89 protein-coding genes are annotated in these 108,629 nt (G+C 46.7%); 38 read left to right on the top strand and 51 right to left on the bottom strand.

The features are described 5' to 3' along the window. Positions 1-120 precede the first annotated feature (120 nt). Both QGP82_RS17180 and QGP82_RS17175 read right to left on the bottom strand, forming a co-directional pair. Positions 121-1,431 (bottom strand): DUF5691 domain-containing protein, encoded by a 1,311-nt coding sequence (locus QGP82_RS17180; protein WP_499060453.1) that lies wholly within the window; start codon positions 1,429-1,431, stop codon positions 121-123. A 2-nt stretch (positions 1,432-1,433) separates the two neighbouring features. Beyond that, positions 1,434-2,774: an SWIM zinc finger family protein gene (locus tag QGP82_RS17175; protein WP_499060451.1), complete on the bottom strand. Its 1,341-nt coding sequence runs from the start codon at positions 2,772-2,774 to the stop codon at positions 1,434-1,436. Between the two features lie 329 nt (positions 2,775-3,103). On the opposite strand from QGP82_RS17175, the gene QGP82_RS17170 reads away from it, so the two are divergent. Beyond that, on the top strand, positions 3,104-3,601 hold the full coding sequence (locus QGP82_RS17170) for a YHS domain-containing (seleno)protein (protein WP_499060449.1): 498 nt from the start codon (positions 3,104-3,106) through the stop codon (positions 3,599-3,601). Between the two features lie 159 nt (positions 3,602-3,760). Then, positions 3,761-5,374 (top strand): hypothetical protein, encoded by a 1,614-nt coding sequence (locus QGP82_RS17165; protein ID WP_499060447.1) that lies wholly within the window; start codon positions 3,761-3,763, stop codon positions 5,372-5,374. Between the two features lie 70 nt (positions 5,375-5,444). Here the strand turns inward: QGP82_RS17165 and QGP82_RS17160 are convergent, their stop codons facing one another. From QGP82_RS17160 to QGP82_RS17140, 5 genes are all read right to left on the bottom strand, one after another. Beyond that, positions 5,445-7,646 carry a phosphoketolase family protein gene (locus tag QGP82_RS17160; protein ID WP_499060445.1) on the bottom strand — a complete coding sequence of 734 codons (2,202 nt, stop codon included), beginning with the start codon at positions 7,644-7,646 and terminating at the stop codon, positions 5,445-5,447. Positions 7,647-7,994: 348 nt separating this feature from the next. Beyond that, on the bottom strand, positions 7,995-9,185 hold the full coding sequence (locus tag QGP82_RS17155) for an NAD(P)/FAD-dependent oxidoreductase (protein ID WP_163667005.1): 1,191 nt from the start codon (positions 9,183-9,185) through the stop codon (positions 7,995-7,997). A 498-nt stretch (positions 9,186-9,683) separates the two neighbouring features. Continuing rightward, the gene (locus tag QGP82_RS17150) at positions 9,684-9,899 is read right to left on the bottom strand and encodes a DUF2811 domain-containing protein (protein WP_163667003.1); all 216 of its coding nucleotides are present in this window, start codon (positions 9,897-9,899) and stop codon (positions 9,684-9,686) included. Positions 9,900-10,869: 970 nt separating this feature from the next. Further along, a complete protein-coding gene (locus QGP82_RS17145; protein ID WP_250565066.1) occupies positions 10,870-11,202 on the bottom strand; it encodes a hypothetical protein in 333 nt (110 codons plus the stop codon). Between the two features lie 433 nt (positions 11,203-11,635). After that, a complete protein-coding gene (locus tag QGP82_RS17140) occupies positions 11,636-12,391 on the bottom strand; it encodes an LmeA family phospholipid-binding protein (RefSeq protein WP_163667001.1) in 756 nt (251 codons plus the stop codon). Positions 12,392-12,716: 325 nt separating this feature from the next. Here QGP82_RS17140 and QGP82_RS17135 point away from each other — a divergent pair, with 325 nt between their 5' ends. Beyond that, on the top strand, positions 12,717-13,766 hold the full coding sequence (locus QGP82_RS17135; RefSeq protein WP_499060442.1) for a Rieske 2Fe-2S domain-containing protein: 1,050 nt from the start codon (positions 12,717-12,719) through the stop codon (positions 13,764-13,766). Between the two features lie 16 nt (positions 13,767-13,782). On the opposite strand, the gene QGP82_RS17130 is transcribed toward QGP82_RS17135, so the two are convergent. Further along, the gene (locus QGP82_RS17130) at positions 13,783-15,582 is read right to left on the bottom strand and encodes a tetratricopeptide repeat protein (RefSeq protein WP_163666997.1); all 1,800 of its coding nucleotides are present in this window, start codon (positions 15,580-15,582) and stop codon (positions 13,783-13,785) included. A 1,070-nt stretch (positions 15,583-16,652) separates the two neighbouring features. On the opposite strand from QGP82_RS17130, the gene QGP82_RS17125 reads away from it, so the two are divergent. Then, positions 16,653-17,456, top strand: a complete 804-nt coding sequence (locus QGP82_RS17125; RefSeq protein WP_499060440.1) for an SDR family NAD(P)-dependent oxidoreductase — start codon at positions 16,653-16,655, stop codon at positions 17,454-17,456. A gap of 887 nt (positions 17,457-18,343) precedes the next feature. Next, complete coding sequence (locus QGP82_RS17120; RefSeq protein WP_250565065.1) at positions 18,344-19,042, top strand: late competence development ComFB family protein; 699 nt, start codon at positions 18,344-18,346, stop codon at positions 19,040-19,042. Between the two features lie 50 nt (positions 19,043-19,092). Here QGP82_RS17120 and argH read toward each other — a convergent pair whose 3' ends face one another. The 5 genes from argH to QGP82_RS17095 all read right to left on the bottom strand — a co-directional run bounded on the left by argH (position 19,093) and on the right by QGP82_RS17095 (position 23,562). After that, complete coding sequence (gene argH, locus QGP82_RS17115; protein ID WP_163666993.1) at positions 19,093-20,484, bottom strand: argininosuccinate lyase; 1,392 nt, start codon at positions 20,482-20,484, stop codon at positions 19,093-19,095. A gap of 98 nt (positions 20,485-20,582) precedes the next feature. Further along, positions 20,583-20,813: a hypothetical protein gene (locus tag QGP82_RS17110; protein WP_163661785.1), complete on the bottom strand. Its 231-nt coding sequence runs from the start codon at positions 20,811-20,813 to the stop codon at positions 20,583-20,585. Positions 20,814-20,953: 140 nt separating this feature from the next. Then, positions 20,954-22,432: a PP2C family protein-serine/threonine phosphatase gene (locus QGP82_RS17105; protein ID WP_006517825.1), complete on the bottom strand. Its 1,479-nt coding sequence runs from the start codon at positions 22,430-22,432 to the stop codon at positions 20,954-20,956. A 217-nt stretch (positions 22,433-22,649) separates the two neighbouring features. Further along, positions 22,650-23,318, bottom strand: a complete 669-nt coding sequence (locus QGP82_RS17100) for a class I SAM-dependent methyltransferase (protein WP_490795940.1) — start codon at positions 23,316-23,318, stop codon at positions 22,650-22,652. Between the two features lie 61 nt (positions 23,319-23,379). After that, positions 23,380-23,562, bottom strand: coding sequence for a hypothetical protein (locus tag QGP82_RS17095; RefSeq protein WP_163666989.1), 183 nt, complete (start codon positions 23,560-23,562; stop codon positions 23,380-23,382). A 368-nt stretch (positions 23,563-23,930) separates the two neighbouring features. On the opposite strand from QGP82_RS17095, the gene QGP82_RS17090 reads away from it, so the two are divergent. Together QGP82_RS17090 and QGP82_RS17085 are read left to right on the top strand one after the other, a co-directional pair. Then, the gene (locus QGP82_RS17090) at positions 23,931-26,462 is read left to right on the top strand and encodes a sugar phosphate nucleotidyltransferase (protein ID WP_163666987.1); all 2,532 of its coding nucleotides are present in this window, start codon (positions 23,931-23,933) and stop codon (positions 26,460-26,462) included. Continuing rightward, positions 26,459-26,905, top strand: a complete 447-nt coding sequence (locus tag QGP82_RS17085; RefSeq protein ID WP_163666985.1) for a single-stranded DNA-binding protein — start codon at positions 26,459-26,461, stop codon at positions 26,903-26,905. Before QGP82_RS17090 ends, QGP82_RS17085 begins: the two co-directional genes overlap by 4 nt. Positions 26,906-27,006: 101 nt before the next feature. Here QGP82_RS17085 and QGP82_RS17080 read toward each other — a convergent pair whose 3' ends face one another. Both QGP82_RS17080 and lipB read right to left on the bottom strand, forming a co-directional pair. Further along, entirely contained in the window at positions 27,007-27,387 is a 381-nt protein-coding gene (locus QGP82_RS17080; RefSeq protein WP_250565064.1) for a hypothetical protein, read from the bottom strand. A 202-nt stretch (positions 27,388-27,589) separates the two neighbouring features. Next, the gene (gene lipB, locus QGP82_RS17075; RefSeq protein WP_348918135.1) at positions 27,590-28,288 is read right to left on the bottom strand and encodes a lipoyl(octanoyl) transferase LipB; all 699 of its coding nucleotides are present in this window, start codon (positions 28,286-28,288) and stop codon (positions 27,590-27,592) included. A 398-nt stretch (positions 28,289-28,686) separates the two neighbouring features. On the opposite strand from lipB, the gene hpf reads away from it, so the two are divergent. Beyond that, on the top strand, positions 28,687-29,379 hold the full coding sequence (hpf, locus tag QGP82_RS17070) for a ribosome hibernation-promoting factor, HPF/YfiA family (protein ID WP_163666983.1): 693 nt from the start codon (positions 28,687-28,689) through the stop codon (positions 29,377-29,379). A 112-nt stretch (positions 29,380-29,491) separates the two neighbouring features. Here hpf and QGP82_RS17065 read toward each other — a convergent pair whose 3' ends face one another. The 3 genes from QGP82_RS17065 to hmpF are packed head-to-tail and all read right to left on the bottom strand — an operon-like array spanning position 29,492 to position 31,742. After that, positions 29,492-29,716 carry an RNA-binding S4 domain-containing protein gene (locus tag QGP82_RS17065; RefSeq protein ID WP_163666981.1) on the bottom strand — a complete coding sequence of 75 codons (225 nt, stop codon included), beginning with the start codon at positions 29,714-29,716 and terminating at the stop codon, positions 29,492-29,494. Positions 29,717-29,760: 44 nt separating this feature from the next. Continuing rightward, positions 29,761-29,964 carry a hypothetical protein gene (locus QGP82_RS17060; RefSeq protein ID WP_006517816.1) on the bottom strand — a complete coding sequence of 68 codons (204 nt, stop codon included), beginning with the start codon at positions 29,962-29,964 and terminating at the stop codon, positions 29,761-29,763. A 26-nt stretch (positions 29,965-29,990) separates the two neighbouring features. Beyond that, the gene (hmpF, locus tag QGP82_RS17055; RefSeq protein ID WP_499060435.1) at positions 29,991-31,742 is read right to left on the bottom strand and encodes a pilus motility taxis protein HmpF; all 1,752 of its coding nucleotides are present in this window, start codon (positions 31,740-31,742) and stop codon (positions 29,991-29,993) included. A 517-nt stretch (positions 31,743-32,259) separates the two neighbouring features. Between hmpF and QGP82_RS17050 the strand changes: the two genes are divergently transcribed. The 8 genes from QGP82_RS17050 to QGP82_RS17015 all read left to right on the top strand — a co-directional run bounded on the left by QGP82_RS17050 (position 32,260) and on the right by QGP82_RS17015 (position 46,776). Beyond that, positions 32,260-33,453, top strand: a complete 1,194-nt coding sequence (locus QGP82_RS17050) for a response regulator (protein WP_163666977.1) — start codon at positions 32,260-32,262, stop codon at positions 33,451-33,453. Positions 33,454-33,774: 321 nt separating this feature from the next. Further along, on the top strand, positions 33,775-34,140 hold the full coding sequence (locus QGP82_RS17045; RefSeq protein ID WP_006517813.1) for a response regulator transcription factor: 366 nt from the start codon (positions 33,775-33,777) through the stop codon (positions 34,138-34,140). A 32-nt stretch (positions 34,141-34,172) separates the two neighbouring features. After that, positions 34,173-34,703 (top strand): chemotaxis protein CheW, encoded by a 531-nt coding sequence (locus tag QGP82_RS17040; RefSeq protein WP_163666975.1) that lies wholly within the window; start codon positions 34,173-34,175, stop codon positions 34,701-34,703. 50 nt (positions 34,704-34,753) lie between these two features. Continuing rightward, on the top strand, positions 34,754-37,651 hold the full coding sequence (locus QGP82_RS17035; protein WP_163666973.1) for a methyl-accepting chemotaxis protein: 2,898 nt from the start codon (positions 34,754-34,756) through the stop codon (positions 37,649-37,651). A 104-nt stretch (positions 37,652-37,755) separates the two neighbouring features. After that, positions 37,756-43,035 (top strand): hybrid sensor histidine kinase/response regulator, encoded by a 5,280-nt coding sequence (locus QGP82_RS17030; protein ID WP_499060457.1) that lies wholly within the window; start codon positions 37,756-37,758, stop codon positions 43,033-43,035. 115 nt (positions 43,036-43,150) lie between these two features. Further along, on the top strand, positions 43,151-44,635 hold the full coding sequence (gene glcD, locus QGP82_RS17025; RefSeq protein ID WP_499060432.1) for a glycolate oxidase subunit GlcD: 1,485 nt from the start codon (positions 43,151-43,153) through the stop codon (positions 44,633-44,635). 267 nt (positions 44,636-44,902) lie between these two features. Beyond that, positions 44,903-45,505: a type IV pilin-like G/H family protein gene (locus tag QGP82_RS17020; RefSeq protein ID WP_499060430.1), complete on the top strand. Its 603-nt coding sequence runs from the start codon at positions 44,903-44,905 to the stop codon at positions 45,503-45,505. Between the two features lie 449 nt (positions 45,506-45,954). Continuing rightward, entirely contained in the window at positions 45,955-46,776 is an 822-nt protein-coding gene (locus QGP82_RS17015) for a hypothetical protein (RefSeq protein ID WP_499060428.1), read from the top strand. Between the two features lie 36 nt (positions 46,777-46,812). Here QGP82_RS17015 and QGP82_RS17010 read toward each other — a convergent pair whose 3' ends face one another. The 4 genes from QGP82_RS17010 to QGP82_RS16995 all read right to left on the bottom strand — a co-directional run bounded on the left by QGP82_RS17010 (position 46,813) and on the right by QGP82_RS16995 (position 54,331). Continuing rightward, on the bottom strand, positions 46,813-49,386 hold the full coding sequence (locus tag QGP82_RS17010; RefSeq protein ID WP_499060426.1) for an O-antigen ligase family protein: 2,574 nt from the start codon (positions 49,384-49,386) through the stop codon (positions 46,813-46,815). 11 nt (positions 49,387-49,397) lie between these two features. Further along, positions 49,398-51,917, bottom strand: a complete 2,520-nt coding sequence (locus QGP82_RS17005; RefSeq protein WP_499060424.1) for an O-antigen ligase family protein — start codon at positions 51,915-51,917, stop codon at positions 49,398-49,400. Between the two features lie 106 nt (positions 51,918-52,023). Beyond that, complete coding sequence (locus tag QGP82_RS17000) at positions 52,024-53,493, bottom strand: sugar transferase (RefSeq protein ID WP_499060422.1); 1,470 nt, start codon at positions 53,491-53,493, stop codon at positions 52,024-52,026. 37 nt (positions 53,494-53,530) lie between these two features. After that, positions 53,531-54,331 (bottom strand): WecB/TagA/CpsF family glycosyltransferase, encoded by an 801-nt coding sequence (locus QGP82_RS16995; RefSeq protein ID WP_499060421.1) that lies wholly within the window; start codon positions 54,329-54,331, stop codon positions 53,531-53,533. Positions 54,332-54,459: 128 nt separating this feature from the next. Here QGP82_RS16995 and QGP82_RS16990 point away from each other — a divergent pair, with 128 nt between their 5' ends. Further along, a complete protein-coding gene (locus QGP82_RS16990; protein WP_499060419.1) occupies positions 54,460-55,434 on the top strand; it encodes a glycosyltransferase family 2 protein in 975 nt (324 codons plus the stop codon). Here QGP82_RS16990 and QGP82_RS16985 read toward each other — a convergent pair. The 12 genes from QGP82_RS16985 to QGP82_RS16930 form a co-directional block, all read right to left on the bottom strand. Then, entirely contained in the window at positions 55,403-56,284 is an 882-nt protein-coding gene (locus tag QGP82_RS16985; RefSeq protein ID WP_499060418.1) for a class I SAM-dependent methyltransferase, read from the bottom strand. The two genes, QGP82_RS16990 and QGP82_RS16985, sit on opposite strands and share 32 nt — an antisense overlap. Positions 56,285-56,302: 18 nt before the next feature. Next, complete coding sequence (locus QGP82_RS16980; RefSeq protein WP_499060416.1) at positions 56,303-57,232, bottom strand: class I SAM-dependent methyltransferase; 930 nt, start codon at positions 57,230-57,232, stop codon at positions 56,303-56,305. 18 nt (positions 57,233-57,250) lie between these two features. Continuing rightward, entirely contained in the window at positions 57,251-58,420 is a 1,170-nt protein-coding gene (locus tag QGP82_RS16975) for a glycosyltransferase family protein (protein WP_499060414.1), read from the bottom strand. A gap of 31 nt (positions 58,421-58,451) precedes the next feature. Beyond that, the gene (locus tag QGP82_RS16970) at positions 58,452-59,858 is read right to left on the bottom strand and encodes a polysaccharide deacetylase family protein (RefSeq protein ID WP_163668821.1); all 1,407 of its coding nucleotides are present in this window, start codon (positions 59,856-59,858) and stop codon (positions 58,452-58,454) included. 67 nt (positions 59,859-59,925) lie between these two features. Next, positions 59,926-60,942 carry a hypothetical protein gene (locus QGP82_RS16965; RefSeq protein WP_163668823.1) on the bottom strand — a complete coding sequence of 339 codons (1,017 nt, stop codon included), beginning with the start codon at positions 60,940-60,942 and terminating at the stop codon, positions 59,926-59,928. Further along, the gene (locus tag QGP82_RS16960) at positions 60,942-61,661 is read right to left on the bottom strand and encodes a methyltransferase domain-containing protein (RefSeq protein ID WP_163668825.1); all 720 of its coding nucleotides are present in this window, start codon (positions 61,659-61,661) and stop codon (positions 60,942-60,944) included. Before QGP82_RS16960 ends, QGP82_RS16965 begins: the two co-directional genes overlap by 1 nt. Before the next feature lie 8 nt (positions 61,662-61,669). Further along, positions 61,670-62,197 (bottom strand): DapH/DapD/GlmU-related protein, encoded by a 528-nt coding sequence (locus QGP82_RS16955; protein WP_163668827.1) that lies wholly within the window; start codon positions 62,195-62,197, stop codon positions 61,670-61,672. Further along, on the bottom strand, positions 62,172-63,407 hold the full coding sequence (locus QGP82_RS16950) for a lipopolysaccharide biosynthesis protein (RefSeq protein WP_163668829.1): 1,236 nt from the start codon (positions 63,405-63,407) through the stop codon (positions 62,172-62,174). Before QGP82_RS16950 ends, QGP82_RS16955 begins: the two co-directional genes overlap by 26 nt. A 77-nt stretch (positions 63,408-63,484) precedes the next feature. Next, the gene (locus QGP82_RS16945) at positions 63,485-64,078 is read right to left on the bottom strand and encodes an acyltransferase (protein ID WP_163668831.1); all 594 of its coding nucleotides are present in this window, start codon (positions 64,076-64,078) and stop codon (positions 63,485-63,487) included. Further along, the gene (locus tag QGP82_RS16940; RefSeq protein WP_499060412.1) at positions 64,071-65,015 is read right to left on the bottom strand and encodes a Gfo/Idh/MocA family protein; all 945 of its coding nucleotides are present in this window, start codon (positions 65,013-65,015) and stop codon (positions 64,071-64,073) included. Before QGP82_RS16940 ends, QGP82_RS16945 begins: the two co-directional genes overlap by 8 nt. Further along, positions 65,012-66,364 carry a nucleotide sugar dehydrogenase gene (locus QGP82_RS16935; protein ID WP_499060410.1) on the bottom strand — a complete coding sequence of 451 codons (1,353 nt, stop codon included), beginning with the start codon at positions 66,362-66,364 and terminating at the stop codon, positions 65,012-65,014. Before QGP82_RS16935 ends, QGP82_RS16940 begins: the two co-directional genes overlap by 4 nt. Before the next feature lie 195 nt (positions 66,365-66,559). Next, positions 66,560-68,584: a glycoside hydrolase family 10-like protein gene (locus QGP82_RS16930; protein ID WP_499060409.1), complete on the bottom strand. Its 2,025-nt coding sequence runs from the start codon at positions 68,582-68,584 to the stop codon at positions 66,560-66,562. Between the two features lie 615 nt (positions 68,585-69,199). Between QGP82_RS16930 and rpsO the strand changes: the two genes are divergently transcribed. Both rpsO and QGP82_RS16920 read left to right on the top strand, forming a co-directional pair. Then, on the top strand, positions 69,200-69,469 hold the full coding sequence (gene rpsO / locus QGP82_RS16925) for a 30S ribosomal protein S15 (protein WP_163668839.1): 270 nt from the start codon (positions 69,200-69,202) through the stop codon (positions 69,467-69,469). A gap of 57 nt (positions 69,470-69,526) precedes the next feature. Further along, a complete protein-coding gene (locus tag QGP82_RS16920) occupies positions 69,527-70,027 on the top strand; it encodes a PAM68 family protein (protein WP_163668841.1) in 501 nt (166 codons plus the stop codon). A gap of 31 nt (positions 70,028-70,058) precedes the next feature. Here QGP82_RS16920 and QGP82_RS16915 read toward each other — a convergent pair whose 3' ends face one another. From QGP82_RS16915 to QGP82_RS16870, 10 genes are all read right to left on the bottom strand, one after another. After that, positions 70,059-71,405, bottom strand: coding sequence for an ATPase, T2SS/T4P/T4SS family (locus QGP82_RS16915; protein ID WP_499060407.1), 1,347 nt, complete (start codon positions 71,403-71,405; stop codon positions 70,059-70,061). Between the two features lie 124 nt (positions 71,406-71,529). After that, positions 71,530-72,654 carry a HetZ-related protein 2 gene (locus tag QGP82_RS16910; RefSeq protein ID WP_163668845.1) on the bottom strand — a complete coding sequence of 375 codons (1,125 nt, stop codon included), beginning with the start codon at positions 72,652-72,654 and terminating at the stop codon, positions 71,530-71,532. Positions 72,655-72,935: 281 nt separating this feature from the next. Next, complete coding sequence (galE, locus tag QGP82_RS16905) at positions 72,936-73,943, bottom strand: UDP-glucose 4-epimerase GalE (RefSeq protein ID WP_499060406.1); 1,008 nt, start codon at positions 73,941-73,943, stop codon at positions 72,936-72,938. A 106-nt stretch (positions 73,944-74,049) separates the two neighbouring features. Next, positions 74,050-75,231, bottom strand: a complete 1,182-nt coding sequence (gene proB, locus QGP82_RS16900) for a glutamate 5-kinase (RefSeq protein ID WP_348918723.1) — start codon at positions 75,229-75,231, stop codon at positions 74,050-74,052. Positions 75,232-75,358: 127 nt separating this feature from the next. Then, positions 75,359-75,886, bottom strand: coding sequence for a YqeG family HAD IIIA-type phosphatase (locus QGP82_RS16895; protein ID WP_499060403.1), 528 nt, complete (start codon positions 75,884-75,886; stop codon positions 75,359-75,361). A 44-nt stretch (positions 75,887-75,930) separates the two neighbouring features. Then, entirely contained in the window at positions 75,931-76,989 is a 1,059-nt protein-coding gene (gene mltG, locus QGP82_RS16890) for an endolytic transglycosylase MltG (RefSeq protein ID WP_163668852.1), read from the bottom strand. A gap of 62 nt (positions 76,990-77,051) precedes the next feature. Then, complete coding sequence (locus QGP82_RS16885) at positions 77,052-77,636, bottom strand: DUF3727 domain-containing protein (protein ID WP_163668854.1); 585 nt, start codon at positions 77,634-77,636, stop codon at positions 77,052-77,054. 33 nt (positions 77,637-77,669) lie between these two features. Then, positions 77,670-78,098: a Holliday junction resolvase RuvX gene (gene ruvX / locus QGP82_RS16880; RefSeq protein ID WP_163668856.1), complete on the bottom strand. Its 429-nt coding sequence runs from the start codon at positions 78,096-78,098 to the stop codon at positions 77,670-77,672. Between the two features lie 3 nt (positions 78,099-78,101). Continuing rightward, complete coding sequence (locus QGP82_RS16875; RefSeq protein ID WP_499060401.1) at positions 78,102-79,274, bottom strand: N-acetyltransferase; 1,173 nt, start codon at positions 79,272-79,274, stop codon at positions 78,102-78,104. 24 nt (positions 79,275-79,298) lie between these two features. Then, complete coding sequence (locus QGP82_RS16870; RefSeq protein WP_490795021.1) at positions 79,299-80,462, bottom strand: F420-0:Gamma-glutamyl ligase; 1,164 nt, start codon at positions 80,460-80,462, stop codon at positions 79,299-79,301. Positions 80,463-80,656: 194 nt separating this feature from the next. On the opposite strand from QGP82_RS16870, the gene QGP82_RS16865 reads away from it, so the two are divergent. Beyond that, complete coding sequence (locus QGP82_RS16865; RefSeq protein ID WP_490795020.1) at positions 80,657-81,160, top strand: YxiG-like protein; 504 nt, start codon at positions 80,657-80,659, stop codon at positions 81,158-81,160. A gap of 24 nt (positions 81,161-81,184) precedes the next feature. After that, positions 81,185-81,349, top strand: a complete 165-nt coding sequence (locus QGP82_RS16860; protein WP_499060399.1) for an element excision factor XisH family protein — start codon at positions 81,185-81,187, stop codon at positions 81,347-81,349. Between the two features lie 82 nt (positions 81,350-81,431). Here the strand turns inward: QGP82_RS16860 and QGP82_RS16855 are convergent, their stop codons facing one another. Next, entirely contained in the window at positions 81,432-81,893 is a 462-nt protein-coding gene (locus QGP82_RS16855; protein WP_499060397.1) for a CRR6 family NdhI maturation factor, read from the bottom strand. 142 nt (positions 81,894-82,035) lie between these two features. Here QGP82_RS16855 and wecB point away from each other — a divergent pair, with 142 nt between their 5' ends. Further along, the gene (gene wecB, locus QGP82_RS16850; RefSeq protein ID WP_163701748.1) at positions 82,036-83,151 is read left to right on the top strand and encodes a non-hydrolyzing UDP-N-acetylglucosamine 2-epimerase; all 1,116 of its coding nucleotides are present in this window, start codon (positions 82,036-82,038) and stop codon (positions 83,149-83,151) included. A gap of 3 nt (positions 83,152-83,154) precedes the next feature. Here the strand turns inward: wecB and QGP82_RS16845 are convergent, their stop codons facing one another. Both QGP82_RS16845 and QGP82_RS16840 read right to left on the bottom strand, forming a co-directional pair. Continuing rightward, complete coding sequence (locus QGP82_RS16845; protein ID WP_163671792.1) at positions 83,155-83,379, bottom strand: DUF7219 family protein; 225 nt, start codon at positions 83,377-83,379, stop codon at positions 83,155-83,157. A gap of 129 nt (positions 83,380-83,508) precedes the next feature. Then, on the bottom strand, positions 83,509-85,122 hold the full coding sequence (locus QGP82_RS16840; RefSeq protein ID WP_163668867.1) for a phospholipid carrier-dependent glycosyltransferase: 1,614 nt from the start codon (positions 85,120-85,122) through the stop codon (positions 83,509-83,511). 101 nt (positions 85,123-85,223) lie between these two features. Here QGP82_RS16840 and QGP82_RS16835 point away from each other — a divergent pair, with 101 nt between their 5' ends. The 3 genes from QGP82_RS16835 (at position 85,224) to QGP82_RS16825 (ending at position 90,439) form a co-directional block, all read left to right on the top strand. Then, complete coding sequence (locus QGP82_RS16835; protein WP_163668869.1) at positions 85,224-86,882, top strand: ArnT family glycosyltransferase; 1,659 nt, start codon at positions 85,224-85,226, stop codon at positions 86,880-86,882. A gap of 217 nt (positions 86,883-87,099) precedes the next feature. After that, positions 87,100-88,962, top strand: a complete 1,863-nt coding sequence (locus tag QGP82_RS16830) for a hypothetical protein (protein ID WP_499060394.1) — start codon at positions 87,100-87,102, stop codon at positions 88,960-88,962. Then, positions 88,922-90,439 carry a hypothetical protein gene (locus tag QGP82_RS16825; protein ID WP_499060393.1) on the top strand — a complete coding sequence of 506 codons (1,518 nt, stop codon included), beginning with the start codon at positions 88,922-88,924 and terminating at the stop codon, positions 90,437-90,439. The genes QGP82_RS16830 and QGP82_RS16825 overlap by 41 nt, the downstream gene beginning before the upstream one ends. A 23-nt stretch (positions 90,440-90,462) precedes the next feature. On the opposite strand, the gene psb29 is transcribed toward QGP82_RS16825, so the two are convergent. The 3 genes from psb29 to hemF all read right to left on the bottom strand — a co-directional run bounded on the left by psb29 (position 90,463) and on the right by hemF (position 93,377). Next, entirely contained in the window at positions 90,463-91,212 is a 750-nt protein-coding gene (gene psb29, locus QGP82_RS16820) for a photosystem II biogenesis protein Psp29 (RefSeq protein WP_163668878.1), read from the bottom strand. A gap of 315 nt (positions 91,213-91,527) precedes the next feature. Then, positions 91,528-91,890: an STAS domain-containing protein gene (locus QGP82_RS16815; protein ID WP_163668880.1), complete on the bottom strand. Its 363-nt coding sequence runs from the start codon at positions 91,888-91,890 to the stop codon at positions 91,528-91,530. Between the two features lie 461 nt (positions 91,891-92,351). Beyond that, the gene (gene hemF / locus QGP82_RS16810; RefSeq protein ID WP_163668883.1) at positions 92,352-93,377 is read right to left on the bottom strand and encodes an oxygen-dependent coproporphyrinogen oxidase; all 1,026 of its coding nucleotides are present in this window, start codon (positions 93,375-93,377) and stop codon (positions 92,352-92,354) included. Positions 93,378-93,774: 397 nt separating this feature from the next. On the opposite strand from hemF, the gene QGP82_RS16805 reads away from it, so the two are divergent. The 5 genes from QGP82_RS16805 (at position 93,775) to QGP82_RS16785 (ending at position 98,168) form a co-directional block, all read left to right on the top strand. Continuing rightward, the gene (locus tag QGP82_RS16805; RefSeq protein ID WP_163668884.1) at positions 93,775-94,332 is read left to right on the top strand and encodes an SRPBCC family protein; all 558 of its coding nucleotides are present in this window, start codon (positions 93,775-93,777) and stop codon (positions 94,330-94,332) included. A 174-nt stretch (positions 94,333-94,506) separates the two neighbouring features. Continuing rightward, on the top strand, positions 94,507-95,574 hold the full coding sequence (locus tag QGP82_RS16800) for an Mrp/NBP35 family ATP-binding protein (RefSeq protein ID WP_163671793.1): 1,068 nt from the start codon (positions 94,507-94,509) through the stop codon (positions 95,572-95,574). A gap of 75 nt (positions 95,575-95,649) precedes the next feature. Continuing rightward, entirely contained in the window at positions 95,650-96,906 is a 1,257-nt protein-coding gene (gene rodA / locus QGP82_RS16795) for a rod shape-determining protein RodA (protein ID WP_163668886.1), read from the top strand. A gap of 200 nt (positions 96,907-97,106) precedes the next feature. Then, positions 97,107-97,301: an NAD(P)H dehydrogenase subunit NdhS gene (locus tag QGP82_RS16790; RefSeq protein ID WP_006517769.1), complete on the top strand. Its 195-nt coding sequence runs from the start codon at positions 97,107-97,109 to the stop codon at positions 97,299-97,301. Positions 97,302-97,529: 228 nt separating this feature from the next. Further along, positions 97,530-98,168: an HAS-barrel domain-containing protein gene (locus QGP82_RS16785; protein WP_163668888.1), complete on the top strand. Its 639-nt coding sequence runs from the start codon at positions 97,530-97,532 to the stop codon at positions 98,166-98,168. Between the two features lie 314 nt (positions 98,169-98,482). Here the strand turns inward: QGP82_RS16785 and atzF are convergent, their stop codons facing one another. After that, the gene (gene atzF / locus QGP82_RS16780; RefSeq protein WP_499060390.1) at positions 98,483-99,916 is read right to left on the bottom strand and encodes an allophanate hydrolase; all 1,434 of its coding nucleotides are present in this window, start codon (positions 99,914-99,916) and stop codon (positions 98,483-98,485) included. Between the two features lie 308 nt (positions 99,917-100,224). Between atzF and QGP82_RS16775 the strand changes: the two genes are divergently transcribed. From QGP82_RS16775 to QGP82_RS16740, 8 genes are all read left to right on the top strand, one after another. Next, positions 100,225-101,325: a taurine ABC transporter substrate-binding protein gene (locus QGP82_RS16775; RefSeq protein WP_499060388.1), complete on the top strand. Its 1,101-nt coding sequence runs from the start codon at positions 100,225-100,227 to the stop codon at positions 101,323-101,325. Positions 101,326-101,378: 53 nt separating this feature from the next. Beyond that, positions 101,379-102,200, top strand: coding sequence for an ABC transporter ATP-binding protein (locus tag QGP82_RS16770; RefSeq protein WP_163668894.1), 822 nt, complete (start codon positions 101,379-101,381; stop codon positions 102,198-102,200). Positions 102,201-102,217: 17 nt separating this feature from the next. Continuing rightward, positions 102,218-103,117 carry an ABC transporter permease gene (locus tag QGP82_RS16765; protein ID WP_499060386.1) on the top strand — a complete coding sequence of 300 codons (900 nt, stop codon included), beginning with the start codon at positions 102,218-102,220 and terminating at the stop codon, positions 103,115-103,117. 645 nt (positions 103,118-103,762) lie between these two features. Then, positions 103,763-105,067, top strand: coding sequence for a M20 family metallopeptidase (locus QGP82_RS16760; protein WP_499060384.1), 1,305 nt, complete (start codon positions 103,763-103,765; stop codon positions 105,065-105,067). A 91-nt stretch (positions 105,068-105,158) separates the two neighbouring features. After that, on the top strand, positions 105,159-105,839 hold the full coding sequence (locus QGP82_RS16755; protein ID WP_499060382.1) for a cysteine hydrolase family protein: 681 nt from the start codon (positions 105,159-105,161) through the stop codon (positions 105,837-105,839). A 173-nt stretch (positions 105,840-106,012) separates the two neighbouring features. Further along, on the top strand, positions 106,013-106,495 hold the full coding sequence (locus QGP82_RS16750; protein ID WP_499060380.1) for a LexA family protein: 483 nt from the start codon (positions 106,013-106,015) through the stop codon (positions 106,493-106,495). Positions 106,496-106,881: 386 nt separating this feature from the next. Further along, positions 106,882-108,192 (top strand): hypothetical protein, encoded by a 1,311-nt coding sequence (locus tag QGP82_RS16745; RefSeq protein ID WP_499060378.1) that lies wholly within the window; start codon positions 106,882-106,884, stop codon positions 108,190-108,192. A gap of 126 nt (positions 108,193-108,318) precedes the next feature. Beyond that, entirely contained in the window at positions 108,319-108,519 is a 201-nt protein-coding gene (locus QGP82_RS16740; protein ID WP_499060455.1) for a BrnT family toxin, read from the top strand. Positions 108,520-108,629 lie beyond the last annotated feature (110 nt).

Genomic DNA, 108,629 nt, shown 5'->3' with positions numbered 1-108,629 from the left:
ATCCATTGTGATGCACCTTAAAAACGATGGTTTGTTTTTCAAGGGTTCATCACCTTTCCTCTTTTGGCAATACGTTCAGCGATTCGGCATTGAGCATCGTGCCTTTTATTTGGCCTAAATTTAGGTAGCTAGCGTGAGAATTTTCTCTAACACCAGCTGACTGAACTCTAAACTCCACGTCTGAGAACATCTAGACACTTGATGTAGCCAATGGATGATGTCATCTTTTTGGCTGGGTATTTTCTCCCTTAAGGCTGTTTCCTGCTGCTCGATCGTTAATAATGTCAACAGGTCTGACAACAACCGTTCATCGATCTGTTGCAGGTCAAACTCCTTAACTAGGGCATTGGCCCAGGTCGTATTTTGTTGGCGTAGGGCGGCGACGCCCCATCCTTTGAGCAGCATGTCTTGCCATTGGTGTTCTTTAATGGCGTAGGCAATGGCGGCTGGTTTTCCATGCCAATGGTGCAGGGATACACTGGTGAGCATCTGATATAGCCAACTCGCTTTTTCTCCCAGCCCAGCTACTGTTTTAGATGTGATTCCATCCTCTTCCCACACCGGTTCAAATGTTTTCGGGAGAGTCACCTTGATAGTTAATTCTGAAGTACTGGCTTGAAGCGATATAAACTGACTGACTCGTTCGGCCATGCGCTGACATAGGTGAGACTCTGGCAGTTTTACCAGTAGCCCAACGGTCTGTTGGCGTACAGCTTGGGCGCGATCACAACGTGCTTTTTCTAAAAAAGGTTCATCGGCTATGGATAAATTGCAGGCCAGGGAAGAGATTAAGGCTGCTCGATCCTTGGCTAACTCTGAGGACCACACAGCTTCTAGCGCTTCTCTAGCTGCATCAGCATCTGTCTCGCGCCACTGTTGTAAAAATAAAGCCCGCTCACTACGGCTACCCTCATGCCAAACGGCTGAATCTGCATGGAAATCAGTCATTCTTTGGGTTGAGCCATATTCCCAGGCTGGGTTTTGTCTGGCCAACCATTGACCCCGCTTACCAATAACGGCTGTAATCTGCGGACGAAGTTCTGACCGTTGTCGCCCAAAATGGAGGAGTTTAGGCAACAACTGTTCTGGGACACGCTGTTGAGCCTGCGTGAGTAGCCTCAACAATTCCGGCATGATGGCTGGATGTTCGGTCAAGATAGTATTTAAATGTCTGGCGGTTTGAGCAGAACAGCAGGGTAAATCTTCATCAGCACAGGGGTCTAGTAATGCCCAATCTACCGTTATCGGTAGTTGCCCCACCTGTTGATAGAGAGCTATAGCACCAGCTGCTGACAAGATAGAGCGCTCAGGCTGTTGCCAATTGAGTTGACCCAGGGCCGTCGTCAGTGTATCTACCGTTTTAGGAGGATTAGGAGACTGACGATCGGTGCCGATTAAGGCGGTGTTTAAGAGGGTTTTCCAGTATTCCATTGTCAGTCTCCTAATGGGTGAAATTGCTGCCCAGACCAAAGACTGAGGGGCAGAAATGTGCTGCCATTCCACTCGCCAAAGACCGTTAGCGGATAGCCACCGCTTAAGGCCAATAACTCCCACCCGCGTTGAAACCCGGGTGCAATGGGGAGAACTTTCCTGGCTGCATCTCGTAACCACCAGCTATCTTCTCTGGGGAGAGGCCAAACCTGGGCCAGGGTTAGGGGAAATCTCTCTAGCCAGGGATTTTGACTGAGGCTGTGGGCATAGTGACCGATGGCAGCTGCAATGGTGTTTCCAGTGGGCGGTGGTACTTGGGCGGTGGTGTTTTCCCGCAGGTCTATAAAAGCACGCTGTAGCCCAGTTCCTGGATAAAAAATTAAGTTACCGCTGAAACTGCTGCCTGGTATCAGGCTGACATCCAGTGGCTGTCGCCCATGGGCAAAGTTCAGCACGAGGGCAGATTTTTGATTCTCAGAACCCCACAGCCAGGTACGCTGCATTTGCAACTTGTCTTCTTCAATCACAACTTTGCCCAGAATTTGCCAGGTGTCAGCAACACAGTCCACCAGCGGATCCGCTTTTTCCACCCGCAGCCGCAAGTCATCTTGGGTTTGGGGCCAGCCAATTTGCGATCGCACCTCCGCCTGCATTGCGGGTGTCAAACTATCTAATCTGCCATAACTCTCCACCAGCAGATGCAACTGCCCCAGTGCCTTTAACATGCGCTCGGGCCAACCTTGGCCTGAATGGGGAATGCTACCTAGACTGCGTACTCGTCGGGCTAATCCTGGTGCTTGAGCATCCACTAACCTAGCTGCCGCCTGATCCCAAAAGCTGTAGGGCTGGTTTGGCAAAGCCGCCAGACCCTGGCGAATAATATCCTCTAACCACTGAGTTAAGTCCTCTAGTCCAGCTTCAACTTTTGCCGCTCTTTTTTCGGCTCGCTTAGCCTGGGCTGCCGGATCCGCCGCCGCTTTCTTGTGCTTAATTTGCTGACGGTTTGCTGTTTGAGCGCGTTTTTCTAACCACTCAGTTACCCAATCGGGGGGAGGATCGTTGCCAAACGCTTCAAGCTGCTCTACCAGGAGCAGAAACAAACCCAATGCATGTTTACAAGGAAACTTGCGGCTAGGACAACTGCAGCGAAAGGCCGGTTCGCTCAGGTCAATCTGAGTGCGATAGGGCTTTTTACCACTGCCCTTGCACTCACCCCACACAGCCTGCTCCGCATGACCCAGCAATGACCACTTTGACACATTGGCCAAGGATTTCCCCCGCTTTGTGGAACCCGCATCTGGCGACAGTGCCAGCACTTGCTCAGATGTCCATGCTCCAGCCATACTGCCGCTACTGCCTCACCAGACTGCAATTATATTAGTTCAAATGTACTTAATGGGCCAATATTACTGAAAAAAAGTATGCCCATACGATTAACCACAGCAGTCGATAAAGAGTTAGCTGACAGCCTGCTAACTATGAAGGTTACTAATCCATTGCCTCAGTCAGGGACTGTCAGACCTTTTTACTCTCCAATGCCCACTGGCAAAATCGACAGACAACTAATAACCAATACCTAATAACCCAGAACTTCAGCCAATTAAGTTATATTTCTCAGTCGGTTTTCAGGTTGAGTGCGTATTAATTGAAGTGACCCTTAGTTCACTGTGCGATGAAACGCTCAATTCTGCTTCCTCTAGCCCTTGCTAGCACAATGCTGTTGGCTAGCTGTGCCACATCCACTACTACATCTACGACGGCTCCAGCGGGCACCGAACAGGCTGCAGCACCCACCTATGCCGTATTTGCTGAAGATAATGTTGCGATTCGTGGAGCCGATCCCGTGGCTTACTTTACTGAGGGTGACTATACGCCGGGTAGTGAAGAATTTACCCATGATTGGGAAGGTGCAACCTGGCAGTTTGCGTCAGCAGAGAACCGCGATCTGTTTGCCGCTAACCCTGAGGAATATGCTCCCCAGTATGGTGGTTTCTGCGCCTATGCTGTCAGCCAGGGTAACACGGCACCCATTGAACCCACAGCCTGGAAGATTGTCGATGGCAAACTATATCTGAACTACAATGACAAGATTCAACAGCGTTGGGCTAAGGATATTCCTGGTTACATTGCCAAAGCTGATACCAACTGGCCTGGTGTGCTAGCGAACTAAGGCTGCTTCGACTTCGCTCAGCAGTTACTGATACCCCGTTGGCTGAGCGAAGTCGAAGCCAACGGGGTAACGGCTAGCCAATGTATTCAGAGGGGAGTGTTACACTGACGCCGCCTGAGACTGTAGGATTTCAGGTGAGCTTGTTCAATTGAGATACCTGTGAATTCTTTGAGTCAAAAACAGTCTGCGATCCAAACCTGGGTACTGCCCGTTGCCACCATTACGCTGTTTCTGTGTCTCAAGTTTTTATTTATTCGCAATATGGGCTCGGTCAATGAGTTACATCATTTGCCCATGGCTCGTCATTTTGCAGACCCCACCTGGCTGGCAAACGATATTTACTACAGTGAGCCATCCGGTTATCGACTGCTGTTTCAGCTTTTATTTGGTCACCTCACAGCGACGGTTGGATTTTTAGCCACATCCATCATTGGACGGATTCTGGGCTATCTTGCCCTAGCGATTGGCCTTTGGACCCTAGCACGCGGTCTGGAGATTCGTTTGCTAACCCTGCTGGTGGCCATTGGTCTGTTTGTTTATGTGCGTAGACCTCAAGGGGTAATCGCTGGTGAGTGGTTAATGGGCAGCATTGAACCTAAGATTTTTGCCTATAGCGCTATTTTTATGGCACTGTCGGCCATGTTTTCCGGTCGATATTTGCGCATGGTGGCGTTGTTAGGGATTGCTGCATCATTCCATGCGTTGGTGGGTGGCTGGGCATCCATTGCTATTTTGTTGTGGCTGTTATGGCGTCAGCCCAAGGTTTTGCTGGATGGCCGCCGTTGGTTGGCGGCAGTTCCCATTTATCTGGTGACGGGGATCTTTGCCTGGATAGCTGTTTTCACCCAGTTGCTAAGACCGGTTGAAGGGGGGGGAGTCTCTCCGTCCTATATCTATTCTTTTTTGCGTAACCCCCATCATGTGAACCCCTTTGCCTGGCCCCAGGATGAGTGGTTATATTTGCTGGCTTATTTGCTGGTTTTTACAGGCTGTGTTGTTTATGTTTTGAGATCGCACCCCAAACAAACACCGCAAGACAAGACCATTGCCAAGCATCGTGCAGACTTTGTGTGCTTTATTCTGTGTACGCTCATCTTGTTTGGCGCGGGTCTATTAGTGGCTCCGTTTGATAGCAATGGCCAAATTCTGCAATATTACCCGTTTCGTGTTGGCGACTTGATGCTGGCGTTAGGCACGGGTTTCTTTTTGGCGTTGGCTCTAGAACAGCTGTTGTTTCGGTATCCCATGGGTGCGATCGCAATTACTTTGGTAATTCTCTTTGGCTTTGGTGTTGAGGCCACCCGGTTTTATGACAAGGGCATGGCTTTGCAAACCTTTCCTAGCAAAGCCCAAGGCGTAAATCCCGAAATGATTGCCACGGCTAACTGGCTTAAACAACATGTGCCTGATGGTGACGTTGTTGTCTCATCTCCGGTTGATCTGAGTGCTTTACCCTGGCTTTCTGATCATCCATCAGTGGCTAAGTTTCGATTTGTTCCCAGTGCTTCATCTGCAGATGTTGATGCCTGGTTTACCCGCATTACGGAGCTAGGTGGCGGTATCGATCTGCTGAGTTATGTCGACCTGCGTAAAGATACTCGCCGTCTTATCCGCAACGATCTGACTGTAGCCTACAACAACTTAGATGCCACCCAAATAAAGGCCCTGATGGACAAGTACGAAAGTCATTATGCTGTCACGAATGCTGAACATCTTGTCGATTTACCAGTGGCGTATGAAAATCCTCGCTATCGGGTATATGCGAGCAAGTAAACCGTAATCAATCCCTTTCAGGCCGGGGAGGAAGACCTTCCTCCCCGATCCATGTTTACTAATCCCTCCCTTAAGCCGTTAGGGATTTTGCCCGGTGTACCAATGCTTCTGCCGTTAACCCATTAAAGGCAAACAGCTGACCAGCGTTGGCTGTTGTTTCACCACGCTTCCATGCCATCACATCACGGGGTAGCGTGCTGCGTAGAATAACCGGCTCCAACATGGCGCTAGAGCCACCAGTGACACCCAACAGAGCATCGCCTGCAAATAGAGTGGCAAAGTCTTCATCACTTAAGAATGTGCCATCACCATTGCGGCAGGTTTCCCAAGCAACGTCGGTGGAACGATAGAGACGTCTAGGACTAACAAGGGCAACAACTTTAGAGCCAATGCCAGCTTGAGCTAAGGTTTCAGCCGCTTCCATGACCGGTAGCAGCATCATGTCGCCCACAACGGCAAAGACAACAGTTTTCTCCCCTGGTGTTTCTTGAAGAACAATGGCACCACTTTCTAAGGCTTCATGGGTCTGAGCCAGCGTGGTGCGAATGGGTAAAGGAGATTTACTGGCTGTAATGGTAATACCTTTATTGCTGGTGCCTACAGCCCACTCATAACAAGCTTGAATGCTGTTGGCATCAACAGGAAACAAGGGAAACACATTGCCGTTGCGCATCATAGCGGCAAAGTAGTTTTCAATTTCTGGACGTTGGTGGGTCCAGCCGTTGCGCCCTTGCTCTAGCGCCCCTGCAGTAAACAGACAGATGGTAGAGGGGGTATTTCTGCGCAACTCTGCCATGGCCTGGGTGACAGTTTGCCAAATGGGCAAGCCGTTAATGACAAAGGACTCATAGGAGCACCATAAACTACGGCCCCCGAATAGGGCCTGGGCAGCGGCCATGCCAGCACAGGCGTCTTCGCTTAGGGGCTCATAAACCTGACCATTGGGGCCTTGGAAGTACAGATCATCTGTGGTGGGGTGAACAATCTTCAGGGCCTGGTTAATATTGTTAATTCCCGAAGCCGCATTGCCATCTGCGTTGGTGACAACAAAGTTAGAGTCTTGCTGACCCACGTGTCCTACCAGTAAACCCATGGCAGTGGTGGCCACTTGTTTATCACCCCCCACTGGGAACTCGTTGAGGGGGAGCTGGCCTAAGTCTGCTAAAGCAAGTTCTGATTCTGTAACCGCCGTCTTAACGTTGGGGCCACCGTTGGACCGCTCAAAGTTGGTGCGCACCAAGTCCCACCCAACAGCAGGTAATGCCCGAGTTTGCAAAGCGCTGACAATATAGTCTTTGTCTAGGGTGTCTCCGGGATAGAGATTGTGGGACTTAGCGCCACGCTTGTGTACCCCTGCCCCTTTCAGCTGCTTAACGATGAGAACGGTGAGAGTGCCAGAAAGTGCTTGTTTTGCAGCTTTATCTGTCGCTTCTAGTAGTGCCTGGGTAAAGGCCATGCGCTGCTTTAGTGAGAAAGCCGTGCTGTCTACATAGGGACCTGGCTGATCGGCATCGTCATAATCCTTGGCATCAACCAAAATCACGTCTTTAAACCCATTGCCTTGCCAGTAGGCAATCATGGCTTCATTGGACTGGGTTGACACCATGCTGTGGTGCTCTTGGGAGAATCCGTTCCACACCAAGATGGGCAGGAAGTTGGTGGACTGGGGATAGGCCGTGTTGAAGTGGGCCATACTGCTCATGATGTAAGGCTCGCCCAAACCGCCATCACCAATGGTGACGGGGAAGAGGGTGCCTGGGTTGAGCTTGGCTCCAGCCATGGCAAAGTGTTGGCCTTGACCTAGAGGACCGGCAGGATTTAACAGGCCTGGGATCTGTCCCGATAAGTGGCCCAGTAAACCGTGGGTTTCGCGGAAGCGATCGCAAAGTTGAGTGACCGTCTTAATCTCCATGGCTTCTAACGAGCGGTCTAAAAAGACAGTGCTGTAGAAACCAGGGGCATGGTGGCCCACCTCTGTAATCAAGTTCTTGTAGCCGAGCATGATCAGGGCTGCAATCTCATCAGCAACACTGGCAAACCCACCGGGGTGACCCGACTGCTTGCTGGCGGTCATTTGTAGCGTTAAATAGCGCAGGGCATCCGCAGCCAGAACAGTCTGATATACGGCTTTAGGATCACTGGGGGATGCGATCGCAACATCCCCTTCACCAATGGCAGCCGTGTCTAAGTAGGCCGCCATTTCAGCAGGGGCCTCACCAAAATATTGAATACCGTCACAGAATGCCGGAGTGGCATAAGCAGTTACCGTCATGGACTCTTGAACCCCTGAACTAGATATGGGCAGCAAATGATCAATGCCAACAATGGAGCCTACAGCCCTGCTGACTTACATGAATCATAGCTTATTTTCTATAGTAAGCTCAGCGATCATAGATAAAAGCAGTGATTAATACAGACGATGATGACATGTCATGGGTTGTTGTTTTGATGCTGTCTAATTGATTTTGCTCTTAGAGGCACCACGGATCGAGTCCAGTATCGCTTTTATAACGGTGCCACCACCTACCAAGTAGTTCTCAATTGCTGGCCCAGACAGCATTAGATGGCAGGGTTGCCGACTAGGGCAACCCTATATTAATGAGCTGCTGTATCGATAGGGTTAGGAGTTTTCGAAACGGGTGACGAGCATTTTTTCTACTAAGCCATCTGGGGTCGTTTTTTGTCCACTATCGATCCATTGGGCAAATCGCTCGGCAATGGGCAGGAGCATAGCAAACGGGCTCGTAAAGCCAGAGAAAATATGTAATCCTGCAACGCCAGGCATGGGACCAATTAGCGGTAGTCCGTCGCGGCTAAAGGTGACTACACAGTGTCGCCAGCGGCCCGGGATGTCTCTCAAACAGGGCAACTGAGCAGTGATAGCTTGACGCATTTTAGCGTCACTTTGGGCCGCATCAATGGAGTTTGTTACCAAATCTGTGCGAAACCGACTGATTTGACCGATATAGGTTGACTTATCTAAAAATTGAATTACTCCTGTATCCAAAATCGGGGGGGCAATTTCATAGGGGGGGCCATCCCAGAGACCGTCAGTGACTGGGTCACTGGCTTTGGCTTCAGCCTCAAACCGATTGGCTACCGCAGGCATGATCAAGGTACGTAGGGGCTGCTCGACGGTGGGTAAAGCAACAATTTCTGCATGGGTGTGATATAGCGGAACGGCAAGCTGTGAGTTTTTGAGTAATCGTCGGCTGTAGCCTCCAGCGGCCACGGCAATGTTCCCTGCGGCATAGGCCTGGGTCGGTGTGGTTATGCCAGTGACTCGATCGTTGATCCGTACTAAGCCAGTGACTGATGCTATAAGTTGTTGTCCTCCCAGACAGCGAAAGGCCTGATTGAGGGCCTCTAAGGTGTTAATCGGGTTGACATGGCCATGCTTGACGGTGAAAGCTCCGCCAATGGCATCAATTTTGAGTTGGGGTTCAAGGGCTTGGGCCTCTTGAGGTGTGATTAAGTGGGGTGCGATCGCAAACCGACTATACTGCTCTTCCAACTCTGTGCTATCCACACCAGGTGCAAATGTAAGCAGTAGATCGAGTTCTCGAAACTCCGTTGCTCTACCCAGCTCATCTGATAGCTGACGATGGCGTTCAATGCCCGCTTTACAAAGCTGTTTAGTAGTGGCATCTGTGCCTGACCAATAGGCAATTCCCCCATAGCTACAGCGAGTGGCACTGTCTGGATTACCATCATCCACTAGTAATACCGATTGTCCTAACTTAGCTAACTCATAGCTGAGGGCTGCACCTGCTAGTCCATTGCCGATTACGATCCAATCAAACGTCTCCATTCAGCATCCCTCAGCTTGCTTGTTTCAACCACTCACTCAAAATCTAAAATCTGAAATCAAGCATTTACCTGTTGATCACCCATTCAAAATTTAACACTTGGTTTGAGCCACTGGTCTGAGTCATTAGGGTTCATCTTTAGGTCCCTCTTCAGCGCATCTACTCTAAGGAAGCATCTAAGTAAGCAAAATCAATTAACCTCCAAATTTTGGATGTACAGACGTTCCATGGACCGTCATATTCAGCATTTACTCTTGGAAGTTAGTTATGGCTTGATCCTAACCAGGACATAACCCATGCATAGCAGTAACAGTTTGCCAATGCTTTTATGTTAGTAGAGACTCTAAGACAACAAAATTTTGTTGGTTAGAGAACTCTTGACTTTCATGGTTAGCCCTCCCACCAAAGACATAAAAAGTCTCTGGCCAATTGGCCAGAGACTTTTTTACTAGAGTGAAACTCAACAGGTAAATAAGACTGCGATGGCTATCGCATCACTATTAGGCGGTATAGCCAAATAGGCTATCTAGGTAGAGTCGATTGATATGGGGGTGATTTACGCCATTCTGTAGCAGAAACAAGGATAGAGCAGCTTGCATCATCCGTTCCTGACTCCACATTTCATGGGTATCTAAATAGTCTTTGATCGATAGATGCAAATCTTCTGGAATCTCTACCATAAGGGTGACAGTAACAGGGGCTGTAACTGGGGGCATCAGATTTAAAGCTCCTTCAAGAAGATATAGGTATGACAAACTAGTACCTAGTATTCAAGGGACTGTCATGGCTAACGCAAATGCTAGCCGCACCCTGAAGACAGTGCTCAGAAGAAGAATCACTAGGTCACTTAGGTCAGTGGAGCTTTATTGTGCAGGAGCTCTCAGAAATTAGCAATGCTCCCCACTCTTTAGATTTTTCTAAGAAGATTTTGGCCTAACGAGATGATTAGGGTTGAGCTGTTCTTTTGTTTACATGCAGTTACTCAAACGAATTGATTCTGGTCAATTGGACGTTTTCCACAGATGTTTTGAATTTGCATGACTTTGGTTCCTATCTGGGGAGAACTTATCCCAACCTGTGGAAAACTTGTGGAGAAACCTGTGGAAAACATCCTTTTTTATTAAGAAATGTATATTTCTGAATTATTCCAATAACTTTTAATTTTTTTTAGAAATATAAAGCCTTAAAAAATGGATGTTATAAGAATTTTTGTGTGTTCGGATACCTATAGGGCTGTGTTGTATTGACGTCTATAGCGTAGACATCTATTAGCGCGTAACAGATTTAGTATTAGCGAAAACGGTTGGGTGGTCAGTTTCGACGAGTCGCTTTACCTGGCCAGGGCACTAGCTGCGAGTTATTCTGGCGATTATCTAAAAAAATCCCTGACATCGCTGCCAGGGGCAATGGACTTTGCTGTTTAAAGGATTAGGAGAGATAAGGAGAGCTCAGTGGTGCTCTGTATATATAAACAGGCTCCTTCAGCTATATTCCTAAAAGGTTTTTGTGATCTTTTTTGTTTTTCCTTGTGTGTTTGATCACATGAAAAAGCCTCTGTCGGTATGACAGAGGCTTGGGTTGGTGTGTGAAGGTTGTTGGGAGAGGAAAGAGTGCCCTGGGAATAAAGCTTCACCGATAAACGGAGTTTGCACCGGGCACCCAAACTTGATAAGGCAGTCGTATCCATTAGCGGACTACGGTTTTAGTGCTAGCGTCTAGGGCGTTTAGCCGTTCTGTTTGAATATTTTCAATGGCCTTGGTTCGATCATCTTGGGCGTCCAGACGAGCCACTTGGATGGCTTCGATGGTTTTTGTCTGATTGTTGAGATATTCAACCTGAATTTTGTGATGAACCGTGGTCTTGGTGCGGTGATCGAGTGCCTCAAGGCGTTGCTGTTGCAGATTGAAACTGGTGGGTTCAGCAGCGGCAGCAATGGGGGCGAGAGTGCTAGCGTTGACTGACCAGTGGGCAGCGGATGCAACCAGAACAGTCAAAGCGGAAAGACGTGTGCGTTTCATGGTTGATGCTCCCTGATAAATCAATGAATTATTTATTTGCTCCATTGATTACCAGGATGCCGGGCCTAGCTGAACCTTATCTGACGGGTAACTGAAGGTTTCGTAAGGGCTTTCTGAGCTTGGCTGAGGAAAAATAGTGATCATCGTCACAGATTCCAGAGGCTAGTCAACAAGCTTCTAAATCTGGTTAAAATCAGTGTATTGCAATGATTTTGCGGTTTTTCAGAAATACCTGAATCAAAGAAGGGTTAGATATTTAAGTTTAGTAGTAGAAATATGCTACAGATGTGATGTTGAAGAAATAGCTCGACTGATCGAGTGGATGCGACCTGTAAGGGTGTTCCTAATTCCAGGGTCTGCCAAAATCTGGCTCATATAAACAGACCAGAATGTAGTTTGAATTTCCTATGAGATAGTTTGGTTTCGGACTTAACTACTTGCAGCCTGGAAACTGGTTGATGTGTGCCACACCATAGAAAATCAGCTCTTTATTCCGCATACGGATTTTATCAATACGCAGCTGAGTACCACTGAGGCTGAAGGAATCCAGGTCTAACAAAGCATTGACGTGTTCAATAATCGCTTTACCCAACGCTATGTCCTTATCTGTGCCACCACAGGCCACATCGACAAATGCCAGCTTAGTACGGTCATAGACCTCAATACGAGCCGTTAAAGACACAAACTGAGGTGAATTCGAGATACTGCCTATGCGCACCTGACTCAATAAGCTGATGGTCTTATCATCATTCAGTAGCATTTCAGTACTGCTGAAATGAAGGGGTTGGCCCTCAAACTCCATCCGTTGCAGTTTCTCGACTACGAATGGGGTATTAAACGATGTGGTTAAATCTTCCTCAGTCAGCACAACGCGCATGGATGCCTGGGTGGGTTGCTTGATGCGCACCTGCCCTCTAAAAATAGCGCCAAAATCAATTGACACAGCCTGCACGAACAGCTCCATCGCCTTAATGCGAAGGCCGTTATACATCAACATACTGTGGCCAACGAAATCAAAGCCGTCAACGCTTCCCTGGAGCAGTTTAGCTACAGGCTCAGCTCGCACAGTGGCTTCTAGCTTGCCCGTACGTTTAAACAGAGCAGCAATGGCAGTACTCACCGCCTTGCTGACGACTTGGTCACCGCTCTGTCCTGGAAATGGTAAGTTGCCTAACACAAAGGATGTCATTCCTGATCAGTAAGCGATTTCAATGGCTGTGACGCCGAAACCAGATTTAAGGGGTCAGCTACATTATGTACCTTTTCTTAAGAAATGTAACCAGGCGTAACGATATTTTTCGCTTATATGTGCAATTGGAAGGCTAAAAGGATTTTAGTGCAGTTTTTGTCTATGGATACGGACAAATTAATGAAATGGCTCCTGGGCTATGGGAGGATACGCCACAATAGCAAGGAAAAATCGTTAAAACGGTGACAGAAAGAGGGGTTGCGGTTGACCACTATGGCAATCAAACGATGCTCCAAGCATAGAATTTTAACGGACCGGGATAGCTATGGTTTCAATCGAGATAAATAAATTATCGGGTCATTATCCTCGTGGATGTACTTTTTTGAATGATGATTGGGATGCGATCGCACCGTTCTGGTTCCCCATTGCGTTTAGTCACGACGTTACCGATAGCCCCATCGCTGCCACCCTATTGGACCAACGATTGGTTATCTGGCGCACCAGTCAGGGCGTTTCCGTCGCTAACGACCTCTGTCTCCACCGTGGTGTGCCCATGAGTCTGGGGCACATTGATAATGATCAGCTGATCTGCAAGTACCACGGCTTTCACTACAATGCCAGCGGAGCCTGTACGCTAATTCCGGCCAATCCCCAAGCAAGTATTCCGGCCCGGCTATGTCTTAAAACCTACCCCGTTCGCGAAGCGTTTGGGTTGGTGTGGACCACCCTAAGCGGAGATGGCAGCGACGCCAATATGCCCCAGTTGCCGGAGTGGGATAGCCCAGATTATCAGCCCATTTTGCCCGATAGCATTGATATTAGTGCTGCTGTGGGCCGCCAGATGGAAGGCTTTCTCGATGTGGCTCACTTTGCCTGGGTACACCATGAAGCCTTTGCCGATCGTGATAACCCAGAGGTGCCGCCCTACACAGTGACGCCAACGTCTCAGGGCTTACGAGCAGAATATCTCAGCACAGTTAGCAACTTCCCTAAAGAATTACAGCATCGAGCTCCGGCAGACTTTAAATGGCTACGGGTATTTGATGTGTTTCTACCCTTTGCCGCTATTCTGAGGGTTCATTTTCCTGAAGGCGGTCGACTCTGTATTTTGAATGCACCGTCTCCAATTTCGGCGCGCAAGACTCGGCTATTTTCGCCATTGTGCCGCAATTTTGACCAGGAGCAGCCCCTAGAGCCAGTCTACGAATTTAACCGTCAGATTTTTACCGAGGATCAAGAAGTCGTCGAATCCCAGTACCCAGAAGATCTGCCGTTAGATCTGCGTACCGAGTGTCACATTGAAGCCGACAAAACCTCTATTGCGTACCGCAAAGGGCTAGCAAAATTAGGTCTCAGCAAAGTGTATACAGCCTGAAACAACATGGGGACCCTCAATACTCTCCCAACAACGTTCTTAAATAATCAAACCCATCCACCCCAATCCACTGAATAATCCCCCGTCGCTGCCTCTGCAATACTTGCTCAAACGTCTCATCTCCCAACTCTCCCGATACCACTCGCAATAATCCTGCCCCCTGCCGCCACTCCGACGACCCAATTTGATGCAACAAATACATCCCTAACGCTCCATACAGCACTGACGCCTCTACATTCCCTAAGGCTCGCTGTGCCTCCGCCAAATACGTACAGGTTACCCCCTGCAAATATACATTTCCTGCCGCCTGGGTTAATGGCAACGCTTGCTCTAACGTTGCGATCGCCAACCCCGGCTGCCCTGCAATACTATAGGCAATCCCCATGCTGTTATAGGCCAACGCCTTACTCTGAAAATCCCCCAGGGTTTCTGCCAAGTCTCGCCCCCGCTCCAAATAGCCAATTGCCTGCTCATACACCGACAAATCCGGCGTATCGATTGCTCGCGCCGCAAACACCTCACTATAGCCATAGTTCACCAGCGCATTTGCTTCCCCCAAAACATCCCCCTGCTGCCGTGCCATAATTAGCGCCCGCTGGCTAAAGTTCTTTGCCTCCCCATAATTCTTCTGTAGCACATGCACCCTGGCCAGATGGTTAAAGCTGGCAATCACACAGCACTGATCCCCTGCAGCCGTTGAAATCTCTAAAGCCTCTTGATGAAACTCTAGCGCTGCCTCATACCGCCCCAATGTGCGCTGAGAATAGCCCAACAATGTCAGCAACCGCGCCTTCTCCTGTGTACCCGGCACCTGTTTTAGTGGTTCACTAAAATAATCCAAAGTATCTTGCAAATATCCCCCATCAAAGGCAGCAAACACACCTCCATACAAGGGGAAATCATCCCGCTGGGCAAAGCTCCGGAGACTTTGTTGCATCAGCTGAAATGAACTTCGACTCAGATGGGGCCGGCTAGCCTGAAAGCCTTGAGCCAAACTAGCTTCAATGTTGGCAAAAATCAAAAATGTAGAGTAGGAGAGTTTTTTGCCAAGTTTTACATTATAAGGTTGTTGATCAAACCACTTCACTAATCCCCGTTTGAGATAGTGCAACAAAATCGCTAGCTGCACCCAACTACTCTCATCTAGTCGGCTCCATCCCTCTGCTAGAGAAGTGACTGACTCTCCTTTTGCCAAAGCATCAAACAGCTGCTGAGCGACAGGAGACTCTAGCCGCTTTGCCCAATATTGCCAGGGACCACGGCGTTGCTCTGAGCCAAAACCAATATCTTTATCCCCCGCTTCATATAACCAACTAACCAGTTCTCCTTCCAATTGTCTAAAAGCCGCTAGTCCAGACTCGATCCCTTTTCCTAAAGTCCTATTGCTTTCAGCCTGTAAAGACTGGGCTAGCTGTTGCAGCTGATCACGAGTGGGTGGCTGATCTTGATTAGGATCCAACAGTTTAAGTAACGTATCGAGTTGGTCTTCCCCAACAGCTGACGAAAGCTGAGCCGTCACCGACGACACTTTTTCCTCAACCTGCCGTGTTTTTTGTAAATTCGCCCATTCCCCCTGCACCATTTTTAGGGCACGCACAATTCGAGGCCCTTTTAGCGATTTATCCTGCTCCGCCGTCTGCATCCGTTCCGCCAAACAGCGCTCAAATATTTCCCCGCTTCCCACAGGTAAACCATCTTTCAGTTGACGATACACTTGAGTCTTAGACCGAATTTTACCCTTTAGAGTAGCCTGAATCAGCCCTTCAATTAGATCAGAGCATTGAGCGACAACGGAATTACCAGAATTAAGGGACATAGGCTAACCGGGAGTATAACAACGGGAATCCCCCTTAGGATAACGATTGAACCCAAGTCATGTCATTGTTTGGGCATTAGTTACCCTTTATATAAAGATCGCCTGCAAAACATAAACCGTAGATTGGGTTACACCTACACCAATATCTCTCTCTGCCAACCCAAACGTCTTTAACTCAACATTGCCGCACGCCTATCGGAAATTATGGTAAATCGCCATATATAGTGTGGGATTGGATCAAACTATGCCAACCTCTCTCCTAAATTCTCCATAGCCAACATTGCTACTTAAATTTTGGTGATGTTGGGTTTCGTGCTCTCAACCCAATCTACGTTACTTACGAAAGGACACTCTTCCCTTTAGGAAAAATTGAGCATCAAAAAATTGAACAGCAATGATCATGATCACCCTATTGTGATGACACATCAAGGGCTGCACCCTGATAACAAGTCTTGTTCCCATATAATGCGCTATCGATAAATTCGATATATCCGCATATTTACTCAGGCTTCTAACACTAGGGGTTCCCCCTCTCAACTCATTAGTCAGAGAACTTCTCAAGTTTCTGGAAATTCGGCAATCCTTTATGTAGCAAGGAATTCAACTAAGATAACCTCTATACTTTTTCTGGAATGTCATGCTCTTGTTAAATAAATGTTGCAGCTATTGTTTCTAATTGCTAAGGTGTGACCCATGAATTGTTCGTGATGCAGTTTGAAATGATCACCCATGCATCATGACCAAACCACTCCCATGGGAAAAGCTATAGTTTACGCGGTCGTAAACCCTAGTTCTGGGCATGGCTCACGCTTAGTTTTCAATTCATCTGTGCAGTCGCTGATTTGGAGAATGATTGTAACTGCTGTTAGCACAGCTTATCTGACAACCAATTGACGCTCAAAATTGGTTTATGCCAAAGATCAGCAACGCTTTATACATGTAGAGGATTTCAGCATACATACATGAAATCCTCTATGTTTCCATCTCAATAATATTCAGATATCGGTACAGTCCTGGTTCACTTGCCTTGTTGAAGATATGAACCCAGGCCATTTTGGAGTTTTTTGATTATGGATATGCAAGGAAAGACGGCTCTGGTAACCGGAGCCTCACGTGGTATTGGCCGTGCAATTGCTATTGAACTCGCCAAACAAGGTTCTGGTTACATTTTACTTATCGCCCGTGATCTTCAGAAATTGAGAGAAGTGGCAGCAGAACTCCGTAAGTATGGGACTCAGGGTATCCCTCTCTCTGTTGATCTGACCGAGCCAACAGCAGTCAATATTGTTGTTGCCCAAGCATGGAAAGACTATGGGCCATTTGACCTACTGGTCAACTGTGCCGGTGTTGCCTACCAATCTAACTTTCTAAAAACCCCCCTCGGGCAAGCTCACACTGAACTATCGACCAACTTGATGGGACTATATACAGTTACCTGGCTTGTCGGACGACGGATGGCATCTCGTCGACAGGGCACCATTGTTAACGTCTCTAGCCTTATGGGTAAGGTGGCTGCACCGACGATGGCCACGTATTCAGCTACCAAGTTTGCCATTGTTGGCTTCACCCAAGCCCTTCGCCACGAATTAGCTGCCCATAACGTCCGTGTGGTCACACTGCTACCTTCTCTGACGGACACTGACATGGTGCAAGAGTTTAACTTGTTTCGTTGGGTACTTCCCCTCAGCACTGAAGAAGTTGCCCAAGGCCTCATAACTGGCCTAAAAAGCCGCAATTCAGAAATTGCTATTGGCTGGCAAAGCCATATGGCTTTATGGTTTCACCGATTTTTACCCCAAGCAATGGATGCCATCATCCGGCTGTCTAATCCGACTCAAGCTGCGCCGACATATCCCAGACCCAAAAGGGTATAAATCGCTGATATTTGCCTCAAACACGTTGCCCTTTTGCATGCGTATCTATACGTATTTTGTCCCATACCCCAGGTATTTTTTATGACCAACTGCCTGGGGCATTTTTCAAGTAAAGCAAGCTATAAAATTCTTATTTCAAGAAAGTTTGTTTATTTATTAAGTTTCTAAATTTTACCCATAGTTAAGTCAGGTACCTAAGCTTGGCTGAAGCTTACAGACCTTTGGCAGTTCTCATAGGCTGTTCATCATTACATCAGGGCTATTCAAAGGTTCCTCCAAATGCAGACGCTGTGAACAGGGCTAATAAAAAGCTATGGAGGGTGATCACCCCCAATACCATTCGGGATATTAGTGGCTAAGATGGTTAATATATTGACTTAATTGAATAAACAATGAGTTTCTAGAAGACTCAATTCTTCATATTTAAGTCAATAAGTTACGTCCAGTCCGTTGGACTATAAATAAGCGTTTTCCTGCTATTTTTGTAATCTTCACAGAAAATTAGTTGCTCGTTTCAAAAGGCACAATTTGGCAATTGGGTAGTTATACTAATAGGGTGTAACACCCCCCGTATAAGGCTTCGTAGTTACGAGCAGAAACGGATAACATCAACGATCTGAAGATCAGCAGTTATCCCGATTTGCGAACGAGGATCCGGAAAACCATGTTGTGGTTTGGGATCTATTTTCTGCGCATAAGGATTACCGGTTTATACACAAGCCTATGTTCTTTTATGCCTGTAGCGTTTCCTGTGTGTCACTCCCTTGTGTGTCACCAAAGTAGATGTCGAAGTTTATTTAAATTGACTTCAACATTACATAGGTCCAAGTGACCTAACTGAGAAAGAGGCTTATGCCGGGATTGTTGTTAAGTAGGTGACGAATGCCATGGTTGATGTGAAAGCACCTCCCTTACGGGAATACATTAACGTCATGGAACTGTTAGTAGCAGAAGAGGTTGAGCAACAGCTACGCCAGCTACCAACTCGTGTTCTTAAATATGTCAAACCGATTGAGGTTGAGACCTATGCCTTAAATCGGTTGCCTCCTCTATATGCAGTCAGTGAGAAAGGTTGGCAATCTCAATATCACAAGGCCAAATATGAACTGCGAAAAGAGATTAACAATGCTGTTAGGCAAGCCATTGCGGCAGTTCAGGTAGATCCTCTACGAGCCTCTCGTCCTTTGGTACGTCGCTCTGCGATTGCTGGAGCCAATGCAGCTTTGTTAGAGCAGTTTCGAGCTGCACTGGGGCAACCCAATTTAACTTGGGAGTCTCTGTTGCGTAAGTGCAAGCGGGCTGGTGCTGCCAGACGTGGAGCAGTGACTGGAGAAGCAGAACCACCTCTACCTACCAAGCCCTATGCAGCAGCGGCTGCCCACGATGTGGATGCTGCCCCCGATGCGGATGAGTATGCAGCAGCCTATGCATCTGAACATGCAGACCATATGGATCACCATGGAACCGTTTGGCGGCCAGGTACCTATGGTGAAACATCCTGGCATCCTAAGCGGAACTATGGCTATCAGACGCCAAAGCCTCCTTCCACCTCAACCTACGATTGGAATGATTCTCGATATCGGTGAAAATTTAATCTTGTAGAGGCGTTCCATGGAACGCCTCTACATCTTGTTAATTAGCGGGTTTCAACCATTTTCTGGGCGATCGCCAAGGCTTGTTTAACCTGCTCAAACCCGGTTCCGCCCAGGCTATTCCGAGCTGCGACAACTTGCTGCGGTGCGATCGCATCATAAATATCCTCTGCAAACGCGGGATGAATTGCCTGCCATTCTTCTAACGTCAGATCCTTAAGCAATTTGCCAGCCGCCAACGAGGTTTTGACCACTGTACCCACAAGGTTGTAAGCATCCCGAAAGGGTACTCCCTTAGCGGCTAAATAATCAGCCACATCGGTGGCATTGGAAAAGTCGTTAGCCACAGCTTCTGCCAATCGCTGCGGTCGAAACTCCAGTCCCTGATGCAGAAGAATCGTCATAGACTGCAGACAGGCCTGCACCGTACCCACGGTATCGAACAGCGCTTCTTTATCTTCTTGCAAGTCTTTGTTGTAGGCCAGAGGCAATCCCTTCATCATGGTCAACAAGCCCTGCAAATGGCCAAACACCCGCCCTGTCTTGCCTCGCACCAGCTCCGGCACATCGGGGTTTTTCTTTTGAGGCATAATACTCGACCCGGTGGAACAGCTGTCCGTGAGGGTGACAAATCGAAATTCTTCTGATGCCCAAAAAATCACCTCCTCGGCCAGACGTGATAAATGCACCATGATCAGGCTAGCGGCATTGACAAACTCAATGGCAAAGTCCCGATCGCTGACGGCATCCAGACTGTTGGCATAGATGCGTTCAAATCCTAGCTGATCGGCGGTGTACTGGCGATCGATGGGGAAGGTGGTCCCGGCCAAGGCTCCAGCTCCCAACGGAGAGGTATTAACACGTTTAGCTACATCGCCTAAACGCTCGTAGTCACGTTGGGCCATCTCTACGTAGGCAAGCAGGTGATGGGCCAGACTCAGGGGCTGAGCTCGCTGTAGATGGGTATAGCCAGGGATTAGGGTGTCTACGTGGACTGAGGCATGGGCTAGCAAGGCTTTTTGAAAGTCTCGGATCAAGGTGCGGATGGTTTTGATGTGCGATCGCAAATACAACCGAATATCCGTCCCCACCTGATCATTCCGCGAGCGTCCTGTATGCAACTTTTTGCCCAATGGCCCCAGCAGTTCAGTTAACCGACGTTCTACCGCAAAATGGACATCTTCTTCGTCCACACCAGGGGTAAACGTCCCTTGACGATATTCTTGGCGAATCGCCTCTAAACCATCCACCAACTGCTGACCTTCAACTTCAGAAATGATGCCAACCTTCGCCAACATCTTGGCATGGGCCTGGGACCCGGTCAGATCATAGTCAACCAGGGCAATATCAAACCCAATGCTGGCATTAAATTCTGCAATAACCGGATGTAATCCCGTCTCAAATCGCTGACTCCAGGGGGTAGGTGATGTACTCAAATCGTGAAAACTCCTGCCAATAATGAAGATGCCGACGCGCACCGCCTAAACTTACCCTAAAGCGCACTAGAAGACTATCCAATTACCTGTGCCTAACCTTAATAAGTAGTGATACCTCGAATTACATAGCCCACTACCATGCCAATGAGTAATGCCCACAGCTGACCTGAGTCCACAAAATTACCTAGAATATCCCCAGAGCGGTCAAAGAGATTATCCTCAAACTGCTGAGCGATCACAGGCATAGTAACGGCAGCAACTGGCTGATCCACAATTGGCGTAACAGGTGTGAAATCACCAAAAGCACTAGAGGATGTCTCGATTTTCATGGGGCTTACTAAAAATTTGGTAGATAAATAATCGGGCAAATCGATCATTGCACTACACCTAGATAACATCAAGCCATTTCCGGAATTATAGGGATTTTGCACAGAAAACCCTTACAATTCCAGAAATAATCGGCCACCCCCTACTCTTCAATTGCAGATAATTGCCGAAACTCAGCAGGTTGGGTCACCTTCATGACCACTAGCGTCGTATCGTCATCCTTAGAACGATCAGGACCAATAAAGTGACGCAATAAATTGAACAGATAGTCCAAAATCTCTTGGGAGCTTTCTAAGTTACGACAGGCCCAGCATACAGCCTTGATCAAATTGTCTTCATCAAAGCGCTCACCACGAATATTAGCTGCATCGGTAAAGCCGTCCGTATAAAAAATCACCACGTCACCTGGATACAGCTGCATTTGTCCCTCATGGTAACGGGTATCAATATCCAACCCCAGCAGCATACCGTCAGCATCTAACCGACTGATGGTATTGTTAGCCGCCTGCCAAAGCAGTGGTGGATTATGGGCTGCATTACCATAGGAAAATAGCTGGGTCCTGGGGTCATATTCTGCATAAAACAACGTCACAAACCGATTTGAACTCTCCAAATCGGTGTGCATAACGCAGTTGAGATTCTGCAGAATTTGCCCAGGGGAATGATCGTTGAGCACCTCTGCCCGCAACATGCCCCGCAACATGGTCATAATCAAACCTGCGGGCACACCCTTTCCCATCACATCACCAATGGCAATACTCCATGGTTGGGCGGATGATAATTGAGTCGCCGGATTACGTAACTGGTCGTAGGTAGTTGGAATGAAATCGTAGTAGTCTCCACCAACTTTTTGAGCCGTTTGACAGCGAGCGGCCAGATCCACACCCTCAATGATTGGGCACTGGCGAGGTAGCAATTTTTCTTGGATCTCCGCCCCTAGCTCTAGTTCTCTATCCAGCCGCTCTTTTTTACGTAGAGCCAAGGTCAACTCATCATTTTCAATCGCTACAGCTGTCTGGTCAGCCACCAATCGAACCAGCTTTTGCCGGGTCTCTGTCCAAGCATAGTCGCCATCATCACTAAATACATAGAGACGCCCACGCTCAACATTTTGAACAATGATGGATGTGCCAAATAGCTTCAGTTCTGGAGCCAGAAAGTGATTTAGCTGCTGATCCAAAGTCACCATGGCATTACGAGCTGCCTGATGGGTCAGAGCCACGGATTCGCCATCCGATCCTTTACCCCCTGACGAAACTGCCAGAGAAGACGTAATCTGACGTGTAGCCGACTCCAAGGCATAACGCACAGTCTGACAGGTGTCGTTAGTCGGACAATAAAGGCGCTCTAGGCGTAGCTGACCATTGGGACGAAACAATACCAGAGCACCGCCAGTCGCATCGGTTACCCGATTGGCAATCATTGGGATCAGCTCTAAAAACTGACTAATGTTGTTCAGGCTTCGCAGGGCAAACCCTAAAGAACTCAGCAAATCCTGGATTTTGTACTGCTCACGCTGTAGTCGAGCCACCAGTTCTTTGAGTGCAAAAACAGGTGTGCCGCCCGGTAGGGTGCTGCCCTCGGGAAGGGAATTAAAGGGTAGCGAGGGACTAGGCGACATAAGCACAATCGACAACACCGTCGATAGTTAGGAGCAGTAGGACAAAAAAACACCAGTGAATGCAAGGCAATATAGCGGTCAAAGTCACGCTTGGCAACTAGATATTTAAGGTTAACTATAAGTCTTCAAACAAACTTGCTAACGCAAAATTTTAGACACCAAGATAGCATCTCCGCCACAACCGTCAAGGGTATTTTGCTCATCCTGATGACTTTCCCTAGGGCCACTGCACTCGGTAGGTGTGGAAAACCTCACCTGCAACCTGCTTCGTGACCTTAGCTCCCATACGTTTAATCAACGCTCGCCAATGGGGTAAATCCACTAGTTCAACATCAGCGCCCAAATAGGTTTCTAAAATAGCCCAATTTTCTGCTAATTCTTCTTCTGGGTTAATGACATCAAAAATAAAATGCCCCCCTGGCTTTAAGCAGGGCTTTACAGCGGTCATTACCCGTTCCCAGTAGTCCAATGGATAATAGCAACTAAATCCAGTCGCGATTACCAAATCAAATGTCGCTGGTTCATAGTCGAGCTTATGGGCTGGGGCTAATTGAACACCCTTAAATAATTTTGAGTCCAGCTGAGGCCCCCGTTGATTGAGGGCCGCCTGGGCAACCTTGCTGATTTCTTGACCAACGAATACCGCTTTCCACTCTTTCCAGGGATAAATCAAAAAACTGAGGCCACAGCCAAGGTCTAAGCAGCGTTGACCTTTCTTAGGGCGGGCGACTTCCCAAAACTTAGTGGTAATACGCGGGGTTAAACTACCCGCCACCCACTCCCGAAATACCGCCATCTCTTCGACCTCATCCGGTAGCTCAAATGATTTACCTCCATACTCTTGGTCAAACCTTTGAGCTACTGCCTGTAGCTGGGAAACTACCATCCTTGGGTATCCTTCTCACTAAATAATCGAATTAATCGAATTAATTACAGGCGGTCAATCGCTAACGCCCCTTCAGTGCCTTGGTAAAGTTCTGACGATAGGAGGCACTAATAATAAACACAGGCCAAAGCAGTGTTAAATACAGCTTGCCGCTACTGAAGTTGGTGCGATTAAAGCCGGTCCAAAATTTCCAAGCGCCATAGCCATAACCGCCTAACAACAATAGTCCTAACAAAGTGGGCATAGATTTATCCTCGCAATGGTCAATAAAGTAATCAGTGCACTCAAGCTTATAGTTATAGCCGTTGGAAATTTTGTCTGCAGGATATTAATGCTGATAGTCATAGACCGTCAATGGCAATAGGTCATGGAACACAATACGCGTCACCTTATAGCAGTAGACTAGGTACTTTGAAGGCTTGCTTAATGAATATAAAGTTGAGCTTAACAAAGCAAGTACAATTGACACTGCATACATCTAGCACGGCAAAAGAAATGTAATCACTCAAAGCACATATTGCCTGAGTGTATTTCAAAGGTTAGCGTCGTTGTCTATTCACAGCTAACCTTCAATCAAAATTGTTTGAATTCTCATAACCCACAGGAGGAATTATGCGCGCAGTACTCATGGCTGGTGGTTCTGGAACCCGACTTCGACCGCTAACTTGTGACCTGCCAAAGCCCATGGTTCCTGTGCTCAATCGTCCAATTGCAGAACATATTGTCAATCTGCTAAAGCGACACGATATCAATGAAGTCATCGCTACGTTACACTACTTGCCCGATGTGATGCGTGACTATTTCCAGGATGGGCGCGACTTTGGTGTACAGATGACTTACGCGGTGGAGGAAGATCAGCCTTTGGGCACCGCAGGATGTGTGAAGAATATTGCTGAACTCCTGGATGACACATTTCTAGTCATTAGCGGCGACAGTATTACGGATTTTGACCTTAAAGAAGCGATTCGATTTCATAAGGAAAAAGGCTCTAAAGCAACCCTGGTCTTAACCCGCGTGCCAAACCCCATTGAATTTGGCGTAGTCATTACAGATGAAGACGGACGTATCAAGCGTTTTTTAGAAAAGCCCTCCACCAGTGAAATTTTCTCAGATACAGTCAACACTGGCACCTATATTCTTGAGCCTGAAGTCTTAGATTACCTACCTGAAAATCAAGAAAAGGACTTCTCTAAGGATCTGTTCCCTTTATTACTGGAAAAGGGGGAGCCGATGTACGGCTACGTGGCCGAAGGCTACTGGTGTGATGTGGGCCACCTCGAAGCCTACCGGGAAGCTCAGTATGATGCCCTTGAAGGCAAAGTATTGGTGGATTTTGCCTATCCTGCATCTTCCCCCGGTATCCATGTAGGTCAAAATACCCACATTGATCCAACCGCTGTGATCAAACCACCGGTTTTGATTGGCCGAAACTGTCGCATTGGGGCTCGGGTTACCTTAGAACCAGGCACAGTCATTGGTGACAATGTCACCGTTGGCAGTGATGCTGACCTTAAACGCCCCATCATTTGGAATGGAGCCATCATCGGTGATGAGACCCATTTACGAGCCTGTGTAATTGCCCGGGGTACTCGGGCCGATCGACGAGCTCACGTGTTAGAAGGTGCAGTGGTCGGTGCTCTCTCCACCGTCGGGGAGGAGGCACAAATTAGTCCAGGGGTCAGGGTATGGCCTAGTAAGCGGATTGAGTCTGGAGCCACACTCAATATCAACTTAATTTGGGGCAATACGGCCCAGCGCAATCTTTTTGGTCAGCGCGGTGTGACGGGGCTGGCCAATATTGATATTACCCCTGAGTTTGCAGTCAAATTGGGGGCAGCCTATGGGTCTACCCTGAAACCGGGGTCCTATGTCACCGTTTCCAGGGACCAGCGCAGTATTGCCCGCATGGTCTCCCGATCTTTGATTGCCGGGCTGATGTCTGTGGGTATCAATGTCCAAAATCTAGAAGCAACGGCCATTCCTGTGGCTCGCGTCATCCTCCCAACATTAGATGTTGCTGGTGGCATTCATGTCCGTCTGCATCCTGATCGGGCCGATCAAATCTTGATTGAGTTCTTTGACAAGAAGGGTATTGACATTCCCAAAGGCAAGGAAAAGAAAATTGAAGGAGCTTACTTCAAGGAAAATCTGCGGCGATCGCAAATCCATGAGATTGGCGAAGTCTCCTATCCAGCCAACCTAATAGACATCTACACCAGGGAATTCGAGAAACGACTGAATGTAGGCTCTATTCGCCACAGCAATTCTAAAGTCGTCATCGACTATGCCTATGCGGTTTCCGGTGCCGTCCTACCGAGATTGCTAGGAAAATTTGGTTGTGATGCCGTTGTGCTAAACGCTAGTCTGAGCCAAACTGCTCCCTCCATGGCCGAGCGAGAACACATGTTAGGCCAGTTGGGGCAGGTAGTTCAGGCTCTACAAGCTACAGTTGGGGTACAGGTAGCGGCCAATGGCGAACAGCTAGTGCTGATGGATGAGGTGGGCTCACCGATTCGCGGAGAAATGTTAACGGCTCTGATGACCCACATGATTCTGACGGCCCATCCCCAGGGAACAGTAGTTGTACCGGTTCATACCTCTGGAGCCATTGAGCAAATTGCTCGTCGCCATGGTGGCCATGTCGTTCGCACCAAAGCTAACCCAACTGCCCTCATGGAAGCTTGTCAGGCCAGCAGCAATGTTGTTCTAGGTGGCAGCGGTGACATGGGCTTTATCTTCCCTCAACTCCACCCTGGTTTTGATGCCATGTTCTGCATCGCCAAGTTAATCGAAATGTTAACTATCCAGGAACAGTCCTTGGGCCGTATCTGGGGTGACTTACCCAGAATTTCCCATCGAGTACAAACTCTACGTTGCCCATGGACTATCAAAGGTGCACTGATGCGTTATCTTGTGGAGAGTCATCCCGCTGATACTCTTGAACTGGTGGATGGTGTCAAAATAGTTGACCGTACTCGCGATAACTGGGTGTTGATTTTACCTGACGCTGGCGATCCGCTGGTCCATATCTTTGCCAATAGCGCCGACCGTGATTGGGTAGATACCCATCTACAGGACTATCGCCAACGGGTTCAAAGTTTCATTGAAAAAGAGCAAGGTATTCGAGAGGAACAAGTCGTATGAATCATTGCATCCTCATGGGCGAGATTGTCGAGAGCCCACAGCTGCGCTACACCTCCGACAACCAAACCCCCATTGCCGAATTTAAGATCAAAATAGCTGGGCTGCGCCCAGATGATAGCCCATCGCAGTTTAAGGCCGTTGGTTGGGGCAACCTGGCACAGACAATTCAAGACGCTAGCTACGGTCCTGGTGATCGAGTCGTGGTTGAAGGTCGATTAACCATGAAAACCGTTGATCGACCTGAAGGGTTTCGTGAAAAGCAAGCGGAAATCACCGTCCAACGTCTGCACCGCATTGCCGAGATGCAATCTATGCTGATGGCAGCGGCACCTCCCATCGCTGAAGGTAGTCATAGCGGCAGTCGTCCAGCTGCCTCGACTCCTCAGCCAAGCAGCCCACCGACTAATACCACGACGCCTGATTACGACGAAATTCCGTTCTAGTCATAGCCTTATAGAGGTAGTCTGCGATTATGAAGTTGTCAATTAATGGCCCACCTAAGTTTATTCGGCGCGGGTGGGTCATTAATTATTGATAGTTAGACTTACAGATATCCCTGCAAAAAATCAAACGGCTCGTCTTCCCAACAAGGCTCTGGATAGAGCTGCCTTAAACGAATACAGACATCGATCAAAATTTCTTCGACTTGCAGGTCATCAAATATATCCTCCAAAGCCTGTTCATCACGATGCCGCAAAGCGGTCAACGGTTCTGCATGGAACGTCAGTGGCTTTAGGAATGGATGAATTTGAGATTGCTGTCGCGCATGACGAACGTCCTGCCAAGAACATGTCCAAGAGTCTTGGGTAGAAGTTTTATCAGTGAACGAGGAAAAACGAGATTTTGGCTCAACTCCTATTACAGTCTGAGCAACCGAATAAAAACCATTAGAGGGCTTGGCTTCAGGAAAATTAGTGTCGGGCATAGGCTGAATGTCCGTTATCAAACCATTGTATTGGTCCATAAGACAGTTCGCTATTCTAGACAACAAACATCAAGCTCTAGACAACAAACATCAAGCACCCGTGAGGCTATTTCTAACGCCCGACCTGTTGAAATAATTGAACTCAATCCCGACTCTGTAGGCCTATGCATAATGATTAGATGCCAGTCCTACGTAGTAATGCCTAAACTTTTATATCTTCAGCATGGCGACGCCAGCTGGTTGGTGATTCTTCCAGATACTGAGCTGATAGTCGAAATACCTCAGTAAAATGCTGGACAAGTATGGGTTTCACCTCGGCTAACGTAATGCCATGCACAAACTGAGCCATAGAGCCAACCGGTCGATCAGCTATACCACAAGGGGTAATGCGCTCAAAGCCTGATAAATCTGGACAAATATTCAGAGCAAACCCATGCATGGTGATCCACCGGCTGACCTTAATGCCAATTGCAGCCACTTTATAATCATCAACCCATACACCAGTCAAACCTTGAATGCGCTTGGCTAAAAGGTTGTAGTGAGCAAGCGTACGAATCACAACCTCTTCTAACTGGCGCAGATACCAATGCAAATCTTTGCGATGGTAATGCAAATTCAAAATGGGATACCCCACTAATTGGCCAGGGCAATGATAAGTGACTTCACCGCCACGTTCTACTCGATGCACTTTATAACTGGGATTAGTTAAATCAAAATGCACAAACTGCTCTTGCGAGCCAGCGCCCAGGGTATATACCGGAGGGTGCTCAGTCAACACCAGAACATCGTCTGCGTTAGAGTCCTGTTTACGTGTAGACACCAATTCTTTCTGATATTCCCAAGCCAATTTATAGGCGATTAAGCCAATATCTTGAACAATAAGCTTTCTATCTTCAGTCACTATAAGAATGTTGATTCTGTATCAGCTTTTCGTCACTTTATACCTGCTTTAACTGACTTTATATATGCAAAAAAATGAATGTAGTAGAGTCAGAAAAATACTGAGATATCGAGTAATTCAGAACTATCTATACATCACAAGAGAAAGATTAAAAAAGTATTAAGGGTCGCAAAAATCAACCCCCCTTCCCAAGGAGGGGATCAATGTTCACAAGTGCTAGAACCCCTATTGTACAAGAAATTTTGTGATCTTGAGGGAACACATAAGACTCAAATCATCCCGCGCTAATCCTAAAGATTTATCAACGGATAAAAATGTTTCTAAACAGAAAAAATCTCTCAGAATTAAAGTGCTAGGGTGAAACTAATCGCTTATCTTCTATCAGTGGAGGCAGCTTTATGAAGCTTGTTATCCAAGGAAAAAATCTTGAAATTACAGAGGCTATTCGCCAACATGTTTCACAAAAAATTGAGAAGTCAGTTAGCCATTTTCAACGAATGATCAATAAGGTTGATGTTTGTTTGTCTGTGGCTGGTGGTACAAAAATGCCCAATCGGCAGTATGCAGAAGTTACAGTTCATGTAAACCGCGCTGTAGTAAGGGCCGAAGAAAGCAGCGAAAGCCTATATGCCAGTATTGATTTAGTAGCGGATAAGATTTGTCGGCAGCTTCGCAAATACAAGGAAAAACGTCGCAGTTCTGATCATGTATCAGTGCGTTCCATGGAGATTGATACTACTTCTCAGGATGCGAATTTGCACGTCACTGAGCTGTTAGAGCAGGGCCGGCCCCAACTGCCAGCAGAGGTAGTTAGAACAAAATATTTTGCAATGGCTCCCATGTCAGTGCAAGAAGCCCTGGAAAATCTACAGCTTATTGATCACGATTTTTATGTGTTTTACAACTTGGAGACTGACCAAATCAACGTGATATATGAAAGGAATCACGGTGGGTATGGACTGATTCAGCCTCGTCCTGCGGGTGCCAATAATGGCCATGGCAACGGCCATAGTGCCCATGTGTCTGTTAGCAATAACGGACATCTTCAGACCGATAAACATCACCTGCAATCCGCACCTCTGCGCAATTAGATGTCAGTAGGTAAGGCATCTATTGTGCACCTTTAACCTTCAAAGCCGTTGACATGCCTGACAGTGCATACCAACGGCTTTATTTTTAGGTTGAGAGTGCCAACGCCCCAGTCTATTGATTCAGATTATCGATGCTATCTACATCAGAGATAACATCGTAGGTTTGATTAGCAAAGGTTACCCGGTCTCCTGCCCATAGTTTGCGACCGCGTCGTAACTCTACCTCATCGTTCACTCGTACATGGCCAGCCTGAATCAGATGTTTGGCTTCACCGCCGGATTGAACTAAGTCATTGAGCTTTAGGAACTGGCTTAGTTTTATAACGTGTTCGGACATGATGGATATTCAAAGGCAATAGTTAGTTCTCTAAGACAACGACGTTAGGATAACTTCAAAGCACTGACGGGTACATCATCCCAAGAGTCTACAGTGCGCAATCGAGCGACCCAACCAGCTTCTTTTTGCTCATCTGTTAATGATGCTTGAAACGTTGCATGGCATTCTTCAGCAGCATTTTGATCACAACAAGCGATGGCAGAGTAGACAATCCCAGAGGGATCTATATGCTCATTTACCCAAATCATAAAAGTCAAACTAGTGTGGGTAGAGGTTATGCAGCTGCTGGCTCACCTGATAAGCTCTGGATTGTTTGCTGCATCTCAGCAATGGCTTGCAACTGGTAGTCATTGACCTCTTGGAACCGTTCTAGCGTAACAAATACTCCATCCAGCATGTGTTGGATAGTATCCATTTTTTCAGCCGCAGGACCCATATACTCGTTACGGGTTGCGATCGCACGCTCCAAACCAGCCCAATCCTTAATCGCCTGCTCAAACGTGTCTCGTTCCTTCTCCAGATTAGACCGCTGATTGTCCAACTCAGACTGCTTAGTATCTACCTGCTGCTGTAATGAGTTACAGCGATTTTCCAACTCAGCAATTAACTTCTCTAACTCCACAGCCTGGGTCGCTAGCTCCTGACGGACCTGATCGATATGTTCCAGCACTGGCTCCAAATCAGCTGCATTTTCCACAGGGCTATCAACAGTTGCCTGACCCTGACGCCGCAATAAAACAGCTCGATGCTGGCTTAGTACCTCTTCCCGTTCCAGCAAATTACGGCGCTGACCAACCAAGGTTTTATTGAGCATATCGTAACGATCTTGCTCGTCACTGATATCAGCTTCAATCTGCATCCTGTCATACTCGCTAGCAGCTTCCGCTTTCTGCTTCAGCTCATCAATCGCCTGCTGCTGGTATGTCAGCTCTTCCTCTTGGTCACTAACAAAGCGAGACATCTTTTCCAAATCTGTTTCCATACCCATCAGCAAAGCCTCAAGGTCTTCGATAGACATCTCCTCAAGTTTGGTGAGGTCAATTTTCTTGCCCAAACGTACCTGATCACCAGTATTCAGCAGCTCATAGACCTTTTGATATACTCCACTCTGCTGATTAATCTGCTCTGATACCAGTTGGTTTTGCTGCTTTTTCTGAGCAAGCTTTACCTTTGATTCCCGCAATTCTATACATAGTGCATTGAAAGCGCTGCGATCAGCATCAACAGTCTGGTAAAGCTGCTGCACCGACTGCTTGAATCGCTCTACATCATGGCTCTTAGATTGCAGCTGATCCTGTTGTTCAGAGCCAGTCTGCTGCAAACCTTGTAAAATGATTTGATACTGCCCCAGGGAATCACGAGTGCTACCAAGTTGCTGACGCAGGTCCTCCATTGGCACTACGTTAACCATCAACTGCTCAACGGCATCTCTTAGCTTTTGCGTCTGGCTCGAATCTAAACCTGTCTGAGACGATAACGTTTCACGATGCTCTTCAAGCCTTTGTTTCTCTCCGTTTAAGTGCGCCCATGCGCCCTCCAGCTCAGAGTTTTTGCGTTCGTAGTCTTGGCGCTGTTCATCTAGCTCAGCGCGAAATGTCTCTAACTCTTGCTTTTGCGTATCTAACTCAGAGAGTTCAGTCGCCGCCTGCTTGATTTCATCTTCGCGGGTATCTAACTCCAGCTCACGTTGATTAAGCGCCTGACTTTGATAGGTTAGGGACTCTTTCCACTGTTCAATCTCGTCTTCTTGAGTTTTAAATTTTTTGTTGAGACTAGAAAAATTTTGCAGGATGCTGACCAACTGACGTCCCGCCTCATAATGACGCTGAACCTGACGACCATTGGACAGCTCAATTAAAATCAGCGCGCCAGAGCTATAACCTGCATCATCTGGAGCTGGGACTAGTTCGTCTCCAGAGACAGCACTCCAATTTTGCTCCGAGCGCTCACAAGCTAAGAGTTTAAACTCAGCTCGGCTGCTGCCCATAAATCCACTTTTTTTCTGAACCTCGGCCAAATAACGCACGCTGGCATCCCCTTCGTCTATACAAATAGCTACCGGAAACAGCTACTCAGTTACACAATATCCACGTCTCGTTTAGTTAGTAATATAGAAGCTTAAGGCACTGTATTTATCAAAATATTGAAGCAAAATCAATAGCCAAACGATATTTATCTGAGCGACTCTAGACCTAATAATCCCAAGCTATTCGCTAGTGTATACGTGTCCGATGGAAACCTCTAACCTATAAAAAACAATTCTCCCAAAAGCGCTAAACCATGGAGGTTAACTATCACTTCAATGAATTAATTCCTCTCTAATATGTACATTCCTACGTGCGCATACGGCTAATCAATAGACACCACCACATACCATTCACATAAAAAATGTCACTTTATAAACAGCAGCTAAACTGCTTAGAGCACATAGCCACCTCATATAAAGACAGTGTAACTGTAGTTAAGTGCTAATAATTGTAGCTAATGCCGTATATCAATGTAGCCAACCTAGTTACCAAGTGCCAATTCCTTAGGACAAATCTATGCAGGGCCAGTTAAGCGAGCTGGATATTCGCAGTATTTTTCAACTGATTGATATTGGTCAGCAAACCGGAGAACTTTATATTGAATCTTTCGATGGGCCAGCTAACTCATGGCTAGTGTTTTTTGCCAATGGCGGCATTCTTTACGCTGGACGCACCAATGAACAGCTAAATCGGCTGCGCGATATTTTGTATCCCCTCAAGTTAGAGGTTCAGTGGGAAAGTGTTGACCTGTCTAATCTAACTCCCCTCCGTCCACCAGAGTACGGAGCTCTATGGTGGTTGCTAGAAAATGGCCATCTCACCACTCAACAAGCACGTTCCGTACTTTACCGTTTGATCGAAGAAACGCTTTTTGAAGTCATCAGCTTACATCAAGGACGATTTTTGTTTCGCTTTCACGCCTCCCTGAGCCCTCAACTCACCGAGTTTGACACCAAACCCCTGGTAAAGCGAGTGATTCGACAGTTACAAGGATGGTTGCGACTACAGCCTCGGTTAAATTCTTTTTACGATTGCCCCTTCCTAGCCGACACTTACCGTACAGACTCAGCATCTCTACCGCCACTTTTGGCCATGTCTGATGGCAAAACATCTGTGATTCAAATCTCGCGCCACCTAAGTCGAAATATTTTTAGTGTTGCTAACGGGCTATATCCTTACGTCCAGAAAGGGCACATCCAAATGGTGCATAGTCTACAGGCATCTCATCGCATCCAGACTAAAGCCCCTATTAATAATGCTGTTCCTCGCATCGTATGTATTGACGACACCCTAGCTGTCAGACAGGCCATAGAAATGATGCTGGATGCCTATGGCTACGAAGTCACATCCATTGGGAATCCAGTAAAGGCCTTGAGTTTACTGTTCAGTCTTAAGCCCGATCTCATTCTCTGTGATGTAGCTATGCCTGAACTAGAAGGGCATCAACTATGTGCCATGTTGAGACAGGCTCCATATTTCCAATCAGTTCCTATCATCATGCTGACAGGTAAAGACAGCTTTGTAGATCGTGTCAAAGCCAACATGGTTGGAGCCACAGACTATCTAACTAAACCCTTTGGCGAACCAGAGCTGTTAGCCTTAGTAGAAAGATACGTAGGTAGGGGCAATCCTAAGCGTCTTGCCCCTGAAATGCTACTTGAGCAGGAAATATCAGCTACCCTAAACCCTGAGAACTGGAGTAATCCATAATGATGGAAGATATTGAGTGGAAATCATTCTCTTTTCGAATTTATTAATGATTTTTACGTAACTTGTAGAACCATTACGCTCTATCCAACCAAAAGAATTTTGATGAAAGTTTAATAAATTAGATACGTACGGGTATTTTATTAGGCACAAGCGGTAGGGTGTGCATACCATCATGCACCAAATAGCCAACCAATCGCTGCTTTCCCAGGTGAATCCCAATTAACTGGGCATATTAGTCAACTTAAATAGTTATTTCCCCCTAGGGGGGCATAATGGGTTGAATCAAGATATGAACCGGTCTTAAACGGCGAAATTCAGGTTATGAGTACGGTTTTAGTAGTGGAAGACAGTGTTGCCCAACGAGAAATGATTATTGACTTATTAAAGGGTAATGGTCTACAAGTGACTGTCGCTAGCGATGGTGTTGAAGCATTGGCTCATATCCAGGGAGATCTACCTGACTTAGTCGTTTTAGACATCGTCATGCCCCGCATGAATGGGTACGAAGTCTGTAGGCGTATTAAGTCTGACCCTGCCACACAAAATCTGCCTGTTGTACTGTGTTCTTCTAAAGGTGAAGAATTTGACCGTTATTGGGGAATGAAACAAGGAGCTGATGCTTATATTGCCAAGCCATTTCAGCCAACTGAGCTAGTGGGCACAGTCAAACAACTGCTACGTGATTGAAATGCCAAAGATTTTTGAGGTAATAGGGGCCGATGGTAGGTAATCCAGACTTTCAAACCGGAGTAGGGCAAGATCAAGACCCTGAACTACAAAAGCTTGAAACGCCTGATGGCGAACTTCATCTGCGCTTCTATGTCGGAGCCGATGATGAATTTGCTTTACCTGCCATTGGTATTCGCCGAATCATTGAAAATCCCCCTGACCGTATCACCCCTGTTCCCAATGTGTCTCCTTTATTACTTGGAACTTTGAACGAACAAGGGCGTGTCATATGGGTTGCCGATCTAGGGCAGTTTTTAGGTTATTCTCAACCGATGAATACTGACAGGGCAGAAATTCCAGTGATTGCTGTCGAACATCAGGGGACTATGTTAGGCTTAGCCGTTAATCAGATAGTGGGTACAGATTGGCTAGATGCGGAACGCATGAAGATGTCCCGCGACTACTCCGATACAATGGCACCTTTTCTAAAGGGGGAATGGGTACTAGATGCCAATACGGATCGCTCATTACGCCTATTAGACCATGTTGCCATACTGCGCTCGGCGCGTTGGGTAGCTTAGGGTCGATGGGTTGAAAATATGGAGAAGTTTAGACTGGCAGGAGAATACAGATGGCATCGGGCATAGATTACGCTCAAACTTATCAAGCAGCAGAACGTGCATATATGCAGGGCAGTTATGAACAAGCTGCTGACATTATTGAGCAACTGGCAGAAAATTACCCGAGCGATCCCAATGTGCTCCTGCTCAAGGGTCACATCTATTGCTATGGGCTAAGTGCGTACGATGTAGCCCGCACTCAATATAAATCCGTCTTAAATTTAACGTCCGATCCTGAGTTCGTTAATTACGCCAACAATGGCCTTACCTATGCAGAACAGATGGATGTTAGCCAGGTACAGGCTGATGAGAATGGCATAGAGGATATTACTGCAGATGGTCTGTTTGACTCCATAGAGCTCTATGGCGATATGGGAGAAGAGGGTGATGACTTGAGTGCCGGGCTCGATTTGTCCTTTGAAGAAGCAGATGGGGCAAGTTTTCAAACCGAGCCAACAGTAGACTCACCCACTGACCTAAGTGCACCCGAACCAAATGCACTAGAAAATGAAGATAGCTATGATCTTGCCACTGAAGCTACAGGCGATCCCTTCAATGCTACTGCTGATTATGAGAGCACCTCTGGTGATCAAGGTTTAGAGTTGGACGACGAGGACGATCCATTCTCCATTAGCGATTTGTCCATAGGTGGAGATCTAGGTAATGCTGAACTTTTAGATCCATTTGCGGACAGCAGCTTGGAAGGTCTTATTGAATCCTCAGAGGAAGAAGAGATTACCCTCGATAGCGTCGTCCGTGATGGGTCTTCAGCACCCATTCAAGATGTATCACAATTTGATCAAGATGATTTCGACGAAGCTTTTCCATCTGCACCGTCTTCATCGGGTGAGCTGGAAGACTTTCCAGATGTGGATGACTTTTTAGAGACAGGTAGTAGTTCTCTGGAGATTGATCGCCCTGAACTTGAAGTGGGTTTGGATGCTGGTTCAGACTTATTAGAAGAGCCAGATGATAAAACCCTCTTCATGATGGAACCGGATGATGCTCAACCCGACACTATGCCTATCGGAGATTTTCAAGAATTTGATGAGGCATCTACCTTGCCAGGTATTGAGACCACCGACAATGGGCTAATGGATGATGACATTGACGAACAGACTTTTCCAGGCGTTGATACGATGGAAGGCTTGGAAAGTCAGCAAGGCGGCGATATCGATTTCCTCGATGAGTTTGATGAATTTGATGATTTAGGCAGCCTGCCAGAATTTGATCTATCCGAAGGTGGTTCTACCGAATTTACGGAGGCTTCAGAAACATCAGAGGGAGGGTTTGCTGAAGCTCCAGTTACCCGTGGCGGTTCTGGCTTTAGTCTAGTAGAGGAGGATGACCAGGCAATCATTGGAGACGATGACATCTTTAGCATCGAAACTGCCGATCAGCTGCCATCCTTTACCCAAGGGGAAGAGTCGCCCGTTGTTGTTCCTGAAGTAGAAAGCGAGGGGATTTTTAATACCCTGAACAATGCGCCGCTTGCCACTAAACGCTTAATCATGGCAGGGGCTGCAGGACTAACATCTGTGATTGCAGTTGCAGGGGTTAATCTAGCTACCTTAGGACGGCTACCTGCTGATAGCACATCTCCAGGCAATCGAAACCTAATTGCCCGAGTGTATCCTGCTGCCATGGGAGGTGCTGCAGGTATCGTTAGCTTTGTGACGGTATTTGGATTAGGATTTTTATTAGATCGCCAATCGAAACGCTCAATTGATAATCTTCAACAGCAGTTTGACTTGGTTTCCCAAGGAGATCTAAATGCGCGAGCAACTGTTCACTCTAGTGATGAGTTAGGTCAACTGGCCACAGGGTTTAACAAGATGGCTCGGGTCATTCTCACGACGACTAGTGAGGCCCAGCGAAAAGCGCAGGAACAAGAACAGGCTAAAGAGGATCTACAGCGCCAGGTAATTCGTCTATTGGACGATGTAGAAGGAGCTGCCCGGGGTGATTTAACGGTTCAGGCAGAGGTCACAGCCGATGTTTTAGGAGCGGTCGCTGATTCGTTCAACTTAACGATTCAAAATCTGCGAGAAATTGTACAGCAGGTGAGTGCAGCAGCACTACAGGTGACTAAGAGTTCGTCTGATAATGAGATGTTCGCCCGCAGCCTATCAGCAGATGCCTTGCGACAAGCTGAGGAGCTGGCAGTCACCTTGAATTCTGTACAGGTCATGACTGAATCTATTCAGCGTGTAGCAGACAGTGCGCGGGAGGCCGAAGAGGTCGCTCGTTCAGCATCAGCCACTGCCCTCCGGGGGGGGGAAGCTGTGGAGCGCACTGTGGCTGGTATTTTAGAAATTCGCGAAACGGTAGCTGAGACTACCCGTAAGGTTAAGCGATTAGCGGAATCCTCTCAAGAAATTTCCAAAATCGTGGCCTTGATTTCTCAGATTGCATCTCGAACTAACTTACTAGCTTTGAACGCCAGTATTGAGGCAGCTCGTGCCGGGGAAGCTGGTAGAGGCTTTGCCATCGTAGCTGATGAGGTTCGTCAGCTTGCTGACCGAGCGGCCAAGGCATCTAAGGAGATTGAGCAAATCGTTCTGCAAATCCAGGGAGAAACCAGTGGCGTAATGACTGCCATGGAGGAGGGAACTCAACAGGTGATTGAGGGGACACGACTTGCAGAGCAGGCGAAACGATCGTTGGAAGATATTATCCAGGTATCGAATCGCATTGATGTATTAGTACGTTCTATTACGGCTGATACCGTCGAACAGACGGAAACCTCACGAGCTGTTGCTCAGGTAATGCAATCGGTTGAACTTTCTGCCCAAGAGACGTCTCAAGAGTCTCAGCGGGTGTCAACCTCTCTGCAAAATCTGGTGGGCGTTGCTCGGGATCTGCTGACATCGGTGGAGCGGTTTAAGGTAGAAAGTGATAAAAAGTAGGCTATTCGCATCCATTTTTAAACATGTCAAGGGACGACTGCCATCGCTATCAAGTATTTGAAGGACTGGCCTAATTTCCGATTTTATTTAGGGAGACGAGGGTGATGCTGCCTGAACAACAACAGCGTATATTGGGCTACTTCATTGAAGAAGCCAAAGATCATCTCAATACCATTGAGCAGGGTCTATTAAATCTTCAGGCAACCATTGTCAATCCGGAGATGGCCAATGAGGTATTTCGGGCCGCTCACTCTGTCAAGGGCGGTGCTGCCATGCTGGGCATTGAGAGCATGCAGCGTACAGCTCACCGCATGGAAGATTACTTCAAGCTTCTCAAAGAGGCCCCCATCAAGATAGATCGTTCCCTGGAGTCTATGTTTTTGCGGGTATTTGATGCCCTGCAAGAACTGCTTGAGCAACTACAGGGTCCCTTTGGCCTCACTGAGGACAAAGAGCAGAGTATCATGACGAGTGTAGAGCCCGTCTTTCAGCAGCTACAGGAACATTTAGATCAGCTTGTAGCTGAGGCAGACGCCAATGAGGCTGTTGTCGCAGAGGCTCAGCCTGTCGTCTTTACAGCACGCTCACCGCAGCCGGTTGAAGAAAGTGCATTGAAGCTTGTATTCAGCAGTGATGTATCAGCTGCACTTCGAGAAATGCTGGCTCGTTTCAAGCAGGCTGATACAGACGAAAGTAGATTAGCCCTGGAGGCTTGCTGTCAGTTATTAGAAAGATTTGGTGAGCAGTTTAACTTGCCAACTTGGATGAACTTGGTGAAGCATGCCCGTTGGGCAGTATGCGATCGCAATAATGACTATCGCACCCTCGCCCCTGCTTTAATCAAAGAAATCAAAAAATCTCAGGATTTAGTGCTGGCCGGTAGAGAGCCGGAAATAAACATCTCCGAAAAACTTCAAACGTTGGCCGCCCAAGGAGATATAACAGATACCACTGGAGATTTAGAGAGTCTGTTTGCAGATAGCACACCAGATACCTCTTCTACAGCAGGTGTCGAAGAACTATCCGTAGAATCAGACTTGACCTTGAATAATGTGGGCGAGCCATCCTCTGCAAATGAGGAAAGCATTTCCTTGGATGATCTGCTTAATAGTGCAGCAGTCACCCCTTCTGGTCCAGAAGTGGGAGATGCTGAGCTCACTAGTTTGGCCGATCTATTTGAAGCGGGAGGAGATGATCTCGACAGTGACTGGCAAGAAGAAGAGCTTCCTCTAAATGAGGGCAATCCGCCTGTTGAGTCTCTGGATATTGATATTGCTCCCGATTTTGAGGATCTTCTCAATGAAGATGCCACGGAGCTAGAAACCAACCAAAATGATTTTGAATCAGGTAGTGAACTTGCAGATCTATTTGGTGATACTGACTCTACGGAATCAGCTGATTCCGTAGATACTCTGGATAACAGTGGCCTAGAAAATTTAACCGAGCAGATAAATACCTCTAGCACTGATATTGAATCTCCGTTATCAGAAGATCTTGACACCTCTTCTATCGATAGCTTATTTGATGACATAGATACTGCAAACGATTCATCTGGTGTTGATGAGCTATTTGGCGATCTTGATAGTTCAACACCAGATGATGTAGCCACTACTGCTGATAATTCACCTGATATTGATGAGCTATTTGGCGATCTTGATAGTTCAGAAGAAGCCGCCGATCAAGACCCCTCACTAGAACTCTCGGATAGTTTGGATGATTTTGACGAGCTCGCATTGAGTGAAACCAACCAAGGTGAAGAGCTTGTCGATAGTGATTTAGACCTCGATTTTGAAAGCCCTAGTAGTAGCGATGAGCTTGCTAGTCTTGAGCTAAATTTGGAGGAAGCCACTGGTGAGACCAATACTGACGAATTGTTCACTAACGATTTAGAAGATGTTGCCGTAGTTTCAGGAACAGATAGCTTCTTTTCTGAGGCAGCAGTACCTGATTTAGATTTATCAGAAACGGTCGAGATTTCAGAAACAGAAACCACAAAGTCCGAGTTCGAAGATTTCTTTACTGTTAATGACTCTGCAGCTGTAGCTCTAGCAGCAACGGGCTCGGATCCATTTAGTGATGATGACCTGTGGGAAACAGACAAGGGCTCTTCCAACACAGATACATCAGAGTTGTCAGACGAGCTTTCTCAAGATATTTGGGATGAGCCCGGTCAACAGACAGATACGCCCAATGAGTCAGCAAGCTTAGGACTTTCTGACGACCTGAGTGAGCTTTCCCTCAATCTAGACAGCGATATCGTAGCTGCAACACAAGATTCAAACGATTTAGAGCTAGATGATGTGTGGGCCTCTGTAGAAGATGTGACCTCTGAAATAGATGAAAAGACTGCAGCTGATACTGATGCAGTTGGATTAGATGATCTATTTAATGAAGGTGATCTCCCTGGTGACGACAACACTGCCTTAGAACAGGTTACACTCGATGATGCGCTAGATACTGGCTTAGGCGATCTAGACGATCTATTTGACAGTGGTGGTGATGTCACGAGTGCTGATGCACCTGTAGGCGATCTCCTGGGTGACAACACTGCCTTAGAACAGGTTACACCCGATGATGCGCTAGATACTGGCTTAGGCGATCTAGACGATCTATTTGACAATGGTAGTGATGTCACGAGTGCTGATGCAACTACATCAGATAATGCTTTAGATAATCTCTTGGGTGATGCAGATATCGCCTTAGACTCCACTGTTGAAAACAACGCTGATGAGTTGTTAACCGATCTGGATCTAGACAACCTGGAACTAGATGAGCCAGAGACAAATCTGTCAGACGTTGATCTATCCCTGGAATTAGGCAGTAACCTAAACGACGTCAGTAGCACAGCATCAGAATTGCTGAACGAGGAACTGGATGAGCCAGAGACAAATCTGTCAGACGTTGATCTATCCCTGGAATTAGGCAGTGACCTAAACGACGCCAGCAGCACAGAATCAGAATTGCTGAACGAGCCTCCTGTCAGCACGTTTGACTTTGACTTACTCGATATCGAGGACGATGGTATCGTTACCGGTTTTGTCAATGAGGATGAAAAGCCTGAGAGTCTTGAAAAACCCATTGAAACTGACACAATCGATAACCTCGAAATATTTGAGCCCTCATCAGATGAGCCAGGACTCGAATCCTTAGATTCCTTACTATCAGAACTGCCTGAAGAAATTGATGAATTTTCTGCATCCACAGCCACAACAGACAGCAGTAATGAGTTTGGTGAGCTTGAAGCGCTACTCGAAAGCCCAGATAACTTGCCTGAACCCAGCTCTGAATCACCATCAACCACAGACTTAGACGATGAATTTGGCGATTTAGAAGCATTATTACAAGATACGGATAAAACACTAGCTCCCGCAGCAGCTAGTGGCACAAGTACTTACAGACCCAGACCCACATCTAATCGGCTATCGGCACGGCGCATGGTGACGGATCAAACCATGCGGGTATCGGTTAGCCACCTAGATAATCTCAGTAACCTGGTAGGTGAACTTGTCGTTAATCGCAATACCTTAGAGCAAGACCAAGACCGCCTTCGTCAGTTTTTGGACAACTTATTATTCCAGGTGCAACAGTTAAATGACGTTGGACAACGCATGCGTGATCTCTATGAGCGCTCACTGCTAGAAAGCTCTCTGATATCTAGCCGTCAGTCATACCATATGACCTCTGCTAGTTTTTCTGTAGAAAATTCAGATATCGAGGATCATGCCACTGGCGAATCCTTTGATGCCTTAGAGATGGACCGTTTTACTGGTTTTCACACGTTATCTCAAGAAATGATTGAGCTGATCGTGCGGGTCCGTGAGTCTGCATCAGATATTGCCTATACCGTTGAATCATCGGATCAAGTGACTCGTCAATTTAGACAGGTCACCAATCAACTCCAGGAAGGGTTAAATAAGGCCCGGATGGTGCCCTTTGCTCAAACAGCTTCTCGATTACCTCGGGCTGTGCGTGATATCTCTCTCAAGTGTGGAAAAGAGGCACGTCTTGTCGTAGAAGGCCGGGATATTCTCATTGACAAGATGATTCTGGAGCAGCTCTATGATCCCATGACTCACTTGGTGAACAATGCCATCACACATGGGATAGAAACACCTGAGGAGCGCCACCAAGCAGGAAAATCATCGGAAGGCCTGATTACCGTTCGTGCGTTTTATCAAGGTAACCAGACTGTTATCTCGGTCGGTGACGACGGTGCTGGCATTGATCCCGATATTGTCAAACAAAAAGCACTACAGAAAGGATTAATTTCTCAGTCAGATGCCCACACAATGACTGTGTTAGACGTCTACGATCTACTGTTCCACCCCGGATTTAGTACACGGGACCAGGCTGATGATTTTGCTGGGCGAGGGTTTGGGATGGATGTGGTACGTACCTCGTTGGCAGACATTCGCGGTAATATCACCATTGATTCTGAACCAGGGCACGGCACAAATTTCACCATTCGTTTACCCCTAACCCTCAGTATTTCTAAAGCTCTCAGCTGTATTAGCAATCAAGCACGGATAGCCTTCCCCATGGACGGTGTCGAAGACATGTTTGATGTGTCTCGAGAGCGTATTCAGAAAAATGATCAAGGGGAAGATTGCATACTTTGGCGTGACACACTGCTACCGTTCCAGAATCTATCAGATTTACTGTCATTTAATCGCACCCTGGGTCGAGGGCGAGTATACGGCGGTAATCAAGATGAGAATATGATTTCCATCGTGGTATTGCGCAGTGCCAATAGCTTTATTGCCTTGGAAGTTGACCAGGTAATGGGCGAGCAAGAAATTGTCATTAAACAGCTAGAAGGTCCGGTCCCCAAACCTACTGGCATTGCTGGTGCCACCGTTTTAGGGGATGGTCGAGTGATGCCCATTGCCGATGTGTTAGAGCTAATTGATTTAGCCATGGGGCGCGTACGCCGTGAACCCAATGCAGCGTTATGGGCTCAATCAGAGGACACTCCGCCTGAAGAGCCTGCAAAAGTCAAGTCTGAACCCACGGTGTTGATTGTGGATGACTCGATTACGGTTCGTGAGCTGTTATCCATGAGCTTTAACAAGGTTGGCTACCGGGTTGAACAGGCTCGCGATGGCCAAGAAGCTTGGGAAAAACTGCGTTCTGGCTTGCCCTGTGACCTTGTATTCTGCGATATCGAAATGCCAAGAATGGATGGTTTAGAACTACTATCTCGTCTACAAAAAGACGATGGCTTACAGCAAATTCCCATTGCCATGCTCACATCTCGTGGAGCCGATCGTCATCGACAGATGGCGGTCGATCTAGGTGCCAGTGGTTACTTTACAAAGCCCTACTTAGAGGAGGCACTACTGGATGCCGCCAATAAGATGCTCCATGGGGAAAAGCTTGTCTAAGTTGGCTTTTTTATTGTCGGGATTTTCCCATGGTCCCTATTAGAAATAGGCCACTCTACTAGTCAGCTTGCTGCGTTAGGATCAATACACAGACCTAACTTATTGGCAGTAATCAATGACTTCTGAGGTAGCACTACAAGACTCAGCAGCTGAACAACGCGATTGGACGCCCATTGTTCAGGAATTTGTTAACGTCCTCAGCGATGATCAGGTTGTGCGTCGCAAGGAGGAGCTGCTGGTGTATGAGTGTGATGGGCTAACCAGCTACCGTCAACGGCCTGCCGTTGTGGTGCTGCCCAAAACCACCGAAGAAGTGGCAGCAGCCGTTAAGGTGTGCGATCGCAACAATATCCCCTTCGTCACCCGTGGTGCTGGCACGGGGCTATCCGGTGGGGCCCTCCCTCTGTCAGACAGCGTCCTGATTGTCACCGCCTGCATGCGGCAAATTTTAGATATTGACTACGATAACCAGCGCATTGTTGTGCAACCGGGTGTCATCAATAATTGGGTCACCCAAGCCGTCAGCGGTGCTGGCTTCTATTATGCGCCAGACCCATCTAGTCAGTCCGTCTGTTCCATTGGTGGCAACATCGCCGAGAATTCCGGCGGGGTTCACTGCCTCAAATATGGCGTGACCACGAACCATGTGTTAGGGCTCAAGCTGGTCTTACCCAACGGCGACATTGTTGATGTGGGTGATATGCCAGAACCCCCAGGGTATGACCTGACCGGTATTTTTGTAGGGTCTGAAGGCACCCTGGGGATCGCCACCGAGATCACCCTCCGTATCCTGAAATCACCAGAAAGCGCTCAAACTCTGCTAGCTGATTTTAATAATGTGGAAGCAGCCGGTAAGAGTGTCTCTGAAATTATCAGCGCAGGCATCATTCCAGCTGGCATGGAAATGATGGATAACTTCAGCATCAACGCTGTGGAAGAAGTGGTCGCTCTAGATTGCTATCCCCGTGACGCTACGGCCATTTTGATTGTCGAAGTCGATGGCTCGCCTGCGGATGTGGCCGCCAGTGCCCAAAAGGTTAGCGAAATTGTTAAAGAAAATGGAGCCAGGAATGTTGCGATCGCAACCACCCCAGACGAACGTCTGCGGCTATGGAAAGGGCGTAAAGCCGCCTTTGCAGCCATGGGCAAACTTAGCCCTGATTACTATGTCCAAGACGGTGTTATCCCCAGGGCTCAGCTCCCCCATGTGCTCAATGAAATCGAAGCCCTTAGCCAAAAATATGGTTACCGCATCGCCAATGTTTTCCATGCCGGCGACGGCAATCTACATCCCTTAATTTTATATAACAATGCTGTACCCGGTCAGCTAGAAACCGTTGAAACCTTAGGTGGCGAAATCCTTAAGCTCTGCGTCGAAGCTGGCGGTAGCATTTCGGGTGAGCACGGCATTGGTGCTGATAAACGCTGCTACATGCCCCAAATGTTTGCCACTGCTGACCTGGAAACAATGCAATGGGTTCGGCAAGCCATTAACACTCGGGGGTTAGCCAATCCCACCAAGCTCTTTCCGACACCCAAAACCTGCGGAGAAGCAGCCATGGCCCAGACAGCTAAATTCGATAATATCGAACGGTTTTAGGCCTGGGGACCCATGAAATCAAACATTCACTGGCCAAGCACCCCAGTAATTTTACGTAGAGCGCCTTAATACCATTAAGGCAAATTCTGTACATTGGCTGATAGGTCTACTTCAATGGGCGGGTAGGTTATAAAGGTAGCGCTAATCAAGTTACCTCAGGGCTTTTCAGCTTTTCAACCAAAGTGATAAGAGATCTGAACGCCATGGGTAGCTTTAAATCTGTGAGCGAGAAGCTACATCCCAAACCTCAAGGAGACATATTTCATAATGAAGACCACTTTACGTGCAAAGCTACTACAGCACCTAGTCAGCAAGAAAAAAGCCAGCGAAGGGTTTACCCTGATTGAGCTTTTAGTAGTCATCATCATCATCGGTATTCTGGCAGCCATTGCTCTACCCTCATTCCTTAACCAGGCCAACCGCGCCCGCCAAACTGAAGCCGTCACTAACGTCGGTGCCATTAACCGTGGTCAGCAGGCCTATGTCCTTGAAGAAGCTGAGTTCTCAGAGAACATAGGTGGTCTGGGTCTCGGCGTCAAACTTGCTTCTGAGAACTATTTGTTAGGGCAAGGAACTGAGGCTACGATTGGTGATCTATGGGGTATTGATAATGCCGGTGCCATTGCTAATACTGACTACTCTAGTGGTGGAATTGTTATTGCAAACCCTGCTGTTGGTAAAGAACTTAACTTAAAATCTTACATCGGCATCACTTACCTATTGCAAGATTCAGCAAGTGAGGAGGTTACCTCGACCACCCAGCTATGTGAGAGTATCAAGACTGATATAGCAGCCGATAACACTACCGTTACTGTTACTGACATAGCAACAAATACAGCTATCATTGATTGTGGTGCTGACTATAAGTAGGAGGTTACCTCGACCACCCAGCTATGTGAGAGTATCAAGACTGATACAGCAGCTGATGATGGTACCGTTACTGTTGCTGACATAGCAACAAGTACAGCTATCATTGATTGTGGTGCTGACTATGACACTCAATAGAGCTTTTCTAAATTGACTGATTTTTAAGACGTTAATTGGAGTTCACACTCTAAGTTAATTGATTCTTGCAATTTCAGAAGATTTTAGCTAACTAACCGAGGGCAGTACTATCTGCCCCCGGTTTTATATTGTAAAATTGACAACCTCAACAATCATTCACGAACTTTAGCTCACATAATGTTGACTTTTTAAGTCTTGGTTTAGCCCCTCTCCTTAAGATAGATATTCTCGAAAGATAGATATCCTCGAATTATGCGTGATGGTCTGACTATTCTTTCAGAAAAATTTTTCTGAAAAAATTAGGATAGACGTCGTTGATCACACAAATGTCGACATATACAGCTGAAACAAGTATGAGAGTATCCATATACTTATTGTTAAGAATACTGCTGACCTTGAGCCTGATCGCAACTATTGGTCTGTTGCAGAGACAACGTTTACATGTTTTGTCAATGACAGATAATAGTACTTTGGACACAGCCATTCAACAAAACCGATTGGCTGAAACAAACCTGCAACTCATATCCGAGGCACCGGCCTTTGGATTTGATAATCTTTTAAGTAGCTGGGTTTTTTTGAGATTTTTACAATACTTTGGTGATTTTGATACAAGAGGGTTTATTGGCTATGGTCTTAGTCCTGATTTTTTTGAGGTTATAGTTGAACGTGATCCATACTTTATGGCTACCTATCTATATTTAACAAATGCAGTTTCTGTATATGCTGGCCAGCCACAAACGGCCATTTCTCTGATGGATCAAGGACTGAGGGTGATGTCGCCTGATTTACCCGCTCGGTCGTATTTTATCTGGCGATATAAGGGGACTGATCAGCTCTTGTTTATTGGTGACAATCAAGCAGCGCAAGCTTCATTTCAAACTGCTGCAGATTGGGCAACACAATCTTCTGATCCAGAAGCGCCATTAGTCGCGAGATTATCTCAGCGGACAGCTGATTTCTTGACAACTGACCCCAATAGTAAACCTGCTGTTATCAATGGTTGGATGAATGTTTTATCTAGAGCAATTGATGATAATATCCGTCAAGAAGCAATTGCTCAAATTGAGGCATTGGGAGGAAAGGTCTTAGTCGCAGAGGATGGTCAGGTGACCGTTCGCTATAACCCAAACGAGTAGGCTTTGAGAAAGATTGACATTTATCAGACCTCTAAACTAAGAAGATATGTTTTCTAGTAATTCCTCTCTATAGGGCTCAAGACTGACATCCAACTCTTTGAACCAAGATGGAGATGGAAACATTGCGCCAAAAAATTGAGATACAGGTCGATTGATGAGACGAGTATAGTAGTCTGAGGGAAAAGGACCATCAATGTGACGATTGAGCGTACCAAACCCAAGGCGTTGACTACGTGGCTGTGATATTAAAGTACTGTTCTTAAGCCAATCTTCAAAGCTTGTAGCCTGTGCCATAGTTGCAACAAACTGTTCAATCACCTCCGATGAAGGTAATGCTGAATTGTATTGTGGTAACTGATTTTTCGATTTGATTGAGCCACTTTCTAATAAAGAAGTTCGTTGTTCAGGTGAAAGCCAGGCAAGTATCGCCTTTTGCCCGATAAGTTCTGCTGGCAACGTTTTAGTTGTTAAGGTACTTGACTGAGATGACAGTTCTAAGAGAATTTGCCCTGTGGGAAACTCTTGCCAGTCATTGGCAGCGGCCTTGTAGTTGCCTTGCCACCAGTACAATACACCACGCATTTGCTGCCAATGTCTACCCAGCTGCATATCGTCGGTTGTTGTCAGAAAATGAGAATAATATTGTTCTAACTGACTAAATACGTCCTCTCGCAACGTAGCTAGCTCACTAATCTGCCAAATAGGGCTGGTTATCACCATGGGGAATCTTAGACTTTCTAGAACAAATGCATCTATGGCTAGTTGTGGTTGCCCATTTGCTAACAGGGCACGCCCCAATCCAAAGAAAACTCCCTGTTTAGCAGACATTAGTTTAGCTGCATTAGTAAATGCGACAACGGCTTTTTCTGGCTGAGTTTGCAACAATAACCAACCCAGGTTAGATTGACCAAATTCTTGATAGGGTGCAGCAACATTGGCTCGCTCAAACCATTCAATTGCAGCAGCCCTAAGCGTTTGACTAGATTCTCCGGTGGTTTGATAACTTACCTCTCCTAGCATCCAAGCAAGCATGAATGGATAATAAGGTTCCCAGGGAGCTAATCGATGCGCCTGGATTAAAGCATTTTTAAAACCGTCAAAGTTGCCGCGATTAAGCTGGTCAAAGCCCTGCTTAGACCATGCCCAGGCTCTATGAACAGGAATTAACCAAAGATTAACCGTTAGCAGTAAACCGATGCCTAACGCCATCCAGAAACGTGATGATAACCATTGGGCTTGTGCATTAGTTGGATCGCGTTGTTGGGTCGATCGATACACCTTGGCTAAAATAGCTAGATCAACTACGATTACACCACTAATGGGAAGGGTATCCAATTGATAATCGGTTAGTCCCATGAGACCGTAGGCAAAAAGACTACCAACTAAGCTCCAGACAAGAATATGGCTTATAAAAGGCTGAGCATGTGAACAATTAGCCCAACGCCAGGTTAAGTAACCTAAAAGAGCTACTAAACTGACTAAGGCTGTCACACCCCAAATTCCCAGCTCAGCCCATAGCTGGGCTGGAGTACTATGCAGCTGAAAATGTAACTCAGCTTCACGACCTGCCCAGTAGGGGCGGTATTTTTGGTAAAGCTGTAGGATACTGCCAGGACCAGCACCAGTGAAAGGATGATCCTGCCCGATGCGCCAACCAATCACATTGGTAATCATGCGATAACCTAGCTCGCTATTGTCAGGTTTGCCCTGTAGCAAAGCTAATAATGGTTTACGAACACGGCTATTTCCTAAAGTTGTTGCAATTAAAATACATAGCAACACTATACCGACAGGTAGAACAATCCTCCGGGGTAGCTGACTGCGAAATAGGGTGATAACTAGGGCGATCGCAACCGTCAACACCAGAGCCAACAACCCACCCCGAGAGCTGGCCGTATATAGATCTGCTAACCCCAAACAACAGCCAATGCCCCATAGCCAACGCTGCCAACCACGATCATGAATAGCTAAGCCAAACAACAAGGGCAAAATCAAAACCAGGTACCCGGCCACATAGTTTTGATGCCCCAAGGGATACCAGTTACGTAAGCTAGTCACACCAAAATTAAACTGCTGGGCAACACCATAGGGTTCTAACGCAGCCAACCTTTCAAGTTCTGGAAAGTAAGTCTGAAATAACCAAAGATAGAGACTGACTAAGATAAACGCAATCCCTAGACCTGCCTGAAACTTAAGCAGTCGGATTGCCTGTTGAGGTGTCTTTAGCCAACCAGATAACGCATAGAGTGCCGCAATTCCGCCTAGTGCCGCCCATGCGTACCAGCGGGCCGGGTTTGGAAATTCAGCAAAGATTGTAGAAACCCCTAACCCGACAACTAGCAGCGCTACAGGCCAATCCAACCCTGACCCCAACTTAAACTGATCTATGGGCTTAAACCACAGTTGCCACAACAACCAGACAATAGGCAACAATAGTGCCACCTGCCACACAGCGACCCAAGGCCAGGACACCATCAAAGAATGACTGCTGGGTAATAAGGTAAATAAGATATAAAGACTGACTGTTAGTAACCCAATCAGGCTGCCATCTTCTGTCCGCAGTGAGACAATTTTAGATGGGGTATGGGATTCTGGTGGTGAAGTAGACATGCACAACGGGGTTAAGAAACGTCAGAGTTTTGGAAGTGGGAAAACTTAAAGTTATTGCGAGTGGGGTGGGGTAATCCAAAAGCCTCAGTTCGCAGAGATTCAACCAGGTGATCTAAGGGGGGAAATTCTCGAGGCCATGATAGGGAAAAGAGATTGAGTGAGACAGGTATGGAAAACTGACGCAGGTTTTCAGGCAACAAAATAGATGAAACACGTTTGGCATAGTAACTGCGGTACAGCAAAGCCAGACCTATCCGTTGATTATTAAAAACGGGTTGTGTAGTAGACCAGAGCCAATCTTTCAGGGTGCGTTCAGTGAGGATATGGGATCGCACTTTCTCTTTTTCTAGGGAATTGAGAGCAACAGCCTCCAAATAATCTGGCAGATAACTGGTCTGTAGCCACGCTTTGAGTAAACGACATCCTGATACATCATCGGTTGCTTCAACAATACAGCGATCTAGCAAGATAGCCGCTTGTTCAGGATTTTTCTCTATGGTGAACAAGGCCTGATGGAGAAGGCGACCATCTTCAGACTTTTGAACCTGAAACGTGGAATTAGCCCACCACTTTAGAGTCGTAATGTGGGCTGCTAAAGGACTATACAAGGGATGCTTGGGATCTAGTGCTGATAGAACTGTTTGATAGTGTTGCAATACCCGAGTAAACACAGCTGCTCGTAAGGGAGATAACTCCTGTTGCCAGCTTTGGAAGGTGAGTACCTGGGGATTAATTAAACATTCCAGCGCGAGTGCTGAGATCGCAGACTCCGTATTACCCATTGCCTGGTAGGTTAGCCCTAGCAAATAATAGCTGTGGTTTTTACTTCTGGGACTGAGTTGCACAACCTTAGTAATCGCCTGGTGGGCTTGTTCAACATGACCCAATTGCCATGCTAAAACCGCTAAATTTTGATTAAACCAAATATCATTGGGAGCAACACGCAGCGTTTGCTGATATAGCTGACTAGCTTCTTCTCGCAATATTTTTTGGTTCTCGTCGCTAGCCGTTTCAGCTAGGCTACTGAGTTGCTGCGCCCCTAGGGCGGCAGGTATGGGGTCCCATGGAGCTAGGGTAGACGCTTTGTAAAATTTCGCGTTGGCTTGACTCAAGTTGCCCTGACCAGTCAGTGATACGCCTTGATGCGTCATCCACAAAGCAAGATCCGCCCGCAGCCAGACTTGTACTATCAGTACGACCGTGATCAGAAGAAGCAAGCTCCCTAACCGCCCAGTGGACTTAGAAAAGGTAGAAAACGTCAACTCTTGCCCTAGTTTAAGGAGAGACACCAACAACACACTCAAAGTAACGGCAATGGGAATATTTTCTAGTTGATAATCAGTCAAACTAGAAACGCCATACCCCAAAAAACCTAGGGTCGCCATTAAACCCAGCTGCCGATGCTGGGGTGAGGCCAGATGTTTGAACTGTCGGTGTAATCGGACCAGGCAAATTACGGTTCCCCCATACAGCGCGAGGCCACCTACCCCCAACTCAGCTGCTATTTGCAGAGGCAAATTGTGTAACTGTTGCACCTGGTTGAGTCCAGTGCCGACTTCTAAGGGGCGATAGCGCTCATAAACTCGCCCTAAATTACCCGGACCTAAACCTAATGGCCGATCTTGCAAGATGTTAATGGCAGCTTGAGCCATAAAGAACCGATCTGACGTAGGGCCATCAGTCACCGGCCTTAACGTTGTTGCCTGTGGAGCAGAGCCGATATCAATGGGGACTAACGAGCGAATGCGTGGATTACTCATCAGCACTCCCATGACTAGACAAATCGTCAGTAGTGCTAGCAGCAGCACACTCAAACGAGTCTTACCTCGACTGCGAACAATGCCCATCGTCAGGGTAAGGAGCAGCAGCAACACTCCCCCCAGCCATGCGCCCCGTGATCCAGAGGCATAGAGGGCAATCGTAATTACTGCCGCCAATAGGCCATATACCCAACGTTTCCAGCCCAATTGCAACCACGCTATCCCCACTGCTGTTGGCAATAGCAACACAAAATAACCACCCGTAAAATTGTGATGACCTAGGGGAAAACGGTTACGAATTGCGTCATAGAAATTACTCGATAACCACATTGCTGGCGTGGGTCGCCATAATGCCAGACTGATAATAGCTGCGATCGCACCTACCCAAACCACACCCTGGCATAGCTGTAGAGCGCTAAATCGACTGTTACATAATCCATAGAGCAAAATCACATAGCAGCTCACCAATAGGCTATTTTGCAGAGCTAGCAACGGAAAAGGCGCAATCACACTGCTAACAATAAGACATAGAAATAGACCTAAGATCAGCCAGTCAAACCCAAATCCTAAAAGATAAAAGGGTTGCTGCAAGCGTCGCAAACGCCCAACACAAATACCAAATACTAGTAAAAAAGCGCCTTGCCAAACCAACATCCAGGGCCAACTCACCATACGAAAGTAGCTGTCAGGCAACCATGCAAACGTCGCAAACCCTAACAGGCTTACCCCTAACAAACTGTCATAGGTGGTTAATCGCTTAAATAATTCCATTACCGTACAAGCAGGCAAAAAATTAAGGTACTGCCCATGGTCATATTGTGATCAGCATGCTTTTAATGGCACCCCTTATGTTCCCTACTATGTTTATAGGCACCGTTTAATAGGCACCCAGGCCTGTTAGCACAATGCGTAGTGTGGCTACCATAATCTCTAAGTCCAGATTGAGAGACCAGTTATCGATGTAGTGCAAATCTAACCGGGCAGCATCGTCAAACGTTTCAATGTCAGACCGACCTGATACTTGCCATAGGCCAGTAATCCCAGGTAATACCTGATGACGAATATGGTGCCAAGGCTCAAAGTGAGCCACATCGCGGAGCGGTAGGGGGCGTGGCCCCACTAAACTCATCTGCCCCAGCAACACATTAAACAGCTGGGGCAGCTCATCCAAACTTGTGCGGCGTAGAAACTTACCAACGGGGGTAATGCGTGGATCCTGCTGGAGCTTAAACATAATGCCATCCGCCGTTTGGTTTTGGTGCTCTAGCTGAGCCTGGTGCAGGGGCGCATCCACCACCATGGTGCGAAATTTCCACACCTTAAAGATTTTGCCTTTTAAACCCATGCGATCTTGTCGAAAAAAGACAGGTCCGGGAGATGTGCAGCGAATAGCGATCGCAATCCCAATAAACACCGGGCTCAGCACTAAAACAGCTAAAACGGCTAACCCATAATCCAACCAACGCTTCAGGCGATAGTCAACACTTTGAAAAATAGACGTTTCAATCATTAACGTGGGCAACCCAGCTACAATTTCAGGGATTCCACGTCGATACAGCATTTCTCGACTTGATGGTAGCAGTCGCAAGGGAATTTTAGCACTGCGCAATCGCCAATACAGGCCTGAGGCAAGCTCCACATCAGGAACATCTTCAGCCAGCACCTCATCCGGTTGGGCCGCTAAAATCTGCCGAAATGTTATGTCTGTATTGGCCGTTGCCACCATGGCAGCCCCAACAACGCGATAGTTCGAGCGCTGTTCTAAGGTTTTTGACAAGCGATGCATACGGCTTGGCTTAGTAATTAGAAATACCCGTAAGGGTGATCGAGCCCCTTGAAGATGTGTCAGTAACCCAGTCGTAAATAAACGGCTAATCATAACCAATACAATGCTACTCACCCAAGCACTAAAAAAAAGTGACCGGGGAGCATCCAGTTTTGGATCATAAAAATAAGCCAGTACCAACGATAAAAAGTAAACACAACTCACTAGCTGCGCGGCTCGCAAATAATCCCTTGCCCTGACCGTAGCACCATACAAACCAAAGTGAGTAAATAGTAGTAAGGTCACCCCTGCAAACAACCAAAACAAACTGGGCAGCCCCAACCACACCCACCACACCAAGGGCTCAGGAATTGGAGAATAAAATTGATTCAAAAAACGTGCTAGCTGCCATGCCAGCCCCAGGGCCAAAATATCACTCAGAACCAAAGTCAAAACCCTGGCGTTACTCCAATCTAAACGCCGGAGAGGATGACTCCCGTGAGCATCACGAATATCATCTGTACCAATACCAATACCAAAATTTTGCTTGCGGCTTGGCTTGAGAAAAGATGGCTCTTTCATTAAACAGCTTGGGAAACTAGCGCCCTTTGAGCAAATGTCAACTTGACGAATGCTCTGGCCTTAGGATAGACCGCATTGCACGATTCATTAACTGCAGTCCAAATAATAGTAGAAATGCCGTATTGTTTAGCACGTATCGCCGCCATAAACGGCGGGGTTCTTGGCAAAAGCGATAGACCCACTCCAACCCCCAGGCCATCATCCACCGGGGTGCCTGGGAAACTTCGCCGCTATGAAAACTAAAGGCGGCCCCAACACCCATCATCACGGCGTTTAGTTTACCTTGCTGACGTGCCATCCATTCTTCTTGCTTCGGGCAGCCTAGCCCGACAAACACGACAGCGGCTCCAGATTCATGAATGTGTTTAATATCGGCTGCTTCTTCCGCCGAGGTCAGGGGGCGAAAAGGTGGGGCGTGGGTACCTGCAATTATCAGATCTGGAAACTGTTGCTGTAGATTTTGCACCAGACACTGCAACATCGCATCGGTGCCGCCATAGAGGTAAATAGGTAGTTGTTCTTGGGTGGCGCGATCACACCAGGCCAGCATCAAATCGGGACCATACACCCGTGGCTGGTGAGCAATGCCCAAACGTCGTAGCCCCCATACCAACGGCATACCATCGGGGGTGACCAGGGCCGCATGGTTGAGCACCCGACGATAGGCTCGGTTCCAATAGGCAGTCATGACCACATGGACATTGGCCGCAATGATGTAGCAGGATCGTTTGGTGTGGACCCAGAGGGAGATGCGATCGCAAGCATCTTGGTAAGTAGTGCTATCTACCCGGGTGCTTAAAATATAGCGACTTTCTGAACTCCCTAACCCCATACTCATCAAGATTTATATCTATTATCTGCACTGATACAAGTAAGCGTCTAGTAATGAGAAAGTTATACTCAAACTTCAATCAAATTGCATATCCAGGCAACACTAAATAACTAGACAATACCAAGCCAATAGCCATGCCTTTACTGAGCATATGCATTCCAGCCTATAACCGACCAGAATGGCTTAAACGAGCAATTCTATCCATTCTGACCACACCCATAGAACAACAACCTCAAGTAGAACTTATTGTCTCAGATGATTCGACCATACCTGCTTGTAAACAGATCGTAGATGAACTGATTGTTAATTGGCATGGCAAGCATCACTATTGTCAAAACACCCCTAGCCTTGGTATGGCAGGCAACTGGAATCATTGCATTCAAATTGCATCGGGAGAATATGTATTAATACTGCATGACGACGATTATTTGGAAGCAGAGGCTCCTGGCAAAATTCTTGAGACTTTACAGCAACACCCAAACGAATCCGCCCTATTATTTGGCGTTAATGTCGTGACATCAAAACAAAACATTCAAAAACAGCAAATTTTTCAATCACAAAAAAGACTCACTTCAGAAGAAGCATTAGAAAAGCTATTAACCAACTCTTCATTCATCCGTTTTCCAGGAATTGTATTAAATCGACAAGTTTTCCAAAGGACGGGCTACTTCAAAGAAACAATCGGAGGGATTGCCGACATCGATTTATGGATAAGGATTTGCCAGCAATATGGGCTACTCTGCATACCCATCACCACAGCTAACTATACAGTCCATGGCAATGCATTAACTATGCAAATGTTTAACACTCAAGTTTTGAACGGTATAGAAAATTTATTTAAAAATGTAGAAGCCCAGCAATGGTTACCAAAAAGCACTTTGAAAAAATGCAAAACAAATTACTTTCATCAGTTCATTTTAGCTGGAACAGTTCGTCACTTAAAAAGATGGGATGCTAAGAGTGCCAGCAACACATTTAAGCTTCTAAATCAACTTAATGTCGAAAACAAGCACTTAAAACTGAAATGGAAAATACTAAAAATTACTTTGAAAATAATCCTAAATCCCCCAAAAATATTTATTTTTGGGCAGCAATCCAATGAGGTTTAATTAAAAAATGCATATGATTTTTCAAAACAATTTGCTTTTGAAATCCAAGATCTCTTAACGTGCCCAATATTTCAGCTCGGCTCATTCCAATTTCATGGGTGTTCGACAATCTAGCAACTCGGTATGAAATCAACGTGTGTAATAAATTAGGTTCACGACAAATTAAAAACCACCCTCCAGACTTCAAACTGTTATAAACTGCACTAAATGTTTTTCGCCAGTCATAAGCATGGTGTAACGCTTCAAATACAAATATGGCATCTACTAGAGGATCTCCCTCTCGTTGCAGAGAAATATCAATCGACTCCATAGGTGATCGAAATCCCTTTAGATTATTTCCTAATCCTTTCGCCTGCAGACTTTTGATTCTTTGCTGTATTTGGTCAACGCTACTTTGACCAATCGTGGTTGCAATTGCCTTAAAGCCCATAGAAGCTAGAAACTCTGACATCCATCCAGAACCAGCTCCAAGTTCTAGAATTGTTTGGGGTGGTTTAATATTACAGACTTTGAGAGAATAAGAAAGCTCCAGGAAATATCTTATGTATCGTTCATTTTGAAACCAAAACGGCTTACGCATATCACTTTCTAATGCTTGCTTCGGATCAACGCCTGGCAATGAAAAGAAAAAACTTTCTTCTGCTTCATACGCTAAAGCTTGGTCAGCAAAAGTTGGTGGAAAATCACCTTTAGCATAATCTTTCAATATGATGTAACTTCCTAAATATACTTTCTCTAACTTACTCAAAGGAAGCCAATAATTCTCTTGGTTTTCTTGCCATAGCCTTTCTGCTTTCGCATAAAAAGGTGATTTAGCAAAAACTTCGGAAAGATATTGAAGGAAACTCATAGCCAAATACCTAGGATATTATAGTTTTGAATGCTTAAAGATATAATAGTTTTGTAAGCCTAAAATATTACGATAAATAGGCATGATTAGATTTCTTAGTGCTCGTTTGGGAGTATCCCAAACATTAGTGTATTGATATTGGATACGCATAGGGATTTTGACTTCTAATAAATTCACTTTTCGCGTCAACTCAAGCATAGACTTTCGGTAAAAACAATTAATATGTTCAAGCGGTGCAACTGGATTTAGAGATTTGAGAGAACCTTTTGGCGCACTCCAGTCCATACGATTGAGACGATAACGTATGCCAAAAGAGTTAGGAACACAAATTTTGATTACTCCATCAGGCTTTAATGACTGCTTGAGATAATTTAAAACCTTAAGAGGCTCCGCCAAATGCTCAAATACCTGGTCTGTATGAATCAAGTCAAATTTGTAACTAGAAATATCCTCCCAAGAGATGACTTTGATTCCATTCCTTTCAGCATATTGAATACATTGACTAGAGATTTCTACACCATATACGTCACATCCAAATGCTTTAGCCATTAGTGCCCATCGTCCCCACCCCATACCAAAGTCAAGTACTTTTACAGATGTAGGTAATTTATCAAGGTAAGCCAATATCTGTAAAATATCTTGACTATAAATCGAGTAGTAAGAAATTCCATAGTTTTGAAATTTTTCCTCAGTATTAGTCCAAGTTCCATATATTTGAGACATCAATTCTGATGTGGGTACATACTCTTGGAAAATAAGTTCACAATCTTGACATTTCAACAACGAATACTCGATTTTTGCTATCAGCTGTTGATTAGGTTGTCCATACGCTTTTACTAGATAATCCTTTAAATCCTTCTCTGAAAAGCTGGCAGAATAAATAGATTCATTTTTCTCAGAACCGCATGTAGGGCAGCTTAGGCGTTTATCAAATAGATTCTTATGCATAGTTTATTAATGGGATAATCAAATCAACTGCTTATCAATATAATTTTGAACTGTTTTTAATTTAACTGACCAATCAAGGACTGAGAATGCATGGTTTCGCATGCTGACATTGATATTTTCTTCGTTTCTCAACTGTTCAACGAAGCTAATCAAATCACTAATATCAACCGCATCTTCACTAGAATCTAACTGTAAACAGTACTTAAAACTGTCTGGAAAATCTGGATCAATGTGACTGAATATAAAGGGTATTCCCCGTACGCAATACTCTCTATTTTTGAGAGGAGACATAATGTGCAATCCTTTTCGATGACCTCCCAAAACTCCTACAGCAAGATGACATTCTAGAAAAATTTTATCTAGCTCTTTACCTTGAGTCGGCTTATGAAAGATAACAAGATGAGATACATTCTCCTGCTCTGCTAAGGTGAGAAGTTCTGTTAAATAAGGTTCTCTGGCACCAACAACGTGAAATACTATTTGATATTTAGGGTGAGGAGATGTTCGATAATATTCACCAAGACCTCTAATCAAACGGTCATAGCCATGCCATAAGCTAACATTTGCAACACCAATAATATTTATATGATCTGATGAAACAGGTGAATAGTTAATGGAATGGTAGCTGGAAATATCAATACCATTATCTATAGAGATTGTATCTATGCCAAAAATGGGATGGGCGTAGTTTATAGCAACAACTCTATCAATGAAATATTTTAGATGATTACGTGTGATCTTATCTAATAGAAAAACTAGTTTATCCTTTTTGCTACAACCTCCCTCGTACTCTTGATCATAAGGATATGTGGGAAATTCACTCAAAATTAGCAGATTTGGCCTTTTTTGTCGGACCTTAGCAAGGAAATACAGATATAAGGGTTCTGAACGAGGGTACCTGAGATATATAAAATCAGGGTTTCTTTCCAAAATATATTGCTCAGCTAATCTCAGCAAACTCAACCTGCGAGTAATTAAGTTCGTATTATTCTGAGCTAGGACTTTAGATTTTAGATAATACTCACTATCTTGGGAAAAACTTGTCAATACAACATGTGAGCTCTGATTAAAGCAGAGCAGGTTCATCTCATATCCCAATTGCTTAAAGCCTTTGAGCTGTCCCAAAATCTTCGGCATGTATCCTATAGACTGAGTGGGATCAATATTTGATACATATAAGCCTTTCATAAAGAAGTAGTGGAGAGTATTCTATACGGATCTAGGCAGCCAATATTTGCTTATATAGATCACGATATTCCGAACGTTCGAAACTGCTATTGTGCCATAGCAACGTAAAGGTTCCATTGAATTTTCGACATAACGTTTTTAACCCTGCAATATAATCAAAAGCCTCTGACAAATCTTTTTGAAGTCCCATATACCTTTCATCTAAAACACTACATTCCATCACAATAAGAGGTCGTTCCACAAGCTTTAGAGCTTTACGTGTCAGCAAATTATAAACTGGAAATTCATGGCAAGTGCCACATCGAAAACCAGCCATATCAGCAAAGGTTAATGTTGAGTCATAGTTTAATCCGGCATCTTCCCAATTCTGCCAAGTAGTTGGATTATGCCAACGCAGATAATGTTGTCGCCCTCCCCAACATGACTGCTGAATGCCCTCTTGCTGGCATACCGTTTTAAGCACCTTGAATTCCTTACACGTTTGTTTGGAGTCTAAATAAGTATTGAAGCTAGGATGCAATCCAATCTCATGTCCCCTTTGATGAATCGTGCATAAAAGCTGGCGGATTAATGGATTTTCAAGATTATAGTTACCATCTCTCTTCGAATCTGTACGGGCAGTAATAAAATAAAAAGCACTAGTTAGATTATGAACTTCACTTAAGTCCATGATCCAATTAAATGTGTTAAATGGGTCAGTCTTTAGACTTCCGTGTTTTACCTGACTCCATTTATTTATGCGTGATAATCCTTGTTTTAGATTTCGACGTTTAATTACATCACCACCTATATTAGTCACTAATTTAGAGAAAGACTTAAACCTGTATTGATAGGGATAATCAACGTCATGACTGGCCAACACTTTAAACTGTTTAGGTTTACGCTCTAGATTGGGCCAAAGCTTTTTCAGTAATACCCAAAGAATTTCAATATATTCGTCAACTATCGGCCTATTCAACAAATTTTCCTGAAAATTTAAGGACGCTGATGCAGGAAATCTATCAAATTTATCACGCTCTTTTTTGACTGTTTCCTCATAACGGGTAAGCATAAAAAAAATTGATCCAAAAATATCTAAACCCAAATAAATTTTCTGATCGGAAACCTGAAAAAAATCATCATTATTTTGATTTTGACCATAGATAATTGGAACATTCGAATGATTAGTAAATATTAAGTCATTTATATAACTAAAATTCCATTTTAGAAGAGGTTGACTGGGTAAAGAAACAGGTTTTAGCCAATTATCACTAGAAGTAGAGAACAACCTGTCTGAAAGTAATAAGCACTGATTTCTATCTTCCGAATAAATTTCTATATTATTTCTCTTTGTAAAATTAATTGAAATTTTCACACCTAAAAATCTATTGAAGATGGTCTCAGCAATATAAGTTCGTTCTTTTTGATAAGTTTGAGGGAAATCAATGAAAAGATGCATTTTTAGATTTTTGATATGTCTGAATATATTTGAATGAGTAATCTATATTTCGAATTTTAATTTAATATTACTGAGTAGTATTTTTAATAATCTGAAGAAATCTATGAGGAATTAAGCCTGAAACAAGAGCCTTTAAAGATATTGGGTAACTACTAATTTTCACATCTCCCCAAAAACAGTAAAAATGCCTTAAAAAAAATATAAAGCTACGAGATAAGGCTCGATGGGGGAAAAAAATTTTTTTTTCAGCTTTTTCTCTTGAATCGATGTTAAAAAGTAGCTTTAGGAATAATGGCTCATTGGTAAAAGCTAATTCGCAGGACGACCAAAATTTCGCATTGATTTCCATAAATACATAATCCTCTCGGCAAGGACAATATTTGAACTCTGCTAACCCCCAGCCAGAGTAATTTAAATGCTTAACTAGTTGTGTGGTGTAACGTAATAAGCGTTCGTCCTTGAAGCACTCAATATAAATAGCCGAGCCACCTACCTTAGGAATACTCTCTCTCTCAAAGTGAGTATGGGTGATTAATAATTCTCCTTTATCAGCTAAGAAGCTAACTCCATAGGTGCCACTACTATTGACCAACTCTTGAAAGAGTAAGCTCTCTCGTCTATTCTTTGGAATATTGTTTTCCTTAAAGGCAACTCCACGTACTCCACCCCCTTGTTCATAGCGCTGTTTGTAGAATAAGGGATACCTAGAAATTTCTTCCAGTGTATACCAGGTTTCAGGAATAACAATTCCAGCTTGTATTGCTTTAGACAGCATCCAAGATTTGCTAAACACTTTCAGCATTGGTTGCTTGAGTATGATTGAGCCTAGGGTAACATCCCCTTTTTCTAACAAATACTTCGTTGCCAAAGCTCCTGAAGGAATCTTAATCCCATCAATTTTGGCAGACTCTACTTCTTCAATGTCTATTATTTCGTCATAATATCTCTTGCCAATTAGCTTCGTATTATCTTGTAAAAAAACACCGATAATATAGCTAGTAGGAAAATACTTCCGTAAAAAAGCTACAATTACTAGCGATTGGTCGTTTACTGGTGAGTAAATAAGATAGGTAGAACGATTCACTACAACTCGATTACACAGGCAATGCGTTCAGTAACAGTCCATGGCTGATAGTCATATACATGCGGCACAATTTTTTTCGTAATAGTTTGAATCGGATTTTTAATTCCTTTTATTTTTGGAGTGAGTAACTTATCGATAGGACCACCAAATTTTCTCATGACTATAGATTTATACTTTAAGCCTGACTCATTAATGATTTCAAGTAATTCTTCCCTATGGAAAAATCTTATGTCATACAGTGAGTCGAGTTTTGTACACTCCTTAAATTGATTCACTAGTTTAATATTTTCAATATTATGGACTAGCGAAATCATATATTTTTCTGTTATGCGTGCTTGCTCATGAATTAATGAATAAATTTGCTGATTATTTTCAAACAAAACCCAAAAACCATTGGAAAATGAAAGGCCAATCGACTTATTAGCAAAGGATAGAGAAAAAGCATCTTCCTTCTGCATGAGTAATGGTGACTCTGGATAACGTTTGGCAAGATAATCTAAAGTTTTTTGATCGAAATCGGAACCTATTACATCAAGATCTTGAGAAACAAGATATCGACTATCTCTACAACTGCCTCCTGCAATTTCTAGAATGCTTAGTGAAACTGGAAAATGTGATGTAATCCAGTAACCGGCTCGTGGCGGCACGGCTAAATATGACTCAATATGCTTAATCCAAGTATCGGACCAATAAGTATCATGATTAAATTCATTATTCATAGCTGTTCTCAACGCTGCTTTATTATTTTGGCAGGATTACCAACAGCAATAACATTTGCTGGCAATGATTTTGTTACAACAGCTCCTGCACCTACTACGGTATCGTGACCAATAGTAACTCCAGGCAATAAAATTACATTAGCTCCCAACCATACATTATTTCCAATTTTCATTCTTGGTGCAGACAAATGCCTTTCATAGTTTTCAAGGTCATGGTTGGCTGAAATAATTTTAATACCAGGTCCCATCCAGACATTATCGCCAAAATCAACACCGTTTAAGCCGTTTATATAAGTACTTGGGGCATAGCCAGGTGAGGTCATACACCCTACTGTTATATCGCCGCCTATCCTAGATGTGAAATGAACTGGCCATGCAATATGACGGGCATCATTAATGTTGATTATCTTCTGCCAAAAAATATATCCTTGTATGCCTAATGGATTCCACGTAATAATCCAGGGGCATTCGGGATAAAAGATTTTTGCCAAAATTGTATAGTAGGCTAACTTAAGTTGCTTCAGGACGGTTTTCATTATTCAAACATAATAAATTCAGATAAAAGATCAGCCCATACATCCCAAGATTTATGATCGATAATGTAAGAACTAAGGACTCAATTTTTATACCCATACGGCCAAAAAGTGTGGCAATGGAAATAATCATTATTAATCGGCATACATCCCAGATAAATTGCCAATGTTGTTTACGGTGGACAACTAAATGAGAAAGTGGTGATACAATAACTTGTCCTAACAACATCGGTGCAAGTGCAGCAAGAACAAGACCTGCAGGCTGCCAATCTTCCGAACCAAACAGTCGGCCTACAAAAAAAGGGCCTAACAAACAGACAATTGTGATTGGTATCGCCAAAAGGCTCAATGTTTTAGTTGATTTTAGATAGAGATACCGAAGAGATAACCGATCTTGTTTTACTAAAATAGCTGCTTCAGACCAAAAGCTTTGACCAATAGCCGTCGTAAATAAACTCACAGGAGTTAATGCTAGTCTATTCATTAGTGCATACCAACCAATTTCAGTCGCACTATAGTACTGTGCAAGTAGTACAGGTACAGCTGTTAAACTAGCTGCATTTGCGATCGCCACCCCCGTCGAAAGCGTTGATTCTTGCCAGAATCGCAAAAAGCTAATTTGGATACGTTTATAGGATAAGTTGAGTAGGCTTTCCTTTAAACCTTTTGCCTGTTGCAAAAGCACACCAATACCTAACCATACTGATGCTATAGCACCACTAATCAGACCAAGGGCACCCAGATTAGCCAAACCACCTGCTAGATTAATAACAGTGGCCCCTAGGCGCTGAGTCACTTTTGAACGTGCCACTGCAGTCAGCTGAGTTTCTCGAATATACCAAGCATGCATCAGTTGATGAAAACCGCCTCCAATGAGTGCAAACGGCAACAGTATGATGAATGCTCCAAGGGCTTCAAACCCTTCCCAAAGAGTCAACTTGCTGTCAAAGAACATCAGCAGCATCAATAGAGTTGTACTGATTCCTGACAACACTAAGAATCCTAAAAATATAAGAGAAGCCGCCTGTCCTTTAGATTTCGTATTGGGTATTGACCACTCAAATCGCCAGGTTGAGAAAGCCAACAGCAAATTTAGAGAAGATGAGAATAAAGCTACTACGCCAAAATCAGCAGGAGAGTAAAGCCTGGTCAACATAGGCGTGGTTGCTAAAACTAAGCCTTGTACTAGGGCATTGGCTTTAGCAACTACCATAAAGTTTCGACGAAACCGTGAGGCTTTCGTGGGGCGCAGCCAATTTCTACATATTGAAATAAATCGGCTTATTAGTTTCAATTTTCTGTTGTCTTATTTAGAAGACATCTGCCATCACGAAGACTATAATGTTCCTCTGTTGCAGGACAGAGCGCTTCGCCTTCTCCCACAAGGGGCAATTTTAGACGTTCACCATAGCAGCTCATCCAGCCAATCTGTTTTGCAGGTACGCCTACCATCAGAGCATAGGATTTAACATCATGCTTAATCACAGCACCAGCGCCAACAAATGCATATTGGCCCACAGTCACTCCACAAACAATTGTACAGTTGGCCCCCAATGTAGCCCCTTGATAAACATGGGTAGGACGATATTCAGTCTTGCGAGACACATAGGCACGAGGATTATAAACATTAGTAAAAACTACGCTGGGACCACAGAAAACATAGTCTTCTAAAATCACGCCTTCATAGAGAGAGACATTGTTTTGAATTTTACAGCCGTCTCCAATAACAACATTATTAGCAACAAAAACGTTTTGGCCTAGGGAACAGTTTTTACCTATTTTTGCTTTGGGCATCACATGGCTAAAGTGCCAGATTTTCGTGCCTTCGCCAATTTGTGCGCCCTCATCAATACAGGCTGTCTCATGGGCAAAATAATCAGCCATTCAATACCTCCTGTACTTTCTCTAAAATGTTAACCACTGCCACTCCATTCCACCCATCGGAGTGGGGCTGTTGACGTGTTTTCAAACAATCCAAAAAGTGTTGGCACTCCAGCTTAAGCGGCTGTTCATCAGCAATATCAACGATAGTGATACCGTCATCAATGGCCTCTAGCTGTGAATTGATCTGTTTATTGTGGATAGTGACCACCTGCTGGATTTCGTCATAGACCACCATTTGTTTATCAGCGATCGCAACTAACCCCCGCTGCTTTAGCGGCCACTGCCAGGAACAGTGCAGATGAGCCGTTTGCCCCGACTCGAAGGTCAAATCAACATGGACCTCATCAGCAATATTAGTTTGCAACCGTGAAACCCCTGATGCTTGAACGGTTTGAATGGGCGGGTTGTCAAGCAAATCTAAAATAATGGACACATCATGGGGGGCAAATGACCACCAAACATTTTCCATCGTACGCACTTTACCCAGATTTAGACGATGGGTAGCAACATGGTTTACCTGGCCAGCTTTACCTGACTTAAGATAGTTTCGTATCCAGTCAATGGCAGGCTGATAGAGCAGTAAATGGCCCACCATTAAAATTTGATCATGGTCATCGGCGTAAGTAGCTAACTTGCGGGCATCTTCAGCCCGTAGGGTCATGGGTTTTTCCACAAACACATCTTTCCCTGCTTTCAACGCTGCCAATGCCAGGGAATAGTGGGTTGGCGCAGGTGTAGCTAGAACAATGGCTGATACATTAGTCGCCAATGCCTCTTGAAAGTTGGTGAACAGAGGCACATCGGGATATTTGGTCTGTACGCGCTGCTGCAATGGGGGTGACACTTCAACTACCCCTGCAAGGCTACCCAGTTCATAAAAATTGCGGATCAGATTTTTACCCCAGTGTCCGCTGCCGACAACAATAACCTGGGTCATAGCAAGGTCACCTTAGTGCGATCGCATGTTAATTGTCGAGTGGCTCCTCGAGTATCTAGCACAGCCTTAGCGTGTGCCACCAGATTTCCATAGTCAATGCAACTATGGTCCGTGGCGATCACCACCAAGTCAGCCCTGGCAACTTCAGCATCAGTGAGCGAGACACTACTAAAACACTGACCTGCTACGGATATATCAGCAATATAGGGATCGTGATAGCGCAGGGTGACCTGATCCTTCAGTAAAAATTTCATGATGTCAATGGCAGGGGATTCTCGCCAATCAGCTAAATCTTTTTTGTAGGTTATACCAACCATTAGAATGTTGGCCTTCGACGGAGCAATACCCAGCCAATTCAGAACCCGGAACGCTTTACTTCTAACAAAAGAAGGCATTCTCCGATTGATTTCTCCAGCCAGGGCAATAAAGCGAGTATTAAAATTTACTTCTTTAGCTTTCCATTCCAGGTAATGCGGGTCGATCGGAATACAGTGGCCACCAACACCAGGACCTGGATAAAAAGGCATAATTCCAAAGGGTTTAGTATTAGCCGCATCCAAAACTTCCCAAACATCCAGTTCGAGTCGATCACAGAGCAACGCTAACTCATTCACCAAAGCAATATTGACGGCACGAAATGTATTTTCAAATACCTTGACCAGTTCGGCAGCTTTAGCACTGCTTACGGGTACCACATGAGAGATCGTTTGCTGATAAAAAAGTTCAGCAGCTCTGAGTGAAAATTCATCCGAGGCACCCACAATTTTGTTTGTGTTTTGGGTTGTATAGCGCTGATTGCCTGGATCAACTCGCTCAGGCGAATGTGCCAGAAAAAAGTCTCGTCCCTGTCTAAGTTCGCTATTTTGTTCCAATATAGGGCGAATAACCTCATCGGTTGTCCCTGGGTAGGTGGTGGACTCCAATGCAATCAGTTGACCAGGGCGCAATCTCGCTCCAATTTCTTGAGCCACACTTTCTACGTAGCTTAGATTTGGGGTCAAATTTTTAGTTAACGGTGTGGGGACGCAAATAACAATGACGTCCATATCAGTAACTGCATCGAAATGGGTTACAGCCTTTAGTTTGCCATTGGCAACAGCCTGATTGAGGACATCTGAAGGAACATCGTCAATGTAGCTATCCGAGCGATTTACTCGTTCAGCTCGCTTAGGATTTTGTTCAATGCCAATCACGTTAAACCCTACCTTTGCTTTTTCTAAGGCAAAGGGCAAACCCACGTATCCTAATCCCACTACGCCAACCGTTGCGTTGCGTGAAAGAATTAACTGCTCTAAGGATGACAGTTGTGGAGGAGTTGGATCTGTTGGTAGATTGGGGGCCAAGGTCATTAGTTCTTATGGATAAGGCCAATGACTCTATTCTGCCCGACGGGAAAATTTACGTATCAGTTTTTCTTGATTCCCTATTGTCCAATTGAGCTTTTATCTATCTATGACTGGCAGGTTAACAGGGCACTTATGATGCGTAACCATTACTCATACCATCTATCTCTATCGCCCCACATAGTCTGTCGGCTAATACCACTAGGGAATAAATCGGTTTTCACCGTAGGCTAACAGGTGTTCGATGGTTGCCAACCGGTATTCCCAAGTTTGCAGTCGATAGCGATTTTGCTGGGACTTTACTGTCAGCTCAGAATCGATCACTTGATTGAGCTGATGCAGGTGCGATCGCACCTCCTCTAATTTCCGATGAGACGGATCCTCTGCTAAATCCGCAAGCTGGTCACCCAACTTATTGACATCATCAACCCACTGCGCCATTCGCTGTTCGCGCATTAATAGCTGACCATTACTCAACAACCATCCCCACTCTCGCTGTAACGACTGATAGCGTTCAGCTGCCGTATTAAATGGTTGTCTTTGCGGTAAGGAATGCGGCATAGACGTATCGCCCTGAGTGTTATTCAGCAGCGTCTGAATCCCTTGTTGAAGATTGTCAGCTGCAAACAGCGCATAGCCACTCACCGGTAGATCCCGTAGTGTTTGGATTTGGTCTAATGCTGCCATTTCAGGCAAATTCAGTAATCGAATACCTGGAATAATTAGCGTCGAGCCATAATTACCGTCTAAAACCCAGGGATGAATCAGCTCTTCAAACCGATTGGTATCCATGGCATAGCTCATCAATACGATCCAATCTACATCTCCACGTTCTGCCCAAGTTTCCCAGTCTTGCTGAATTTTTTGGACACGCTCATGGGTCGGTTTAGCAAACACCGCCGCCGACACAGTGATGCCCGGACGTCGCTGGCGCAGCATCTGAGAAGCCTCAGCCACAAACGAACTCACTTGTTGCACACGAAACTCAGTCCATTGCTGCCAGAGCCTGCGCTGGCGTCGCTGCTCATGGGCAGTAAGGGCTGGATTATCACGGGGAGAGAGCGCCGCTGGATCCACCCCAGTCATATCTCGAAATCGTAACCGTGCCGCTGTTCCATATCCATAGGTGCGATTAGCACCAGGATCTTGGAAGGGATAACGGACATAATCAAACTGCACACCGTCGATATCATAGTTCTCGACCAGCTCCTGCAGTATACGCATCAGATAGCTACGCACTTCCGGATTCGCAGGATCCAGAAACGGCTTGTCCTGGCCCAAAGGCACCATACGGCCCTGGCGGTCATAGCCAGTCCAGCCAGGATTAGCGTTAATGAGGGGACCTGGGTAACTGGCTGGTAAATTTAACAGCGCATTGTGGCGACGATTCCCAGCTGCGAATAACCAAATCCAGGCATGAACTTCTATGCCTCGCTCTTTGCCCAGTTTTATAGCTGAGGCCAACGGATCCCAATGACGGGTTAGGGGATTCTGCTGAGGAGCAATGCGACTAGGGTAAATAGGATAGCCGGCATTCATGGACTCAAAGAAGACCGTATTGATACCGGCAGCAGCAAGACGGTCAAAAACATCTGCTAACTTTGCTTCCGATCCAGCACGCACAATCGTGCCGCGGTCTAACCACATGGCACGAACTTCCGCGTGGGCCAAAGATTGCTCAACGGGAAACGCATTCCAGAGAGCCTGACGAGACTCAAGCCATCGCTGGCGAGCAGTGCCATAGTCTCTTTGAGCGATCAGATTTTGCCAATCATCCAGAGTTTGCTGTGCCGTTTCCAACGCAGGATGGGACAGGGGAGTCGGCAAACTCGCGCCGCCCAAACTCGCGCTGAGGCTACCGTCAGTGCGCATGGAGGTCAATGCTAACTCTGCTGGTTGACCACTAGCATAGCCATGCAGCAAAGCACCTTCAAAGCGCCCCATCAAGTTATGAAGCTCTTGCTGCATGGCCAGTTCTAAGAACGGGCTAATCACGCCATTGCCAGGCCGCACATCTAAACCAGGAGGTTCAATACTATCGGCTGGATCCATGGCATTTAGGGCCAGTTGACCATGCTCCGCCTCTACCAAAGACGACTCTAACTCCACAGCCTCGTTATCGGTCTTTGGTAAAGGCGATGATTGAGCAAATCCTGGGGTCGCCAGAGCAATACCTCCTAGCAAAACGGCCAATGCATAGGACGTAGAAAATAGAGAATGGAACATGAGCAGGCTTATCAGACGAAGCAAGAATACTGACGCAACAAAACAAAGACAATGCCGAACACTGTATGGAACTCAGGTTTCAAAAAAGTTTTAAACCGTTTCTCAAAGAATTAAACCCAAAGAGGTCATTATTATCGGGGATGATTTGGCCGTTTTAAACAGCAAAATCGAGTAACCTCAACTAAAACATTGAGAAAGTAATCTATGTCTTTAAAACCGCGACCACAAGGCTAATAAACCCCAGTAGCGGGCAATTTATTGAAGTAGTGACAAAGATACGTTCTTAGGGCAGTACGCATAAAAATGAACCCTATTTCTCCTTACATCTGCTAGAAGATTTCCCAGAAAATAAGGTCTAGTTTTCCTACCTTGTTCTGTAAAGTTTCTGCCTACGATGTAGATATGACCATGCTGCTTTGCTAGAAGATAGCCACGCTTGCATGATATACCGTGCCGTACCTACATAGCGGTATGGAAAAACTTAGGACGGAACAAGTTCTAGAGTTATGGCATCTGACCAGCATTGCTGTAGTACAATACAAAATCCTGCGTTGAATTGTGCATGCTCACAGGTTCAACTTTATTCGTTTCCACAGACTGTAATCGGTAAGCTCTATGGCGCTCCTGCAAGAACAAAAGCAATCAATTATTTCTGACTATCAGGTACATGAAACAGACACTGGCTCTGTAGATGTGCAGGTAGCCATGCTCACTGAAAAGATCAATCGGCTGAGTAAGCATCTGCAGGCTAATAAAAAAGATCATTCCTCTAGACGAGGTCTATTGCGTATGATCGGTCGTCGTAAGCGCTTGCTAGCCTACTTGGTCAAGCAGGATTCTAGTCGGTATCAGGAGTTGATTAAAAAGCTGGGTATCCGCGGCTAAGATACAAGGTGGTGATATTCATCACCTTCAAACACGCAGTCTAGGATCAACTGGTTTATGCCTTCTGAATCTCAGCGTGAGTCGCTGCCCTTTGAGCCTAAGTCAAATAGGCGGCAAAGTGATAAAGCTGCTCCATCTAGCCAAGCATCACAGCCTCAAAAATCAGGCTCAGGCATTAAGAAGTCAGACAAGCAAGCGAGCAAACGAAGTAAGCAGACCCAAAAGGAAGAAATGGGTATCCCAGAAGTGGTCAGTCGTCGTATGATTCGACGAATGGCAGTATTTGCTGGGGTGCCTACCGCTTTAGGTATGTCTTCGTTTGTGATTGCCTATGTTCTGCTGACTCAGCACATTGTTGAATTTCCCAATGTCGTTGTCCTCATCGTTTCCCTGGGCTTTTTTGGATTAGGAACCATTGGCCTCAGCTATGGTGTGTTGTCTGCATCCTGGCAAGAGGATGAAGCAGGCAGTCTACTGGGAATTGCTGAATTTTCTATCAACTTTCGCCGCTTAATTCAAGGTTGGCGGAAGTCGAAGCAACCCTCGGCTTCTGAATAATAATCTGGCCATAGCGCAGTCATGCTGACATTTAATCCGATGCCTCAAGGATGTCGTGAAGCTGTTGCTCCATTTGTTTGAGCATTGTCATAATCGCTGGTAGCGTTTTTTGTTTTGTGTCGTCTTGAACCTCAAGATTTCGCTGTGCTTGAGCTCGCAGATCGTCGATGCGTTGTTGCAAATCTTGAGCTATGCCTAGCGCATCACGGCCCAAGTTATCCATTTGCTGCTGCTGATAAAACTTCAGAGCTGCTCCCCGTAGTATTTGTAGGGTGGCCTCTTCTCCATGGTCACCGGGCATGACTCGGAAGCGTAGCAAAATTCGCTTCTGGTTATGGATGCGTTCGATTTCGATTTGCTTAGGTTTACGGACGGGAATCAAGGAAAGACTCATCATACGTTTGAGTTCATTGATGATACCTTGGAAAAGTTGAGGGGAAATATCGCTGACAACTGATTGCACAACACCATCTTTACTCCAAAGAATTCGACAGGTGGTGCTTTGACGTTCTAGATAAAGTCGTCCAATCCCTTCTTGAGTAATCAGCCGTTTCAATAAGATCTGGGTAAGTTCTTTGGGATTCAATCGGTTGGGATCAAAGGTTACCTCCGGGCTAGGTTCTGCTGTGGGTTCTTTAACGGAGGTCGCCGACGGCTCATCGGTGGGTGGTGACAAGGGCTCTTCAGCCGCTGGTACTGATGGCTCGTTGGCAGGTTCTGGTGGCTCGAGTACGAGCGACTCGTGCTCAGATAGCGCTGGTTCTGCCGCAGATAATGATTCCTCAGATGGCAATTCTTCTAGGTCAGTTACCGACTCTTCTAACTCAATACTCAAGGGAGCTGGTGGCATATCTGCACTATTTGTTTTATCCTCCTTCCCTGCTCTCACGGGCGGCGGCGAGGCAGACTGCTGAGGCGCTGTCGTTTGCTCAGCAATAACCCCATGGGGGTGTTCAATAATCTCAGTTGGAGCTCCTACCACCAGCGTAGGCTGATCCTGAAATGGACTGGACGTAGCGTTAGCCTTAGATTGTGAGGGTTGAGAAGCCTGGCGGTTTTTGGCTGAGTGGCTCAAAAACTTTGATAGAATTTCCCGATGCCAGTCAGACGATATGGGCCTTGAGACAATGGAGCAATTAATATAAGAGACCTGACGTCTGACATAGTCAGCAGCTTTAGTATCGTCAGGGTTTACCATGCCCAGGTTTAGGCTACTACCCTCAATTGAAAGCGGCAGAACCTGATAATAGAGACAGGCTTCAAAGGGCAAAATTCCTTCGATTAACAGGAACATTTGCTCTAGGTTTGTCTTTACATTAGGCTGATGAATATGGCTTGAGGGCGGTGACAACGCATGGTTTTCAGGGAAAGTTGACATGATGGCTGCCAAAAAGGAAATAACGAAGACAAGGGTACAGGTGTAATCATGTGAATGAGATAACCTGCCCATGAGACACCCACGCCTGTTGCCCAAAGACAACCTTCAAAGAGCCTGGGATTGGCTAGGTTCGTAAATCTTGGGCAGCTAGGTAAAGCTTAGCCCATTCACTCATGACTTGTTTAGGTCTGCACCCTAGCTTTTGTGCGATCGCATCGATATCACTGCCCTGCTTCAGTTCGGCCAGTAGCTGCTGCTGAGAAGGTTCTAACGTTTGCCAATAGGTTTGCCATTGACTAGAGGTTAAACCTAAGTCATGCTCAGACAATGTGGTTTTTAACCATCCCAGCACCAATTCTGGCTGTTCTTTCAGGGTAAAAATACGGATCGCGTGATAACTAATTTTTTCCCGTAGTCGATACACCTGATTGATCGACATTTTTAGCTGCTTAGCAATGTTGTCTTGGGTATACCCCTGCAAATGCAGCTCTAGCCATTGGGTCGCCGTATCTCCCAAGGTTTCTTGCAGATAGTCTGTAAAGCTATCTTTAACTGACTGGCGTGCCCGCTGGGTTGCTTCAAAGTCCTGTTGCTGCTCATAGGTACTCACAGCTTGCACATCAAACAGGCTGATAGTACTTTCAGTATCATCTGTCCCAATTTCCTCTGAAATTAGCTGAATTAGCTGCGCTCCAGGAACTTGGGTCATTCCCCCGCGCTGGGAACGTCTCAGATAGTTAACAAAGCGATAAACAATTAGAGGCTGGTTACGAATTGGCCGCAGACAATACTCCTCAATCGTTGCCATGGTCAGCAAATTACGAAGCTGAGGCCGCTTTGTACACTCACCGATCCACCTCATCTGCTGTTGAAGATGACGATCGCTTTGCAACATCTCCTGAATAATTTCTTGCAGAACGTCCTTAACCTGACGCTGTCGATCACGACTGAGGGCAATCCAGGTACGGATTTTGCTACGGACTAAAAACAAGCCACCCAGCTTCCGCATCAGGGTTTGATAAGCCCGATCAGGGGGTAATCCCCAGTAGGTTTTATAAAAAATACGATAGCGATAATCCATGGCCTGAGTGGCAATGGATAGATCCTTGTGAGAAAGCGCCTCAAATCGATCAGTGTCTTCACCGCAGAGCCACTGGGTAATTGCTATATGGGTATCGTGGCTTTGATCGGGCAAATCGGACTGAATCCGTTGCTGCCATTGATTTACGATTGTAGTTGCCACTGCCATGCGTGCGCCTGCTGCTGATTAGAGAAACCCCAAGCAAAATGCCACGGGAAAGGATTGATGAATGATTTGCTCATTCTAGTGCACTCAATCCCTCGATTTATCCGGATACAATCACTTTTCCCTATTAGTGTATTTTCCTTTAAGGCTGCTACCCGGTAAAGCATCCTGATCAAGTCTAGAACTGTCAGCCCAACTACCGATCAGAATACTTTTTATCAGTACAGCCTGTGTAAATTTATTCCGGAAAGGTTAAAGAGACAACCCAGGTTAGCATTTCATAGTTAACCATGGCGCTTCTGATGCCATTGCCAAGCATGGCCAATAATTATTTCTAGATCAGCGTACTGGGGTACCCAACCCAGGCGTTCACGGGCATGATCACTACTACCAATCAGGCTGGGAGGGTCCCCAGGGCGGCGCTCACATTCCACAGCAGGAATCGGATGCCCAGTCACCTGGCGAGCTGCTTCAATCACTTCTCTGACGGTAAACCCACTGCCGTTACCCAAATTAATAAAGGTTGTTTCGCCGCCATCTATAAGATACTGCACCCCTTTCACATGGGCATTCGCCAGATCAGCAACGTGGATATAATCGCGAATACAGGTACCGTCACGGGTCGGATAGTCGGTGCCATAAATCGAAATATGATCACGTTTACCCAAAGCCGTTTGCAGTACCAACGGGATTAAATGGGTTTCAGGATTATGATCTTCGCCCAGACGACCTTGGGGATCTGCGCCAGCAGCATTGAAATAGCGAAAACATACGGATTGTAAGCCATAGGCCTTTTGGAAATCCTTTAGCATCATCTCCACCATGAGCTTGCTACTGGCATAGGGGCTAATGGGATTTTTCGGATGGTCTTCTGGAATAGGCACCGTCTTAGGAGGACCGTAAATGGCACAGGTGGACGAAAAGACAAATCGTTTCACCCCAGCCGCTTCCATAGCCTGTAGCAGATTTAGGGTGCCATAGACATTGTTGCAATAGTAGTCGGCTGGCGCTGTCACCGATTCACCCACTGCGATATAAGCAGCAAAGTGCATGACAGCCGCAAACTTGTATTGCGTAAATACCTGATCCAGTAATGCTCGATCGGTTGTATTACCTTTTATTAGCTTGGCATTGAGATGCTGCTCAACTAGCTCTTGGTGACCATATTCAAGGCTATCTAAAATAACAACCTGATAACCAGCCTGCTCTAGGGCAAGCACGGCGTGGGAGCCAATATAACCGGCACCACCGGTTACCAATATCGTTGGAGTTGAGGTGTTTGTGCTACTCATATGAGGAATTCGTAAAGTTAGATAGGTATAACCATGAAAATAGCCAAACGACCTGGAGAGAGAGAGCTCCTCCAGCTGCCCCTAGAGTTAATAGATAGAGCCCAATTTAATGGGAATATTCACCTTCTACCATAGGTTTCATATCAGATCCCACAGCATCAGGATTGAGCACTAAGTTATCCCGATGCACAACTGTCTCAGCACCGTCATAGCCCAAGATCATAGAAATTTCACTAGAACGACGTCCGCGAATCTGCTGAAGGTCATGGTGATTATAGTTCACAAGACCACGGGCAATCTCTTGACCGTTGCGATCGCAAAGCACGACCGCATCCTGGGCCTGAAAATCACCTTCAATTTCGACAATTCCGGCAGAAAGCAATGATTTTCCATCTTTACTAATCGCCCGAACTGCCCCAGCGTCTAAATAAAGCAGACCGCTGGGACGTAGTCCATTGGCAATCCAACGTTTGCGAGCATTTGAAGGATTCGGCTTAGGGGCAAACTGAGTTCCCAGGGGAGCACCGGCCAAAATTTTGAGAATATTTTCCGGGGTCTGACCATTGGTGATGGCCATGCGAATACCGGCACTGGTGGCGATGCGAGCCGCTTCCAATTTAGTAATCATGCCCCCAGTTCCCCACGCAGAGCCACGATCACCGACGTCAATATCTAAATCCCCTAAATGCTGTACCCAGGTAATCGGTTCAGCATCAGGATTGGCCCGGGGGTCAGCAGAATATAGCCGGTCCACATCCGTTAGTAAAAATAACCACTGGGCTCCCACCAAACTCGCCACTAGAGCTGACAGCGTATCATTATCGCCAAATTTTAGTTCGTCCACGGCCACCGTGTCGTTTTCATTCACAATGGGAATGACATTTAAGTTAAACAGCTGCTGAAAGGTGTGATAACTATTCACATAGCGCGCCCGCTGCATTAAATCACTGCGGGTTAGCAACACCTGGGCAATGGGCTGATCTAACACGGTAAATAGGTCGTCATACACTCGCATCAACCGCCCCTGACCCACGGCAGCCACCGCCTGCTTCTGCTCAATGGATTTAGGTCGCTCTGTCAGCCCCAGTCGCGCACACCCTACACCCACAGCTCCAGAAGAAACCAGAATGACTCGATGACCTTGGCGATTTAGTTGACAAAGTGTTTCTACTAAACGAGCAAGCACCGATAGGGCTAGCTGACCATTAGCCGAAGTGAGGCTAGACGTACCAATCTTGACCACAATGGTTTGAGAAGTCTGAGCGTTAGCAGAAGGCGATATAGTCACAGAAATCGATGAAGGTGGGAACTAGTAACAGAGCCTATTGTCATACAAAATTCCAATGCAAGGCCGTCACAATCAACCTCTGACAAGCTGGCTGACCTAATATTTTTTTTAGATCTCAAACGAGAAATTAAGTGTGGTCAGCCAGCACCACACCAAGACGCTTAGATAGCCAAATCTCAGCATTACGCAGACATTGTTTTGGGGAATTTGCCGCCATGGGGTCCACCATGGGTTCTACCAAAACCGTAAACAAACCTAGGCGATTGCCCCCTAAGACATCGGTGAATAACCGATCGCCCACCATGGCAATTTCATGGTGAGGCAGTTTCATTAGCTCTGCGGCTTGACGCAGCTTACGTCGGGACGGCTTACCTGCACTCGTATAAAATGGCACTTCCAAGGTTTCCGCAATCCGTCTAATGCGGCTATGGCTCAAATTATTACTGACCAGCACCACTGGCACTAACGTTTGCATCTGTTGCAGCCACTGACGTACCTCTTCTAGAGGCTGACTTTGCTGAAACGGCACCAAGGTTTCATCTACATCAAGAATCAGTCCTTTGAGTTGATGCTGCTGAATCAGCTCAGGAGTAAGGCCCAGGACAGAAGCATCAAGGGCAAGGTCAGGTTGTAGGAGGCGACCCCAAGGCGTCATGGTTAGGTAGGGGCAGGTCTTGTGCCTGCCCTGGTTAATAGTGCTTAAAGATCATCCCCTAACTGGGCATCAACGCGATCGCGAATCTCACCCTGGGCCCGCTCATGTTCTGCTAAAGAACGGCTAAACACATGGGTACCGTCATAGCGAGCAACAAAGTAGAGAAACTCCGTATCCGGCGGATTTAAGGCAGCTTCTAAACTGGCAATGCCAGGGCTGGCGATCGGAGTTGGAGGAAGTCCTAAGTTACGATAGGTATTGTAAGGGTTGGGGGTATTGACTTGGGTCAAGGTTAGTGGTCTTTCTGGTGTTTGAGTCACCCCCAGACCATATTCCACCGTTGGATCAGATCCCAGACTGATACCTTCCCGCAGCCGTCGAGCAAATACTCCGGCAATCGTATCCCGTTCCTCAGGCACCACAGATTCTTTTTCAACGATGCTAGCTAAGTTTACCCACTCATCCAGAGAATAGGGGCTGGTTCCTTGCTGATACACAGGCAGAGCGACCTGTTCAAAGCGCAGCAGCATCACATCAACAATGCTATCAGCATCCATTTGCTCGCTGGGTAGCTGATAGGTATCTGGATAGAGATACCCTTCCAGATGGGGCAACCCCTGAGGCAGCCAGGGAAACTGGGCATAGGGAATTTCTTCAGTAGACCGCAAAAAGTCATCAGCACTGACCAGACCTTGTGCCTCTAAAGCTTGCGCCATCTGAGTACGATTCCAGCCTTCCGGAATTGTAAAGCTGGTTTGTACCACATCACCAGTCCAGATTTGGTCGGCAATCTCCGACATGGATTGGGTGGGAGATAGCGAATAGGTCCCCGCCTGTAGACCTCCTTCGCGATTTTGAAATTCCTGAAGACGATTCCAGACTTTCCAGGCAGTAGTAGAGCGGATTAAGCCAGCTGCTTCTAAGTCTTGGCCAATTTGCTGAGCGGCAGTGCCCGATGGAATCTGCAACTGTATTGGCTGTTCATCGTCTCTCGCCAATACAGGGCTATTGGCCCAGCTCCACCATGACCACCCTTGCCAAGCGGCCACACCTAAGGCAACCGGGAAAATGCCAACATAAAATAGTCGTTTTAAACAACCCATAATTCGTTTAGACAGGCCATGGACCAGGTTCAGAATTGTTTGGTACGTTCAACTGTAGATGCCTAATCTAAGCCCTCAAAAAGCTGATCTTCAATTTGGGGTTGCAACCGCTGAAACTCTTCAGGGGATAGCAACATCACCGTATCAGCATCAGTGCGGTAGGCAAAGAAAAGTAAGGGCTCTAGAGGTGTACAGGTCACATAACGCTGATCGCGATGATAAAACTGCGCCAGCATTTGAAAATTGTCCGTTGCCCCCCCATCATCGACCTCTAATGCGAAACAACTTTCGTCTTCTGCATCAGGGATATTACCTACGGCTGTCAGCGTATAAGCACTACGCTGCAAGGTCAAGTCTAACTCAGCTAAAACTGCACGGGCACTGGGAAAGAGCGGATCAATCTCCTCATCCTCAATATCCGCCAAGGTATCATCGTTATCCTGCCAGCTAAAAATCTCGATCGGGGCAGAAACAGGGAGCAGTAGTAAATACTCTTGGCCAGAATTACTGAGGGTAATGGATTTTTCAACGTAACAAGCGAGGGTATGACCGCCCTCATCAGTGAGGGTCACAATGGGCTGGCCTCCCTGTTGGAAATCAGGAGACGGGTCAGAATTTTGATTGGAGTTGTGATTCAAATTTGCCATGCGTGGTTGTGGATCATTGGGCAGAGGCCCTAACTAAGAAGGGCGATCAGCCCGAGAGCTGTCTAGCCACTGCTGCAAAATAATAGCAGCCGCTCGACGGTCTATTAGGCCCTTATTTTTTTCAATGGGGCGGCGCTCTGCTTGCAGCTGCTGCTCTGCTTCCACTGATGTAAGCCGCTCATCTACATAAGCCACGGGCAAACTCAAAGCCTTAGCTAAACGCTTAGTGAATTTTTGTACCCGCTTAGCCTGGGCTCCCTTTGTCCCATCCAAGGTGTAGGGCAATCCCACCACTAGCAGGGTGGCCTCACGCTGACGAACAAGTTGCCTGAGTTGTTCAGTCACATAGACAAAAGACTTGTTTTCAATGGTGGTTAACCCCGTAGCAATTAGGCCTGTGCGATCGCAACCAGCTACACCAATCCGCCTGCTACCAATATCTAATCCCAAGACAGAAATCATGCGTTAACCCGCTGTCCCACCCGAAGAGTCATCCCTGGCTGGGCGTCTCAAACCAGAATTAGCGGCATCCCAAAAAAAGCGACTTGGAATCGCTTTACCAGAGGGCTGTAATCCCTGCAAAACATCCTGTAAACCCTCAATGGAAACAGCCTTTGACTCACGTACCTTATGCCATACAGAACGGGACATCATCACTGTGTGACCTACTTCTGTGGCCTCAATTTCCCGCAAATAACTTTCGCGCTCAGGCTGATAGTCCAAAGAGGCCAGCTGTAGGGTTTGGTTGGATGCCCCTTGCAACACTTGAGCCATTTGAGCCATGAGCTCTGGATATAGCCAAGTGTAGGCAGGATGGACGGTGAGTTTTGCCCGATTCGGTTGCTCAGTATCCTGGGAGAGACGCAGACTAAAGTAGCCAATGGCCGCCTTCCGCTGGGGTTCAAATACGTAGGCTGAAACTGACTCAGACTGACCTAGCCAACGCTGCACTTGGGCTCTCACACCAGCAATGGAGCGCGTCCGAAAGTCCTGAATCTGGTGATCAAACACCTGACGCAACTGAGGTGGCATCGACGCTGTTTCCAGGTGGTAAATCAGCTGGGCATCAGCGTTGCTGACCGGCAATAGATTGGGTAAATCTGGCTCATTTTCCGCCAGACTGGTAATTTGCTCTGCGTCTATGGACCAGTAGGTGACATAGGCCAGGGGCTGGAACCCATTTTGGCGATAGAGGGCTAGCCCGAACTTATCTTGGATACTGGTTTCACTGATCCAGGTGTGGGCCTCAACAATGGTTTCAAAGCAGTGGCGCAGCAGCAAACTGGCCAAGTCTAAGTTCAGGGTTAGTACCTCATCAGAGGACGCTTTCACCATCACCTGGTCAATCCGCCAGGTGCTGCGTGTAGAGTTAAATGGCGAAACCTGAATCACACCCTGGGTAGTATGTTTACAGCCAGCAGCAAAGGTAATGGTCTTGGGCTGTAGAGGATTTACCAGACGAGATAAACGCTGCCAAGCCTCTTTGCCAAATACATGTCCCGAGTCGAGTACAGGCTGATTTTTGGTAAATGCGCCACAGGTAACCACCTCTGAGCCGCCATTGGGCATCAGCTTTTCTGAGTCACGAAAATGTACGGGACGAACCGCAATGGAGTCAGAGGAGTTAACGGGTGTCATAGGACCAAAATATGGACAAAATCCCTAGGATTTGGGATGAATTAAGACTACAGGAGTCTGTTCATCAGCGTTACCAGCCGGATTATCGAGCAGAGCACTCGTTATCAAGTCTACGTCAGTGCCAGGTGTTGCTGCTAATATCTTAACCGCTTTCAAATCATTGACATCGACAATGGCCGCTTTCAGGCCAGTTACGTCATAAATATCTTGAACAATTTTTTCAGGGTTGTCTGGACCCAGCACAATGAACTGGTCATAGGGGGGTAAGGTGCCGGTGACATCATCAATCAAGCGGGCCTGCTCACCTGCAAGTACGTAAAACATGCCAGCACGACCTAAGAACTTCTTTGCGATCGCACCCACCACAAAGGCATACACCACTCGCCATGGTCCCACCAGATCTACCAGGGTTTGCATACCACAGGCCGTCGCCAGACTCGATGTGGGCATAAAGAAATAGCAAATCCGCTTCGCTACCCAGCCCGGTTTGATGTCACTGGGATGCCGCCAACGCCCTTGCATAATCGCCACAGGTGTTTCACCGATGGTGACAATGTCCCCAGGCTTAGCAAAGGGCTCCACATAGCGCTTAACCGTATCAATCGGGCTGTCCAGGGGACCCAGCAAATGGGTGGGAATCGGCAACACGTCTGCTTTTGGTGTAGACCGCCAGTTTTGAGGAGCATCGGGGTCAGGGTACTTCAGGGGCACCACCACATTGCCCATTTTGGGAATCCGACCTTCGGGTCCATAGGTGAGATAGTGCACCTTGATCCACAGGGCCTTAAGTTTAGACAAATCAGGCCCCTGGATATCTATTTTAATCTTCAACCCTGTGGATTTAGCGGTTTTGACAATATAGGCAAACCAATAGTTATCGGGCCTAGCAGGAGCATCTTCGTGATCCGATACCAGCTTTGCTTTGACCGTGATGCCATCCAAGCTGGCTCCTGACAGTAGCTCTGTCTCGATGGAAATCTCCGGCACCATAATTTCTAAGGTGCGCGTCAGATTAATCAGCGAAGGTTCACCCTCAATGACATAGTGCTGAGGCTCTCGCGTAGTAATTGTCCACTTGCCAGATTCCAGCTCTAACTGATTGCCAGGGCGACTCTGATACTGCCGTTCAATCAGTAACCAAACTGCCAAGACTAGCAATATCGCCAGCGTGCCCAAAATGCCTGCCATTAGTGGGTTGCTCCTCTGCCATAACCATGGCTATCTATTATGAGTGGTGCAGCCATAAACCCAACTTAGGATTTACTTTATACATCCGTAAGATTTGTATCGTACTCTCGGGTCTGAAGCAATTGGCTAAATAACTGAATAGCATTCAAAGTACTCATTGGAGCTGAGTCATTAACCTAGCCAATCTTTTTCACATGATGAACCCAGTCAATAAGCTTTTACAGATATTTTCACCAATTGATTTTGCCTTAATTGGCCATGGATGGGCTTCCCACGGACGTGATTACTTATTTCACATTCAAGATTGTTTGGGCAATAATCCAGGTGAATACGAATTGTGCTTTACACATTGTGTTCGTGCTGATTGTGAAACCAGGGTCAACGATCAAGTCTGGTCGCAATCGTGGGGAGACGAATTCATCGATAGCATAAGCTGGAATGCATCGGGTCAGCCTGACGGCTATGTTTGGGGCACAAACTGGTCGAATGCTTATCCAGGCCTGACAATTATTGAGCCATCAACGTTAGCAAAAGAGTGGGCATTACGCATTGGTCAGGAATTTTACGAATGCACTCTTGAAACCGACCGTTTTTTTATTCGCATTATCTATCACGATGCTTTTGCACGAAAGCTGAACGATAATATCGAACAAATCTCAGCTGTAACTGTTCCACTGCCCCAAAATAGCCAATGGTGAGCCATTCTAGGGAAATATCCCCAAATGCCAGCTAAAGACTTCTACCATGACAATGCTAAACAGTCTTTGAGCAACGATGGCTGGGCCATTACCCACGACCCATTGGTCATTCGTTTGACCCGCAAACGCCTATACGTTGACCTAGGGTTCGATGCTAACCAGGAGCAAGTCTTGCAGTGGATTCCTTAGCAGCCAAGTATCGACCTATTATCGAAAAACTACTTCAGGAATATATCGATTTCCTGGGCCAGGATGACGCGACTCAACACATCTACTGCAATAGCTCAAATAGGCCATCATCCAGCTCATACCCAAGAGTACGTACCATCAGTTTGAGTTTTTCGATGCCATCAATTTGGTTATCCTTGAGCCATTGGGCAATGGTAAACACTTTGCCCATCACAAAAATCTCTAGAGCTTCTGGGTTATAGCGAATGCCATCTAAGGGGCTGAACTGATGGGGCACTAGCATGGCTGCATACCGGCCCAACTCACCCGACTCAACATCTAGAAACAGGGGTAGCCAGGGATATTGACTATCGAGCCGAATAAACCATAGCCGTACTTCAGGAAGCTCAGACAGCTCGCGGGGGTCATTGGCCTCGCGGGGATAATCGATAGCAAAACTCAGTTTAAAGTCGGTTTTCCAGTCAACTTGACTCAAGGTACTTTGGGCCACTGTCAGGTCCAAAGTCTGAAGGTGCGCAGCATCGATAACAATGGATTGAGGCATGGTGGGGGAGATAAAACAGTGAAGCAGATGAAACAGATTACAGTGTGCCTTGCTGTGGAAGACTTTACTAGGGGGTCAGCCGGGTCTTGACTACGACCTCCGTTTCCAGACCATACTGCACGATATATATGTTTTTATGCCGATGACCACATCTCCTATTCGCGTCTGTATCACCCTGGGAACACGCCCTGAGGCAATTAAACTGGCCCCAGTGATTCAACAGTTTCAGAAAACACCAGATTTTGACACTCAGGTTGTACTCACGGGGCAACATCGGGAGATGGTGGACCAGGTCATGCAGCTATTTGGGCTTCAGGCTGATCGGGATCTGAATATCATGCAGCCTAAGCAAACCCTGTCAGACATTACCTGTCGCAGTTTGCAAGGCTTACAAACACTTTTTAAAGAACTACAGCCTCACATCGTGCTGGTGCAGGGGGATACAACCACTGCTTTTGCCGCCGCTCTCGCTGCGTTCTATCAGAAGATTCCCGTGGGGCATGTGGAGGCCGGACTACGCACTGACAATATTCTTAATCCGTTTCCTGAAGAGGCCAATCGTCGCTTGGTCTCCCAGATCACAACGTTGCATTTTCCACCGACTGACAAATCGGTGGCCAATCTAGCAGCCTCGGGCGTCAGCGGTACTGTTCTTAAGACTGGCAATACCGTTATTGATGCCCTACAGACCGTGGCCTCTAAGGCTCCTGCCTGTGATGTCCCTGGGCTAGATTGGACAGCCCATCGCGTCATTCTAGCCACCGTACATCGTCGAGAGAACTGGGGGGAGCCGCTACAGGATATTGCCAGGGGATTTCTACAAGTATTAGACAAATTCGAGGATACGGCGTTGCTACTGCCGTTGCACCGCAACCCAACGGTAAGAGAGCCCTTAAAGGCGGCCCTCGATCACCACCCTCGCACATTTTTGGTGGAGCCGCTGGACTACGGCCAGCTCGTGGGAGCCATGCAACGGTGTTATCTACTGATGACGGATTCTGGTGGATTACAGGAAGAAGCCCCTGGCCTTGGGAAACCTGTTCTTGTCTTGCGGGAAACAACGGAGCGACCTGAAGCGGCGGAAGCGGGCACAGCCAAACTCGTAGGCACCGACCCAGAGATGATTACTGGCGAAGCAGCAAAGTTACTAAGGGAGCCAGCGGCTTACGATGCCATGGCCCGAGCCATTAACCCATTTGGGGATGGTAAGGCATCAGAACGCATCGTCCAAGCAGTATTGGCTTATTTCAACCGCTAAAAACTAGGAGCCTTCCCCACGTTTCTGGGCTTCATCTAACAAACTCTTTTTAGATGACTTTAATTCTTTCCACAGTCTTTTAATCTGCTGGTAGGCCTCTTCAGACGAGATTTTGCCCCCTGTTTCTAGATTGCAAATCAGTGAAATTCGGGTGGCAAACTCTTGCAAATTAGCATTGAATACCATCCGTTCAGGCGAAAACTCCCCATGGTAAGAAGCACGGGGCATAATAAAGTCTTGCTTTTGTTCGTTAGGTTCATCAACCAACGGAAGGTCCTCTGATTAGGGCAGTTGACAGATGCCTATACATCTAATGATCATACCAATGGCTTCAGATATCGGCGTATATTCTAAAGGTTACTGGATCATTGGTTGCACAAGTACCATGTCGTCGGTACGGCCAATTTCGTGGTACGGGGGCAGTGTATCTAAATGATGGACTTCAGCAAGAACGTAAAGATTATCCTGCCAGCGATCAAGCAAAGGTTGACCCGATAGGGTAGGGATGTTGCGATCGCAATAAAAATTTAGACTCGGTCGCCCATAGCTAAACGTCGTTACCACCTCAGCTTCAGGCGGAACATGCTGTTTCACCATCGCTGCCACTGGCTTAACTGCATAGGCCTCATTTAGCTCCCACAGCCAAAAATCAGACCCCATCAATAGCAACAGCGTCAGGTATAGGCCTGCCATCAGGGTCAAGCACCACCGTGCCCGTCGTCGCCATAGCTGCAAACCTGTCCAACCCGCACTCATCCCTAAGACAATACCAATGGCGATCAGCGTTGGTTGCTGATCGGCCACGCCCAAGTAAACACCACCACCCAGGGCAACCACACTAATTAAGGCCAAAAGACCAATCGCCCAACGGGGCGATTTTTCCCAGGCATGATGCAAATAGGCACCAATGGCTAGAGCCACAAACGGATATAGCGGCATGATGTACCAGGGTAGCTTGGTACCCATTAGAGAGATAGCCCCCAGATATATCGCAGTGCCCACCAAAACCAGCTGTCCCCAAGGGCGATTACGCTGTCGCCAGGCTAAGCACACACCGCCAGGCCAAAACATCAGCCAGGGAAAGCCATATTTCAGCATTTCTAATAGGTAATACCAGGGCTGCTGCTGGTGATCTTCAATTGCCGAGGTCACTCGTTCAAAGGACTGAGAAACAAAGTGCCCTTGCCAGTAAACATTGCCGTAGCGTAGCAGCTGAGCACCATACCACAGTAAAACTGGCAAACTGCCTAAACCTAGACCTAGCCATAAATAAGGATTACGTAGCAACCAGTGGCTGGCAGATTGTCGCCCCAACCCCACAGTCTGTATAGCAAAAAACTGTATAGCAAAAAACACCAGGGCGATTACGCCCAGCAGAATCACTAAAATCCCCTTGGTTAGTGCAATTAGCCCCAGACAAACACCAACACCCAGGGCATATGCCGGTCGCTTGCGCGCCTTTAACCCCCACAGCAGTAACAGCAAAAATAGCGTCACCGCCACCCCATCTCGCATGGCCAGGCGACCATGACGGACTACGGGTAGAAGCGTCAAGAACACACCAGCTGACAGCAGTGCCGGTCGCCGCTGCTGGAATACTTCTCGTCCCACCCAATACAGCAGCGGTATAGCTAGGGCACTCACCAGAGCTGGCAACAACCGCGATGTCCATTCTGAAACGCCCCCCAGATACCCCGTGGCCATTAACCACTCCACCAGAGGCGGCTTATTCAAATAGGCATCGCCATAGAGTGTGGGATAAATCCAATCACCGCTGACCGCCATACTTCGGGCAACAGCGGCAATGGTGCCCTCATCCCAGTCCCGTAGGGGCAGCATGCCTAATCGCCACCAGTACAGTAAAACAGCCGCTAGGGTAAGCCAAACCCCATCTAGACTTACTATTCGAGATAGGGCACCGACAGCAGTAGAACGGTTTAACTGACGGGATGCGTTTACCTGATCAATCACGACAATTCAACCTATACAGTGGCACAGTAGCCACTGATCAATCACGACAATTCAACCTATACAGTGGCACAATAACTACGCCCTATCATATTCCTCTCCCCATGACCCGCTGGCAATTGGGACCTGGTTGGCTCACTCCAAAATTACACGCCCTGATTAAAGCAGAGCACTGGCACTGGCTCGTTCTTTTGGTGTGGATAGTGCCCTTGTTATTAGCCGGTTTTTTTGACCTTGATCACCAGAGTCTGATGGCGCACGACGAAGGACTATACGCCCGTCGCGCCAGGGTCATTGTCGATTCGGGAGATTGGATTCATCCTTGGGCCACGCCACACCATAAAACCCCTGGTCCCTATTGGGTTGTGGCTTTATTTATTCAGCTGTTAGGGCGGCACGAAGTCGCTGTACGTCTACCCAGCGTCTTGGCCAGCATTGGCTGCCTTTGGCTCACATATAGCATTGGCCGCCGTCTGTTGAACCCAACCGCTGCCCTACTGGGGGCACTTTCTCTGGGTGTGGCTCCCCTATGGCTACAGTACAGTCGTTTAGCCACCCCAGACGTTCTGTTTACAGGACTCATTTTGCTGGCGATCTGGCTCATGCTAGCGGCAGAAAGGCAACAGTCATCCTCCAAGCATTGGTGTTACCTCGGAGCAGGCATCACCCTGGGCATAACCGTTCTCATCCGCAGTGCATTGGCCGCTGTTCCCATGGCCTGTTTGCTACCCTATATGCTGCTATCGGGCAAACACCACTTAAGGCAATGGAGTCTCTATTTAGGGGGGCTGATCGGTCTGCTACCCACGGCAACCTGGCTATGGCTCTGTTGGCGGCGCTATGACATGGCCGTTATTGAGGCCATTGTTAACTTTCCAGTCAGTCAGGGGTTGACCACCGATCGAGCCAAATCGCCACTGTTTTATCTGTTCAATCTGTTAGTCAATGATTTTCTTTGGATCTTTTTTGCCCTGGCAGCAGTCGGTTTACTCAGTTTACGGTTTTTACGCACCCATACAAAAGTTACCTATGTGTGTCAGCCGCAAATTTCCCTATTGCTACTTTATCCACTGCTGTACCTGGGTTTACTGAGCTTTGCGTCTACTAAATTGCCCCACTATGCCATTCCCACATATCCATTTCTGGCTCTGCTGACTGGATACACCATGGAGAGATTGCTCACCCCCTCTCTTAGCATCACCATCAAACGCCTGCTGACAACTGTCAATGGTCTACTGGTGCTATTGGGGACAGTACTGATAGCTGCCGGTGGTCTGGCACTTGTCACAGACATTCTGCCTAGCGCCGATGACATTCGCCCCTATGCACCGATTGCTCTCGGCCTGGGGCTTGGCTGGCTGGCTGCTGGCATGCTGTGGTTTCGCACGTCTCAGAATCAACCCATATTACTCAGCTGGCTTGTGCTACTGCTGTTAGGGCATTGGTTAGGGTTAACAATCGCCTGGGGAACAGCCGACTTAGGCAACATTAATCCTGACATGAAGGCCCTGTTAATTCGGGATGATATTCAACCTGTTTTACAAACTGAAGCCGTCGGTTTTTCCCCTGGACTCAACAGCAAACGCAGTACCCTGCTCAGGTTTTATACCCCCAACCCAGGGGAAAAATTAGACACCCTGGAAGCAATTGGTCCCAATGACTATATCTGGATTGAAGATAATGAATTGCCTACACTCACGAAACCCTATGACTCTTTAGGAAAAATTGAGCGAACGCACTTAATCCGTATTCTTGCTCAGTAATGATCCGTATTTTCTCTGTAAAAGCTTAAGGATTTACAACAAAGCTCAGGGAAATATTGATAGGCGACCAGACTTCAGGACATTAGCATGCTCTTGATAGTTGGAGCGCATTGATTTCATTTGCGCTTTTTGCTTTCTAGGTGCCGCATAGACGTAATGGGTTTTGCATTTTTTGGGACAAACGCGATGTTTTATTTATTCTTCAATCGGTTGATCTATGCTGGCTAGATTATTGAGTCCGCAGCAGCATCCTCAAAAGGATATACAGTGGTGGTTTGGGCTGGCGTTCAGCCTTTTTTTTGCCTTTTTCTATGGCTATTTAGCTATGCAGAAGGGGTTTGCGGCCCATTACGTGATCCAAGATGACGCCCGACATTATCTGTTTTGGATGGAACGCTGGCGGGATGCTGATGCTTTTCCCAATGATTTAATTGCTGATTATCTCCAGTCTATTACCCCCGTGGGCTATAAGCTGTTTTATCGCATTGCTAGCAGCCTACATTTACAGCCTGAGTGGTTTGCCAAGGTGATACCTATGTTCCTGGGTATGGTTGCGGCGGGTTATTACTACGGTTTAACCCTGGCTATTTTCCCAGTTCCCGCCACTGGAGTGATGGCATCGGTGATGCTAAGTCAGCATATTTGGTGTACTGACGATGTCGTATCAGCATCGCCGCGAGCGTTTATTTATCCGCTGTTAATTCCACTGTTGTTTTATTTTGTGCGACGACGGTGGTTGGTGAGTTTAGCCTTTTTAGGCTTATTGACCCTTTTCTATCCGCCGGTTGCTGTGGTTGCAACAACGCTGTACGCAGCCCACGCCGTCGATTGGGCAACCCTGCCTGCCAAGTGGTCTCAACCTTGGGTAATGGTCCATCGTGGCCGGCTGAGGATTGCGATCGCAGCATTCATCCTCGCCACGCTGTGCATATTGCCCACCTATGCACTGGCCAACCATGCATTTGGGCCAGTGGTGACCATGGCTGAGGCACACACCATACCAGAATTTCAGCCAACAGGCCGTCACTCCTTTTTTAGAGAAGGCATCTCCCGCTACTGGTTGGTTTTGTTTGGGGGCCATGGAGCCATTCTCAAGCGCACAATTTTTACGCCAGTCACCCTGGTCGCAGCCCTATTTTTAATCCCGATGCGATGGAGTAAGAGATTTTCACCATCAGGATTAAGCGCCATAAGTCCCGCCATTCACGTGTTTACTAAGCTGACTTTGGTTAGCTTGGTCTGGTTTATAGCCGCCTATGCTCAGGCTTTTAAGCTCCATATGCCTGGGCGCTACACCAGCCACTCCATCATGCTAGCTATCCCCATCTTGGCCGCCATCGCCTGGACCGTCATCTTAGCAGCCATTTGTAAACGCCGCCGCCAGCTAAAGTTGGTGGCCCCAATCGCCATATTGCTCGTGGTCGTGCCCTTATTTTTCTACTACCCGCTATTGCTGAAAAAGTTTCCCAAAACCCTCTACATGGCTGGCCAAGAAGCGCCGATTTATGAATATCTACAAACCCAACCTCACGACACCCTGATCGCCTCCATCGATTACGAAGCCGATAATATTCCTGCCTTTGCTAGACGCTCCACCCTGATCGCCCCTGAATATGCCACGCCTTTTCATCTGGGCTATTACCGTCAAATCCGACAGCGAGCGGCTGATTTATTAAAGGCCCACTACACCAGTGATAAAACTGAGCTGACCACATTTAGCAATCGCTATGGCATAGATTTTTGGCTGGTGAACAAAGGTGCTTTTTCTGCTGACTATTTAGACCATCATCAATATTGGGCCAATAACTATCAGCCATTAACGGCGAAGGTTGTGCAACAGGTCAGTAATAGTAATACCAGTGTGTTACGGACCCGCATTGAGTCTTGCACAGTGGTAGAGACAGAGCGCTTTTGGCTAGTTAACAATGCCTGTGTGCTAGAGCAACAGCTGTGTGCTGGAGCAACAGGTGACAGCAACAGCACAATAGCAGCGACAGTTAGCAGTATGATTGATGGCGCTCCCAAGTCTCATAATCTCCATGACGCTTCGTTTGCCACGCCAGCTGGTCAGCCTCTATAAATCACCCTGGACAGCCGTCATCATTATTGCTGTGTTGGGTCTAATCGGCACACTCAACCACAGCATGTGGCGTGATGAGATGAACGTTTGGCTAATCGCGCGGGACAGTCCATCCTGGGGAGCCTTTGTTGAGAATATTCGCTATGACCGAGCCCACCCTGGTCTTTGGCACCTGCTGGTGGCGATGCTTTATCACCTGTTTGGCCATCCCGTCTCCATGCAGGTCTTTCATTGGCTCCTGGCCATGGGCTCAGTGCTGCTGATTTGGCGATGCAGCCCCTTTACTCAATGGCAGAAATGGCTGTTTACCTTTGGCTATTTGCCGTTCTATGAGCACCTGCTGATTGCCCGCAACTACGCTGTGGCCATGCTACTGTTATTCGCTATTTGTGCCCTTTGGCCGCAGCGACAGCGGGCTTATTGGCCCCTGGCAGGCTTGCTGGTGCTATTGGCTAATACTAATGTATATGCGTTTTTGATTGCGATCGCACTTGCCCTTACCCTGGGGCTAGAACTTGTCTTTGACGCTAAACTTCGCCGTAACTGGCTAGATATCCTATTCAGCGGCGGGTTGATTATAGCGGGCTACGCCATGGCTCTGCATTTCATCTTGCCCCCCAGTTATGTCGCTAATCAAGCCTTAGAGGGCTATGTCACTGGGTTAGACATCCGTCATTTACTGCGAGCCATTGGCCGTATCTTTGGCGGCTACTATGTGATTATCCCCAACGGTCGGCAGTATCTAGATCTATTAGTCTGTGGCGTCCTTGCCCTTGGTTCTTGCTGGCTGGTGTGTCTCAAGCTTGTGAAAAAGCCCTATCCACTGGCGTTTTATTTGCTTGGTAACGGCATTATTTTAGGCTTTACCTACGCCAAGTTTATGCCCAACTCTATTCGGCATTTTGGCAACTTCTATCTCATCCTAATAGCTGCTTTGTGGTTAGCTCATTACTACCCGCCAACCACGGCTATCACCCAATATTTACCAAGCCTTGAAAGGCAGCAGCAAACATCTAACCGCTGGTTTAACCGCATGTTTGCCACTGTTTTGATAGCTCAGTTGCTAGGCGGTATTTTCATGTTTGTGATGGATTTCACCATCCCCTATTCAGCGAGTCGAGCTGCTGCTGCCTACATGCGTCAGGCCAATCTCCAAGATGAATTTATCGTGGCTAGCCGAGATGCGCAAATGGCATCTTTAAGCGGCTATTTTGGCCGATCATTTTATTTTCCAGAACGTCAGGCCATCGGTAGCTACACCCTATTTTTCAAGGGTGTTCGCAATGAGGTTGATCATCCAGAAGTGATTCGGCAGGTGAAGCAGCTCATACTGGAACACCCCAAAATTCTGCTGGTGCTTACCAAAAAATTAGAAGAACCGACACCAGGCCTAACGGTTGAACCCATCGAGCAATTCACAAAGGCCTGGCAAAATGAAGAGTATTACCTCTATTGGGTAACTTCAGCAAACAATTAGCAAACAATTAAGGAAGGGAAACCCTAAGCTTCTTCAGTCTCAGGCGCATCAGGCGTATCGGTCACATCAGGAGGAGCAACCGTCTCTGCCGTTGGAGAGTCTGCTTTAGCCTGGGCACGCTGCTCACGCTTTTTACGCTCAGCTTCTAAAATATCTTTCATCACTTCCTGAGCCTGGGCCATTTTGTCCAGGTTGCTCCGATAGAGCTCCAGGTCCTTATCTACCTTTTCAGCTGGCAATGCCAGCATTTCGGCAGCGGTTTTTAGCATCTCTTCGCGGCTGTCCTTATCTTCTAGGGCAGACAGATCAACGGTCTCAAATAGGGTGTAAAGACCCACGGCCATCAAGCGCGTGTACTTTGCACTAGCCTGGGTAGCCACCACGTGAAGCTTGTTTTGCAAACCATTACCATCCGTAGTTTTGGCACTGGCGAGCTGAGTATTGAGATCGCCCAGCGATAGGTTGGCAAGATCAGATTTCAAGGCCTCAGCATCCTGGCGATACTGCTGGGGATCACCCTCCACTGCCTGACAGATGGCCGAAAGAATGGACTCCTTATCCTGTTCAGGCTCATACCCCACCATGAACCGATCAAAACTAGTTATCACACCCAGGGCATAGAGGGGGTTATAAACAAAATCAACATTTACCGAAAGCAGATGCATCTCCACCATCAGCTCTTCAATCACTCTCCGATACAGAGAATTGATTGGACGAGAGTGGTAATTGTAAAAGGCTCGCTTGGTATCGGAAACCGTACGGAGATTAGTCACAGGTGGGGGTAATAAAACGTTAGACATCATTTTCTACTGCGGACGACCTTTTGCCAAGAATCCTATGATCTAGGCGAAATAGTATTTTGCGTGATGGATGCCTATACCACCTTAACGAAATTAACGGCTTATCTCACAGACAAGTCGAGCAATCATTGCTAATGTGTGGCTTCAATCAACTGGCGCTGAGACGCCTGTGTTCGTTTTAGATTCAATTCTGAAAAAACGATCAGAGCTATGAGTGCCTGCACTCCAGCGCAGAACGAACAGGTAACCAATGAGTCGCGAGCTTTAGACTCGCCGCTCAAGACCCACCTAAAAAATCATGGGTTCAGGTGCTGCCTTAATGGCTTCTTCTTCACTGTCGTAGATGGCGAACACAGAATCCATCATAGTCACTTCAAAGACCAGCTTCGATTCTGGATGAACATTACACAGCTTAAAGCTCCCTTGTAGCTTATCAGCATCGCGCATACCTGCTACCAGGGAAGTTAACCCAGAGCTATCAATAAAATTAACTTGACCGAGATTAACGATGATATGGGGAGTGGTATTGACAATACATTCCTGGAGCTTCAAGCGAAATTGCCAAGCTGTAGTAATGTCTAGTCGCCCCTGGGGTGAAAATACAACGATACTGTGATTGCCTTCAGGAGGGTTGACGATTCTTTGCTCCATAGTCACCGGCCCTTCATATCTAAATGTCTAATGTCTGACGTGCACACTGAAAATTGCGCTCATACGTACCATGATGCCCGTACAATCAGGAGAAAGGACTGAAATGTCAAATGCTTACGACAAATTGCGGGTTTTTATTGACATATCAGTATGCCTGACTGTATTGAAGTACAGCGTGATCAGAATAACGTGCATACAAGTATGCATAAAAATGCAGACCACATCAGGATATTTACGCACTCAATAACACCTAATCTTGAGGTAAGATGACCCACCTTACCCTATATATCTATTGATGCGTAAAGGGGGCATGTAGTTCCAAACATTCCCAAAAGCGATGGCAGAAAGTTAACAAAACCCAAAAATAAGATAAGCCAACCTGAGAGCAATGTATCTCACAAAGAACTCACAGATTGGCTCATCCTCAGAAGGAGTCATATGTTAAAGACTTGGTCTCTTTTCTAAGCGTCCCAATTAACCCAGTCTTGAGGCTTCAGAAACGTATCGTAAAGCTTTGCTTCAGGAGTTCCTGACTCAGGTGCATAGCTATATTCCCAGCGCACCATGGGAGGTAACGACATCAGAATCGATTCAGTACGACCGTTGGTTTGTAAGCCAAAAATGGTGCCACGGTCATAGACTAGATTGAACTCAACATAACGACCACGGCGATAAAGCTGGAAGTTACGCTGATGCTCTCCATACTCCGTATTGCGACGTTTTTCAACAATTGGAATGTAGGAGGGTAAAAATGCATCGCCACAGTCAATGGCAAACTTGAATAAATCTTCCCAATTGCGCTGTGCTGGCTGTCCTACTTGCTTGCTGTGCTGGGCAGCAGGTCCTTCTGGCTTTGGCCCACGATAAAGCTCACCAGTGCCGTCCTGATAGTCAAAGAACACACCGCCAACACCGCGAGTCTCCTGACGATGCTTAAGGTAGAAATACTCGTCGCACCACAGCTTGAACGTATTGTAGTACTCAGGATGGTTGCGATCGCATGCTTCCTTAAGCGTGCGGTGGAACTGCACCACATCTTCCTCAAAGGGATAGTAGGGAGTCAGATCAATACCACCACCAAACCACCAAACTGGGCCAGCTTCAAAATAGCGGTAGTTGAGGTGAACCGTAGGCACATAGGGATTGCGAGGATGCAACACCATTGAAGTGCCTGTCGCATAAAAGCCATGACCTTCAGCTTCAGGTCGCTGCATCAAGATGGAGGGAGGCAACCGATCACCCCACACCTCAGAGAAGTTCACACCGCCTTGTTCAAAGACATCGCCCTGCTTCATCACCCGTGAACGACCACCACCACCATCGGGGCGGGTCCACTGGTCTTCCATAAACTGACCGACACCATCAACCTCAGCCAGCTTCTGACATATGCGATCTTGCAGCCCTTTAAACCCTTGGCTTACACGCTCGCGTGAATCACTAGGAGGAGCAACCGGACTAGATACCTTCTGCGTAGAAGCGATGACCATGGCGATCTTGAACTAAAAAACAAATTTAATTAAGGCTAATGCTGCTTGCCATTGTTGGAAGCCCAGTGAGGTCAAAGACTTAGGGATGCAGCTAATACTGATAATGAATCATGATTTGAGACGTTTTAAACCAAGTTGACACACAGTGTGACAATCCTTGACAAAAGCCTAAAGCTGTGTGACACCTTCGTTTCCGCCCCTGTCCTTAGATCAGCAAATAGTTGAACTGTTAACCCAAGGTTAAAATGCCTTTCAATATAAAAACTTACGTGGTCAAGTCTTGATTAGTGAGTCCCTTAACAATCAGTATTTCTGTTTCAACATTTCAACAATAGTCGAGCAGAAATCATCGCCTAGGGCTACAACAACTAAATTTGGCAGGCCACAGCCTTTAATTATGCTTCAACGCTGGTTTAAATCACTCCAACAGCATTTCCGTCGCCACAAGCCCCAGGCAAGCGGACAACTCGCTCTGAACCAGAGAAATCAAAGAACGTTAGAAAAGCACTATCAAGTTAGCAGCACGGCTTCGATCGAGGTGTTGTGGCAAAAGATCAATGATTTAGCAGATCTGGCATCCTGGCATCCACTGATCACCTCCACCAATGCCCCGACTGGCCAGGAAGCCAAGCCAGGATTGATTTATCGAGTGTTTGCCCATTGGGTACCGGTACCCATCAAAATTTTTGTAGAGAACGTACTCCCTGGTGAATACATCAGCCTGCGAATTTTTCCAGTACCAGGATTAGAAGAAAGAGCAATTTATCGTCTAGAGTCAGCCCTGTGCGGCACCCGTATTTCTTATTCCATAGAACTCAAGGGCTGGTTATCACCAGTCGCTTGGTCATTTCTACGTCCCTATGCAGCCAGGGTGGCCGACGCCTTAGCTCAAGCCGCTGAACAGGCCACTCCGTCTGGCATAGTGGCCAATAAATATCGCGATATCTTTAGCTAACAAGCAACAGGATGGATCATGGCATCGAACGTCTTTGATATTTGCCATTTGCCTATTAAGGCTATAAAGACATTGCATACAACGTTTCCAACGCATCGGACATGACGTCCTAGAATGGACTGTAAACATTCTTTTAAGAATCCTATCCGTTCACATCTGTCTTTCACCAAAATGATGCCGACAACTGAGGCAATTCTGGACGTACTGCGCCCCGTCCAAGACCCTGAGCTACAGAAAAGCTTGGTAGAGCTCAATATGATCCGTAATGTGGCTGTCGATGATGGCCAGGTGAGTTTCACCCTTGTACTAACAACTCCGGCTTGTCCGCTTAAAGAATTTATTGTTGAAGACTGTGAAAAAGCAGTTAAAACCTTGCCAGGTGTAGCTTCTGTAGATGTAGAAGTCACGGCTGAGACCCCTCAACAGAAGTCATCCCTTCCCGACCAACAAGGCATTGATAAGGTCAAAAATATTTTGGCTGTTTCCAGCGGTAAAGGTGGCGTTGGTAAAAGCACTGTAGCCGTCAATATCGCTGTTTCTCTTGCCAAAGCTGGAGCCAAAGTCGGCCTACTCGACGCCGACATTTATGGCCCCAACGCACCCATCATGATGGGTGTGAAAGAAGGTAATGTCGTTGTTAGAGACGGATCTGACGGTCAGCAGGAACTGGAGCCCGCCTTCAACCATGGCGTCAAATTAGTCTCTATGGGCTTTTTGATCGATCCTGACCAGCCCGTCGTCTGGCGCGGGCCCATGTTAAACGGCATTATCCGCCAGTTTTTGTATCAGGTACAGTGGGGTGAATTAGATTATCTGATTGTAGATATGCCCCCTGGTACCGGTGATGCCCAACTCACCATGGCCCAAGCCGTCCCCATGGCGGGTGTGGTAATTGTGACTACGCCCCAGGATGTAGCCCTATCCGACGCTCGTCGCGGCTTAAAAATGTTCCAACAGCTAAACGTGCGCGTGTTAGGCATTGTGGAAAACATGAGCTACTTTGTTCCCCCCGATATGCCCGAAAAGACCTACGATATTTTTGGCTCCGGAGGTGGTGAAAAAGCTGCGGAAGCATTAGGGGTGCCCTTGCTAGGCTGTGTACCCTTAGAAATGCCAGTACGAGAAGGTGGCGATGCAGGTAAGCCAATTGTCTTGGCCCAGCCTGAGTCAGCTTCAGCGGTCGCCTTAACTAAAATTTCTCAGCAGGTAGCAGCTAAGGTTTCGGTCGCAGCGTTAACGTAGGTATTCATTTATTTTGTGGAGACGTTCCATGGAACGTCTCCACAAAATAAAAAAATTACAATTGGTTTTGTGTTTATGGCTCAAACCGCACTTCTAGGCAAATGGTTTCACCGTTGGTTGCATCCCTGGCGTGGGATTGACTGGTTGTTGTTATTGTTTCCTGTAGGCATCACGCTCTTTTCGAGTCTGTTGATTGCCAGCACCAGGTTATATACCGGTGAGACCGACCTGGCCTGGAACCACGTGATTATGTGCGTGGTTGGCGTAGTTATGTGTATGTGGATCGCCCGTAGTCGCTATGAGTCTTTACTGGAATGGCGTTGGGTTATCTACTTAATTACCAATGTCTCCTTAGTGGCTGTGATGCTGGTGGGTACGGTGGGTAACGGTGCCCAGAGCTGGCTCAGCATTGGTGGCTTTAATATTCAGCCGTCGGAATTTGCTAAAATCGGCATCATCATTACGTTAGCGGCCACCCTAAAAGACCGAGAATCCACCACATTAGTCGGCTTGATAAAGGCTCTGGCCATTACGGGAGTCCCTTGGGCTCTGATTTTTTTACAACCAGACCTTGGCACTTCGCTTGTACTGGGTGCCATCGTTTTAGGGATGCTCTACTGGAGCAATATGAATCCAGGCTGGCTGGTGATTTTGGTGTCGCCCCTGGTTGCTGCCATTATCTTTACTCTGTCGATTCCTGTATGGATTGGCTGGGTAGTGCTGGCCGGAGTCATTGCCTGGATGACGTTACCGCTGCGATGGTATAGCACGTTGATCACCGTTGTCGTCAATTCCATTGCCGGTAAGATTGGCGAGTTGCTTTGGGGACTACTTCAAGATTATCAAAGGGATCGTCTGACTTTATTTTTGAATCCTGAACAGGATCCTTTAGGAGGTGGATATCACTTAATTCAATCAAGGATTGCCATCGGCTCAGGTCAACTGTGGGGTCGAGGCTTATTCCATGGGACCCAGACTCAGCTGAGTTTTATTCCTGAGCAGCATACGGATTTTATTTTCTCGGCCCTGGGTGAAGAACTCGGATTTATGGGTGCCCTGGTCATGGTGTTAGTCTTTTGGTTTATTTGCCTGCGGCTGATTATTATTGCTCAGCATGCAAAGGACAATTTTGGCTCACTATTGGCCATCGGTGTGCTGTCAATGATTGTATTCCAGGTGGTGGTGAATATTGGGATGACTATTGGTCTAGCCCCGATTACGGGGATTCCGCTGCCATGGATGAGCTATGGGCGATCGTCATTGCTGACGAATTTTATTGGCATCGGCATTGTGGAGTCGGTAGCGAATTTTCATCATCGGTTGAAGTTTTAAGGCATCGGTTGTGAAACTCTGGCCCACCGAGTTCAACACCCAGGTAGGTAGGGTTACCCCACACTCATATTTCTGGCATTTTTCAAAGGCCCTTATTAACCCAACATCACCAACTTTTGAGATAGCAGCAAAGGTTTTGGCATTGTGGCAACCCAACCTACCGTTAAACTATTTATTGAAACTCTAGTAAAGCGACACCAATGATAATTTTGCCTGGCTCTCCTGTGAAGGTGACGAATGTAAACGATACATACTATGGGTTTCAAGGATTAGTACAGCGGATTACGGATGGTAAAGTGGCTGTGCTGTTTGAGGGGGGCAACTGGGATAAGCTAGTGACCTTCAGAATGTCTGAACTTGAGGTGGTTAAGCCTAAGCGCGGTAAGAAGAAGTAGGGGCTTGCCTTGTGCATGCCCATCATAAATAAAGCCTCATTTCCACTAATCAAACAAGCAGAAAGAAGGCAAGCCTGGTCAGGTCACTCACAAGGGGAGCCCCTACGGGTAATCAAACAAGCAGAAAGAAGGTAAGCCTGGTCAGGTCACCCACAAGGGGAGCCCCTACGGGATGTCTTTTTCTGGACAGGGTGCTAATGTACTGAAGACGTTTGTACTATGTAAACTATGCGTCTTCCTTTACCACAGCTGGCTGAGCGTGAGCGTCATCCGACCCACATTGCAGAGGTAATTGAAACGGCAACGACTGAGTTTTTGGCTCAATGTTTGGAGCCGGAAGATTTGAGTTTTCCGGCAATGCCACCCTTTGGTAGTTGGGTGAAGTCTTTTGATGAGGAAGCGGGCAATCAGATTTATGGGGTGGTTTACCATGCGACCACTAGCCCAATTGATTCGGTGCATCGGGCGCGGGCATTAGGGATGTCGCTGGAGGATTTACGTCAGCAGCAGCCGCAGATCTTTGCGATGTTGAAAACTGAATTTCGGGTGGCGATTGTCGGATTTGAGACGCCCAGTGAGCGCTACTATCAGCATTTGCCACCGCGACCACCACAGGTGCATCAGGCAGTCTATCGATGCGACCCGGATGAGGTCATCGGCTTTACGGAAGAGTTGGATTTTTTGCGGACGCTGTTGCAGGTGAGTGCGGTACCGAATGAGAGTTTGGTGGCAGCAGCGATTCGTGAGATTTATCAGCTACGGCAGTTTGAACGCGATTGGTTGGTGCTGGCTGGTCGAACGGTTGGGACTTTGCTCAAGGATGATTATGATCGACTGCGGATGATCCTCAATCAGATTCATCCTTAAACTGGCCAGCCAATTTTCTGACCAAATTGCAACGCCTTCTATGATGGACTTTACATTAAACCCACCAGAGGACGTAAATAGATTAGCCATAACAATAACGCTGGCACAACAAACAGTTACCCACTGGAATCAATGGGAAACCTGAAATAACTACATCTGGTTGGCAGTAACTTACGTGGATACTACTGCTCGATTTCCAAGGCACAAAAGTCTCTCCATCCCCAGTTTTTAGTGCTGTGGACTGGCTCAAGTTGAACACCTTAAGGAAAGAGGATTTGTCGAGAGATGGCGGGGTTGAGAGTTACTCAGCGATTCTATTTTTGTGCTAAAGATGGAGCGATTTCCAGGTTAAAAGCTGTTGCTCCTAATTTGTTGTTGAAAACCTGGTGAAAGCTTGACCCCAGATCTACCAGATAGCTTTCACTGTAGGGGGGGGCTATAAATGTAATGCCGGTGGGAATGCCATTGGATTGGAAGCCATTGGGGATTGCGATCGCACTTAAATCTAGCAAATTTACAAAGTTTGTATAATACCCCAAGTTAGAATTGAGTCCCAAAGGCTCCTTTTCAATCTCTTCAATGCGATAAACTGTTCCTGTTGTTGGCACCACTAAACAATCAATCTCTTGCCAAAGGGGCTGAATTTTTTGCTTCAATGTTTCCATTGCATATATCCCTTCAAAGGCTTGAGATGCGCTGATATCTTTGGCTTTGAGAATAATCTCACGGGTGGTGAAAAACACGTTATCCAGATTGGCTTCAACAAATGCCCCCACCGAGGCATAGCGCTCGGCCACCCAGGGGCCATTAAACAACAAGTTGTTAGCCTGCAAGAACGGTTCGTAGTCAATTTCAATACAGAGCCCACCTAAGTCTGTAAGGGTTTTGATAGCTTTGTCGTAGCAGGCTTCTACATCCGTATTGCCAAAAAACTCTCGCTGGATGGGCACCCCAAATCGAAATGCTTGCTGGGTCTGATCAGAGCTTAAAGATGCTGGAGTAATATTGGCTGGTCGAGAGAATGGACTGTCTGGATCATATCCTTGGGCAATTTTTAGTATGGTCTGGGCATCTGTTGCCGTCAGCGAAAAAATTGAAAGACAGTCCAATGTTCTACACGCTTCAACCGTATGGCGAGTACTCAATAAGCCTCGCGTGGGTTTAAGTCCAACAATGTTGTTAAATCCAGCCGGTACCCGTCCAGAGCCCCCTGTGTCTGTGCCAATGGCAAACGCTACTAACCCATGGGCAACAGATAAGGCTGCCCCCGAACTGGATCCACCCGGAATATGGTCTTCTGAAAAAGCGTTATGGGGAGCCGTATATCCAGTGCGAATCCCTACGAGTCCTGTGGCAAACTGGTCCAGATTGGTTTTGCCGATGAGTATGGCCCCAGCATCGAGGAGTTTTTGAACGGCTGGATTAGTGTGGGTGGCGTCGTAGGCAAAGGCCGGGCAGGCCGCCGATGTGGGGATGCCTGCCACATCAATACAGTCTTTGACGCTGAAGGGAATGCCCCATAGAGGGAGTTGCGATCGCTGGCTTGCGGACATGTTAGTCAGAGCCATCGCTTGTTTAATTAGTGTTTCTTCCGATAGCGTGTAGATCCAAATGCCATCATCTCCACGCTGTTTTAGCTTGGTGATAATGGTTTTAATCACCTGGACAGGCGTGAGTCTTCCCTGGGTATAACGTTCTTGGAGAGAAGAGATCGTTAGGAGAATGTCTATATCGGTGTGCTGAGTCATAATTGCTTTCTTTACGGCATATGCATGGCCAAGGTCTTACTTGGCATAAAACGCAATAGGGCGAGCTATGGGAACAGCAGTATAGAGACAACGCTGTTTTCTGACAAGGGGAAACAGGGTTTGGGGACTTTGATGGATTTGTAGAAGAAAATTTATCGATCCATAAATTTTATTGATTGATAGGGATGACCGTACATAAAGATTTGTAGTAAACGATACGGCTCAAATTTCTACAGCTGTCAAAGTGTCTTCTAACGTGCGAGGTATTGACAGCAAGCTATCAGCAATCATGAGGATTGGAGGCGACCATGCAGCGATCAGTTACACGCTTTTTTAACCGGCGTAGGTTTTTTGCACTCAGCAGTTTAACAGTCTGTTCCTTAACCCTGGCAATAGCCTGTTCACCAACAGCGAACGTTAATCAAACCGTTGAAGAGACAGCAGAAACAGCTGCTGTTGCTGCATCACCGACATCAGATTTACCCAAGGTGCGGGTAGGGTTTCAGACCGGTGATATCAATAACATCACCATGGTTGCTTACAACGAGGGATACTTTGAGAAAGTGGGCCTGGATGTGGAAATGAGTCCCTACTCTTCCGGTGGGGCTATGGTGCCTGCCCTGGCAGCGGGTGAGGTGGATATTACCTGGTTCTTTCCTTTCCCCTCACTGACAGCGTTTGCCACGGGTATTGATATTGAGGTAGTGCTTTTAGACCATGCTCCCCTAACGGCAGAACGCTTGATTGCGAATGAATTGGCAGCAGATGTGCCTAGTCTCAAGGGTAAAAACGTTGGAGTGACCATTGGTACCTCAGGTCACCATTCTCTCCTGGCTGCCCTGGATCAAGCGGGGTTGAGCCAAGACGACATCAACATGGTAAATCTAAAACCGTCTGAAATGGCGGCGGCCTTCTCTGCGAAGAAGATTGATGCAGCTTGGACCTGGGAACCGGCGGCTGGTAAGCTCAATGAGCTGGGGGGTAAGGACATCGCCACAGCAAAATCAGTGGGAGCCTATGCGGTTGCCCTATGGGCCGCTCGTAAAGAGTTTGCAGAGGCCAACCCTGAGGTGATGGTCAAGTTTATGGAAGCCTGGGACATGGCCCAGCAGGATTATTTGGCCGATCTAAAATCTGGGCAAAAATGGGAAGCCGAACGTCTAAATCTGACGCCTGAAGAGTTTGGAGCCATGGTTGATCGGCAAGGATCAACAGTGGTGTTAATGGCAGATCAGCTGACTGACGAGTGGTTGGGTACCCCTGGACAGCCTGAGTCCACTAATCTGTATAAGGCTTATGAGGAATATGCTGTGTTCCTCGTGGATCAGGGTCGATTGGATAGTGCGCCAGAAGATTTGACGCCATTGATTAATTCTTCCTACGTGGCGGAATACCTGGAATCGAAATAATCTTCTAACTTTCCATCCATGCCCATTTAAAGATCTGTCTAATTTTTGTCAGCATGTCTCAATCTCCTGTCCACGCAACGGTTAGCTCCCGTGAGCAGCATGGTCAACTTGAGGGAACTCAAGCTGAGATTGTTGCGCTAGATGCCGTCTCTTTCGGGTATAGTCGCAAGCGCTTGGTGCTGCAAGACCTAAACTTGGGTATCCAGCAAGGAGAGTTTTTAACGTTGTTGGGGCCATCGGGATGTGGAAAATCGACCATCCTCAATCTGATTGCTGGATTTTACAAACCATTAGCGGGTACTGTTTCCCACGGTGGGGAGGAGGTCAAGGGGCCATCCGCCAGGCGAGGTGTGGTCTTTCAAAGCAATGCCCTCTTTGACTGGATGACGGTTGAGCAAAATATTGGGTTTGGCTTTCGGTTTCAATCGCTTTCAAAATACGAAAAGCGACATCGAGTGGCAACTATTATTAACCTGGTGGGGTTACGGGGTAATGAGCGCAAGTACCCCTATCAGCTTTCGGGGGGAATGCGGCAACGGGTGGCGGTGGCTCGGTCCATGGTGGTGCAGCCGGAGATTTTGCTGATGGATGAACCTTTTGCGGCAGTGGACGTTCAGACCCGTGAAGGGCTACAGGAGGAGTTGTTAAAGCTTCATGAGCAAGTAGCTGGGGCTATTTTGTTTGTCACCCACAGTATTGAGGAGGCTGTTTTTCTAAGCGATCGCATTGTGATTTTAGATCGCAACTTAGGCGGTATCGCCCACAATATTGAGATTCACCTGCCTGAACCCCGTTATACGGCAATGAATCGGGTGTCGGAGGCGTTTAATCAGTATCGAACGGATCTCTATTTGAAAATGAAGGCGATTAGTTAAAGGTGCAGAGATGGTCCATGGAACGTCTGTGCAGTGGAGAAACGTTCCATGGGTTTATACGTCAGAGGGGAAATAACCTGATGCAGTTGAAGGTGTCTAAACAAGACGGGGTGCCTGCTTTTAAAGGGCAGGATCTGCAAACCCAGGCATTGCGTGAGAAAGGGGTGTTGTTTTGCGTTGCGATCGCAATTCCTACCCTGATCCTCATCCTCTGGGAAACCACCACCCGCATGGGTTGGATCGACGAACTCTTTCTCCCCAGTTTGTCTGGCATTGTCACCGAGTTCTTAGCCATGACCCGCAAAGGGTATGCTGGCACCCCTGTCCTGAGTCATGTTCTCGGCAGTTTGCGGCGGGTATTCACGGCCTTTGGCATTGGCACCGTTGTTGGGTTACTTCTAGGCCTGCTTATGGGTTACTACAAGTATGTTCGGGCGGCCTTTTATATCGTCACCGAGATCCTGCGACCGATTCCCCCCCTGGCCTTTATCACCCTGTTTATTCTCTGGTTTGGTATCGGTGAAGTCTCTAAAATTTTGATCATCCTCTATGCCGGGGCCTTGATTGTTATGCTCAATACGATGGCCGGTGTGCAGTCTTGCCCTAAGGATAAGATTTTAGCCGCCCGCACCCTGGGGGCTAATGACCTAGCTATTTTTCTATATGTGATTTTGCCTGCGGCATTACCCAGCATCTTTACCGGTATGCGGGTAGCTCTGTCTGTGGATTTTGGTATTTTAGTTGCCGCTGAACTGTTGGCAGGGGATATAGGCATTGGCTATATCATCCAAGATGCCAGCGTTTTCTTTAATGTGGAAGCACTGTTTGTTGGCATTTTGATGATTGGCTTTTTTGGGGTGCTGTCGGACTTTCTCCTTAGAGTGATTGCATCAAAAGTGGTGCATTGGCAGGGGTAAAGTCCTTTGGTGTTAGGGATGTGCGAGAAAAGAAGAAATCATTTTGAGGCTTGGCAATATCTGGTTGCTACTGTGTGTACACAAGTTCTGGAGACTAGTGCTTGCGGTCGCTTTACCCCCTCTAACTTCCCCTTACCAAGGGGGAGGACCGGAGTTTCCTCCCTTACCGAGGGCAGGGTCGTTTCGTGTTCACCAGAGAAAATCTGTAAGGCTTATTACTTTGTTCATACTGAATCGAGATATGATCGGAGGGAACCAAAACCGGTTGCTTGGGGTCCCTCCGAGTTCCCCAAACCCCCATGGCTAGGGCCGGGAGGCCGCCCTAGGACCCAGCCTACTGAGTTGTCCTCAATTGCATTAAAGTAGGGGTTACGGCGGGGTCGATTAATCAGGTTATCGCATTGTTGTTTGGCCCACCTTCAAGTAGAGCATGCCTTTTCTCAAATAAGCTTTCAATGCCTTCAGATTTTCTGTCCAGACAATGAAACAGCCCTGCTTACCAAGGGGGGATTAAGGGGAGATAAGGCAGGATTTCGAACTCTCTTCTGAGAGATATATACACAGCCTCCTTCTCAACAGAGAAGCTCTACAGCTCGCGAGAAAAGAATATATAGGTTTAGATCATTTATTTTCGGAGTGCATTCAATGTTAGAAACCCTCTCTACCCCATCAGAACTGACCGATCTACAAGAACAGATTCTCACAGGTATCACCCAAGAGAAATGCGTGCAGCTGATCAAAGACCTGGTGCCTACAGGACAACCGGGCTGTGGTAATTCCATTGACCCGGAAGCTCCCATGGCCCATGAGGAAGATATCTCACGACAGGTGGGACAGCACCTAAAGTCCTTAGGGTTAGATGTGGAATGGGTATCGGCCATTGAAGGTAGACCCAATGTAGTCGGTCGCTGGAATGATGGACTACCCGGACCGTCTCTCATTTTTAACGATCATCTGGATACTTACCCCTCCTGTGATCCAAAAGAGTGGCATATGTCGGGCCATAACCCCTACAACGCTACCCTGCGCGGCAAGTATCTTTATGGTCGAGGCACATCCGATACCCGTGGCAACATGACCTGTCAGCTGATTGCTATTGAGATGCTGCGTCAGGCCGGGGTAAAAATTAACGGTGAGCTGATTTGTGCCTACACCGTTGATGAAGAGCGCCATGGTAAAGCGGGGGCACTGCATTTGTTGAATGACTACGGTCTCACTGCCGATTATGAGATTACGGCGGAGCCCACCTCCTGGACCGAGGGAGATGACTGGGGCATTGGCATTGCCCTGGCTCATTCGGGACTGTGTTTGGTGGATATTGAGACCACGGGGGTGCGATCGCACATTTGGCGACCCGATGAAGGCGTCAATCCCGTATTGCACATGGCTCAGCTGATCGAGACATTGCGCAACACCACTTTTACCCATGACGCACCACAAATTTATGGCCCCACCCAGCCCAGCATTTGCCCAGTCAAAATAGAAGCCGGACAAATTGGGGAAGGGCAGTTTACCCCACCCTCTTGTAAGGCCAGGGTGTGGGTCATTGGCCTGGTGCCCGGCATGACCTACGAGTCCATTGTGCAAGATATGGAAACGGTGATTGCTGAACTACAGGCTAAGGACCCCACCTTTCAGGCGACGATTACCCAGGTAGAAGGAGAGACGTTTGTGCCTGCCTCCATAGAGGTATCAGAAGATGCAGAGCACGTGCAGGCATTATCGAGGGCATACCAGCAGATCTTAGGTAAAGATCCCGTACTCTATCGCAAGAATGCCTACTGCGATACGCTCCGCTTTGCCCACAGTGGAATTCCGTCCATTACCTTTGGTCCGGGTGAAGACGGCTGGCCGCCGGTAAATGAGTTTATCGATATGGACAAAGTTGTAGCAGCAACAAAAATCTATGCATTGTTTCTGTTGGACTTTTTCAAGGTAAATCAAAATTAGCCAGGGCTAACCAAGGCAGACATAAGACCAGATTTTCAACAGACAGTCCATCTCACACACGCCCTGGCTTTGCTAGGGTTTTCTTTTGATTATGAATACCCATCAAATAACGGTTCCGGCTCAACCCTATCCTCTAAAGCTCGACCTGGCGCATACAGCGCTGTTGGTGATCGATATGCAAAACGACTTTTGTACCCTGGGTGGGTGGGCCGATTGTAAAGGGTTTGATGTGAGTCAGACTCAGAAGCCGATTAAACCTTTGCAAGCATTATTACAGTCATTGCGGCAAACACCCGTGACGATTATTCATACTCGTGAGGGGCATCGTCCGGATTTAAGTGATTGTCCACCCCATAAGCTGGCGCGTTCTAAAAAACAAAACGCAGAAATTGGTAGTGAAGAAGCCATGGGGCGGTTGCTAACCCGAGGTTCCAAGAGCCATGATTTTGTGGATGCGCTACAGCCAATATCGGGGGAAATTGTGTTGGATAAGCCTGGTAAAGGGGCCTTCGTAGCAACGGATTTGGATTTAATTTTACGACAGCGAAATATTCGAACGTTGTTACTAACGGGAGTAACAACAGAGTGCTGTGTGCATACGACACTGCGAACGGCCAATGATTTAGGCTATGAGTGTTTGCTATTAGAAGATTGTTGCGCCTCGTTAAAACCAGAGTTTCATCGGGTATCGGTAGAAATGACCCAGACAATCTTTGGTTGGGTAACAACGTCTAAACAATTGCTGACAGCCGTCAATCTACAGGCTGCTTGATAGGCGTGTGCGGCTACATTGGCAAAATTACGCTAGAAAATTATTGGCATTGCTGATCCTCGGGATGGTTTTAGCTGTAGGGTCCGTCAAATAGCAACGGCTACAGATTGGCCCATGCCCTAAATCAGCGATCGCAAGTTATTATCACTCAAGGTTTAGTGAGGCTTAGTTGAATGGCAAGTTTTGAGCAGGCTTATCCCTATATCACCTCATGGGTCCAAGATGGCTGCTTGGAAATTGGCAGTATTAGCTACTATGATGACTCGTTTATTCGCGCAATTGATGAAGGAGGAACTGTTTGGGAGAGTCCTGCACAGTTTGAGACTCTAGATGAGGCATTAGCAGCGGCAGATAGGGGAATTGCTGAATGGTGCAGTATCAATATGCCTGAACTTGTTGTAGAAAAGGATGCTCAGCCGTCATTTACAGCAAAGCAGGGGCAGTATTTGTCATATATTTACAATTACACTCAAATTCATGGACGTCCGCCAGCACAAGCTGATATTCAGTCATTTTTTAGGGTGACTCCACCGACTGTGCATCAAATGATCTTGAAGTTAGAAAAAGAGGGTTTGCTAGCACGGGTCGCTGGTGAGGCGCGCTCATTGCATGTTTTGATTCCAGCAGAGCAGTTGCCAGTGCTAGTGCAACCATAGAAGTCTGCAAAAATAAATGTTTCTCAATATTGTCGTGGTGTTGTGGTAGCACACGTATAACTCACCTATGTTGGGACTTATTAGTCAGATGTGACGCATAAATACCCTGATTTCCATACTTATACGTCAAAAATGGCGGATAAAATCCTATTCTCTGGGAATCATACGCCAAACATTGAATATAAGTTCTGTGAATTGGGAGTACTATCCTGCAAACGTGACGGATAACATCCGTCGTTGTGGAACTTATCCGACAGATCTGGCGTTGAATTGTAAGTTAGGCGTCCAAATCCAATTTTTGGCCGGGTTATCTTAATAGCACTAACACACCTTTTCAGTTGAATCTGTGGAATACTCCAGCTATAAAGTTTCAATACTTTTGCGCTATGTCAGTTGATGTTGTGAAAGAGCATTCTCGGAAGAAGCCGATTTTCTTGTTCCGATTGGACAATCAGGAGTATGAATCACTCCAGGCAACTGTTAAGGGTATGACAGAATTCACCGCAGCCATAAATCATTCATTACTCAATAGATTGAAGACACCTTGTGTTGCTTTGATTCTGGCTTCCAACTATTCAGATGGCATCGACGGATTTATTGGGATTGTCAAATCAAAGTCTGCTGTTACCACACTTGAGTCTCGAATAAGTATTCGACGAGTTAGCCAAATTTCAATTGCCTCAGAGAGAGAGCTAGTGGAACAAATCGGTGGAGTAAGATTTCAAAGGATGTTGCAGAAACATCTCGATACTCAGATAAGAGGTATAGCTCTTTCTCCAGCATTATCTGCTGAAATTATCACCTCTCTTTGGCGGAAAGATACAAATACATCGGCTTTGATGAAACTGTCAGAGCTTCTCAAAAAGAAAGTACGACATTCTGGAAACTCAAGGTTGCAAGAAGACGCTGTTCATACAGCACTAAAGATATTTGGACTGAATACAGATCCTGTTGCTGATGCATTAGAACTTCAAGAAGCTTCTAACTCTACTCTATCCGGTATTAGGATTCGAGAAGATGCTGTAATTGAGCATGATGGAAAATCAATTCCGGGTATGTCATTGATCAAAAGTTCTGTGACTGGCAGAGCCATTTTTAGTGACGACACTAGGCGTTTGGAAGTTATTACTGCGAATAAACGCCCGTTGGAGGAAGTTCTTGGTGTGGATCTGATTTATATCAATCAAAGCCTGAGTAACGTAGTGATGGTTCAATACAAAATGCTTGATCGTGAAGGAACTGGGGAAAATACTAGATGGGTATATAGACCTGATAACCAGTTGACTAAAGAGCTAGATAGGATGAAAGCCTTGGCCACTAAGCGCCCGCAATCTTCTGCCGGAAGTTACAGATTAAATCCCCAAGCATTCTATATAAAGCTCATTAAAAGAGATTCAAACCAAGCTGGAACAAGTGTTACAGTGCCACTTGATCACTTTGAACTGATGATGACAAGCCCAGATCATCGAGGTCTCAGAGGCGGTATTCTAATTGACTACAAGGCTCTTGAAGGTAGATATCTGCGGTCAGCATCATTCATTGACTTGGTTCAATGTGGCTATATCGGTTCTCATGATGAAGAGATTAATGGGTGGAACTCATTAGTCGAAATTCTTCTAGATGGTAACAGAGCAGTCGTGACAGCAATTCAAAATGAGCTACACAGTCAAGGTATTGGATCAGCCAGCAATACGTAACAAAGATATAAAACCAATGTTTGCAATATTGTCAGTACGATGAGCACTGCTTACCCTCAACCCTGTAACCAATAGCTTTATTAAATGTATTGAGATTGTAAATACGTTTTGTTTACACTACAGAATATGGATGTGTATTTCGTACTCAACGGCATTACGTTTGTTTGGGACAATAAAAAAGCGAAAATTAACTCTCAAAAGTATGATGGCGTAACGTTTCAGCAAGCCGCTGAAGCATTCTTTGATCCGCTTCTGGTTGTTGTTGACGCTAGCCGCAATGACGAAGCACGAGACGCCATTATCGGACTAGATAGGGTTTGCTGTTGAAGTCTAGCCTTCATACTCAGCAAGGGTTTCAATCTATTGAGATTTGCTTAAGTGCACGAAAAATTGGTTAAACTGCTCAAAACCCTTGCACCTACTCAGGGAAATGTACC

The sequence above is a fragment of the Leptothoe sp. LEGE 181152 genome, from assembly GCF_032906605.1.
Taxonomy (GTDB): domain Bacteria; phylum Cyanobacteriota; class Cyanobacteriia; order Phormidesmidales; family Phormidesmidaceae; genus Leptothoe; species Leptothoe turfae.
Note: the sequence above shows the minus strand (reverse complement) of the source record. Positions and strands in the feature narration are given on the sequence as shown.

Coding starts and splice junctions, on each gene's coding strand:
- QGP82_RS16910 (WP_163668845.1), bottom strand. CDS start 72,654: ATGGCAGTGGCAACTACAATCGTAAATCAATGGCAGCAACGGATTCAG.
- QGP82_RS16835 (WP_163668869.1), top strand. CDS start 85,224: ATGACCCGCTGGCAATTGGGACCTGGTTGGCTCACTCCAAAATTACAC.
- QGP82_RS16935 (WP_499060410.1), bottom strand. CDS start 66,364: ATGACCTTGGCCCCCAATCTACCAACAGATCCAACTCCTCCACAACTG.
- QGP82_RS17170 (WP_499060449.1), top strand. CDS start 3,104: ATGAAACGCTCAATTCTGCTTCCTCTAGCCCTTGCTAGCACAATGCTG.
- QGP82_RS16885 (WP_163668854.1), bottom strand. CDS start 77,636: ATGGCAAATTTGAATCACAACTCCAATCAAAATTCTGACCCGTCTCCT.
- QGP82_RS17110 (WP_163661785.1), bottom strand. CDS start 20,813: ATGAAAATCGAGACATCCTCTAGTGCTTTTGGTGATTTCACACCTGTT.
- QGP82_RS17040 (WP_163666975.1), top strand. CDS start 34,173: ATGGTAGGTAATCCAGACTTTCAAACCGGAGTAGGGCAAGATCAAGAC.
- QGP82_RS16765 (WP_499060386.1), top strand. CDS start 102,218: ATGGAACGTCTGTGCAGTGGAGAAACGTTCCATGGGTTTATACGTCAG.
- QGP82_RS16940 (WP_499060412.1), bottom strand. CDS start 65,015: ATGACCCAGGTTATTGTTGTCGGCAGCGGACACTGGGGTAAAAATCTG.
- QGP82_RS17010 (WP_499060426.1), bottom strand. CDS start 49,386: ATGTCTACTTCACCACCAGAATCCCATACCCCATCTAAAATTGTCTCA.
- QGP82_RS16845 (WP_163671792.1), bottom strand. CDS start 83,379: ATGCCCCGTGCTTCTTACCATGGGGAGTTTTCGCCTGAACGGATGGTA.
- QGP82_RS16755 (WP_499060382.1), top strand. CDS start 105,159: ATGAATACCCATCAAATAACGGTTCCGGCTCAACCCTATCCTCTAAAG.
- QGP82_RS16775 (WP_499060388.1), top strand. CDS start 100,225: ATGCAGCGATCAGTTACACGCTTTTTTAACCGGCGTAGGTTTTTTGCA.
- mltG (WP_163668852.1), bottom strand. CDS start 76,989: ATGGGTTGTTTAAAACGACTATTTTATGTTGGCATTTTCCCGGTTGCC.
- QGP82_RS17125 (WP_499060440.1), top strand. CDS start 16,653: ATGGATATGCAAGGAAAGACGGCTCTGGTAACCGGAGCCTCACGTGGT.
- QGP82_RS16760 (WP_499060384.1), top strand. CDS start 103,763: ATGTTAGAAACCCTCTCTACCCCATCAGAACTGACCGATCTACAAGAA.
- QGP82_RS17175 (WP_499060451.1), bottom strand. CDS start 2,774: ATGGCTGGAGCATGGACATCTGAGCAAGTGCTGGCACTGTCGCCAGAT.
- QGP82_RS16985 (WP_499060418.1), bottom strand. CDS start 56,284: ATGAGTTTCCTTCAATATCTTTCCGAAGTTTTTGCTAAATCACCTTTT.
- QGP82_RS16800 (WP_163671793.1), top strand. CDS start 94,507: ATGCCGACAACTGAGGCAATTCTGGACGTACTGCGCCCCGTCCAAGAC.
- QGP82_RS16830 (WP_499060394.1), top strand. CDS start 87,100: ATGCTGGCTAGATTATTGAGTCCGCAGCAGCATCCTCAAAAGGATATA.
- QGP82_RS16970 (WP_163668821.1), bottom strand. CDS start 59,858: ATGCATCTTTTCATTGATTTCCCTCAAACTTATCAAAAAGAACGAACT.
- QGP82_RS17045 (WP_006517813.1), top strand. CDS start 33,775: ATGAGTACGGTTTTAGTAGTGGAAGACAGTGTTGCCCAACGAGAAATG.
- QGP82_RS17085 (WP_163666985.1), top strand. CDS start 26,459: ATGAATCATTGCATCCTCATGGGCGAGATTGTCGAGAGCCCACAGCTG.
- QGP82_RS16945 (WP_163668831.1), bottom strand. CDS start 64,078: ATGGCTGATTATTTTGCCCATGAGACAGCCTGTATTGATGAGGGCGCA.
- QGP82_RS16860 (WP_499060399.1), top strand. CDS start 81,185: ATGCCAGCTAAAGACTTCTACCATGACAATGCTAAACAGTCTTTGAGC.
- QGP82_RS17180 (WP_499060453.1), bottom strand. CDS start 1,431: ATGGAATACTGGAAAACCCTCTTAAACACCGCCTTAATCGGCACCGAT.
- QGP82_RS16960 (WP_163668825.1), bottom strand. CDS start 61,661: ATGAATAATGAATTTAATCATGATACTTATTGGTCCGATACTTGGATT.
- QGP82_RS16930 (WP_499060409.1), bottom strand. CDS start 68,584: ATGTTCCATTCTCTATTTTCTACGTCCTATGCATTGGCCGTTTTGCTA.
- QGP82_RS17145 (WP_250565066.1), bottom strand. CDS start 11,202: ATGAAACGCACACGTCTTTCCGCTTTGACTGTTCTGGTTGCATCCGCT.
- hemF (WP_163668883.1), bottom strand. CDS start 93,377: ATGGTCATCGCTTCTACGCAGAAGGTATCTAGTCCGGTTGCTCCTCCT.
- QGP82_RS17020 (WP_499060430.1), top strand. CDS start 44,903: ATGAAGACCACTTTACGTGCAAAGCTACTACAGCACCTAGTCAGCAAG.
- QGP82_RS16895 (WP_499060403.1), bottom strand. CDS start 75,886: ATGACGCCTTGGGGTCGCCTCCTACAACCTGACCTTGCCCTTGATGCT.
- QGP82_RS17100 (WP_490795940.1), bottom strand. CDS start 23,318: ATGGTAGTTTCCCAGCTACAGGCAGTAGCTCAAAGGTTTGACCAAGAG.
- QGP82_RS17095 (WP_163666989.1), bottom strand. CDS start 23,562: ATGCCCACTTTGTTAGGACTATTGTTGTTAGGCGGTTATGGCTATGGC.
- QGP82_RS16790 (WP_006517769.1), top strand. CDS start 97,107: ATGATAATTTTGCCTGGCTCTCCTGTGAAGGTGACGAATGTAAACGAT.
- QGP82_RS16920 (WP_163668841.1), top strand. CDS start 69,527: ATGCCTTCTGAATCTCAGCGTGAGTCGCTGCCCTTTGAGCCTAAGTCA.
- QGP82_RS17005 (WP_499060424.1), bottom strand. CDS start 51,917: ATGGAATTATTTAAGCGATTAACCACCTATGACAGTTTGTTAGGGGTA.
- QGP82_RS16915 (WP_499060407.1), bottom strand. CDS start 71,405: ATGTCAACTTTCCCTGAAAACCATGCGTTGTCACCGCCCTCAAGCCAT.
- QGP82_RS17050 (WP_163666977.1), top strand. CDS start 32,260: ATGCAGGGCCAGTTAAGCGAGCTGGATATTCGCAGTATTTTTCAACTG.
- QGP82_RS17080 (WP_250565064.1), bottom strand. CDS start 27,387: ATGCCCGACACTAATTTTCCTGAAGCCAAGCCCTCTAATGGTTTTTAT.
- QGP82_RS17030 (WP_499060457.1), top strand. CDS start 37,756: ATGCTGCCTGAACAACAACAGCGTATATTGGGCTACTTCATTGAAGAA.
- rpsO (WP_163668839.1), top strand. CDS start 69,200: ATGGCGCTCCTGCAAGAACAAAAGCAATCAATTATTTCTGACTATCAG.
- QGP82_RS17035 (WP_163666973.1), top strand. CDS start 34,754: ATGGCATCGGGCATAGATTACGCTCAAACTTATCAAGCAGCAGAACGT.
- QGP82_RS17105 (WP_006517825.1), bottom strand. CDS start 22,432: ATGTCGCCTAGTCCCTCGCTACCCTTTAATTCCCTTCCCGAGGGCAGC.
- QGP82_RS16825 (WP_499060393.1), top strand. CDS start 88,922: ATGACGCTTCGTTTGCCACGCCAGCTGGTCAGCCTCTATAAATCACCC.
- hpf (WP_163666983.1), top strand. CDS start 28,687: ATGAAGCTTGTTATCCAAGGAAAAAATCTTGAAATTACAGAGGCTATT.
- QGP82_RS17140 (WP_163667001.1), bottom strand. CDS start 12,391: ATGACATCCTTTGTGTTAGGCAACTTACCATTTCCAGGACAGAGCGGT.
- QGP82_RS17065 (WP_163666981.1), bottom strand. CDS start 29,716: ATGTCCGAACACGTTATAAAACTAAGCCAGTTCCTAAAGCTCAATGAC.
- QGP82_RS17000 (WP_499060422.1), bottom strand. CDS start 53,493: ATGAAAGAGCCATCTTTTCTCAAGCCAAGCCGCAAGCAAAATTTTGGT.
- QGP82_RS16990 (WP_499060419.1), top strand. CDS start 54,460: ATGCCTTTACTGAGCATATGCATTCCAGCCTATAACCGACCAGAATGG.
- QGP82_RS17155 (WP_163667005.1), bottom strand. CDS start 9,185: ATGGAGACGTTTGATTGGATCGTAATCGGCAATGGACTAGCAGGTGCA.
- QGP82_RS16750 (WP_499060380.1), top strand. CDS start 106,013: ATGGCAAGTTTTGAGCAGGCTTATCCCTATATCACCTCATGGGTCCAA.
- QGP82_RS17120 (WP_250565065.1), top strand. CDS start 18,344: ATGGTTGATGTGAAAGCACCTCCCTTACGGGAATACATTAACGTCATG.
- QGP82_RS16870 (WP_490795021.1), bottom strand. CDS start 80,462: ATGGCAGGCATTTTGGGCACGCTGGCGATATTGCTAGTCTTGGCAGTT.
- QGP82_RS17135 (WP_499060442.1), top strand. CDS start 12,717: ATGGTTTCAATCGAGATAAATAAATTATCGGGTCATTATCCTCGTGGA.
- QGP82_RS17090 (WP_163666987.1), top strand. CDS start 23,931: ATGCGCGCAGTACTCATGGCTGGTGGTTCTGGAACCCGACTTCGACCG.
- QGP82_RS17160 (WP_499060445.1), bottom strand. CDS start 7,646: ATGACGGTAACTGCTTATGCCACTCCGGCATTCTGTGACGGTATTCAA.
- galE (WP_499060406.1), bottom strand. CDS start 73,943: ATGAGTAGCACAAACACCTCAACTCCAACGATATTGGTAACCGGTGGT.
- QGP82_RS16980 (WP_499060416.1), bottom strand. CDS start 57,232: ATGCATAAGAATCTATTTGATAAACGCCTAAGCTGCCCTACATGCGGT.
- atzF (WP_499060390.1), bottom strand. CDS start 99,916: ATGACTCAGCACACCGATATAGACATTCTCCTAACGATCTCTTCTCTC.
- QGP82_RS17150 (WP_163667003.1), bottom strand. CDS start 9,899: ATGCCCCCAGTTACAGCCCCTGTTACTGTCACCCTTATGGTAGAGATT.
- QGP82_RS16805 (WP_163668884.1), top strand. CDS start 93,775: ATGCTTCAACGCTGGTTTAAATCACTCCAACAGCATTTCCGTCGCCAC.
- QGP82_RS16955 (WP_163668827.1), bottom strand. CDS start 62,197: ATGAAAACCGTCCTGAAGCAACTTAAGTTAGCCTACTATACAATTTTG.
- glcD (WP_499060432.1), top strand. CDS start 43,151: ATGACTTCTGAGGTAGCACTACAAGACTCAGCAGCTGAACAACGCGAT.
- QGP82_RS16950 (WP_163668829.1), bottom strand. CDS start 63,407: ATGGTAGTTGCTAAAGCCAATGCCCTAGTACAAGGCTTAGTTTTAGCA.
- QGP82_RS16855 (WP_499060397.1), bottom strand. CDS start 81,893: ATGCCTCAATCCATTGTTATCGATGCTGCGCACCTTCAGACTTTGGAC.
- QGP82_RS16875 (WP_499060401.1), bottom strand. CDS start 79,274: ATGACACCCGTTAACTCCTCTGACTCCATTGCGGTTCGTCCCGTACAT.
- QGP82_RS16740 (WP_499060455.1), top strand. CDS start 108,319: ATGGATGTGTATTTCGTACTCAACGGCATTACGTTTGTTTGGGACAAT.
- QGP82_RS17130 (WP_163666997.1), bottom strand. CDS start 15,582: ATGTCCCTTAATTCTGGTAATTCCGTTGTCGCTCAATGCTCTGATCTA.
- wecB (WP_163701748.1), top strand. CDS start 82,036: ATGACCACATCTCCTATTCGCGTCTGTATCACCCTGGGAACACGCCCT.
- QGP82_RS16770 (WP_163668894.1), top strand. CDS start 101,379: ATGTCTCAATCTCCTGTCCACGCAACGGTTAGCTCCCGTGAGCAGCAT.
- QGP82_RS16815 (WP_163668880.1), bottom strand. CDS start 91,890: ATGGAGCAAAGAATCGTCAACCCTCCTGAAGGCAATCACAGTATCGTT.
- QGP82_RS16975 (WP_499060414.1), bottom strand. CDS start 58,420: ATGAAAGGCTTATATGTATCAAATATTGATCCCACTCAGTCTATAGGA.
- QGP82_RS16745 (WP_499060378.1), top strand. CDS start 106,882: ATGTCAGTTGATGTTGTGAAAGAGCATTCTCGGAAGAAGCCGATTTTC.
- rodA (WP_163668886.1), top strand. CDS start 95,650: ATGGCTCAAACCGCACTTCTAGGCAAATGGTTTCACCGTTGGTTGCAT.
- QGP82_RS16995 (WP_499060421.1), bottom strand. CDS start 54,331: ATGAGTATGGGGTTAGGGAGTTCAGAAAGTCGCTATATTTTAAGCACC.
- QGP82_RS16785 (WP_163668888.1), top strand. CDS start 97,530: ATGCGTCTTCCTTTACCACAGCTGGCTGAGCGTGAGCGTCATCCGACC.
- ruvX (WP_163668856.1), bottom strand. CDS start 78,098: ATGATTTCTGTCTTGGGATTAGATATTGGTAGCAGGCGGATTGGTGTA.
- QGP82_RS17060 (WP_006517816.1), bottom strand. CDS start 29,964: ATGATTTGGGTAAATGAGCATATAGATCCCTCTGGGATTGTCTACTCT.
- QGP82_RS16865 (WP_490795020.1), top strand. CDS start 80,657: ATGATGAACCCAGTCAATAAGCTTTTACAGATATTTTCACCAATTGAT.